The 115,343-nt window shown below is 43.5% G+C and carries 83 protein-coding genes and 2 pseudogenes (2 of these 85 only partly in view); 45 read left to right on the top strand and 40 right to left on the bottom strand.

The features are described from left to right. On the top strand, positions 1–116 hold the 3' end of the coding sequence (locus tag J5X94_RS00700) for a hypothetical protein (RefSeq protein WP_210539327.1). The gene continues 364 nt to the left of window position 1, outside the view; 116 of the gene's 480 nt are visible here — the last part of the coding sequence; its start codon lies beyond the left edge, outside the window; the stop codon is at positions 114–116. Between the two features lie 316 nt (positions 117–432). On the opposite strand, the gene J5X94_RS00705 is transcribed toward J5X94_RS00700, so the two are convergent. Together J5X94_RS00705 and J5X94_RS00710 are read right to left on the bottom strand one after the other, a co-directional pair. Further along, entirely contained in the window at positions 433–1,725 is a 1,293-nt protein-coding gene (locus tag J5X94_RS00705; protein ID WP_210539329.1) for a tyrosine-type recombinase/integrase, read from the bottom strand. Between the two features lie 649 nt (positions 1,726–2,374). Continuing rightward, positions 2,375–3,706: an SIP domain-containing protein gene (locus tag J5X94_RS00710; RefSeq protein WP_210539331.1), complete on the bottom strand. Its 1,332-nt coding sequence runs from the start codon at positions 3,704–3,706 to the stop codon at positions 2,375–2,377. Between the two features lie 193 nt (positions 3,707–3,899). Between J5X94_RS00710 and J5X94_RS00715 the strand changes: the two genes are divergently transcribed. The 14 genes from J5X94_RS00715 (at position 3,900) to J5X94_RS00780 (ending at position 24,813) form a co-directional block, all read left to right on the top strand. Next, positions 3,900–4,664, top strand: coding sequence for an ABC transporter ATP-binding protein (locus J5X94_RS00715; protein WP_210539333.1), 765 nt, complete (start codon positions 3,900–3,902; stop codon positions 4,662–4,664). Between the two features lie 50 nt (positions 4,665–4,714). Beyond that, entirely contained in the window at positions 4,715–5,707 is a 993-nt protein-coding gene (locus J5X94_RS00720; RefSeq protein ID WP_210539335.1) for an ABC transporter substrate-binding protein, read from the top strand. After that, positions 5,704–7,845, top strand: a complete 2,142-nt coding sequence (gene fhuB, locus J5X94_RS00725) for a Fe(3+)-hydroxamate ABC transporter permease FhuB (protein WP_210539337.1) — start codon at positions 5,704–5,706, stop codon at positions 7,843–7,845. Before J5X94_RS00720 ends, fhuB begins: the two co-directional genes overlap by 4 nt. A gap of 370 nt (positions 7,846–8,215) precedes the next feature. Beyond that, positions 8,216–9,565 carry a diaminobutyrate--2-oxoglutarate transaminase family protein gene (locus J5X94_RS00730; RefSeq protein ID WP_210539339.1) on the top strand — a complete coding sequence of 450 codons (1,350 nt, stop codon included), beginning with the start codon at positions 8,216–8,218 and terminating at the stop codon, positions 9,563–9,565. Between the two features lie 127 nt (positions 9,566–9,692). Beyond that, positions 9,693–11,210: a pyridoxal phosphate-dependent decarboxylase family protein gene (locus tag J5X94_RS00735; protein WP_210539341.1), complete on the top strand. Its 1,518-nt coding sequence runs from the start codon at positions 9,693–9,695 to the stop codon at positions 11,208–11,210. Between the two features lies 1 nt (position 11,211). Continuing rightward, positions 11,212–13,041, top strand: coding sequence for an IucA/IucC family protein (locus J5X94_RS00740; RefSeq protein ID WP_210539343.1), 1,830 nt, complete (start codon positions 11,212–11,214; stop codon positions 13,039–13,041). A gap of 275 nt (positions 13,042–13,316) precedes the next feature. Then, positions 13,317–14,759 carry a lysine N(6)-hydroxylase/L-ornithine N(5)-oxygenase family protein gene (locus tag J5X94_RS00745; RefSeq protein ID WP_210539345.1) on the top strand — a complete coding sequence of 481 codons (1,443 nt, stop codon included), beginning with the start codon at positions 13,317–13,319 and terminating at the stop codon, positions 14,757–14,759. 61 nt (positions 14,760–14,820) lie between these two features. Next, the gene (locus tag J5X94_RS00750) at positions 14,821–15,423 is read left to right on the top strand and encodes a GNAT family N-acetyltransferase (protein ID WP_210539347.1); all 603 of its coding nucleotides are present in this window, start codon (positions 14,821–14,823) and stop codon (positions 15,421–15,423) included. Further along, positions 15,423–16,922 carry an MFS transporter gene (locus tag J5X94_RS00755; RefSeq protein WP_210539349.1) on the top strand — a complete coding sequence of 500 codons (1,500 nt, stop codon included), beginning with the start codon at positions 15,423–15,425 and terminating at the stop codon, positions 16,920–16,922. Before J5X94_RS00750 ends, J5X94_RS00755 begins: the two co-directional genes overlap by 1 nt. Before the next feature lie 120 nt (positions 16,923–17,042). Next, a complete protein-coding gene (locus J5X94_RS00760) occupies positions 17,043–18,968 on the top strand; it encodes an IucA/IucC family protein (protein WP_210539351.1) in 1,926 nt (641 codons plus the stop codon). A gap of 4 nt (positions 18,969–18,972) precedes the next feature. Next, positions 18,973–21,117 (top strand): IucA/IucC family protein, encoded by a 2,145-nt coding sequence (locus J5X94_RS00765; RefSeq protein ID WP_210539353.1) that lies wholly within the window; start codon positions 18,973–18,975, stop codon positions 21,115–21,117. 50 nt (positions 21,118–21,167) lie between these two features. After that, positions 21,168–21,809, top strand: coding sequence for an RraA family protein (locus tag J5X94_RS00770; RefSeq protein ID WP_210539355.1), 642 nt, complete (start codon positions 21,168–21,170; stop codon positions 21,807–21,809). A gap of 205 nt (positions 21,810–22,014) precedes the next feature. Continuing rightward, positions 22,015–24,423: a TonB-dependent receptor gene (locus J5X94_RS00775; protein WP_210539357.1), complete on the top strand. Its 2,409-nt coding sequence runs from the start codon at positions 22,015–22,017 to the stop codon at positions 24,421–24,423. Positions 24,424–24,579: 156 nt separating this feature from the next. Then, positions 24,580–24,813 (top strand): DUF1272 domain-containing protein, encoded by a 234-nt coding sequence (locus J5X94_RS00780; RefSeq protein ID WP_210539359.1) that lies wholly within the window; start codon positions 24,580–24,582, stop codon positions 24,811–24,813. Between the two features lie 89 nt (positions 24,814–24,902). On the opposite strand, the gene J5X94_RS00785 is transcribed toward J5X94_RS00780, so the two are convergent. After that, positions 24,903–25,853, bottom strand: a complete 951-nt coding sequence (locus J5X94_RS00785; RefSeq protein WP_210539361.1) for an EamA family transporter — start codon at positions 25,851–25,853, stop codon at positions 24,903–24,905. A 168-nt stretch (positions 25,854–26,021) separates the two neighbouring features. Here J5X94_RS00785 and J5X94_RS00790 point away from each other — a divergent pair, with 168 nt between their 5' ends. From J5X94_RS00790 to J5X94_RS00800, 3 genes are all read left to right on the top strand, one after another. Further along, positions 26,022–27,422, top strand: a complete 1,401-nt coding sequence (locus J5X94_RS00790) for a PLP-dependent aminotransferase family protein (RefSeq protein WP_210539363.1) — start codon at positions 26,022–26,024, stop codon at positions 27,420–27,422. 330 nt (positions 27,423–27,752) lie between these two features. After that, positions 27,753–30,110 carry a PAS domain-containing sensor histidine kinase gene (locus J5X94_RS00795; protein ID WP_210539371.1) on the top strand — a complete coding sequence of 786 codons (2,358 nt, stop codon included), beginning with the start codon at positions 27,753–27,755 and terminating at the stop codon, positions 30,108–30,110. Positions 30,111–30,143: 33 nt separating this feature from the next. Next, a complete protein-coding gene (locus tag J5X94_RS00800; protein WP_210539373.1) occupies positions 30,144–31,082 on the top strand; it encodes a response regulator in 939 nt (312 codons plus the stop codon). Positions 31,083–31,344: 262 nt separating this feature from the next. Here the strand turns inward: J5X94_RS00800 and J5X94_RS00805 are convergent, their stop codons facing one another. Continuing rightward, complete coding sequence (locus J5X94_RS00805) at positions 31,345–31,842, bottom strand: hypothetical protein (RefSeq protein ID WP_228293096.1); 498 nt, start codon at positions 31,840–31,842, stop codon at positions 31,345–31,347. Positions 31,843–32,044: 202 nt separating this feature from the next. On the opposite strand from J5X94_RS00805, the gene J5X94_RS00810 reads away from it, so the two are divergent. Next, complete coding sequence (locus J5X94_RS00810) at positions 32,045–32,716, top strand: hypothetical protein (protein ID WP_210539374.1); 672 nt, start codon at positions 32,045–32,047, stop codon at positions 32,714–32,716. Positions 32,717–32,860: 144 nt separating this feature from the next. On the opposite strand, the gene rhuM is transcribed toward J5X94_RS00810, so the two are convergent. The 4 genes from rhuM to J5X94_RS00830 form a co-directional block, all read right to left on the bottom strand. Beyond that, complete coding sequence (rhuM, locus tag J5X94_RS00815; protein ID WP_210539376.1) at positions 32,861–33,856, bottom strand: RhuM family protein; 996 nt, start codon at positions 33,854–33,856, stop codon at positions 32,861–32,863. 76 nt (positions 33,857–33,932) lie between these two features. Next, positions 33,933–34,676: a zinc-dependent peptidase gene (locus J5X94_RS00820; RefSeq protein ID WP_210539384.1), complete on the bottom strand. Its 744-nt coding sequence runs from the start codon at positions 34,674–34,676 to the stop codon at positions 33,933–33,935. A gap of 175 nt (positions 34,677–34,851) precedes the next feature. Further along, on the bottom strand, positions 34,852–36,906 hold the full coding sequence (locus J5X94_RS00825) for an autotransporter domain-containing protein (RefSeq protein WP_210539386.1): 2,055 nt from the start codon (positions 36,904–36,906) through the stop codon (positions 34,852–34,854). 199 nt (positions 36,907–37,105) lie between these two features. Further along, positions 37,106–37,699, bottom strand: coding sequence for a TetR/AcrR family transcriptional regulator (locus tag J5X94_RS00830; protein ID WP_210539388.1), 594 nt, complete (start codon positions 37,697–37,699; stop codon positions 37,106–37,108). A gap of 119 nt (positions 37,700–37,818) precedes the next feature. Here J5X94_RS00830 and J5X94_RS00835 point away from each other — a divergent pair, with 119 nt between their 5' ends. Together J5X94_RS00835 and J5X94_RS00840 are read left to right on the top strand one after the other, a co-directional pair. Then, positions 37,819–39,258, top strand: a complete 1,440-nt coding sequence (locus J5X94_RS00835; RefSeq protein WP_210539390.1) for an NAD(P)-binding protein — start codon at positions 37,819–37,821, stop codon at positions 39,256–39,258. A 32-nt stretch (positions 39,259–39,290) separates the two neighbouring features. After that, complete coding sequence (locus J5X94_RS00840; protein WP_210539392.1) at positions 39,291–40,394, top strand: DUF2855 family protein; 1,104 nt, start codon at positions 39,291–39,293, stop codon at positions 40,392–40,394. 163 nt (positions 40,395–40,557) lie between these two features. Here J5X94_RS00840 and J5X94_RS00845 read toward each other — a convergent pair whose 3' ends face one another. Next, positions 40,558–41,196: a GDSL-type esterase/lipase family protein gene (locus J5X94_RS00845; protein ID WP_210539393.1), complete on the bottom strand. Its 639-nt coding sequence runs from the start codon at positions 41,194–41,196 to the stop codon at positions 40,558–40,560. Positions 41,197–41,433: 237 nt separating this feature from the next. Between J5X94_RS00845 and J5X94_RS13850 the strand changes: the two are divergent. The 3 genes and pseudogenes from J5X94_RS13850 to J5X94_RS00860 all read left to right on the top strand — a co-directional run. Continuing rightward, positions 41,434–43,056 (top strand): annotated as a pseudogene (locus J5X94_RS13850) (circularly permuted type 2 ATP-grasp protein); the annotation flags it as partial. Positions 43,057–44,013: 957 nt separating this feature from the next. Continuing rightward, positions 44,014–44,799 carry a transglutaminase family protein gene (locus tag J5X94_RS00855; RefSeq protein ID WP_201590650.1) on the top strand — a complete coding sequence of 262 codons (786 nt, stop codon included), beginning with the start codon at positions 44,014–44,016 and terminating at the stop codon, positions 44,797–44,799. A gap of 34 nt (positions 44,800–44,833) precedes the next feature. Beyond that, on the top strand, positions 44,834–45,574 hold the full coding sequence (locus tag J5X94_RS00860; RefSeq protein WP_210539397.1) for a peptidase: 741 nt from the start codon (positions 44,834–44,836) through the stop codon (positions 45,572–45,574). Between the two features lie 120 nt (positions 45,575–45,694). Here the strand turns inward: J5X94_RS00860 and J5X94_RS00865 are convergent, their stop codons facing one another. The 4 genes from J5X94_RS00865 to yghU form a co-directional block, all read right to left on the bottom strand. Further along, the gene (locus J5X94_RS00865) at positions 45,695–46,939 is read right to left on the bottom strand and encodes a DUF819 domain-containing protein (RefSeq protein WP_210539399.1); all 1,245 of its coding nucleotides are present in this window, start codon (positions 46,937–46,939) and stop codon (positions 45,695–45,697) included. Between the two features lie 450 nt (positions 46,940–47,389). Continuing rightward, the gene (locus J5X94_RS00870) at positions 47,390–49,057 is read right to left on the bottom strand and encodes a DEAD/DEAH box helicase (protein ID WP_210539401.1); all 1,668 of its coding nucleotides are present in this window, start codon (positions 49,055–49,057) and stop codon (positions 47,390–47,392) included. 606 nt (positions 49,058–49,663) lie between these two features. After that, positions 49,664–50,749 (bottom strand): DUF1176 domain-containing protein, encoded by a 1,086-nt coding sequence (locus J5X94_RS00875; protein WP_228293097.1) that lies wholly within the window; start codon positions 50,747–50,749, stop codon positions 49,664–49,666. 412 nt (positions 50,750–51,161) lie between these two features. Then, a complete protein-coding gene (yghU, locus tag J5X94_RS00880) occupies positions 51,162–52,016 on the bottom strand; it encodes a glutathione-dependent disulfide-bond oxidoreductase (protein ID WP_210539404.1) in 855 nt (284 codons plus the stop codon). 387 nt (positions 52,017–52,403) lie between these two features. Between yghU and J5X94_RS00885 the strand changes: the two genes are divergently transcribed. Continuing rightward, positions 52,404–53,780 (top strand): DHA2 family efflux MFS transporter permease subunit, encoded by a 1,377-nt coding sequence (locus J5X94_RS00885; protein ID WP_416346156.1) that lies wholly within the window; start codon positions 52,404–52,406, stop codon positions 53,778–53,780. A gap of 143 nt (positions 53,781–53,923) precedes the next feature. Here the strand turns inward: J5X94_RS00885 and bfr (J5X94_RS00890) are convergent, their stop codons facing one another. The 3 genes from bfr (J5X94_RS00890) to J5X94_RS00900 form a co-directional block, all read right to left on the bottom strand. Then, entirely contained in the window at positions 53,924–54,406 is a 483-nt protein-coding gene (gene bfr / locus J5X94_RS00890) for a bacterioferritin (RefSeq protein WP_189581946.1), read from the bottom strand. A gap of 61 nt (positions 54,407–54,467) precedes the next feature. Continuing rightward, positions 54,468–54,956 carry a bacterioferritin gene (bfr, locus tag J5X94_RS00895; protein WP_010198016.1) on the bottom strand — a complete coding sequence of 163 codons (489 nt, stop codon included), beginning with the start codon at positions 54,954–54,956 and terminating at the stop codon, positions 54,468–54,470. 405 nt (positions 54,957–55,361) lie between these two features. Continuing rightward, complete coding sequence (locus tag J5X94_RS00900) at positions 55,362–55,553, bottom strand: (2Fe-2S)-binding protein (protein WP_010198018.1); 192 nt, start codon at positions 55,551–55,553, stop codon at positions 55,362–55,364. A 358-nt stretch (positions 55,554–55,911) separates the two neighbouring features. Between J5X94_RS00900 and J5X94_RS00905 the strand changes: the two genes are divergently transcribed. Then, positions 55,912–56,241 (top strand): ArsR/SmtB family transcription factor, encoded by a 330-nt coding sequence (locus J5X94_RS00905; protein ID WP_189581943.1) that lies wholly within the window; start codon positions 55,912–55,914, stop codon positions 56,239–56,241. A 401-nt stretch (positions 56,242–56,642) separates the two neighbouring features. On the opposite strand, the gene J5X94_RS00910 is transcribed toward J5X94_RS00905, so the two are convergent. From J5X94_RS00910 to J5X94_RS00930, 5 genes are all read right to left on the bottom strand, one after another. Then, a complete protein-coding gene (locus J5X94_RS00910; RefSeq protein ID WP_010198021.1) occupies positions 56,643–57,365 on the bottom strand; it encodes a sulfate/molybdate ABC transporter ATP-binding protein in 723 nt (240 codons plus the stop codon). A 110-nt stretch (positions 57,366–57,475) separates the two neighbouring features. Continuing rightward, positions 57,476–58,411, bottom strand: a complete 936-nt coding sequence (gene cysW, locus J5X94_RS00915; RefSeq protein WP_010198022.1) for a sulfate ABC transporter permease subunit CysW — start codon at positions 58,409–58,411, stop codon at positions 57,476–57,478. 1 nt (position 58,412) lies between these two features. Beyond that, a complete protein-coding gene (cysT, locus tag J5X94_RS00920; protein ID WP_210539408.1) occupies positions 58,413–59,297 on the bottom strand; it encodes a sulfate ABC transporter permease subunit CysT in 885 nt (294 codons plus the stop codon). Between the two features lie 181 nt (positions 59,298–59,478). Continuing rightward, positions 59,479–60,579, bottom strand: coding sequence for a sulfate ABC transporter substrate-binding protein (locus J5X94_RS00925; protein WP_194618539.1), 1,101 nt, complete (start codon positions 60,577–60,579; stop codon positions 59,479–59,481). 150 nt (positions 60,580–60,729) lie between these two features. Then, complete coding sequence (locus tag J5X94_RS00930; RefSeq protein WP_210539409.1) at positions 60,730–61,863, bottom strand: sulfate ABC transporter substrate-binding protein; 1,134 nt, start codon at positions 61,861–61,863, stop codon at positions 60,730–60,732. Positions 61,864–62,118: 255 nt separating this feature from the next. Between J5X94_RS00930 and J5X94_RS00935 the strand changes: the two genes are divergently transcribed. Next, positions 62,119–62,640, top strand: a complete 522-nt coding sequence (locus tag J5X94_RS00935) for a hypothetical protein (protein ID WP_210539410.1) — start codon at positions 62,119–62,121, stop codon at positions 62,638–62,640. A 111-nt stretch (positions 62,641–62,751) separates the two neighbouring features. On the opposite strand, the gene sat is transcribed toward J5X94_RS00935, so the two are convergent. Next, on the bottom strand, positions 62,752–64,005 hold the full coding sequence (gene sat / locus J5X94_RS00940) for a sulfate adenylyltransferase (protein WP_210539420.1): 1,254 nt from the start codon (positions 64,003–64,005) through the stop codon (positions 62,752–62,754). A gap of 277 nt (positions 64,006–64,282) precedes the next feature. Here sat and J5X94_RS00945 point away from each other — a divergent pair, with 277 nt between their 5' ends. From J5X94_RS00945 to J5X94_RS00970, 6 genes are all read left to right on the top strand, one after another. Beyond that, a complete protein-coding gene (locus tag J5X94_RS00945) occupies positions 64,283–65,968 on the top strand; it encodes a nitrite/sulfite reductase (protein WP_210539422.1) in 1,686 nt (561 codons plus the stop codon). Continuing rightward, positions 65,961–66,557 carry a DUF934 domain-containing protein gene (locus J5X94_RS00950; RefSeq protein WP_010198042.1) on the top strand — a complete coding sequence of 199 codons (597 nt, stop codon included), beginning with the start codon at positions 65,961–65,963 and terminating at the stop codon, positions 66,555–66,557. Before J5X94_RS00945 ends, J5X94_RS00950 begins: the two co-directional genes overlap by 8 nt. Positions 66,558–66,643: 86 nt before the next feature. Then, on the top strand, positions 66,644–67,282 hold the full coding sequence (locus J5X94_RS00955; protein WP_010198043.1) for a phosphoadenosine phosphosulfate reductase family protein: 639 nt from the start codon (positions 66,644–66,646) through the stop codon (positions 67,280–67,282). 203 nt (positions 67,283–67,485) lie between these two features. Further along, positions 67,486–69,153: a siroheme synthase CysG gene (cysG, locus tag J5X94_RS00960; protein WP_189581919.1), complete on the top strand. Its 1,668-nt coding sequence runs from the start codon at positions 67,486–67,488 to the stop codon at positions 69,151–69,153. A 168-nt stretch (positions 69,154–69,321) separates the two neighbouring features. Further along, positions 69,322–70,923: an exonuclease SbcCD subunit D C-terminal domain-containing protein gene (locus J5X94_RS00965; protein ID WP_228293098.1), complete on the top strand. Its 1,602-nt coding sequence runs from the start codon at positions 69,322–69,324 to the stop codon at positions 70,921–70,923. Between the two features lie 85 nt (positions 70,924–71,008). Further along, positions 71,009–74,890 (top strand): AAA family ATPase, encoded by a 3,882-nt coding sequence (locus tag J5X94_RS00970; RefSeq protein WP_210539424.1) that lies wholly within the window; start codon positions 71,009–71,011, stop codon positions 74,888–74,890. A gap of 140 nt (positions 74,891–75,030) precedes the next feature. On the opposite strand, the gene J5X94_RS00975 is transcribed toward J5X94_RS00970, so the two are convergent. Next, the gene (locus J5X94_RS00975) at positions 75,031–79,881 is read right to left on the bottom strand and encodes an NAD-glutamate dehydrogenase (protein ID WP_210539426.1); all 4,851 of its coding nucleotides are present in this window, start codon (positions 79,879–79,881) and stop codon (positions 75,031–75,033) included. Positions 79,882–80,341: 460 nt separating this feature from the next. Between J5X94_RS00975 and purD the strand changes: the two genes are divergently transcribed. Then, positions 80,342–81,691 carry a phosphoribosylamine--glycine ligase gene (gene purD, locus J5X94_RS00980; protein WP_210540015.1) on the top strand — a complete coding sequence of 450 codons (1,350 nt, stop codon included), beginning with the start codon at positions 80,342–80,344 and terminating at the stop codon, positions 81,689–81,691. Positions 81,692–82,061: 370 nt separating this feature from the next. After that, positions 82,062–83,456, top strand: a complete 1,395-nt coding sequence (locus J5X94_RS00985) for an ABC1 kinase family protein (RefSeq protein WP_010198056.1) — start codon at positions 82,062–82,064, stop codon at positions 83,454–83,456. Between the two features lie 72 nt (positions 83,457–83,528). Here the strand turns inward: J5X94_RS00985 and J5X94_RS00990 are convergent, their stop codons facing one another. Further along, positions 83,529–84,206, bottom strand: coding sequence for a DUF938 domain-containing protein (locus J5X94_RS00990; protein WP_210539428.1), 678 nt, complete (start codon positions 84,204–84,206; stop codon positions 83,529–83,531). 202 nt (positions 84,207–84,408) lie between these two features. On the opposite strand from J5X94_RS00990, the gene J5X94_RS00995 reads away from it, so the two are divergent. Both J5X94_RS00995 and J5X94_RS01000 read left to right on the top strand, forming a co-directional pair. Then, positions 84,409–84,600: a DNA gyrase inhibitor YacG gene (locus J5X94_RS00995; protein ID WP_210539430.1), complete on the top strand. Its 192-nt coding sequence runs from the start codon at positions 84,409–84,411 to the stop codon at positions 84,598–84,600. A gap of 40 nt (positions 84,601–84,640) precedes the next feature. Continuing rightward, positions 84,641–85,822 carry an aspartate aminotransferase family protein gene (locus tag J5X94_RS01000; protein WP_210539432.1) on the top strand — a complete coding sequence of 394 codons (1,182 nt, stop codon included), beginning with the start codon at positions 84,641–84,643 and terminating at the stop codon, positions 85,820–85,822. Positions 85,823–86,050: 228 nt separating this feature from the next. Here the strand turns inward: J5X94_RS01000 and J5X94_RS01005 are convergent, their stop codons facing one another. The 6 genes from J5X94_RS01005 to J5X94_RS01030 form a co-directional block, all read right to left on the bottom strand. Beyond that, the gene (locus tag J5X94_RS01005; protein WP_010198065.1) at positions 86,051–86,950 is read right to left on the bottom strand and encodes a LysR family transcriptional regulator; all 900 of its coding nucleotides are present in this window, start codon (positions 86,948–86,950) and stop codon (positions 86,051–86,053) included. 236 nt (positions 86,951–87,186) lie between these two features. After that, positions 87,187–89,241, bottom strand: a complete 2,055-nt coding sequence (gene dnaX / locus J5X94_RS01010; protein ID WP_210539434.1) for a DNA polymerase III subunit gamma/tau — start codon at positions 89,239–89,241, stop codon at positions 87,187–87,189. 84 nt (positions 89,242–89,325) lie between these two features. Beyond that, a complete protein-coding gene (locus J5X94_RS01015) occupies positions 89,326–90,591 on the bottom strand; it encodes a hypothetical protein (protein ID WP_210539436.1) in 1,266 nt (421 codons plus the stop codon). Between the two features lie 220 nt (positions 90,592–90,811). Continuing rightward, positions 90,812–92,344 (bottom strand): lysine--tRNA ligase, encoded by a 1,533-nt coding sequence (gene lysS, locus J5X94_RS01020; protein WP_210539437.1) that lies wholly within the window; start codon positions 92,342–92,344, stop codon positions 90,812–90,814. A 356-nt stretch (positions 92,345–92,700) separates the two neighbouring features. Continuing rightward, positions 92,701–93,792 carry a peptide chain release factor 1 gene (gene prfA / locus J5X94_RS01025; RefSeq protein ID WP_010198072.1) on the bottom strand — a complete coding sequence of 364 codons (1,092 nt, stop codon included), beginning with the start codon at positions 93,790–93,792 and terminating at the stop codon, positions 92,701–92,703. 264 nt (positions 93,793–94,056) lie between these two features. Further along, positions 94,057–95,202, bottom strand: a complete 1,146-nt coding sequence (locus tag J5X94_RS01030) for a beta-ketoacyl-ACP synthase III (RefSeq protein WP_210539439.1) — start codon at positions 95,200–95,202, stop codon at positions 94,057–94,059. A gap of 296 nt (positions 95,203–95,498) precedes the next feature. Here J5X94_RS01030 and pnuC point away from each other — a divergent pair, with 296 nt between their 5' ends. The 4 genes from pnuC (at position 95,499) to creD (ending at position 99,128) form a co-directional block, all read left to right on the top strand. Beyond that, the gene (pnuC, locus tag J5X94_RS01035; RefSeq protein WP_210539441.1) at positions 95,499–96,212 is read left to right on the top strand and encodes a nicotinamide riboside transporter PnuC; all 714 of its coding nucleotides are present in this window, start codon (positions 95,499–95,501) and stop codon (positions 96,210–96,212) included. Then, positions 96,163–96,762, top strand: coding sequence for an AAA family ATPase (locus tag J5X94_RS01040; RefSeq protein WP_210539444.1), 600 nt, complete (start codon positions 96,163–96,165; stop codon positions 96,760–96,762). Before pnuC ends, J5X94_RS01040 begins: the two co-directional genes overlap by 50 nt. Positions 96,763–96,836: 74 nt before the next feature. Continuing rightward, a complete protein-coding gene (locus tag J5X94_RS01045) occupies positions 96,837–97,361 on the top strand; it encodes a TIGR00645 family protein (protein ID WP_189581882.1) in 525 nt (174 codons plus the stop codon). A 129-nt stretch (positions 97,362–97,490) separates the two neighbouring features. Next, positions 97,491–99,128, top strand: a complete 1,638-nt coding sequence (gene creD / locus J5X94_RS01050) for a cell envelope integrity protein CreD (RefSeq protein WP_210539446.1) — start codon at positions 97,491–97,493, stop codon at positions 99,126–99,128. A gap of 145 nt (positions 99,129–99,273) precedes the next feature. Here creD and J5X94_RS01055 read toward each other — a convergent pair whose 3' ends face one another. Beyond that, positions 99,274–99,957 carry a DUF421 domain-containing protein gene (locus tag J5X94_RS01055; RefSeq protein WP_210539448.1) on the bottom strand — a complete coding sequence of 228 codons (684 nt, stop codon included), beginning with the start codon at positions 99,955–99,957 and terminating at the stop codon, positions 99,274–99,276. A gap of 445 nt (positions 99,958–100,402) precedes the next feature. On the opposite strand from J5X94_RS01055, the gene J5X94_RS01060 reads away from it, so the two are divergent. Then, positions 100,403–101,314, top strand: coding sequence for a DMT family transporter (locus J5X94_RS01060; RefSeq protein ID WP_210539449.1), 912 nt, complete (start codon positions 100,403–100,405; stop codon positions 101,312–101,314). 261 nt (positions 101,315–101,575) lie between these two features. Further along, the gene (locus J5X94_RS01065) at positions 101,576–102,523 is read left to right on the top strand and encodes a DMT family transporter (RefSeq protein WP_210539451.1); all 948 of its coding nucleotides are present in this window, start codon (positions 101,576–101,578) and stop codon (positions 102,521–102,523) included. A gap of 294 nt (positions 102,524–102,817) precedes the next feature. On the opposite strand, the gene J5X94_RS01070 is transcribed toward J5X94_RS01065, so the two are convergent. After that, a complete protein-coding gene (locus tag J5X94_RS01070) occupies positions 102,818–103,231 on the bottom strand; it encodes an organic hydroperoxide resistance protein (RefSeq protein ID WP_194618576.1) in 414 nt (137 codons plus the stop codon). A 234-nt stretch (positions 103,232–103,465) separates the two neighbouring features. Between J5X94_RS01070 and J5X94_RS01075 the strand changes: the two genes are divergently transcribed. Both J5X94_RS01075 and J5X94_RS01080 read left to right on the top strand, forming a co-directional pair. Further along, on the top strand, positions 103,466–104,323 hold the full coding sequence (locus tag J5X94_RS01075; protein WP_228293099.1) for an AraC family transcriptional regulator: 858 nt from the start codon (positions 103,466–103,468) through the stop codon (positions 104,321–104,323). 289 nt (positions 104,324–104,612) lie between these two features. After that, positions 104,613–104,948, top strand: a complete 336-nt coding sequence (locus tag J5X94_RS01080; RefSeq protein WP_189581866.1) for a hypothetical protein — start codon at positions 104,613–104,615, stop codon at positions 104,946–104,948. A 157-nt stretch (positions 104,949–105,105) separates the two neighbouring features. Here the strand turns inward: J5X94_RS01080 and J5X94_RS01085 are convergent, their stop codons facing one another. From J5X94_RS01085 to J5X94_RS01120, 8 genes and pseudogenes are all read right to left on the bottom strand, one after another. Next, positions 105,106–105,474 carry a hypothetical protein gene (locus J5X94_RS01085; protein ID WP_210539453.1) on the bottom strand — a complete coding sequence of 123 codons (369 nt, stop codon included), beginning with the start codon at positions 105,472–105,474 and terminating at the stop codon, positions 105,106–105,108. 325 nt (positions 105,475–105,799) lie between these two features. Continuing rightward, the gene (hrpA, locus tag J5X94_RS01090) at positions 105,800–109,963 is read right to left on the bottom strand and encodes an ATP-dependent RNA helicase HrpA (protein ID WP_210540019.1); all 4,164 of its coding nucleotides are present in this window, start codon (positions 109,961–109,963) and stop codon (positions 105,800–105,802) included. A gap of 198 nt (positions 109,964–110,161) precedes the next feature. Further along, positions 110,162–110,920 (bottom strand): hypothetical protein, encoded by a 759-nt coding sequence (locus tag J5X94_RS01095; protein ID WP_210539455.1) that lies wholly within the window; start codon positions 110,918–110,920, stop codon positions 110,162–110,164. A 45-nt stretch (positions 110,921–110,965) separates the two neighbouring features. Continuing rightward, entirely contained in the window at positions 110,966–111,283 is a 318-nt protein-coding gene (locus J5X94_RS01100) for a hypothetical protein (RefSeq protein WP_210539457.1), read from the bottom strand. Position 111,284: 1 nt separating this feature from the next. Further along, positions 111,285–111,875 (bottom strand): DUF1543 domain-containing protein, encoded by a 591-nt coding sequence (locus J5X94_RS01105; protein WP_210539459.1) that lies wholly within the window; start codon positions 111,873–111,875, stop codon positions 111,285–111,287. Between the two features lie 91 nt (positions 111,876–111,966). After that, positions 111,967–112,779, bottom strand: a complete 813-nt coding sequence (locus J5X94_RS01110) for a metallophosphoesterase family protein (RefSeq protein ID WP_210539461.1) — start codon at positions 112,777–112,779, stop codon at positions 111,967–111,969. After that, complete coding sequence (locus J5X94_RS01115) at positions 112,772–113,809, bottom strand: alpha/beta fold hydrolase (RefSeq protein ID WP_210539463.1); 1,038 nt, start codon at positions 113,807–113,809, stop codon at positions 112,772–112,774. The genes J5X94_RS01110 and J5X94_RS01115 overlap by 8 nt, the downstream gene beginning before the upstream one ends. A 229-nt stretch (positions 113,810–114,038) precedes the next feature. Continuing rightward, positions 114,039–115,343, bottom strand: a pseudogene (locus J5X94_RS01120) (SLC13 family permease); it runs 121 nt beyond the window's last position.

Below are 115,343 nucleotides of genomic sequence, written 5' to 3' on the forward strand. Positions count from 1 at the left end.
AATTCTATCAGAGCGATACTCTTATTACATCAACAATAGAAAAATTTGAATTTTTAGAAATGCTGTCTAATTTACTAGATGCAGTCAAGCCTATTGCAGTACCTTGGAGTTCATAAATATAGAAAATATATATATCTAATTAAAATCCTAAATTCACAACATGACTTCATAACTCGTACTACGTCCTGAGGCATCAGATTTTTTTAACATGCCTTTTTCTACCAAGTCATTAATGTCTCTTAATGCAGTATCAGCCGAGCACTTAGTTATCATTGCCCATTTTTTTTGGTCAGTTTGCCATAAAAATTCATTTAGTAAGGTATTGAGGAGGATGCGGTGATTAACAATGCTATTCGATTCATATTATGCGGAGATTAGCGCGGTTATTCGATGCATTTTAAGTGTGTATATAAGTCGTACAGGTACATTCTGTCATGTTTTGCTAAAGTTTATACTTGATTTATGATTCCGCAGCCCATCTATGTAATTGGCCCAATCCTGCATCATTTGCACTCTGGTATCGATCTCATCAAGCCGGTTATAAGCACCGCCATGCGTGTCTTTGATTCTATGGCCCAGCTGCAACTCTGTCACGATGTCCGAATAGCGCAGTTCGGGTTGCTCCATCAGCAAGGTTTTGGCTGATGCCCGAAATCCATGAGCGCATTGCACATCCTTATATCCAAGCCGATGAAATATCTGTACTAGGGTTGCTTTGCTAATATATGAATTGCTTGAGGCGCGCATCGATGCAAATACATATTCTTTATGACCTGTGATTGACTGTATGTTTTTTAGACGTGCAATTACTTGTGTCGCTAATGGTACAACTAAGTGCGACACCATGTCCTCACGACTTTCGCCTTTAGTAGGGGAGAACGCCCATAGCTTATTGTCCCAGTCTATATCCTGCCAGCGCATAGATCGCAAATCGATACTACGCACAAACACATAAGGCAACAGATTCATTGCCTCTATCGTAATGGCGCTTGCGCCTTTGAACGAGTCCATGTCTCGTAACAATATTGCAAACTTATCAGGCTTAGTGATGGCTGGCAAATGATTGCCTGAATTGGCTGGGGCAAGCTCACCACGCGTGTCCATCGCCACATTTTTGTCACATAATCCTCGCGCTACTGCGAACGAAAATACTTTTTCAGTATAAAGTCGGGTACTTGCGCCCACAAAGGTTGCTTGATTTTCATTGTTTTGGATGGCCTCGCATACACCCAAAATAATCTCGCTGGTGATATCATTCATTTTTAAGTCGCCAATCTCACGACACATATATCCTAGACACAAATCCCAAAACTTGAGGGTCGACTCACTAAACGAGGGCTTTTTAGCCTTACTATGATGACGACTCCCTATCTTGTGGTCTCTCCAAGCCTGTGCAACCTCAGCAAACGTAGCGTTTTTTAGATGAGCATACTTATTAACTTGTTCTTGTTGCTGTATGGCCTTGGGGTCAGAGCCTTTTGAGACTAGAGTGAGTATGGACTCGGCTTTATGCTTCACCTCATACAAGCTAATATCATCAACCTTACCAAGCATCATTCTAGGTCGTTTGCCGTCGATATGTGGATGCGAATAACGAAGGTAGTATTCTTTTTTGCCATTTGGGTAAATACGAACACTTAGACCAGAAGTGCCTGAAATACTGATTGAATAATCTTTATCTCGGCATTCAAGTTTATTAATATCGTTTATAGTATTGACAGCCATTATGTATATCCGTAAATGTTGCAGGTGGAATATGTCCAAAATATTTATAAGTTCGTTTGAGAGTATAGTTTCTAAAACAATGATGACTACTGAAAGTCATACTTTGTATAAACTAAAAAAATCATTGGACACTGGTATGGACACTAGTTATTACCAGATATATGAATAAAACTATTTATTATAGTAACTTAAGTCTTAATTATTCCCAAGGTTCACTTGGGGATAAATCTAGTATAGTGGAGATAGAGTGACTAAGCTATATCTCAATTGGCGTGCGGGCGATTAGTGAGTGGTGAGCACCATAAATATGGAGAAGCCTATCAAGACTTGCATTCGATAAAAGAGGATCTGAGCGCCTTTAGGCAAAAATGCATGCTCCTGTACTTGCACAGAATCACTTAATCAGGGTCATAGTACTGTTTTGTGCAAATTTGGACGGCATCAAATTCAATGCCTTAGATTTAAATAGCTTAGTGGGAACAAGAGATATTCAAAAGACCACTCAGTGTTTCTCTAATAAATGCTTCTCTAATCTGAAACACTTTTTGATGGTGCAAAGCGCTGAGTACTAGCGCAAAGTTATCATGACCCCTTTTATCAAAATAAAGCGCTCCGGTATTGTCAGAGACATAACGTCATTTATGCAAACCTAATCGTGACGCCAATATACCTTTACCACGACATCGGTACGACTGAGTTCTAGTCGCTCTCTCAACAATTGGCGCAGTGCTTTGGCAGTATTTGCTTCTAGTGCGCCCCAAACTTTATCAATCTGTAGAGGGTCGTCAGCTAAATAATCACCTAGTGTACTGTCAATCAGCGTGGCTAAACCTGATCCTGAGTTTGCTTGATTGGTTACTATAGGCAATACGGCAAAGTGGTCATTGCCGTGGGTTTCGGTGTCGCAATCAATTTTATTATCAATGCTAATGCTACTGTTGTTATTACCAGTGCTATCAAGGCTGCTGCGCATTTTCACTGTATCAAAATAACTTTGATCGTCTGCATCTTGCGTCACACAAATGATTAATGGTGGCTTAGGGTTGCTCCATAACTCCAGCAGTCGTGCTGCCGTTGGCATTGATGTCTCATCGACAATCAATACCGCTTGACCATCTCGCAAGTGCTCAACTTTTTCAGGAAACTCCCGTTTTGTGACAACAGTCTCGTCTGTTTTTAGTGCTGCTGCCCAGTTGCCACCAGACGTATCCCCATGTAAAAAAACATCGACCCATGCTCGTATTCCATCATCAGCTTGCCATGCTTTTCTTAGCGTGTAATAACAGTGAGGACGAGTAGGGCGTACGTTTTCCTTCTCGCTATCATTAGTTTTATGGTCATCAACTTCATCGCTATCAGTCATCAATGCATTTGTTGTCGCATTGTGCTCTAAATCAAATAAATACGCGTAACCTGCTTCGTTAGTAGGTACTGAGGTCGAGATTGTTGCGCCCTTAGTATTTCTTAATTGAACATCATCACTTGATTGAGCGTCATCTAATGACGGCATGCTCAATTCAAGGCGTAGCATATTTTTGCTGATTCTATAACTGTTTTGCACATCGAAGACTTGCTTGGTCAGTTTGATCGTTTTTTTTCCCAGCTTTTTATCTGCCCTTTGTTTGAGCAAGATATATTGGGCTTGTAAATCATTAAGTTGCGAGATGGGCGTGGCAAAATTAATAAAAAAAATCTGGTCATGGAGTGGGTTATCTTGAGCGTTAGTCGGTTGATACTTTGAATTTTTTTGGCGGGTTTGTATTGTAATGCCTTCAGCGTAAATATCGGTTATCTGTGCATCTACGCGATCCAATTCAGCTGTGGATAGTGAGGTAAATACACTCAAAAATCCGAGTAATTCATCGAGATGCTCTTCATTGATGTGAGCGACGACATTGGCTATTTCAGGGTCATTTAATGAGGTGTATTGGCTGTTTTGGTTGTTGGCGTTTTCTGTAGTAGCTAAAAGCTGTTTAGTCATATAAATACTCGCAATCAACAGAGCGTTGAAATTAAAGTGAATGAGTTTTTAGTTAATGATAATTGTTTTTGTTATCATTTACGAGTAAAATCAATTCTTATTATGGTTTGATCTTCAAAAATTGGTCTATAACCAATGATCGATACACCATCATTCTTATGACATATTACTTTTATCAACAATGAGTGCTTATATGCTACGTGCAAACCAGCTGACTATCAGCCGTCAAGGAAATACTCTATTAGACAATGTGAGCTGTGAGATTGACACCAATCAACTGGTGGCTTTGGTTGGGCATAATGGCTCTGGCAAGTCGACCTTGATTAAAGCATTGGCAGGCGATATGGCAAGTAGTAGTCGCGATGTCACATTAGACGAGCGCAGCATCAATGACTACGGCAGTAAGGAGTTGGCGCGGCAAATGGCATATCTGCCGCAGCAATTGCCAGAAGCTGCTGGATTCACGGTGCGTGAGCTGGTCATGTTAGGGCGCTATCCCCATCAAAAATGGCTGCAAAAGCCAACTCAAATAGATAAAGACAAAGTCGCGCAAGCATTAAAGTTGACTCAAACCGAAGCGTTTGCTGATCGAATTACTGCCACGCTATCAGGTGGTGAGCGCGCTCGTGCTTGGCTCGCCATGTGTCTGGCACAAGATACGCGGTATTTGTTGCTCGATGAGCCACTTGCTGCCCTTGATATGCATTATCAAATTGAGGTCATTCAACTTATACGTCGTTTGGTGGATGAGCAAGGCTTGAGCGTGGTAATTATTATCCACGATATTAATTTGGCCGCGCAGTATGCCGATCGAATCATCGCACTGAAAAATGGTCAAGTATGTCACAACGGCGATATCGCCAGTACCATGCAACCTACCGTGCTACGCGATATCTTTAATGTCGATATGCAGCTGCTCAGTCACCCCATTACTGGACAGCCTGTCGCAGTCGCTTAACGTCTTACTTTTGCTCCATTTTTTTAATTCGCCTACAAAGATATGCTTCTATGCCTCCCATTCTTTATACAGAACAATCATCGACGTCATTGACAACACTGAAATGGTTCGCGCTCTCATTGTGCTTGGTATTGACCGCCTGTAATAATCAGACGTCCACACAAAAAACCACCGATCAGCTCGATGAGTTGCCATCAAGCATTACCTCAGCAGCAGAAAACAGTCATAGCGATAGGATGAACATCGTCTCTCCTGACTGGGGCAATGCGGCGACGTTGACAGCGATGGGGCATGCACCAATTGCGACAGGTGATATAAGGGTTTGGGACAGATGGGTTAGAAGCCCTAAACTGCCATCATCAACCGTAGATTTGGGCATCCGCTATCAGCCCAATGCTGAGCTAATCGCCCAACTTCCTGTTGATATGGTTATAGACAATTACTTTTATGAGCATGCGCGTAACTTATACGGCGATGTCCCTGCTGAGTCTGTGATGTTTGCCGCCAAAGGAGAGACGGCAACATGGGCTGACTATACCGAACCAACGCGAGAGCTAGGTGCACTCATTGATAATCCAAAGATGGCTGAGGACTATATTGTACAAAGTCAAAAAGACATACAGCTAGCCAGTCAGCAATTGCAGCAGCGTTATCCAAGAGTCAAAAAGTTTGCGGTGGTGCAGTTTGCGGATGCTAACAATATGCGTATGTATGTGGCAAACAGCTTATTTCAACCTGCGTTAAAGCAGATGGGTAAAGAGCTTGTGGTATTGGGCAAAGGCAATAATTGGGGGTTTGTACCGATACGGATGGGAGATTTGGCGCAATTAGATGATGAGACTTGTTTATTAATTATCGATCCACTCAGTCCAATCACTAGAGCTGAAATTGATGATAGCTTGATTTGGCAGCGTTTAGGTTATGGCAATACCCGCTGTGTGGGGGAGCTACCTCCAGTATGGATTTATGGCGGTATGTCGTCATTGGTAAGCCTAGCAAATAACTTGTCAGAAGTTTCATTAAAAGGCGGGGATGTACTATGAGCGCCAATGCAGATACTCACAACAATCATATCAATAACAACACCGATAGTGCTCATACGATGACATCAACTTCTGAAACCGTAACGACTCCAAAACCATTATCGTCGCCATCTTCATTGCCGCCACCAAATCAACCCAATTCCCAGACTTCTTTGTTTGCCAGTATGTCTTGGCGACTATGGGCCATGCTCATCGGACTAGCGGCCTTGTCATTATGGAGCAGTTGGATGCTGTTAGATCAGCAGTGGACACGCCCAATTAGTGACTTGCTTATACCAAGCTCACAATTGGATATTGCCAGTATGGCGATACAGCTACATATAGTGGCAACCAGCGTAGTGGCGTTGTTGGCTGGCGGGCTATTAGGCGTGGTCAGTATTTTACTACAGCAATTGGTAAAAAACCCACTAGCGTCAGATACGACGCTAGGTGTGGGCGTGGGTGCACAGTTGGCCATGCTCATCGTCACGTTATTTTTGCCAAGCTTGGCAATTTATGGCGGACTTTATGTGGCCTTTGTGGGGGCTATTATCAGTATGGGTCTGGTCTTTGCCTTATCAGCCCCCAGTCGATTTAATCCATTGATTTTGATATTGGCCGGCTTGGTGGTAAATATTCTGCTGGCTGCAGTAGCCAATGTACTGGTGCTGTTTTTTGCTGAGCGTAGCAATGGCATGCTGTCATGGGCGGCTGGGTTTTTGGCACAAAACAGCTGGCATACCAGTATCGCGCTAGTGATCACTGCTATTTTGATGGCGGTCGTATGTCTACCATTACTAAAGCCATTAACGCTGATGAGCCTAGATGACACGCAGGCAAAACGTCTGGGTGTGCCTATTAATGGGATTCGCGCACTTGTTGTATTAATTGTCGCCGTTGTGACTGCTCTAGTGATCAGTGAAGTTGGTTTAATTGGTTTTATTGGTCTTGGTGCAGCAAGTTTGGTCAATGCGCTGGGCATCTCTGCTATTGGTAAGCGTTTGGCCACTGCCTTTGGATTGGGAGCACTGCTGTTATTATTGACCAGCAATGTCGCATTACTGCTTGAGCCGATACTTGATATGCAGATTCCAGCTGGTGCCATGACAGGCATTCTAGGCGCACCGTTAATCATTTGGCTAATTTTACGTCAGCGCCGCGAGCGGATAGAGACAGTGACGCCGATGCTTACAGGTAAGCATACATCCATTGCATTTTGGCGATGGGGTATTGGGGTGCTCGCCCTTATCCTGCTGGCTTGTCTTTTTGTACAAGATATCAATGGGTGGGGATTCAGTACGGAGTGGGCGCTCACGCAGCAGTACCGCTTGCCTCGTAGTTTGAGTGCTGCTGCCACAGGCTTGATGCTGGCAGTGGCCGGTGTGCTACTGCAAACTTTAACGCGTAACCCCATGGCCAGTCCTGAGGTGTTGGGGGTCAGTTCAGGTGCCGCACTGGGGGTGATTTTAGGGTTTTTATTATTACCAAGTTTAGGGCTATCCGCTGGCGCAGGGACGTTGCTAATTTCAGGACTCTCAGGTGCGATGGCTGTGCTACTATTGATTATTTGGCTGGCACGTAGGGTCAGCTCAGGTTATTTATTATTAGTAGGTATAGGTATTGCCGCCATGATGGATGGGGTGATGCATATGGTCAAGCTCTCAGGAGACCCGCGTCTGGAAGCAATGCTCAGCTGGCTGTCAGGGACAACTTATAGCGCCCAGCCCAGTACAGTATGGTATCTCATTGGTATTGCCGCTATTCTATTTGTGCTCAGTTTATTGCTTATAAAACCTTTGCGCGTCCTTGGATTAGGTACAGGTGTGGCGCGTAATTTAGGTGTGGCAGTTACGCCCGTTACCTTGTCACTACTGGCACTAGTAGCAGCGCTTAGCACGGCCAGTACGCTTGCCGTTGGCCCATTGAGCTTTATTGGTTTGATGGTGCCACATTTGGCTACTTCACTCGGTGCCGTCAAGCTTGAACGGCAATTGCCACTAGCTGCACTTTTAGGGGCAGGGGTGATGGTCATAGCAGATTGGATTGGCCGTTATGTTATTTTTCCTTATGAGCTGCCTGCGGGCACGCTTGCGGCGATTATCGGTGGTGGCTACTTCTTATGGCTCATTCGTAAGGTTCCAGCCTCAGCCAATAGATAGCCGCTGTCTTTAGATAGTTCTTAACTAACGATAAAAGTGAACACAGATAGTCTAGAACTATCTGCGCTTGGTAGCTGTGTGTCATTGATTAGTCGACAGTTTGTAGTAGCCTGCATTGTTCCTAATTAATCGCTCTTGATTCGTCGTTCTTGGATTCACGCTAGCTGCTATCTTTGTCATTTTTATCAACAGAAAATTCGCAAACTGGGTTGACAGTCAGTTGTTGGTAGTAGATACTACGCCTCATTAATAATAATGATTATCATTTACATTATCATTCAATATAAATGAGCAATCTTTTAAGAAGTAAGCGTCACAACTTAATTTTGAATATTTATCCAAAACTACTGACAATAACAAGGCTGAAGCTATGGACACGATCTTATTAGACGAATCACGTGATAACGAATGCTACTTAAATCGTCAAGAACAATTTGAATCAAAGGTTCGTAGTTATCCACGTAAGCTGCCCTTTGCGATTCAATCAGCCAAAGGTGCTTGGATTACTGATGTGGAAGGTAATAAGTATATCGATTGCCTATCTGGTGCTGGCACGCTGGCACTTGGACACAATCATCCTGTGGTTATAGAAAGCATTAAAGCGCTATTAGACAGTAATTTACCGATGCATACATTGGATATCACTACACCGTTAAAAGACAAATTTAGCGAGTTCATGTATAAGCTACTCGCCACCAATAGCGATGAGTATTGCTTGCAGTTCTGTGGCCCGACAGGCGCTGATGCGGTAGAAGCAGCGATTAAACTGGCAAAGCAAGTCACTGGTCGTTCAGGTGTGGTTAGCTTTAGCGGTGGCTATCATGGCATGACACATGGTGCTCTGGCTGTGACAGGGAACTTGGCACCTAAACAAGGTATCGAAGGTCTGATGAGCTCGGTACAGTTCTTACCTTATCCAAATATGTATCGCTGCGCATTCGGCTTGCCTTTTGAGCAGAGCATTCATGCCCATATGAGCTACTTTGAAAACTTCCTAAAAGATGTAGAGAGTGGCGTGGTAAAACCAGCAGCGGTCATTTTAGAAGTTATACAAGGGGAAGGCGGTGTCAACCCTGCGCCCATAGAGTGGTTGAAGCATGTGCGCCGAGTGACAAAAGAGCTGGGCATTATGCTGATTATCGATGAAGTGCAAACAGGGTTTTGCCGTACAGGACGCTGGTTCGCTTATCAATATGCGGATATTGATCCCGACATGATTGTGATGTCAAAGGCAATCGGTGGTGGTCTGCCACTTGCGGTATTAGGTATCAAAAAACAATACGATGTATGGCAGGCAGGCAATCATTCTGGCACGTTTAGAGGCAACCAATTAGCCATGGCAACTGGCCTGGCCACCCTTAATTACTTAAAAGACAACAACGTTGCTGATTATGTTTTAGAAATAGGCACGTGGTTTATGTCGCAGCTAAAAATACGCCAACAGCGCTATCCAAAAATAGGCCAAGTCAGAGGGCGTGGTCTCATGATTGGTATAGAGGTTATCAATCCTAATCTACCTAAGCAAAATGACGGTAGCTATCCGGCAGACAGCGATGTGGCTGCCAAAATTCAGCAATCATGTTTTAAGCATGGATTGGTGATTGAAAAGGGCGGGCGCGGTGGCACCGTACTGCGATTATTGCCGCCCCTCAATATAACCAAAGATGAGCTGCAGCAAGTCTTGCAAAGGCTTGATATGGCGCTAGAAGACAATCAATAGTCTTGCCAGCGTTTTAGCATGATTCACACTTTTATAAAAAACTCTGATAACGACTCTAATAACGACTCTAATAATAAGTCACTTATTTGCGATTTATACAATCGTGGAATAAACAAGTGAGGACATTTTGCATTTATTAAATCAGCAAACCAGTGAGCAATATGTCGCGCATATGCAAAAAACCAGCGCTGTCATCAAACAGTGGCTAGACGACAATAACGTGTATTTGGGCGGCACACCGCAACAAGTGCAAGCGACCAATACCTTTAGCATCCGTGAGCAAGGCCGAGACATCGACACGATACTCGCTGATATTCAAAGTAAATTTTTACCCAGTTGTGTGTCGACGGCCAATGCGAATTGCTTAGCTCATTTGCATCCGCCCACACTAGTCATCGGTCAGATTGCTGAGATGATTATCGCGGCTACCAATCAGAGTATGGACTCGTGGAATCAAAGCCCAGCAGCAACCTATATCGAAAAAGATTTAATCAAATGGCTGTGCAAATTATGTCAGTTTGGCAGTGGTTTTGATAACAGTTTCGATAACAGCTTTGATAGTCAGGCTGATAGCGACTCTGGTGGTGTTTTTACTAGTGGCGGTACGCAAAGTAATCTGATGGGTTTACTGCTGGCACGCAACCAATTCTATAAGGCTAAGGGCGTTGATGTGCAAAAGGACGGCCTGGTGGGTCAGCCTGTTGGCAAAATTTTGTGCTCAGACCAAGCGCATTTTTCTATCGAAAAAAATGCGGCGCTACTGGGTCTAGGTCAACGTTCCGTCATTAAAGTAGCGACCGATGCATCAGGTGCCATGCTGATGTCTGACTTACAACATCAGATAGATCAGCTAGGTACTGACAATGTGATGGCCATCATCGCAACCGCTGGCACAACGGACTTAGGTGCTATTGATCCTCTAATATCTATTGGCAAAATTTGCCGTGATGAAAACATATGGCTACATGTCGATGCAGCATGGGGCGGGGCATTGCTATTATCACAGCGCTATCGACACTTGATTGACGGTCTGAATCAGGCTGACTCTATTACCTTAGATTTTCACAAACATTTCTTCTTGCCGATTAGCTGTGGTGCTTTTCTCTTACGAGACAATCGACATTTCGAGAGCATTCGCCATCATAGCGAGTATCTAAACTCTGCTGATGACGAACAGGAAAACATTCCAAACTTGGTCACGTACTCTTTACAGACCACACGCCGTTTCGATGCCTTAAAACTGTGGATGGCTCTGGACTTACTGGGAACGGAGGACTATGCAGCCTTGATTGATAACTGTTTGGATACTGCTAAGCAGGCGGCACAGCTGATTGATGCAAATGAAAATTTCGTGCTGGTACATGAGCCCATTATCAGCAGTGTTTTGTTTTACTTTACACCCAAAGATACCGCGTTATCTGATGACCAACTCGCTCAGCTCAATCGCCACATTGCTCAAGCGTTACTGGTCAATAATATCGCTAATGTGGCCACCACCCAGTTTGAGCAGCGCCTTTGCCTTAAATTCACCATTCTAAATCCCAATACCCAAATCAATGATATTGCAGACATCATTGAGCAGATGGCTATTGCTGGTTTTAACCGACTCAATTCTGACAACCTCAACGTTGATGGGAAAAAATAACATGATGCAGCATAAAACGCTTGATCGACTCACACTACAAAATCTAATCAATGCTTATTGTTTTGAAACTGGGCGCGGCGATATTATTGCCGTAGAGCAGCAGGATGATATACAGAAGCAGGCCTCACAAAATAAGCCTCTATTAGTGCTAATGCTATTGCCTTCGAACACGGTAATGGTCGTACCTGTCGACAGAGTGAGCCAATTGGGTCAACATCGTTTGGCGGGCACGCCGCTTACATTGAATAAGCAGGTAAGCATACGATCAGACTCGAAGCTAGACACGCAACTGGACGACCCTTTACAAAACAGCCGATGGATAAAATCCTCTGCTATGAGCCTAGCGTCTTTGATTATTGAAGACATCGTGCATCGTTATAAAGACAAAGCGACGTTAGATGCCAATGGTGTATTAAAGCGCTGGATTGAGAGTTATGAGGGGCTACAGATTATTTTAGAGCATCGCAATGATGAGATTGATGACATCATTGACTATCAGCAAGATTTCATTCAAACCGAACAAAACCTTATTTACGGTCATGCTATGCATCCTACACCTAAAGGCCGTGCCGGCTTTTATGGTGCCGAATGGGCAAAGTATGCACCCGAGACCAGTAGCAAAACCCAGCTGCATTATTGGCTAGTGCACCCCAGCTGCATTACAGAAGAATTCGTAGATGGCGACAGCATTACCACAGCGCTAAAATCCAAGCTACAAGCTGATATGAGTGGCTATCAGCAGCAACTTGTCGATGAGCATCCAGACTATAAGCTGTTGCCATTGCACCCTTGGCAAGCAAGGTTTTTGCAGCAGCAGCCGTGGTATCAAAAGCTGCTAGAAAAAGGCCAATTGTTTGACTTGGGTGAGCTCGGTTGGTATCTGCATCCAACGACATCAGTACGCACGCTAGCGGCCTTTGATACACCTTGGATGTTTAAACTGTCGTTGTCTGTAGCGATTACCAATTCGGTGCGGATTAACCTGCCCAAAGAATGCAAACGCGGTATGCATGCCTGCCGAATCTGGCGTAGCGACTATGGTACTCAGCTCAAAACCGAGTACCCTACGATTGCGGTATTGAATGATCCTGCTTGGATTGCCTTACGTGTGGATGGAAAAATCATTGATGAGACTATTTGTATCTTGCGTGACAACCCTTTTACAGAGGATACGCAAGTCACCAATCTTGCCAGCTTAAGCCAAGACCATCCAACTCGTCTCACCAACCGTTTAGATACCTTGTTTAAGTCTATCCATAAACGGACAGATGAACCTTTAGAACAGGTGGCTATCCAGTGGTTTGACACTTATTTACAAGTTGGTTTTATACCGCTTATTCATATGTATTATCAGCATGGTATTGGTTTTGAGGTACATCAGCAAAACAGTCTGATCGAGCTAAAAGACGGCTATCCTACTAAGTTTTGGGCCAGAGACAATCAAGGGTTTGGTTATATTGCGGAGTATGCCACGCCGCTCATTGATGCTTATCCCGAGCTGATTAGCGAAGGAGAGTGCGTCATTCCAGAAGACTTTGCCGACTCAAGATTTGCTTATTATTTAGTTGGTAACAGTATATTTGGTCTTATCACTGCTATTGCTCGTACCCAGCTTGTGAGTGAGGAAGCATTAATCACGACGTTTAAAGCCTGTCTAATGGCGCTAGAGCAGCAATACCCGCATCGTTCGTTATTTGACTTGTTGTTGCGTAGCCCTACATTGCCGTTTAAGGGCAATCTACTCACCAGACTCTATGCGCTCGATGAGCTAACCGCACCTGTTGAGACCCAGTCTATTTATGTCGATATCCCAAACCCTATGATGACGTAGCACATCATATTGAGGCAGCAAAGATAAGCACACGATAGAAGTTAGGGTTCAACAAGAATTAGGGCATGTCCTCAATTCAATCGATAGTTATCTAAATGGGTTAAAAATGGCTAAATCTTGCCAAATGGCGTCAAATAGCTGACTAATATCTCGATATTATCTGCGCTATTTTCCTTGTTTGACTGCGATTTATCTCATTTTTATCACCATTTTTAAAGTGAGGACACACCCTAGCATCAGAATTAATGTGACTACCAGATCACTAAGGGGCGACAGTGTTAGATATTATTGGGATTGGCGTAGGGCCGTTTAACTTAAGTTTGGCGGCATTACTGACAAAGACCGACGTAACTGCCAAGTTTTTTGAGCAAAAAGCTGAGTTTAATTGGCATAAAGGCATGATATTGCCGAGCACCACACTGCAAGTGCCTTTTATGGCAGACTTGGTGACATTGATAGACCCAACCAGTCCGTATTCTTTTTTAAATTATTTGCATACTCAGCACCGATTGCTCAAGTTTTACTTTTTAGAAGAGTTTAAAATTTATCGTAAAGAATATAACCGTTATTGCCAGTGGGTAGCAGAGCAGCTAGATAGTCTGAATTTTGATGCGGCAGTGATAGACGTGGCGTTTGACGACACCAATGATGGATTTGTAGTGACCGTCTGTGAGCAGGGCACACAAAACACCTATCATGCTAAAAATTTAGTCATAGGCACGGGCACACAGGCCATGCTACCACTATCGTTGCAAGACATTGCCAAGCAAGCACCCAACCGTTGTATGCACACTGCCCATTTTGCAGACAATTTTGACTTAGATAGTCTAAAGCCAAATAGCGGTAAGGTAGAAGAGGGGTTACCCAAAGTATTGGTGTTGGGATCGGGGCAGTCCTCAGCAGAGGTATATCGAACGCTGTTTGATCAGCAGTTTGATGGCGATGATAGTACTAATGACTACCCTAAGTTTCAGCTAGATTGGATGACTCGCTCGGCAGGATTTTTCCCCATGGAGTACTCCCCATTAGGCTTGGAGCATTTTAGCCCTGCATATACAGATTACTTTTATCATTTAGACTCAGCAACCAAGCCCCAAGTCACTGCCAAGCAAGACCTGCTCTATAAAGGCATGGGCTTTGAGACCATACGCGATATCTATCACCGTCTCTATGAGCGCAGTATTACCAATCAAGATTTGTATTCGACGTTAATGTCTAACTGTGAAGTAATTGAAGCAACACTGACAACACTGACAACACTGACAACACTGACAACACTGACAACACTGACAACACTGACAACACTGACAACAATGCTAGAAGCGCCAGAGCCGACAGACACCATAAAACTGGTAGTTAAACAGCGTGAGCAGAATCAAGATTTTACTGCTGAGTATGACTGTGTGATTGCTGGTACAGGCTATCGTTACGGTCTGCCTGAGTGTTTAAACACGATACTGCCTACCATAGCGCATGATGAGTTTGAGCAGCCAATCATTGATAGAGACTATGCACTGAAATATGCACTGACGCATCAAAAAGACATCGCGACTGATGGCAAAATTTTTGTGCAAAATCAAGAGGTGCACACCCATGGCGTTGGCACACCAGACTTGGGGCTGGGTGCTTATCGAGCAGGGTGTATCGTCAATCAGTTAACAGGTGAGCAGACTTACGACACTGACGCCTTAAAAGTATTTCAAAAATTTGGTGCATAGTTTTCTATAAGTATCGTATTTCATAAAAACCATCTAACAAAATAATAATTAGGAGCAAGTCATGCCGACCATTACCCAAAATCTACCCGATACCTTTAGTATTGAAGCTTATCAAAAGACGTTTGCGTTGAGACCTGTCAACTATCCAGAAGATATGCCATTGCTGTATAAATGGATGCATGCTGAGCATGTGGTTGATCAATGGCAGCTACATCTCCCAATGCCGCAGCTAAAAACCCATTTTGAAAAAATGCTGGCTGATGATCATCAGCGTCTCTACCTCATACTTTGTGATGATAAGCCGATTGGTTATACAGAGATTTATGAAACGGCTCGTGACCGCTTGTCTCATTATTACAAAGCCAAGGAGACGGACATGGGCTGGCATATTTTGCTTGGCGATCCAGCGGTGGTTGGTAAGGGCTATCTCAAACCAACAGGCATGATGATCAGCAAGTTTATATTTGAGCATACTGAGGCCAAAAAAATCGTGGTCGAGCCGGATAGTAAGGTTGAGGTGTATCAATGGATTGCTGATAGCTTTGCCTATAGAGTGCAACGTCTGATTAAAATGCCAGAAAAAACCGCCTCATTATATTTTTGCAATCGCGATGAGTTTTTGGAATCTAGAGGTTATCTGAATTTCTATGGTGCCACTGCTTAATGAGCAACGCCCCTATAAATAAAGCCCCTATAGATAAGGCATCTACTAATGAATCGCCTATAAACGAAGCCTCGAATAGTAGCAGTCATGGCTTGAGCGACAAACAGGTACAGCAGGTATTACTGACATTACTACTCGGCGGTACGGTCGTCAGCTTCAGTAATAGTGCGCTCAATCCAGCGATTCCTGTTTTTATGTCGGTGTTTGATGTCGATATCGTGATGGGCGGCTGGGTGCTAAATGCTTACGTCTTGGCCATGAGTGTGGGGCTGATGCTGAGCGGCTACTTAAACAAAAAGTTCCCTTTTAAGACTGTTTATTTGGCGGCAATTTTCGGATTTATGCTGGGCTCAGTCATTGGGATGCTGGCGTCTAGTATGAGCTTTGTCATCATTGCCAGAGCCATACAAGGACTGAGTGGCGGTCTGATTATCCCACTGTCTATTGGTATGCTGTATCAGATTTATCCGCAGCAGCAGCACGGCAGAGTAATGGCGCTATGGGGCATTGTTATTATGATGTCGTTGGCGTTTGGCCCTTTGGTGGGGGCTTATTTGGTTGAGCAGTTTGCGTGGTGGACACTGTTTGCCATTACCTTGCCACTCAGTGCGGCGGTCATGACGATGGTGTGGTGGTTAATACCTGATATGCGCTCACATGATGAAAAAAGCCCTTTTGATACCATTGGGTTTATCAGCTTACTTACTTGGCTGCTGGCTATGATGGTTTGGCTGAGCACGCTGAAGATAGACTTCACTAGTGGATTATTCAGCAGTGACGGATTATTAAAGATAGCCACGTTGGGTTTATTGTCTGTTGGATTTTTACTGTCCGCGATGGTTTGGTGGGCCTATGAGCGGCGGCAGAAACATCCATTATTAAACGTGCGTTTGTTTAACAACGAAACCTATTTGCACAGTAATATCATCAGCATTAGCCAAACAGTCGGTTTGATGCTGTGTCTCTTGCTATTACCCGTGTTAATCCAAGATGTGATGGGTGAGAGTGCGTTATGGACAGGCATTGTCCTGATGGTCGCGACGCTCATAGCCAGTGTCACCACGCATTACGCTGGCAAGATGGTAGATAAGCAAGGTGCCAGAGGTATTGGCATCGTAGGAATTGCGATTAGTGCGCTGTCTACCTTGATGCTGGCATGGTGCTTGTATCAGCCCACGCTTTGGCTATTAATGTTGATTATGAGTATGCGAGGTGTCGGAGTGGGTCTAGCATACCTACCAACCACGACCGTTGGGTTTAGCAGCTTACCCAAAGACTCGGTCACTGAGGGAGCTGCCCTTAATAACATCAGTCGCCGCATTATCTCTACTATATTTATCACGCTGTCGACCCTTTATATAGGCAGTCGAAGTGCGCAGTTATTAGCAGCAGGTAGTAGTGACGGCATGGCAAGCGCCATCCAAGAAATACTGGTAGTCATCGCAGTGATTCTATTATTCACGATTCCTTCAGCGTGCAAATTACCACGATCCCCATAAACAAATACCTCGTATCGGGGTTTACTTTAACTTATTAACGTAAATAATTATCATTCGCTTTACATGTATATAAATTTATACTTTTATTTGATTCAATTTCCAGACAGGAAGCTTATATCTATGTCCAATAATCTAGCAAACTCTATCAAAAATAATAATAGTGCAAATGTCACTTATGCGACTAAACCGTGGCAAGCACCTGTCGATTCTAAAATCATGGCACGCGCTGAGCAACGAGTGATTAAGCAATTGCTACAAGCATTGTTATATGAAAATATCATTGATTTTGAATCTGAAAGTGCGAACACCGCTAATGACAGTGCTGATAGTGAGACTCTGCTGAATTTTATTATCAAAGTAGATGGTGATGTCTGTTATACCGCGCAAGGCTATATTCATTACAGTTTTGACATCATTCGTTTGAATGAGTTAAATGTGCAGCGAGTGGTTAACGGTGTTGCTCAAGACGCTATTCTTGAGCATGTGATCAGTGATATCTTGCTCAATATTGAAGGTGCAGAACTCAAAGACAGCTTTATCAAAGAGCTGCGCCATACTTTAGTAAATGAAACACAATTTCAGATATTGGCTTCTAATGTGCCTGTAGCTATTAATAAACTCACTTATGAGCAACTCGAAGGCTATTTGACGGCAGGGCATCCTTATCATCCGTGTTTTAAGTCTCGTATTGGTTTTGATTTGCAAGATAACTATGACTACGGCCCAGAGTTTGATCAAAATATAGGCGTGGTGTGGTTAGCCGTCAAAAAAGAGCTACTGGTGAGCAATACCACTACTGGTATCGATATAAATGAATGGGTGAAAGATTATGTGGGTACTGATGAATTTGATGCACTTAATGCCAAACTCACAGAAGTACTTGCAATCGCAAATAAGCAAGACGAAGGTACGGCTAATGACTATTGCCTGATACCTGCGCATCCTTGGCAATGGCAAAACACCTTAATTCAAGCATTACAGCCACTGCTTGCCACGCAAGAAGTTATCTATTTGGGTAGTACGGGTCATCAGTACCGCGCTCAGCAGTCTATTCGCTCACTGACGATGCTTGGTAATGCTGATGGCAATGTTAATACTGACACCAGTAATAATAAAGCCTACTTAAAGCTGAGTATGCACCTGATTAACACCTCAAGCACGCGAATACTAGCAAAGCATACCGTGATGAATGCGGCTGTTGTCACTACTTGGTTGAATCAACTGATTGCAGACGACAAGACCGCCCAAGCATTACCCATTGCATTTTTGGGTGAGACCGTTGGCGTTAGCTTAGATCATGAGGCGTTACGTGCGCGCGGCTACCAGCATCCAAAGATGTATGGCGGGCTAGCTGCGATTTGGCGAGAAAACGTAAACCAATATTTATCAGAAGGTCAAACAGCATTTCCGCTCAATGGTGTCAGTTATATCAATGCTGATGGCTCGCATTTGATAGCACCTTGGCTTGATAAATATGGTGTAGAGGCATGGATTGCGCAGTTGATTAAGGTCACTGTCACTCCTTTACTACATATCTTATTTGGTTATGGTGTGGCACTAGAATGCCATGCGCAAAACATCATATTGGTACATGAAGATGGCTATCCCGTAAAAATATTATTAAAAGACTTGCATGATGGGGTTCGTTATTCACCTGAGCACTTAACCCAACAACACTTGCGCCCAGATTTTTATAGCTTGCCACCTGCTCATGCTGCGTTGAATAGAGGCTCATTTATCGAGACCGAAGATACAGATGGCATTCGTGATATGACGGTTGCTTGCTTGTTTTTTGTGGCGTTGTCAGACATTGCGATTTTTATGCAGACGCATTATCACTATTCTGAAGTGGCGTTTTGGCAACAGGTTGCTGACTGCGTGACCGACTATCAAACCTTTCATCCAGAGCATCAAGTACGGTTCGACTTGTTTGATGTATTCGCTGAACAAACACGCATTGAGTCATTGGCTAAGCGCCGATTATTCGGAGATAAAGCATTCCCGATTAAATACATCAATAATCCATTGTTTAAAAGTCAGGGGTAAGACGATGTATACATTATTTCCTGTACAAAATTCTGCGCAAAACAGCCACCTTGATGCAAATCCTGATTCAGATATTGAGGCCATTCAATGGTCGCTGATTAACCATTTGGTAGAGTGCTTTCTATTAGAGCAGTGGGTGGATGAGCATCTTATTCAAGTGACCACCACCATTGAGTATTTAGCAAATCATCAGACGTCACAACCTCAAGACGCGCATCAATTTTTAGCGTCGCTACCACAGCAGTATCAAGATTTTTTTGACCAAGACAATCCGTTAATGGTAATGAAAGTTGACCAAGATAGACAGTTGTTACTATTGGTAGAGCCTGCTTACGCTTCAAAGTGGCGATTGTCTAAATTCTGTCTTCCTATCGTACATAACGTCAATGTCAGTCTTAACAGCAATCTTAATAGCATCCTTAATAATAGCCATCATGTAGATAGCGCTTTGCTAGAGCCAGTAAGCTCAGCACAGCAATTGTTAGATATCTTTTTATCAATGATGGATAGTGCCGCGTTGTCTGATATCGGTGTCTTAAAGCTAAAAGAGAGCTTAGAGGCTTCTTTTATAGCTCAGAAACAATCAGCAACTGCAAATATCGCGACTACAGTATGTCAGCATACGCATTGGCATCAAACCTTGATTGCAGCGGAGCAGTGGGCCTCGCTCATGGATCGTCCTTTTCATCCATTGGCAAAAGGTAAATTGGGCTTTACTGCACAAGAATATAAACGCTATATGGCAGAGTTTAACCAGCCCATTACGCTGGTATGGGTCGCCATTGCCAAAAGCCATGTCATGGTGGCAGAGCATATTCAAGACCCAACAACGCAAAATCCAGCGTCTTATATTTTGGACACTACACAGCAGCAGAGTTTGATGCGAGAGCTAGATGACAAAGGTATTGCAGACACGCACATTGCGATGCCCGTACATCCTTGGCAAATGACTCATGTGATTGATGAGATGTATGCCGACGATCTTGCCAGCGGCACAGTTGTCGCCCTGACTTTTGAAGCGCTCATCACTTATGCCAGCTCATCCATGCGCAGTATGTTAATTGATGCTGATACGCCAAATAGCATTAAGCTGCCTATAGGTGTATACGCACTGAACTCAAAACGCTACTTGCCAGCCCTCAAGCTGATCAATGGTGAAAAGAACCAAGCCATATTGATGCAGGCAAGAACGTTAGACCCGGTACTATCAGCACAGCTACGGTTATGGGATGAGCGCCTATGGTGGGGTTATATGTCTCCGTCTCATTTGCATGATAAAAGCGCTATCAATCCGCAATTTTATCAAGAAAAGCCCACGCATTTAGGCGCGATGCTACGTCAATTACCAGCAGATCTGTGTGACGATACGATTCGACTGTTACCCATGGCAAGCTTGGGTATGTTGGTCTATAAGCAAGGTGTCAGCCATCACATTTTTGACGGGATTGTTCAGGAGAGCATTAATAGTAGCCAAAACAGTGCTCAAGACAGCTTTCAAGAAGGCTCGCCACAGAATAAAAAACTCGCTGTGATAGCGTGTTTTAAAAATCTTTGTGACGTATTTTTGGGGACGATGCTGCGCTGTCTACGCCTAGGGTTTGCGCCTGAAATGCACGGGCAAAATATTGTTATCGTATTAAAGGAGAATCGTTTTACCAGTCTATTATTGCGTGACCATGACTCCGTACGCATCCATCTACCATGGCTGGCACGTCATCAAATAGCAGATCCTGAGTATTTAAGCCCACCAGGTTTTAAAAACCGCTTATATCGAGAGACGCCGCAAGCGTTGATATTTTATCTACAGTCGCTAGGGTTATTAGTTAATATTCGAGCGATTATCGAGTCATTGGTTGAGCACTATCATATCAATGAAGATGCGCTGTGGTACGAGGCAATGATAAGTATCGAGGAGGCATTAGAGACTATCGATTTTGATGAAGATCAGCGTCAAATTATTCGTGACGAGCTATTGAACGGTTCACATTATCCGCATAAAACATTGCTATTGCCTGTGATTGCCCGTGGCTCTGACCCTCATGGCAGTATGCCAGCTGGAGAAAGTAAAACAATTAATCCGTTCAAGCGTGTCAAAAAAATAGCTAGTCAATTAACCCATTTAACTAGTAGCTACTTAATAATGCGATAAAAGTTATCGAGAAATAAACAAAAGCTAAAAAGTATTATAGTGAGAACACAATGAATGACATCGATATTCACGACCTTATAGATGCTTATAAAGAGATAGGTACCTCAACCATTGGTCATCTGACTGGGGAAGGGTATTTACCAGATATCAAAGCTCTGAATCCTTGCACGGCTACCATAGTCGGCCGAGTGTTAACAGTACAACTAACCTCGGACAACACGGATGTGATCAATCAGGCATTGATTCAAGCAGCGCCAAATGATGTGCTATGTATTGATGCTCAGGTATTGGGCGTCACCGCATGTTGGGGAGCACTGCGCACTTGTGCTGCTATCTACGAGAAGCTGTCCGCCGTCATTGTCATTGGACAGGCGACTGATTCGCTACAGATTCAGCAGCTGGGCTTCCCTATATTTGCACAAGGTATCAGTGCTGTGACGACATTTAAAAGCGATCAAGCACAAGGAGTATTAGCCTCTGATATTGCCTATCGCTTTGGTGAGCAAACAACGATTATCCGTTCAGGCGATATCGCTATGATGGATAATGATGGCGTGTTTATCTTATCTGTTGATATAGCACAGCAGCTATTACCAGATTGCCAAGAGAAGCATAAAGCAGATGAGGTTAAGTTTCAGCTATTTTTTGAGGCGTATCGTAATAATCAGTTAGATAAGTTGTTTGAGAGCTAGGGTGTGTCCTAGTGAAGTTATCAAAAATTAGGTTTTAAGCCAAGCCGCAATCATCATAAGTAAGCACTTACTAACAAAGTATAAATACATATAGAAATAAAAACGATTATCATTTACAATATCGTTCACAAAGTTAGTACACACAGTATTGTTAGCTAAATATAACTGATACCACTATTTGACTATCCAACTAAGTGAAGTAAATATGAAAAGCCATCATCAAGTTGCTCTATCCGTTCTTACCCTTTGCATTAGTCAGCAATTATATGCACAAACCGATGTCAGTGCTACGGGCGTTGCTGTCAATGCGGCTACGTCAGAAGCGTTGGCCTCAAATTTAACATCAAGTTCGGCATCAACTGAAACGCCCAATGTGACTTTAGACGCCATAAACGTCACTGCTAAAGCCAGAACGGGGACTGCGCTGGCGCAAAAAATCAGTGAGATGCCAGCCGTCACGCAAGTAATTACTGAAAGCGAGATTCAGATGCAGGCGACGGGCAACCGTACCACTGGTGACATATTGGCACAGCTGATTCCGAGCTTGGGTACCAGTAGTGGTTCGACCAGTAACTACGGCACCACCATGCATGGCCGCCCAGTACAGTTTTTGCTGAATGGTGTACCGTTAAGCGGTTCACGCAGTCTTTCACGTGAGCTCAACAGTATTGATATGTCACAGCTTGAGCGGGTAGAGGTGCTTTCGGGTGCTACCAGTATCTATGGTGCTGGCGCGTCAGGTGGTCTGATTAACCTTGTGACTAAATCTCTGGTGGGTTATGGCCCTATTAGACAAACCAGAGTTGGCGTGAGTAGTAGTCGTGACTTTGATTCAGATTCATTTGGCTATAATGTAGGGCAAACCTTAGGATATGGTGGCGAGCGGGTTTATGGGCGTTTAGATGTTGATTATGAGACCAAAGGTGGCAAGTTTGATAGTCATGGCGATCGTATCAGCCCAGACGCCAACCAAACGGATCAACAAGATACCGAATCACTAAGTGTGAATGGTAGCTTAGGTATAGAGCTAACGGATAGCCAACGTCTTGATCTCGCAGCGACTTATTATAAAGACAAGCAAGACACTGACTACGGCCCAGACTATGGTGATAACTTACAGGTCTTGTTAAAACCTAAGGATGCCCCACCGTCTTTAAAAGCCATTGATGGCGCCAACGTAGAAAACCAGCCATATACTGAAAAAAGCTCGGTAAATTTAAGTTACAGTGATGATGACTTTGTAGGCTCAGGGTCTAGCTTAAGCTTGACGGGTTACTACCGAGATGAAAAGGGTCGCTTTTATCCTTCTGGTAAAGATTTCCCTAAACAAGCGGGCAAAGTCTGGATAGCTAATGGCCTTACCGATGAGAGTGCGCTAAAAAAATTACTGGGCGGGGCAGTCGTCGTCACTCAATCAGAAGCGGACATCGAAGTCATGGGTTTGCGAGCAGCCATGCAAACCGAAACGGAAATCGCAGATAAAAAGACACTATTTAGCTATGGTGTGGATATTGAGCGCGAAAAAAGCGAGCAAACCTACTATGGGCAAGACTTAAATACGTTTATTGCCAGTAATGGCTTAACCTCTGAAACAAATGGACTGACCTATAATGGTGGACCAGATACCACTATTGATAAATTGGGTGCTTTTGTTAATGCTGATGTAGATTTGACCGATAAGTGGCATACCAGTGCTGGCGTACGTTACCAAAAGCTAAAATCTGAGACTGATACCTTTACGCCTATTTATGAGCAGCTGCTTGAAGAGTATTTCAATAGTTCTGCTATCAGTGCGACAAGCGCAGCTTATGGCATTGACTATCAAGCAGGCGACGTAGAAGCTGGCAGCACCGACCATGATAAAGTACTCTTTAATCTTGGTACCAGTTATCAGATCACACCGAAAGATCAATTGTTTGCCAACTTCTCACAAGGTCTTGATACCGCAGATATACAGCGAGCTTTACGTGATGTGCGTGCAGGATTTGTGGTCAATTCAGACAACGTACAACCGATTGCGATTAACAACTACGAGTTTGGCTGGCAAGGCAAGCATGGCGATACAGCAGCGCGCTTGAGCGGTTTTTATAACGAATCAGATAAAGTAGTGCGCTTTACTGACAGCTATACTGTAGAAGTCGTCGATACCGATGAGCGCGTTTATGGCATAGAAGGCTCACTTACTCATGACCTTAGCGATCAGTGGCAAGTGGGTGGTAGTGTGGCATATACCCGTGGTCAATATGACTATAATGGTGATTGGCTGGAGCTAGATGCAGTACGTCTAACACCGCTCAAAGGTACTGCATTTGCGCAATACAACTTTGATGAAGGCAGCAATGTCCGCTTGCAGGCATTAGCGATAGGCGGCGATGACAAAGCCTTTAAAGATCAACAAAAAGACCCTGACTCTAGTGCCTTGCCTGTCACCGGCTATATGACACTTGATGTATTGGGACAAGTAAAAATGCCAGTAGGCCGAGTAGATTATGGTGTTTATAACTTGCTCAATAAAGACTATCTAACAGTCTATCATCAAACCACATATGGCGACCTGAACCGTTTACCGGCATCAGGCACCACCTATGGCTTAAGCTACACCGTTGATTATTGAATAATAAGTACTCAAAAGCCTTTCATACTAATTGTTTGATAGTATGGAAGGCTTTTTTATTTAGGGCGTGTCCTCATTTTAAAAATGGTGATAAAAATGAAATAAAGTCTCTCTATTTGATATTATTTAATACTACTACTGTAAATGGAAAATAATATGCTTGAGCTAAGACCCAATTGTGAACGCTGTGATAAGGATCTGCCGCCTAATGCTACAAATGCGATGATCTGTAGCTTTGAATGTACGTTTTGTACCTCTTGTGCGGCTAATGTTTTAAATAACTATTGTCCTAATTGTGGTGGTAATTTAACTGTCCGTCCTATACGTCCTGCGTCTCTACTTCAGCAGTATCCGGCATCATTAAAGCGTGTGGTCAAAAAAGACAGTTAAAATGCAGTTAAAATATAGTGTTTAGATGTCTATTTATTGCCATTTGCTAGGGCGCGTCTTCAATTCAGTCGTTATCAATAAATGTGCTGCTAAGTAAGAACAGCCTTCCTTCCCAGTCCTATCTTCACATTTGCCAATATCAATCCAGATAGGATGAGCATCATCGCTAGCATCTTCCACCATGTCACCACCTCTCCTGTGAACAACACTGAGGTCGCCATACCGAATATGGGCACCAGTAGAGCAAAGGGCATAACCTTGGAGGCGGTATTTTGCGCCAGCAGATGTGCCCACAGTCCAAAGCCAATCAGGGTTGAGATATAGACTATAAAACCAAGCGATAGCCAAGACTTGAGCGATGCTTGCGTGAACGTCGCTAGCTGCCATGCTTCGGTTTCGAATAGTAGAGAAGATAACGTCAAAATCACACAGGCGATCAGACCGCCCCATACCACCAGTGCTAGCGCCGACAGTGCCGATGTCTTATTTGAAGCTTTTTTGTTGCTATTGACAGGCAAGGCAGTAGAAATATTACTGGTACTCTGCTGTGTTGAGGCTTGTTTTGAAGCAATATTTCCAAAGCTCCAGCCTATGGCTGCAATCAGTATGCAGATAAAGCCGACCAAGGGCATATCACCACCAAGGTTAAGCGCAATGACACCCAGTCCTAGCACACCGACTACCATACCGATGATCTGCATGCGACTCACTGCTTCACCCAGTATGACAAAAGCCAGTAATACGGTAATGAAGATCTGAACTTGTAGCAATAACGCCGTTAATCCTGCCGATGCACCCAAATGCATGGCGGTGAATACAAAAGCGTACTGCATGACAAAGGTGCCGATCGCATAAATAAATAGCGTACGATTGAATTTAGGCGGCTTGAGAAAAAGAACAAGGGGCACAGCGGTAAAGAAAAAGCGTAGGGCAGTGAGCATTAATGGTGGAAAGCTTTCAAGCGCCCATGCAATAAAGGTAAAGTTCACGCCCCATATAAAGGTAACCAATACGGCTAAGGCAATGTGGATTGGGGTCATAGGATTATCCTAAATAATGATTATTCGTTGTTGATGCACTCAACTATAGTTTAAATGTCCATAACAGACCCGATACAGTTTCACTAATGGTGAACAAAGTGTATAGTTATTCTCAGCATGACACTTCTTTTATTCATAAACCTCATATAAAAATAGGCGTCCTTCATTATGGTCGAAACCTATACACTCAATCCTAATTTAACCAAAACTGCCGCCGTCGCTGAATGGCTACAGCAGCGTATTGACTGGCAGATTTACTTGCCCAACCAACGCGTACCATCGGTGCGAAAGTTAGCGAAACTATTAAATATATCAACCTTTACGGTGGTACAAGCTTACGAACAGCTGGTCGCTACCAACGTATTAATCGCCAAACCCAGCTCGGGCTATTATGTCAATACGCAAGCAAAAGTAGTCCAGCCCAATGATGATAAAAGAGTGGTCGTTAAGCACCCAGTAATAGATACGCGCTGGCTGGTACAGCAGGTCTTTAGTGATATTCCACATCATCGCTCGCCAGGAGTGGGAACATTACCGAGAGACTGGATACGTAATGATAAGATGGAATGGGCCATACGGCAGGTCACCCAGCAAGCCGATAGCTTTATCTATGATTATGGCAATGTTCACGGCTATCTACCGCTACGTCAACAGCTGGTTCAACACCTACATACGCTAGGCATGCAAACTAATGCTGACCACGTAATTACTACAGCAGGAGTGTCGCAAGCCGTGACCATGGTGGCGCGGCTTCTTACTCAATCTGGGGATACGGTGGTCGTTGATGGGCCGGGCTGGTATTGGCTATCAAGCTGCCTGCAACAACAGGGCTTAAACGTCGTCTCTGTAGAACGTGACCATCAAGGGCCTAATATCGAGCACATGCAAAAGCTATTTGCCACGCATCGTCCTAAGCTATATTTAACCAACAGTGTGCTACATAATCCGACTTCTTATAATCTACATCCTGCGCGCGCGCACCAAGTACTCAATCTTATTCATGAGTACGATGCTTATATTTTTGAAGATGATTTATACGCCGCATTCGTACCAGGTGGTCAAGTATTGCGTTATGCCAGTCTTGATCAGTTTGAACGGGTTTTTTATGCGACAGGGTTTTCAAAGTCGATGGCGTCCGGCTGGCGAGTCGGCATGTTGGTCTGTCCTGATAACTATATCGATGATGTATTACGTATGAAAACCTTGAGTAATTCAAACACGCCAGAATTTGGTGAACGAGTTTGTCATCATTTATGGACGCATGGTGAGTATCGTCGACAGATTAAAAAAGTGCAGCAGCATTTATATAGCGCTCATGAAAGAATGCGCAACGCATTACCAGAGATAGGCCTTATCTACCCTGAGCATACACAAGCAGGTCTCTTTGTTTGGGTAGATACTGGGCAGGATACGAGCCAGCTGGCACTAGATGCCTACAAAGAAGGCTGGCTGGTCGCACCGGGGCAATTGTTTTATCCAGATGCGCGCGCCTCAACTCATCTAAGACTCAATGTATCAACAACTGGCGATGATTTTTTGGCGTGGTTAAGGAAGTATTTAGATAATTAAATATAAGTAACTGTCTTCTATCAAAAATATAATTTTACCACTAGTAAGAAAAATAATAGTAAGCAAAATAATGTTCACACCTACCTAATTTATACTAAGCAACTAGCAAAGACAAATGCTGGCAGGATTATATCTCCTAACATCAACACAATTATCGCTAAAATTAAAAGCTACTAGTTAACACCTGATAAAACAAAACTTTTGTCATCATATTGTCATGACGGCATCGTATCCTTGAGCCCACTATAAATGGTGGTTGCGTATCACTGATGTCTTTATTCATTAAGTGATTCATTGATGATGGTAGACGCATCAATATAAGGTTTATCTATGAGTGTTGCTGGTCGGCTTGGCAGTATTTCCACACGTATGCTGATTATTTTAGCATTGGCTTTTTTACTAATTATCTTGATGGTGTACTGGGTTATCGAAACCCAAGCTAAGCCGCGCATACTGGAGATGACCTCAGAGACGGTAGTTGAAACGGGTAACGAAGCCATTAATAGCATTATGGCAAATATCAGCCACGTCGACGGACTGGCAAAGGCAGCCAGTGCGATGGCTGGCGGGTTGCCAAAAGAAGACCGCCTTTATAAAGAAACCTTTGGCAATCTCATGCAACAAACCGATCAACGGATTGTGGGCGGTGGCGTGTGGTTTGATCCAAATATGTATGCTCAAAACCGAGAGCGCCAGTCGTTTGTGTGGGCGCGTGATGACTCAGGCAACATGCAGCCGTTAGAGTATTATAATCAAGTGCGCCAAACGCCGAGTCCCTATTATCGAGAGTGGTGGTACATTCCTGCGATGTACGCACGCCATGACCACTGTGTCTGGAGCCGTGCGTATGTTGATCCGCAAAGCAATCAGCCGATGATGACTTGCGCCAAGGCATTGTATGACAGTCGCAATCAAGCTTTTGATGGGGTAGTGAGTTTTAATCTGCTATTAGATAACCTCGATGACGCCATGAAAAAGTGGCAAGATAAGCTGGGTGGTTATGTCTTTTTGGTAGACTTGGACAATCGGTTTTTGACCTTTCCTGATCAATCTATAGTCACGCAAGTGACTGAGAATAACCCCCAAGGCGAGATGGTAACTGCGCATCAATTGGCCGAGAAAAACCCTACCTTTGCACCTATTGCGGACAGCCTAGATGATATTAACCAAACACTCATCGATGAGGCCGTTGCCAAAGATGAAGGTCGTTATACGCTCGCGGCACGTAGTATTTTGAGTACAACTAACCTGAATAAAATCGGCGAACAAGAATCCAAGTTACTGTCAGCATTACTGCTATTAAATATTGACCAAACATTTAATTTGGTAGACAGTCACTTGATTGGGACCATCGCTGTGCCCAATGATTTTGTGTTGCAGCAGCCCGCCACCGCCTTTGTGTTTCGTATGCCATTTACCTATTGGAAGATGGTCATCGTCAAGCCCAATAATGACATGATGAGCGTGGCAAATGCATTGTCAAACCAGCTGATTCAAACCATGCTACTGGGCTTTATTCCTATCCTGTTGTTGACCGCATGGGTGTTCCGTCGCTACTTTACGCGACCGCTAAAGTATATGGCACTAGCAGTGGCTGATATGGGCGCATTGATTGAGCAAAAAAAATATCAACAATTAAGCGCGCTTAAACTACCACACTCAAATGTCAGCGAAATTCAAATCATCAGTGAGCAGACCAACCAATTGATCGACCGCGTCGTCGAAAATGAAGGCGCACTTGCTGAAATAAATGTTCATCTAGAAAAACAAGTCGCCGCCCGTACGCAAGACTTACAGCAAGCCATGGATGAGTTAAAAGCCTCACAAGTGCATCTGGTGCGCTCCGAAAAAATGGCTACATTAGGTCAAATGGTGGCAGGCGTGGCACATGAGGTCAACACGCCGCTGGGCTACGTGCGTAGTAACATGGAGCTGGTCGGCGATAATCTTGTTCGTTTTGATGAGCTGCTACAGCATACCGATCAATTATTGCAGGCGTTAAAAGCGACAACTATCAACCAAGAGCAAGTCAAGCAGCTAATAGAGCATACTCTACAATGCTGTGACGAGATTAAAGAAGATGAAGTCAGTGAAGATTTGGCCAATCTAATTAAGGATGGACTGTATGGTGTTGATCAAATTGCTGAACTGGTCGTCAGCTTGCGCGATTTTTCTCGAATTGACGAATCTAAGGTAAAAGATATCGATATCAATGAATGTATCAATACCTCATTGATTATGGCTCGCAATAACTTAAAAACTCTAGACGTCAAAACCAATCTAGCCGAGCTGCCGCTGATTCAATGTAATCCTTCGCAAATCAACCAAGTATTATTAAACTTATTTAATAATGCCGCCCAAGCCATACCGATTGATCATAAAGGGACATTACAAGTCACGTCGTCTGCTGATAAGGCGCAGCAGTATGTTGTGGTACGCATTATAGACAATGGATCTGGTATCAAAGAAGATGTTTTAAATCATATCTTTGAGCCGTTTTTTACCACCAAAAAAGCAGGCGATGGCACAGGTTTAGGATTGGCTATTACGGCACAAATCATTGAACAACATGGTGGATACATCGAGGTTAGCTCAGTCGTTGGCGCGGGCACGACGTTTACTCTCATGCTACCGATACAGTCTATCGTTCATGAAAAGAAACCTTCGCAAGCCTTATTTGAAAGTTGAGAGACTTCCAACCACTTATTTAAAGAGAGCGTCATGCAAAAACCAAAAATCGCTTTTATCGATGATGAGCCGCGTATCCTGCGCAGCTTAAAAATGCATTTTCGCCAGTCACATGACGTATTTATTACTACCGATGCCACTGAGCTAATGGAATATGTCAGCACGAATGAAGTACAAGTGGTCATCAGCGACCAACGCATGCCAGATAAGCAAGGTACGGAAGTATTGAGTGACATCAAAGCAGCTTCACCAAATACTATTCGTATCTTGTTAACTGGTTATGCGGATCTGAATGCCGTGATGGATTCTGTGAATGAGGGCGAAATTTATCGCTATATCACTAAGCCATGGCAAAATGACGAACTCAAAAAAATTGTTAATAAAGCCACAGAAATTGCTCAGCAAACGCAAGAAATCACACAAAATTCTATGAAAAATGATGCAACTCAAAACCGTGTTAATAGTGGCACGGTTAGCAATCGCAATATATTGGTACTAGACGATGATGAGAGTGTCTATCAACAAATAAAAAGTCATTTTAAGAGCGCTTATACCGTGAGCTGGGCCAGTAACCTTGAACAGGCCGCAAAGTTATTACAAAAAAAACGCTTTGGTGTCACGATTACTGATTCGACGCTCAATAAAGAAAATATTACACCCATCGTTTATGCCTTAAAAAACATCCAGCCAGATCTGATGGTTCTAATGTTGACGGAGTTCAAAGATGCCCATATGGTCATTGATTTGATTAATAAGGGTCAGGTGTATCGCTGTCTACCACGTCCAACTAATTTTTCTATCATGAGTATCAGTCTTGATCGTGCTTTTGATCATCACGAAAGATTGGTGCAGCAGCCGATACTGGCGGCTCGCCATCATGTCGAAGAAGTACCAGAGTCAGAGGCTTTTAACTTTTCTGAAAAGCTGAAAGGTTTCTTTGCCAAATTCAGAGGTTGGCGCATTAGTAGATAGAAAAAATAGGGCGCACTAAATATTCTCTATTCATGGTTTGAAAAATCATTGCCTCATATTTGTATGAGAGGTGTTTTTATCAATACTGGTTTCAATCGTTACATTATAATTATAATCTCATAAACCTATCATTGGGTACTGTTTATACACATCATTTAACATAATATACATTATGCGAAAACAAACCAACGGTCTTAGAAGGTAAGTATCTTATACTTAAATACTATCTTAGCTCAGATATTTCTGGTATTAAGTTCAACTGTTAACGACACGTTTCCTGCAAATATCTGCGTAAAGTTCTGCCATCCTCATTTAAACTTACATCTGCGACTTGGCAACCAGCACGCTTATCATTGTCATCACATGATAACTCATAATAAATATCGCTACCTTGCGCCAAGCTAACCTGAACCAAACCTTGCTCAGTCATCGAAAACTTTTTGTCTTGTGTATAGTCAGGATCTTGAGAATCCCACAGCACATCATAATCGATATTGCAGGACGTTTGATTTTTATCAAAATAATCTTGTTCAAGCTTCATAGCTGCTTGTAAGTCAGCATTTGCATATTGCTGTAGCACAGCAGGATTGCTCAACCCTTGGTCATCAGCATCTTGTTGATACATCTTTGTGATGGTCGCAATCTTCATAGCAGCCATAACAGCTTGTTTCTGATCTGATGTTGTCACATCTGCTGTAGCGCTACCGACAGGCATCAGTCCTATGGTTAGCAGAAATATGAGTGATTTATATGTTGGCATGATGTTCTCTACAAGCTTTTATTCTATAAGTGTTACAACCTATTACATCATACCCATATTTGGACTCTGCTGTATTATCGTATCATTCAGGTTTACTTACCAAAAGAACCATTTCATAGCGTTCTTATGGTACTTTTTTATTTGTTCTCATGACAATTTTGAGTGATTTTTTATCTCTGATAATCGTGTTAAGGATGATTTTATGACGATATTACCTGCTTTTTTTAAGAAAAAATCTGCGACATTGGCCTCTAGTAGCCTTTTATTGCTCACTATGACCGTGACTGGTTGCCAGTCCGTTTCTGAGTCTAGCGAAGCCATTGTGTCTCAACCAACCAGTAGCTCATCAATGCCTAGCAATGCTGATAGCAGTCAGCAAACGCTTAAACAGCAATCATTGCGTATTCAGCATGCACTGGCTAATGGCGACTATGCCAGTATCACCAATGATATTCATCCCACACGTGGCGTTCGGTTCTCGATGTATGCTTATGTGCGCCCTGAGTCTGATAAAGTCTTTAGTCGCGGGCAGTATGCACAGTATCTACAACAGTCCAATATTCGCTTTACGTGGGGTGAAAAAGACGGCACGGGTGATTTATTGATCACGCCGCTACCTGACTATTTGAGCAATTGGGTCGCTGCTAGTGCATTTGATCAGAATGCAGCGATCAGTATTAATAGTAGTAAAGCTATGGGCAATAGCATTAACAACTTAAACAAAATATATCAAAATTCTGACTTTGTTGAGTTTTACAGTAATGGCAGTGAAAAATATAGCGGTATGGATTGGCGTGCGATGCGTTTGGTGTTCGAGGAATATCAAGGTAAGCGTTATCTCGTGGCTGTCATTAATGACCAGTGGACAGTTTAGAGCATATAAAAACGATTAACTGACCACTTTTGTAGGGCGCGTTTAGAATGGCAGCCTGATCTATCTGATTATAAATACAATATATTCAAATATTAAGATGTAGTTTGCCAGTTATCGTTACTTGGTTTTTGATGACAAGCTTGTTTATTGGCCCTCTAACGACAACATATTCATAATCAGTTTGATCAAAGTCTCTTTTTGATTGGGGTCAGATTCAGCGACCAATAAGGTTAATGCCGCAAGCCCAGTATTATTGATGACCATGTCACCTTTATCATTCAGCAGTCGGTGATTACGGTGTAAAAAATCCACGAATAAAAAAGCACCGCTGCGTTTATTACCATCAGTAAAAGGGTGGTTTTTTACCATAAAGTACAGTAGATGTGCCGCTTTACTCTCGATAGTTGGGTACGCAGGCTCACCAAAGACAGTTTGTTGCAAATTACCCAATACACTATCCAAACCATCACCACGAGGTTTAGCAAATAACTCAGTCGCCTCACCCCTATCTATCAGCTGCGCTTTCAAGTTTGTCAGCGCTGCCATCGCCTCAGTCGTACTGGGTAAGATACCACCGTCTTGTCCTGTAGGATTATCAAGTAGACCGTCATCATAGCGCTGTAACCATAAAAATGTCTGCGTATAGCGGCTTATAATCTCAACCAGTCCGCGTCCTTCGTCGGTTTTAAGCTCGGGACTTTGTGCGGTTTTTTTGATTAATTTTAGCGCTTGTTGCAATTCAGTAGAGTTTTTATCGAAGCGCTGTTGATTGAGCGTATAGCCTTGTACCAAGTATTCACGTAAGCGCTGTGTTGCCCAACGCCTAAATTGCACACCTTGAGGAGATTTTATGCGATAACCGACTGATATAACCACGTCTAAGTCATAAAAAGTCACCGGACGGTCTGAATTTGCAATATGCATTTTTTGCATATTGCTTTTCTCAGCGATTTCTTCATCTTTTATAGCATTGGCGATATGACGAGAAACCACTGATTGATCACGACCAAACAACTCGGTCATTTGCGCTTGTGACAACCAGACTGTCTCTTGCTCAAAACGCACATCTACTTGTGCCTTTCCATCAGCACTTTCATAGATCTCTACTGTTGCCATATCGTCATTTATAGCGTTAATCATCTCAGCCTCCCCCCAACTCCAACATGCTTATGCTGTCTTGAATACAGTTTACTGTCACCATCTCTATAAATATCACTCATAACGGCGTCTGACGAAAGAACTTTACCATCATCTCATAAATATCAGGATAGGCATCGATGAGCTTTTGCGGGGTTTCAAAAAACACTTCACTCAAAACCGCAAAAAATTCCGCAGGATTGGTCGAACCATAACGATCTAGGCCTGACTTGCGATGTGTTTGAAAATCTTCAAAATCGCGGCTCATAATCTGTGTCCAGTTTGCAGGATCCATATCAGGTTGCATCGGCGGAAAGCCATTAGCACGGCCATTCATCATATCGAGTTTATGTACAAACTCATGAATAACAACATTGTGTCCATCACGTTCGCCTGAGTGCTTAGCATCCTTCCATGAGAGAATGACAGGCCCTCGCAGCCATGCTTCCCCGCTACGGTGCTGAGTGCCTTCGTGGACGATACCAAACTCATCTACGGTGGTGCTGTTGCTCTTGTACGAGCCAGGATAGATAATAATCGATGACCAGCCAGCATACCACTCAAGGCTCAAGTTCAAGATCGGCAGGCACGCTTGTAGTGCAATTGATTGTCTAACAGCATTGCTAATCTCAAAACCTTGTGCACCTGTGATGGACTTATCAGCCAAAAACAATGTCGCGAGCTCGAATAAATGCGTCATCTCGTCAACACTTAATCTATCTAGTATCACAATACGCTCAGCCGCCTGCATCCAATCAGCCTGAGTAAATTCGCTATTGTCTAATATACGCTGTTCGCGCCAATCTTTTATGATGCCAAACATATACGCCACCCCTATTCTTTAAATATTCCGCACACATTGATATTACTGATATCTGAGTATTGTAGCGGCAATCAGTAATACGCACTTGTAATTAATATATTGACATGCATAAGCAAAAAACGCTGCTCATAAATGAATTATTGAGCAGCGCAATCTGACATTCACACATTAAGATTTAAAATTGATATTGCAAGCCTAGTTGTACCGAGCTGTCCTTATCGTCACGTGCAAAGGTTGTATCGCCATTTAGATACGCATAAACGTTCTTATGAACTTTGTTACTCACACTCAGCTCAAAACGTCCATAGTCGTCATCTTTATCTGTTTGGGTAATACTAACGTTTCTCGTTTGTCCATCAGCTAAAGACGTTGTCGATAAACTGTCTGTTAAACCATCGTCGATAACATGCACATAAGCAATTTTACCTTGAAGTTTGGCAGGCGTGCCCATCAAATTAAAGCCATATTGTAACTGGTAACCAAGCTCTGAATTCCATGCTTCGCTAGAGGTGCTATCAACCTTTAGTGCAGTGCGAGAGTTGGCATTGCCACTGGTATAACCATCTATGTCTGTATCACTGTAATTCAGACCCAAAAATGCACCATGCGCGACGTTTTTCTTGATAAGAAAATTATAGCCAAGCTCATTGTATGCGCTAAACACATCGGCATCCGCATCACCGCGTTCGCTATTGTTGATAATGTTTATGCCGTCATTACCATCCAGTTTTACAGTTCTATTAACGTCCAAGTCATGTTTAGATAAGCTCAGAGATGTGGTATTCCACCAAGCCGTGTCTTTTCCGCCCAATAAGGAATAGGCTTGCACGCCATAGCTTGTGTCTTTTTTAATACCGTTTTCTACGCTTTTATTGTTTTGATTGGCCGCTTGCACACCTGCGCCAACACGCCAGCTCGGCTGAACGGTATATTCGCCATATAGACCAATATTAGCGCGAGTGCCTTCTTGTTCGTCATCAGCATCTACATAGCTTTGAGAGCCATCTACCCAAACCTGAGTACGCGACTCGGTATCAAAAGGCTCCGCATCATCGAGAGTATGTAATGCCAAAGCATTGGCGCGCTCAAGCACCGCTGAGTGCGAGTCAGTAGCATTAATTTTTAACGCAGCAGCCATCGTATTCTGCAGATTAATAGCGCTCTTGGTTGATGCGATGATATCGGCATTGGTTTGCTCAACAATCAACCTGCTGATGATACGAGAGTAGTCACGCATTCTTTGCGCTATGCGCTCTTCACCAAAGGCCGCAGTAAGCACTTCTTCGTTATCTAATGCAGGGTTATGCCACGTATAGCCACCTGGAATATCCGGGTTTTCAGTTTGTGTGTAACCATCATAATCAGGCCCAAGGCCCCAGTTAGTTGCCTCAAATCCGACGACCTGCATGACACTATCAAAAGATTCCTGATCGCTACAGCAGCCAACGCCATAAGGCTCGTATGGCTCTGTCTCACCTGGTGCAATAATGGCTGTATTGACTTCTAGTGTAATACCAAGCTCTTTTGCAATGCGCAGTGCGTTTTCACGCAAACTTACATTGGCAGCCACTTCATTACCGTCATTGTCATAAGCGTTTCGCCCTGCATTGGCGTACATTTTGTCGCCTGTAATCAGACTGTCTAGGTTAATCATGCCCAGCGCTGTTGATTTTTCTGCGTCCGTGAGCTGATCAACAAATGCCTTTGAACCATTGAGACCGCCCTCCTCTGCACCAAATGCCACAAACTGAATATCGTGCTCTGTCTCAATACCAGTCAGGTTTTTTGTCAACTCAGTTAAGACGCCAGACCCAGAAGCGTTATCGTCTAATGCTTCTAGATTTGCATAGTTTGGATAGGCGACGGCAGAATCATAATGTGCACCGACAAATAGCGTTCTGTTGGTATCAGCACTGCCCTTTTGGGTCACGACAACGTTATTACTCGTTAATGTTTGACCTTTGAATAAACCACGAGGCGCTACGAAATCGAAAGTTTGGCGATTGACTTGGTTATTACTGCCATCGATAGTCATACGCTGCTGCATATAGTCAGCAGCTTGGACTTCTTTGTCAGATCCTGTATACCTGCCAGCATAATCGCGGGCAAGCGTTAACGCCGTTTCTTCACCATAAGTACCGTACTGAGCATCTGCAAATGTTTGCGAGCCTGTTAGCATTGCTAGAGCTGCAACGACTGAAACGGTAAGCGGTGATAAGATAGTATTCAAACGGCCTCTCCTTGGTCAAAGAAATGTAATCAATGTTAAAAAGTAACCTAAAAAAATAGGGTTTACAAGACAAAAAATCCATGTTTACTTATTTATTTTTTTTGAATAAAAGAGCGGTTGATTGAAATGCCATTTGTCTGCTTATTATGAGTATTTATTGATTGCTGTTTGATATTTATACTGCTAATTACGATCGTTTTTAGAAGGGCTTTACTTTAGCTTTAGTTATGCCAATAGCATCCAACTGCACTGCTACCACTCGCAGAGCCATCGTCTTCCAATCTAAATCCATATCATGGGTAAACACCATATGGTGACTAATACTCACGTAGCCGTGCACGATTGCCCAGATATCTAGCGCTATTTGTCGACGCTCCGTCGCGCTAGCACTATCTGGCAAATAAGAACCCGCCACTCGTACCAATTTTGAGAAAGCACTATCTCTTGCTGCAATGGCTTCGATTGAGGGCTGATATCCTGCATCAGACTCCCCAAAAATCAGCCGATAATGGGCCTCATATTTCTCGCCTACATTGAGATACCCTAGGCACGCCTCTAGCACTTGTTCTTTGTTTGCTCTACCTTCTGGAATGACATCCATAGCTTCACGGACAAGATTAAACCCTTCTATGTACAGCGCATCCAGTATGCCTTGCTTACCTTGGAAGTGGCTGTATATACCGATAGTGGACAATCCTGCACGTTTGGAGATGGCACGCACGCTTAAGGCATCCCCGCCCCCTTCTAAAAAAAGTTCAGATGCGGCATTTAGTATTTTGGTTCTAGCATCCATTAGATTCTCACTATCTCTTGACAATTATAACAGCGTTATTCTAGTATATAACACTGTTATGCACAAACGATTATGAATTGATTGTATTGATAAAAATTTAACTTGAGAGTAAGGACGCTATGAGTATTCAACAGCTAGAAACGGATTATCTAATCATTGGTAGTGGCGCGGTGGGCATGGCTTTTGCCGACGTACTACTTACAGAGACAGATGCTAATATTATTATTGTCGATAAACATCATAAGCCAGGTGGTCATTGGAACGACGCTTATTCATTTGTCACCTTACATCAGCCGTCGTCTTTTTACGGCGTTAGCTCACGTGAGCTTTGCGGTGGTATGGTTGACGAAATTGGCTTAAACAAAGGCTTGTCCGAGCTGGCATCAGGTGCAGAAGTCATGGCCTATTTTGATAAAGTCATGAAGCACACGTTTTTACCGAGTGGCCGTGTGAAGTATTTCCCTATGTGTGAATACAAAGGCGAAGGGAAATTCTCATCCCTACTGTCTGATACCCATTATGAAGTCAAGGTCAATAAAAAAATCATTGATGGTACTTATTTTAAAACTTCAATACCAGCAACCCATACCCCAAACTTCGAGATTGCTGAAGGTGTGAAATTTGGCCCGTTAAATGACTTGCCGAGTCTAACCACATCACATAATGGTTATGTCATTATAGGTGGCGGCAAAACAGGTATAGATGCAGTATTATGGCTACTGGAGAACCATATTGATCCAGACCATATCACATGGATTATGCCCAGAGACGCTTGGCTAATTGATCGTCAAAATACCCAGCCCTCTCGTGATTTTTTCACCCACACTATTGGAGCACAGGCCACTCAGGCAGAAGCAATTGCTGAAGCCGAAAATATCGAAGACCTTTTTGATCGGTTAGAAAAAGGCGGCGTATTAATGCGTATAGATCCAAATGTACGCCCACAAATGTTCCATGGCGCCACCATTAGTAGTGAAGAGCTTAAGCAGTTACGCCGTGTTAAAAACATTGTGCGTAAAGGACGCGTGACCCGTTTAGATACTGACAAGATTTATTTCGGTGATGACAGCATTGCTACCACGCCCAACACCATGCATATCGACTGCTCAGCACGAGCAGTACCAGTGACAGAGACGTACGATGTATTCAAAGGTGATACTGTGGTGGTACAAACCGTACGTACCTATCAGCCTGTATTCAGTGCGGCGTTCATCGCCCACATCGAGGCCAATTACGACGATGAAACCGTCAAAAATGAGTTATGCCAAGTGGTGCCGATCCCAAATCATGATACAGACTTTTTGGTTGGGCTCGTTAAACAAATGAAAAACCAGATGCGTTGGTCAAAAGAGCCTGCGCTACGTGAATGGATGATTAACAATCGCTTAGATGGCTTCACCAAATTGGTACGTGCCAGCGAAGATACGCCACCTGAAGAGCTGGCTATCCTTAAACGTTTAAAAGAAGCAGGACCAAAAGCCGCTGCAAACATGCCCAAACTCATGGGTGAAATTATGCAAATAACAGCAGCACGTCAAGCCAAAACTGCTAACGCTTAATCTGATAACTATAAAGAGAAAAGGAAATGTCCATGCAAGAATTTCAGACCAACAAAACAAACCTAACTCAAGCTCGCCTGCAAGAGACGCCTATACACACTCTCGGTGATGGCGAAGTACGTGTCAAAGTCGATCGCTTTGCCTTTACCGCCAACAACATTACTTATGCCGTCATGGGTGACCAATTACGCTATTGGCAGTTTTTTCCGCCAAATGGGAATGAACCCGAAAAATGGGGCATTATTCCTGTATGGGGCTTTGCCGATGTTGTGGAGTCCAATAGTGAAGCGCTGCCCGTCGGTGAACGACTATTTGGTTACTTCCCGCCTGCCAACGAATTAATTATTACACCTAAGCGAGTCACGCAAACCAGCCTGCTCGATGGTAGTGCCCATCGTGCCGAGCTGCCACCCGGTTATAACCTATATCAGCGCGTTAACCACGAGCCGGGTTATGACCGTGCCAATGACAATCAGCGCATGCTGTTGTTCGTATTGCACTTGACCTCATTCTGCTTACATGATTTATTAAAGCGCAATGACTGGTTTGGTGCAGAGCAAGTGGTGATTATCAGTGCCTCTAGTAAAACCAGTATTGGCCTAGCTTATGGCCTCACTGATGATAAAGATGCGCCGCACGTTATCGGCCTCACCTCAAACCGTCATATAAATTTCGTTAACTCAATTGATGCTTATGACAGTGTGCTTAGCTACGACACGCTTGAGCAGATTGACGCCAGCAAACCTACGGTCATTGTCGATATGTCGGCCAATACCGACGTGCTCAGCCGTCTACATAGACACTTAGGCGATAACATGCGCTACACTAGCAATGTCGGTCTCACGCATTGGGACGAACCGCGCCATGTAGACGGTATTATTCAAGAACGTAGCCAACAGTTTTTTGCACCCAGTCATGTACAGCAATGCATGAAAGAATGGGGTGCTGAAGAATTTAACAAACGCTCTATGCGCTATATCATGAATAGCACCGCAAAAACCAATGCATGGCTAAAAATTCAAGAGCTTGACGGGGTCAATGGTTTATTGGAAGTCTATCAAGATATTTGCGAAGGCAAAATAGCCGCTGATGAAGGTTTGGTGGTAGTCATGGGTGACAATAATCAGAATGATTAGTTTATAAAGGTCTCACTGTGAAATTTACCGTTTATTAATCATTAATAAAAAAGCAGAGTGCTTAGTCAATAAGCGCTCTGCTTTTTTGTGCTTCGTACACTGACTACAGACATACGCCCTACTCATAATTTTTAAACTTAAAAACTGTGGTTTAAATTTCGGTTTAACGTACCCAGCCTTCGTCTTTTAAATAACCATGTAATCCTTCAGCGAACTGTCTATAACCTGCAGCATTGGCATGAATTCTATCAGATTTTAATGCGTCATCTGATAGCACAATCGACCAGCCATCAGAATATAATGGCACATCTTCAGCATTTGCAACGTCTTCATAAATAGGGTTGTCACTAGCCTTGCCAAACAAGGCACTGGTACTAAAATAAGGCTGTGCCATCAGTACCACTGAAATGTCAGCGGATTTAAACTGATTAATCGTTTCGGTAATATTGGCACGCGTCGTATCAGGTGCAATACGCTGCAATACATCATTGCCGCCGACGCTGAGCAACACCAAATCAGGGTTTTGCTTAGTGATTTCGTCCACCCGAGCCAGCACATCTGCGGATGTATCGCCATTGACACCTGCATTAATGACTCTCCATTTGCTTAGCTCTGCCAATACCATGGGATACGCTGTTTCAGTATTTGCCCCATAGCCATAAGTCAATGAATCGCCAAGCGCTATCACTGTGCTACCAGCGGGCAAGATATCTTGTTGTGGTTCGCTACCACAGCCAGTCACACCGATAGTCGCTGACAATCCTATACCTGCCAGTATTAAAGAACGATGGTATTTTTTCATGGTTTTATTGCCTTGTTCAACGATTTCTTGTCTTATTTAGTGGACCATAGAACACTTGTTTGTAATATTCTAATTCATAACATATTGAATATATTCCATTTTATTATAGAACGATTGTTGTATATTGCCCAGTAGACGTTGTATAGTTCATACAAGATACAGGCGCTATGTATGGCGAATTGACGCTATTGTCTGTCCACTATCATCTAGATTCTACCAAGGATACGTGTGGTATTTATGAATAAAAAATCATCTCAATCCCAGTCTCAGAGCCAAAATCAATCACAAGAAGACCAGTCGCAAGACCAAAGTCAGAATCAAAACACAAATAAGGACACGGCTGCCCCTAAAACAAGTACAAAAGACAACGCTTCAGAGCCATCGCAAAGCCAATCACAGAATCAGTCAGAGGATACACCCGTCAAGAATTTAGCAGATACTCCTCCATCACGAGCACCAAGCTTTGATGAGCTCCAAACGGCTAAAGGTCAGTATCGCCCAGTGGCAAAAGCCGTTGGTAATTGGCTTGATAACATCAACATGGATGCCCTCAATTATCTAAACGAACAAGCAGAAAACATCTTTTACCGTAAAGGCGTCACCTTTACCGTCTATAGCGATGCCAAAAACATCGAGCGTATGATTCCGTTTGATATTATCCCCCGTATTATTGCTGCAAGCGAGTGGCGTCTGATAGAAGCCGGTTGTAAGCAGCGCATCACCGCACTCAATGCTTTTTTGCATGACATCTACCATGACCAAGCCATCATGAAGGCCGACATCGTGCCTGCCAGCTATGTCTATGCCAGCGGCTGCTATGAGCCTTGGATGATGGGTATTGAGCTTGACAAACCCATCTACTCGCATATCAGTGGTATCGACTTGATCCGTGACGAGTCTGGCAAGTTCTGTGTATTAGAGGACAATTTGCGTACTCCGTCTGGTGTCTCCTATATGCTTGAGAGCCGTAAAATATCAGAGACATTATTGTCTGATATGTTTGCTGACACCTCTATTATGGGCATCAGTGATTATCCCGACCGCCTCAAAGCCTGTCTTGCCAGCTCAACCTCCAAATATGATCCACAAGTTGTCATCTTGACACCTGGCCGCTTTAACAGTGCCTATTATGAGCATGCGTTCTTAGCACATGAGATGAATGTGCCACTCGTACATGGTTATGATTTGGTAGTTGAGGACAGTAAGGTCTATATGCAAGGTATTCGTGGCAAGGTACAAATCGATGTGATCTACCGACGCATTGATGACCCCTATATTGATCCGCTCGCTTTTCAATCTGACTCGATATTGGGCGTCTCAGGGCTAATGAGCGCCTATCGCGCTGGTAATGTCGTTATCGTAAATGCACCAGGTACAGGTGTGGCTGATGATAAGAGCCTATATCCTTTTGTACCAGACATGATTAAATTCTATCTAAACGAAGAGCCGATTCTGCCTAATATAGAAACCTATCAATGCCGCAAGCCTGATGAGCTCAAATACGTGCTTGATAATTTAGACAAGCTAGTCGTAAAAGAAACCCAAGGTTCGGGAGGCTACGGCATGCTTATTGGGCCGACTTCTACTAAAAAGGAGATTGAAGAGTATCGCCTGCGCTTACTTGAAAACCCAGCCGGTTTCATTGCCCAGCCGACTATTTCGTTATCGACCAACCCCACTGCTGTCAGCGATGGCATTGCGCCACGTCACATTGATCTGCGTCCCTTTATCCTCAGTCACGGCGATGGCACAGTCGATATCGTACCGGGTGGCTTGACTCGTGTGGCCATGGTTGAGGGCTCATTAGTCGTCAACTCATCACAAGGTGGCGGTATTAAGGACACTTGGGTCGTCGATGACAGTCACCTACAATCTGAAACCAAAAAACCAAACGGTAATGGTCAAGCTGGCAAATACACGCCTGTGCCTTTAGATGCCAACAACTCAGATCACGCCAACTATTATGATCGTGTGCAGCCTAAAGAAGCAGGCTATGAGATGCTAGATGACGCACCAATGATCTTGCTACTCTCCACTGCCAGTCATCTCATATGGCTAGGCCGATACAGCGAGCGCCTGTATTACTATGATAATGTCATGAAGCAACTGGTCAAAGACGATCTCAAAAAATCACAGCTGAAGCATTTAATCAGCCATTTAGGTTTTGACGCGGATGCGGATGAATCGTTTAAGACCATGAAAGCGCAGATGCTGTCTGATCTGGAACGAAATATCATACCGAACATCGTTCAATCGATAGATGACAATGTGCAAGAGGCCAAAGGCGTCATTGGTAAAGACACGGCTGAGTTATATAATTTGATTAAGCGGCTTTCAAGTGCTGGTACTTATCGGGCTGCAACCTTGCAGCTACATGCATGTAACGCAGCTATGAAACAAGAGCATCCAACGGTGACCTGCTTCTGGCAATTAGGGCGTCATTTTGAGCAGCTAGAGCGGGCTGTGCTACTGGAAGAGGACTCAATAGAAGTCAGTCTTGAGTTTAAGTACTGGATCAATGAGCTGCCTGAAAACACGCGCTGGCGTGAGCTGACACGTCTGGCCAATCAGATGATTAGATCGAAGAAATTTAGTGATTTTCAGCTGATTAGCAAAGAGTTTAATATCATCTTGCGTCAAGGTGTCTAGTCGCAAGATGATTACAGGCGCTAATGATACAGTCGATTCCAGATAATTTGGATAATAGCAAGGCGAGTAACAGTACTACCAATAGTAGACTAAGCTCGCCTGACGCCATATCCGATTTATATGGGATTGACCATACATATGAAATAAACAGAAAAATAGGAAGCTATCATGAAACTTCAAATCAGCCATCAAACCAACTATTATTACGGCGAGCTTGCACAGCGCAGTGTCCAGTATATACGCATGACGCCAATGCAGATGCCGCACCAAATCATTCACAAATGGGAGGTGATGCTCCCCAAAGTGGCGACCAATCAAAAGGACGGCTTTGGCAATGACTGGCTTACCCTCAGCCGTAACGAGGCGCATAACAACCTGCAAATGCAAGCGTCAGGTATCGTCGAGATTGATACAGAGACCAAGCGTGTAGCGGATATGGATCATGTTCCCTACCTACTGTTTACGGTACAAACACCATTGACCAAATGCTCACAAGAGATGCGTGAGTTTTCAGCGCCCTATCTAAAAAACCCCACTCATGACAGCCTAAAGTCGATGGCCAATGCCCTTATCATGAAGATGCCGTTTGTGAAAGATGTGACTCATGTAGGTACGACAGCGACTGAGTCTTTTGCGACAGGCGCTGGCGTTTGCCAAGATCACACCCATGTGTTTTTAGGCTGCTTACGGGATCAGCATATCCCAGCCCGTTATGTGTCAGGCTATCTATACGACGATACCGAAAACCATATGGCCAGTCATGCCTGGGCAGAAGTATGGCTGGACGGTTACTGGTACACCTTTGATATCTCAAATCAGCTGTTTCAACCAAGCTCTCATGTCTACGTCGCCATTGGCCGAGACTATTTAGATACAGCTCCTGTCCGCGGTGTTAGAATGGGCGGCGGTTATGAAAACCTTTACAGTCAAGTATTGGTTTCGAGATTATCATAGGCTATTTTTAAGCCTATTCTACTAAGGATCAGTTATGACTTATTGTGCCGCTATACGTCTGAAAGAAGGGATGGTTTTTGCTAGCGACACACGTACCAATGCTGGGGTTGATCATATCTCAACCTTTAGAAAACTCTATCAATATGGCGTTGAGGGCGAGCGCTTTATAGTATTACAGACAGCTGGCAGCTTAGCGACATCGCAGGCGGTGTTTAACAAGCTGCAAAACGATATTGACCAGCGTCTTGAGAGTAATCTCAATACGGTCCCGACTTTATTTGATGCCGCGCAAATGGTTGGTGAATGCATGCGTGAAAAGATGAATCATGCAAAAAAAGTCGCTAATTCTAGTGTCGATGGCGCCTTTACCAGCTCTTTTATGCTGGGTGGTCAAATAAAAGGCCAGAAGCCTGAGTTGTACATGATTTATCCTGCAGGCAATTGTATCAGGGCCACTGAAGACACCCCGTTTTTTCAGTTGGGTGAAAGCAAATATGGCAAACCCATTCTAGATCGCTCTGTCAGCTACGATACAGACGTGAGACATGCAGCCCGCGCATTGATGCTGTCATTCGATTCAACCATTCAATCCAACTTGTCAGTGGGCATGCCAATTGACTTTATACTGTATGACAATGACAGCCTGACCATGCCCACTGGCCGACGTATTGATGAGAATGATGAGTATTTCAACAGCATTCGCCATCAATGGTCAGAGGAGCTACGTCGTATTTTGGTGGAACTGCCTAAATGTCCTGATGGTTATTGGGGATAGGGATATAAAGGGCAAAAACTGTTTTAAATGAATGGTTAGGATCAACCGACAGACGTAGAAAAAGCAGCATAAATCGATCTTATGCTGCTTTTTTTATAACCATTTTTTCAAATTATAAGGTTATGTCACCACCAATCGCATTAGCTGCGTACTGATATAACCACCAAACGTGCCCACTGCATAACCCAAAATACCTAAAAATACGCCAACTGGTGCTAACGATGGATGAAAGGCCGTTGCGACAATGGGTGCCGATGACGCACCGCCAGTATTTGCGTTAGAGCCAACTGCTAGAAAGAAAAATGGCGCACGAATGACTCTAGCGACCGCAAAAATGATAACGACGTGAATACTCATCCACAATAGACCAATGAGTAGTAATCGCCACTGCGAGACAATACCTGCTAGATTGATTTGCATACCAATAGCCGCAATTAATACAAAGATAAATACGGTACCGATTTTGGAGGCACCCACATGATCAAGCCTGCGAATTTTAGTAAAAGAAAAGATGACACCTATTAGGGTGATAATCACCACCATCCAAAAGAACGAGCTGGCAAAGCTATACTGTACCGCCCAGCTATAAGGTGCAAAAAACTCTGCAATCTGACCGCCTATGAAATGCGCCACCCCAACCATCGCAAAGCATAAGCCAAACATCACCATCAAATCATTCAGTGTCGCTGGACGCGTATGATCACGCTCGTAGCTTTCAACCGCTTTAATCACTTTATCGATACTGCTGGTATCCGCTCTTAATAGGCGATCTATCTTATCGCTATGCTTTGCCATGATTAATATCGCCAATAACCACAATGAGGCATTGGTCGTATCGACCAAAATCATCATGCCAAATAAATCATCGCTGACCCCAAATAGCTCTTTCATGGCCGCTTGGTTGGCGGCACCGCCGATCCAACTACCCGCCACTGCTGAAAATCCGCGCCATAGCGTGTCATCTGTAAACATGTCAGGCGATATCCATTTGGCTATCCCTAAGCTAATCGGGCCACTGATGACAATAGCGATACTGGCGGCAAAGAACATAGCAATCGCTTTCCAGCCCAACCCCAATATCTTTGGTACATCCATTGATAGCGTCATCAATAGCAAACTTGCTGGCAGCAAATAAGTAGCAGTGAAGCCATAAATCTGTGAGCCAATACCGTCAGCGAACACACCCAAACTGTTCAGTGTGGCTGGTATAAAGCAGCACAGTACGATACCCGGCAATACCGCATAAAAGCGCTGCCAAAACTTACCGGGAAAACCTTGAGTATAGAACACCAATCCGATAACAGCCATGATGATACCAAAGGCTAACGGCAAGCTATCAATGGCTAAATGAGAAATATCAGGCATCAAGGTACTCCAAGAGTTACAGCTAGCAAAAGTGAGTCAGTATAGATAAGGCTAAAAACAGGTGCAAGCAACGATTGACTACGAAGATATATTTGTTCGTTTTGGCAGCTCATCAGTACTATAGTCAGTGAAAAGTAATATCGATACATAACGCACTGCTGATATCAATTTTTCTTGCTTGCTGTGCCTGTGCAGACAGAGGCTACAAAAAATTGATATCAGCAGTATCGTAGCGTTTTTGGAATATTTTGACTATAGGGCGTGTCCTCATTGTTAGCCCATTTAGAGAATGCTGGATTGACTTGAGAACACGCCCTAATTGGATACACATAAAACCACTGCGCACAAAAAAGCCAGATAACAAGTATCTGGCTTTTTGACGCTATTTTTATCCGATTAAGTAAGGATTATTTTATTAATAACCTTTATTAATCATCAAATATAACGGTATTACGAGTTGTTACTACGGTTACCGCCGCTTGAACGACCTTGACCACGGCTGTCAGCACGACCAGCTGGGCGACCTTGGCTGCCGCTTGGACGACCACGACCCGTTGCAGCACGCTCACCACGTGGAACGCCAGTGCTATCACCACGGCTAGGAGCACCAGTGCGCTTGCCTTGATACGGCTTGCCACCTGAACGCTCATTTGGCTTACCAGATGAATCACGTGGCTTACCTTGATAACCGCTGTCATTACTTGCGCGTTGACCAGCTGGAGCGCTGTCACTTGAGCGACCGCGAGCATTAGCAGGATTACCTTGATAGCCACCGCTTGAGCGACCACGGCCTTGACCATTACCGCCACCGCCGTTTGAACGACCACGACCACGGCCACGACCATTGCCTTTGTTTTCGCTAGGTACATAAGTCTTCTTAGGCTCCATGCCTTCGATGATACATACTTCCATTTTGCGATCTAAATAACGGTTGATCGCGTTTAGCTGTGGACGATCATCCATGCTACATAAGCTGATAGCGATACCAGTACGACCAGCACGACCACAACGACCGATACGATGGACGTAATCTTCAGTCTGACGTGGCAAGTCATAGTTAATAACGTGCGAGATAGCTGGGATATCTAGACCACGAGCGGCAACGTCAGTCGCTACTAGGATTTTAATTTTGCCATTACGCAAGTCTTGAACGATACGGTTACGCTTGCTTTGTGGCAAATCACCATGTAGGAAGCTTGCTTTATGACCCGCTTCTTGTAGCTGTTTGGCCAGTTTTTCAGTACTACGTTTGGTAGCAGCAAAGATAATGATCTGTTCCATATCCTGCTGGCAAACGATTTTGTCAAGCAAACGGTTTTTATGATCAAAATCATCACAGTAGTACACTTTTTCTTCGATATGTGCAGATTCTACTTTGATTGATACGCGCTCAGGGTTCTTAGTGAAGCTGGCAGCGATTTTACCTACTGGGCCATCCCAAGTTGCTGAACACATGATGGTTTGACGATCCGTTGGTGCAGCACGTAGGATATCACTGATGTCATCAGCAAAACCCATGTCTAGCATGCGGTCAGCTTCATCAAGTACCAATACTTCTAGGTTTGACAAGTCAACGCGACCGGCATTGATATGGTCAAGTAAACGACCAGGGGTCGCAACGATAACTTGTACGCCTTTTTTCAAAGCAGTAATCTGACCGTTGTACGGTGCGCCGCCTACTAATGGCACACAGAACAAACCGCGCATATCTTTAGAGTAGGTACGAACGCTGTCATGTACTTGCTGAGCAAGTTCACGCGTTGGTGTTAGGATAAGTGCTTTGGTTAGTTTGTCAAAGCTAGTGGCGCGGCTTAAACGATCAAGTACAGGGATAACGAAAGCTGCCGTTTTACCACTACCGGTTTGCGCTGATAGGAGAAGGTCACGACCCGCTAGAGCAAAAGGAATGGCTTGTGCTTGAATAGGTGTTGGGTTTGTATAACCACTGCGATCAAGCGCGGTCAAAATTGGCTTGGCAATACCGAGGTCAGTAAAAGTAACTTGATTTTCGTCAGAAGCGTCAGCGTCAGTAGAAGCTGCTTCATTAGTAGTTGTGTTTTGAGTGGTGTCTTCGATAATGCCATTTTCAGCGGCGATTGCAGATAAGATGTCAGTCATGAGAATCCTTGGTAAGTATAAGTTGCTGTAAATTCAGCAAACTTGATGCATACCACTGATAACCGTTCACCACGCTGCTTTTATTAAAAAATTACCGAGCAATATGAAAATGTCGATAATCAGAAGCCAAGCTAATAAAGCTCTACTTCTTCAATAAATGCGTTCGTGCTGTCTGACGTATTTTGGTGGTAGTGCCGAGTGTCTTATCCTTGCCTGATATCAGCGCATTATCAATGCTTTGTCCAAAGCAGATAAAGGCAAACAACAACCAATCTAGACCATATTTATATGGGCCAGTAGATAAGATATGAGTCAAAAATAACTGATATTTTTTAAAAGGTTATTTAAGTACACAAAATCATCGGCAACAATTACTTATGGTCATCCTAGACCCAAAATCGCAGGCGATGTTATCAATCTCATAATTCACGCTAGTCAATGCTAACGTGGCGACGCAGTATAGCACAGTACAAACACTATCTGTATCTATTTTTCCATTTACTATCAAAATAAGCGCTATCTTCTTAATAACCAATCATTTATTTAATCAAGACATGCCTCAGCCTTTAAGTAAATGATTGGTCACTAAAATGAACGTCGAATGTTCTAGCGTAGAATTTTTACTTCTGTCACATAAGTTGGCATTTGCCATGCCCCGCCTGCTTCGACCATACGGCACAGCCCCGTAGTGCTCTCATGACTTTTTTCAAAAGCTTTACCTGTCCACATCCAGTCGGCTTTGGATAAGCAGTCACCAATCCCGCGACCTTTTTGTACCGACGTGATTTTACCTTTGTCGTAATCGGTTGCATTGGTGGTAACCAAGGTCGGCTTATAGGGTTTATTGTCATTTATCACCCAGACGCCTATACCTGCATTATAAGCCCCTACCCAGCATTCGTGTTGTGCTAATAACTGCGTATTGTTCAAACGGCTGACACGCCATGAGGTTTCATCGAACAAATTTGGGCAGTCACTATCGGCATCTCGCATGGTAGTTTTCATCATTGCTGACAACTGCGAGGATTTCATCACAAATTTTTTGTTGCTGCTAGATATAGCAGCAGGGTTGGGTGCTACAAAACGGAGCGACGGTGCAGGCTTAGGTGGCAAGACACTACTATTGGGCTTTTTAGTATCATCGCTATGGATAAAGGCACTCGATGTGCCTAGACGACCCTGTGCCTCATCTGCTTTGAGCATGACAGCACTAGCCCCTTTATCAGACAACTGCCAACGTGAGTTACGTAGTACCAGCTCGATTTTGCTTGATTTAGTCAAGGCATCTAGCAGTGCGGTCACCTGTGACGAGGTCAGCTCCGCATTGCCTGCTGCTGCGGAGAAAGGTTTGGTTTCACCCAAGTCTTTGCCGTCGATAACCAAAGAAATACGATGGCGATTACCCAGTTGCATCAAGGCTTTCGCAGCGCTTTCTTTAGCACCGCCAAACTTAACCTGACCGTCTACGGTGGCATTGGCCCCCGCACGGCGCACCAGCAATACCGAGACGGGCAACTGGCTATTGTTTTCTGCTTGGTATCCTGCCAGCCGGCAAGTACGGGTATTATCACAAGCAACCTGCCAATCTTGGTTGGTAAATTCAACGGCGGCAGCATGAGCGTGGCTCATAGAGCTAAATGATGTGATAGTCAGTGCCGTCAGTATGGGTAATAAAATTTTGTTTTTTGACATTAATAGGCTTATTTTTGTTGTTGTTTTAGCTTTATTTGAAGAATGAGTCACATTTTTTGCATTAAATTTTTTATGAATATTGATATAGCAACTGGCATTGTGATCAGTTAACAATAATGGTGCACTTAGAACTTTATGCTTCTTCATAATAATTACTCATCAATAGAAGAATTATAAACACACGTCCTTTAAGACGGCGACCTGTTATCTTAACGTATCAATGTTTCTATCTGTTGTACTAATGTACCATTATGTAAAGATACAAGTATACTGCTAATTTAATATATCGATATATAAAGATAGCACTATCAATATGTTAAAAAACAAGGCTGATAAGCAAATTGCTTACCAGCCTTGTTTGACAGTCTCATTATTTTTATTTTTCTAATGAAGACCTATGATGCTTAATTACTTAAGCCATTGGTTTTAGTGACAGATCGACTGCCCGTTTTACCGCAGGACGCTCAGCTATTTGCTTCGCCCAGCGCCGTACATTTTTATAATCGTCGACCTGTAAGAATTCAGCGGCTTCATAAAGCTTACCCAAAACCAATTGTCCATACCATGCCCAAATAATGATATCCGCAATATTATAATCTGCCTCGTCATTGCCGCACATGTATGCGCTGTCTTTTAGGTGTTTATCGAGTACGTCGAGCTGGCGCTTGGTCTCCATGGCATAGCGATTGATGGGGTATTCCATTGGCTCTGGCGCATAAGCATAAAAATGACCAAACCCACCGCCTAAGAAAGGCGCACTACCCATTTGCCACATCAACCAAGACAGACAGTCTGCTCTCGCTTTACCAGCGGCTACAGGGATGAACTGACCAAATTTTTCTGCCAAGTATATTAAGATGGCACCGGACTCAAAAAGCGCAATAGGCTCGCCAGCGGTATCGGCAGAATGATCGACCAAGGCTGGAATCTTTGAGTTAGGATTTATCGCCACAAAGCCCGAACCAAATTGATCGCCTTCTGAGATATCAATTTTATAGGCGTCATATTCAGCGCCTTCAATACCAAGCTCGGCCAGCTCTTCTAATAAGATGTTAACCTTGACACCATTTGGCGTATTTAGTGAATATAGCTGTAATGGTGCCTCGCCTACTGGCAGCTCTTTCTCATGACGCGCCCCAGCCGTTGGGCTATTGATACTGGCGAATTTACCGCCACTTTTTTTATCTTGTGTCCATACCTTAGGTGGCGTATAAGTCGCTTCTTTTACATTATTATTGGTCGTTGATTGATTGTTATCATTACTCATCAGAGATCCTATTTGTTATTGTGTCACAAAATATAATTTTACTAAAAATAGCCCGTTCAAGATAATTTGGATAAAAAAGCAGGCGAAAACACTATAAGCAGTAGACTGAGCGAACCTAACGAACTATTTAATTCATGTATCCAATTTATACGAGACTGACTGAATGTGTGCTCTACTATAACGGCTATCTCTCGACCTATTAAAGTCCTGTCGTGTAATTAATGTAGTGGTTTTTAAGATAAAAAGTCCTTTGGTTACTTTGCTCACCTTTAACTACTCTGCCATTGTTTCTATACTACGCACAATTTAACGGTCTTTAGAGATAAAGGTAGTCGCTCACGAGCACGCTCTTTGAATACCTTAGCCTTAAGATATGGTGATGTCAGTATGGTAACGCTAACCTCCACACAAAATAAATACCTACCCTATGTGCTGGCAGTGGCGCTGTTCATGCAAATTTTAGACGCCACTATTTTGAATACCTCGCTACCACAAATGGCACAAGCACTGGGTGAATCACCACTTAAGATGCAATGGGCTGTGATTAGCTATGCGTTAACCTTGGCTGTTTTTATTCCAATCAGTGGGTTTTTAGCGGACAAATATGGCACACGTCGGGTGTTTTTATCCGCGATTATCGTCTTCTGTATTGGTTCATTGCTGTGCGCAGCTTCACCAACCCTAGACTTTTTAATTGGTTCACGTGTGGTACAAGGCATTGGCGGTGCGATGATGACACCTGTTGCTAGGTTGATATTGGTCAAGTCGTATCCTCGCAATAAGCTATTGACCGTGATGAACTTTGCAGTGATTCCAGCATTGGTAGCACCCTTGGTAGGGCCAGTGCTCGGCGGTTATATCGTGCAATATGCCAGCTGGCAGTGGATATTTTTGATCAATATACCGATGGGTATTTTTGGTTTTATTATGGGCAAAAAACTGGTACCGGCTTTATTTGAAGATACTAAGCATTTAGATTGGACAGGGTTTTTATTGTTTGCCACTGCAGCTTGTGGGTTTACGCTGGCGGTAGAGTTTGGCTCACAGGCAGGGCGAGAGCTTTATGGATTGTTCTGTGGTTTGGGTGCAAGCCTGCTGATAGGTGCTTATATTTGGCATGCCAAACGTCGTCAAGCGCCGCTATTCCCCTTGACCCTATTTGATATTCGTACCTTTAAGATTGGGATTACGGGTAACTTATTTACGCGCTTAGGCATTAGTGCCGTGCCGTTTCTACTACCGTTACTATTACAAGTGGTGTTTGAATACTCACCGTCGCAGGCAGGTTGGCTACTAGCGCCTATCGCGGTTGGGGCAATTGGCATCAAGCCTTGGGTGAGTAAAATTATTCAGCGTTATAGTTATCGCACGGTATTGGTCTACAATACGTTTTTTATGGGTACGCTCATCATTATGTTGGCACAGTTTAATGATGCCTCACAGTGGCTTTGGTTCATCCCTATTTTGACCGTAATGGGTGCTTGTAACTCTATGCAGTTTAGCGCAATGAACACCATTACCATCGGTGATTTAGAAGGCGTACAAACCAGTAGCGGTAACAGCTTGATGGCTGTTAATCAGCAGCTCGCGATTAGCTTTGGTATTGCCTTTGGGGCTGCGCTACTGAATCTACTACGTGAGCGGTTTGAGCTTGATACCTTGGCTGCCTTTCAAACAACGTATTGGATATTGGGAATACTAACGATTCTCTCAGGACTGTATTTCTTACGTCTCAAACCTGAAGATGGTCGCGGTTTGTATTAGGGCATGTCCTCATTTAAAAGCTGAAGACAAATGATGTCATAAACATACTCATAAATACCAGACACAAAAAAGCCAGTAGAGGTTTGAATGATATCAAACGCCTACTGGCTTTTTAATCGATGAAGGGCTTAAGCGATGAAGGACTAAGGCGCTTTGTCATCATCCATCTGTGATTGGATGTAGCGTTCTGCACCAATGCTTTCGATCAAGTCTTCTTGTGTCTCTAGCCAGTCTTGATATTCTTCATTGCCATCTTTGAGCTTCACCAATAGCTGACGAGATACATAATCACGATGTGTCTCGCACAAAGTAATCGCATCGGTAAGAATGTCGAATTTCTGTTTTTCTAAACGCAAATTGCAATCAATAATCTCTGGCACATCTTCACCCACCAGCACTTTACCCAGTTCTTGCAAGTTCGGTAAACCATCAAGTAACAAGATACGCTCGATTAAATCGTCTGACCATTTCATCTCAGCAATTGATTGATGGTATAGCGAGTCATTCAGCGCTTCGAGACCCCAATGCCGAGCAATCCGTGCATGCAAAAAATACTGGTTAATAGCGATTAGTGATTGACCAAGCACTTTATTGAGTGCACGAATAACGTCTTTATCCCCTTTCATAATATCTCTCCCTTTATCATTACCTAGTAAATTAAATGTCGTGTAACGCTATCGATAGCTATTAAACAAGATGAGGAGATACCTCAGCCATTTGACTTTGTAGGTAATTTGGTAGACCAATCATATCGATAAGACGCAACTGCTGCTCAAGCCAATGCGCATGATCTTCTTCAGTGTCTTTTAGCTGCACAACCAACATCTCGCGAGTGACGTAATCATGTTGTTCTTCACACAGCGCAATACCGTCTTTTAGATGCTGTTGCACTTCATACTCTAGATCAAGGTCAAGCTGCAGCATTTCAGGAACAGTGCTACCAACATTGATATCGTTGACTTTCATCTTTGGCGTGCCGCCGAGCATTAGAATACGGCGAATGATAGCCTGTGCGTGTAAGGTTTCATCTTGCATCTCATGATTGATACGGTCGTATAATTTGCCGTAATGCCATTCCGCATACATCTCTGAGTGAATGAAATACTGGTCACGAGCTGCAAGCTCGCCACCTAATAGAAAATTTAAATACTCAATAACTTTTGGGCTACCTATCATCACACGCACTCCTATATTTATTCGTCTTTCAGATTACAGTAATAGTAATAATACCTGTATTGATAGCATTATCAGTAACCTGCATGGTCAAATTGAAAACAACAAAAAATCTTCTAAATCAAGATAGATATAGTAGCATATAGACGCTGTATGACTTGTAACGTTATTAACTAAGAATACGATGCTAATTGAGAATCATAATTAGCCAGCTTTTTTGAAGACGCTCAATAGATATTTGAGCAATATAGAGAAAGTTCAGTGCGGGATATAAGCATGATAATTGCCCTACCCTTCATAACAGCTAATCTAGCTATAAAGGGTAAACAGCGATAATAGAAGAGGCGGTTGTTCGAAGGTAGGATTAGTTGTCATGCGCAAGCGTAAACGGTGCTTATCTAACAATCGTTAAACGGCATAAGCTAGGACATCTAATCTAGCATGGTGTTCATCAAGATAATCGTTGACCATAGGTTCGCAGCAGCCACAGCACGTCGCAACATCAAGGGTATCTTTTAGACCGTCAAGGGTATCGATGCCAGCAGCAATAGCGGCTTTGATTTGCTTTTCTTTTACGTCATTACAGATACATACGTACATGTGCTTGCTCCTACGATGGTTACTATATGCTTTGCTGAGGTACTTAAAAATGAAGAGATATACTTTGGACGATATAGGTTGCTTGATGTTCAATACTTTATCTTGTTGGTCGTTATAATAACGATAATTATTACCATTTGCAATAGCATTGACTTATCTGTTTGTCATAAATCTATCGCTATTGAGTCTTGATAAAAACTCAATTCATGTAACTGCATACACACAAACATGTAACCGAACATTTTTAACGGTATTAAATTGACGATGAAGTGTAATTTTGCTCACTTTTTAATCGATTTTATTGATAACTGCTGTTATATTGACATCCTATTAATAAAAGCTCTCTTGGGATTACCCTATGTCTGATAATAATTTTACGATACAACCTATCGAATTGTTTAAAGTTTTATCTGATCCGACACGCTTAAAAATCTTCCAAATTTTATTCAAAAAAGAGGCACGCTGTGTAGGCGCATTGGTAGAAATATTGGATCAACCGCAGCCAACCATCTCTCGCCATTTAAACCATTTGAAAAAACTGGGTATTTTAAGCTGTGTTCGCGACGGTACGTGGATGTGGTATGAAGTAGCAGATGACCTGCCTGACTGGTGCCAAGATATCTTAGACATCACTTATGAGCAAACCTCACTTGGAGACTTAGACGGTGATATGCAAAAACTCGCGTAGTTACTATTAAGTAGTTACTACTAATAAGTGCTTAGATGGTAATCGATTAGGATAGTAGCTAATTAGAAGCTATTCATTAAGCGTTACTATCTGCGGGTTTGGTCATTGCTCTACCTCTAAAGTTGACACTTATAAATAGCTTAATCCATAAAAAAAAAGACCTAATAATTTAGGTCTTTTTTTATCTACAAATGACAGCAACTGCACAGACTGGTTGTCTTAAACATGGGTAAAATGCGATGAGATATAGTCAAAATACCCCAAAAACGCTACGATACTGCTGATATTAATTTTTTGTAGCCTCTGTCTGCTCAGGCACAGCAAGCAAGAAAAATTGATATCAGCAGTGCGTGATGTATCGATATTACTTTGCACTGACTATATGACTTAAAGAAGTCTGATTATACTAAATCTAAAAAGTCGCTGACAAAAGCGTTAGCTGGATGGTGTATCAGCTCTTCTGAAGTACCTACCTGCTCGACATGACCATGATTCATCACCACAATCTCATCAGATATTGCGCGCGCCTCTTCTTGATCATGGGTCACCATGATACTGGTAATACCAAGATCATGATGAATGTCTTTTAGCCAGGTACGCAACTCTTTACGCACCTTGGCATCAAGTGCGCCAAACGGCTCATCCAGTAGTAATAACTTTGGTTTTACCGCCAGTGCTCGTGCCAGTGCAATACGTTGGCGCTGACCACCAGATAATTGATGTGGGTAAGCATTGGCAATCTGCGGCAACTGTACTAATTCTAGCAGCTCTGCCACCCGCTTATTGATATCAGCTTTGCTTGGGCGTTCGTTCTTTGGCAACAGCGTTAAGCCAAAGGCGATATTATCAGCGATATTTTTGTGGCGAAACAAGGCATAGTGCTGAAACATAAAGCCGATATGGCGTTTTTGAACCGGCGTGTTGGTAACGTCCAAATCATCAAACAATATCTGTCCCGAATCCGCATATTCAAGCCCAGCAATGATACGTAACAGTGTCGTCTTACCGCAACCAGAGGGGCCTAGCAAGGTCGTCAATTTACCAGTAGGCACAGTGATATTAATATTGTCTAAGGCAGTAAAATTGCCAAAACTTTTATTAACGTTCCTAATTTCGATGCTCATAATAGTGTCTCTTATTATATCTTTTGTCTTATCGTGGCAGATTGTCTTCGATTACTGTTTTATTAGTAGCTAAATATAAGTAGCGAACTATTAACAGCTACTTGAACCATTTACAGGCTGTTATCTTCGTTCTTTGCTACGGTGGCATTGGCACTCACTGGCAGCTCAGGGGCACTTGCCAGCCGTTCAGATTTGGCAAATTTACGCTCTTGTACTTTGGTCATGACTTGTTGTATCAGCAGCGTCACGAGAGCAAGCGCAGCAAGTAAACTTGATAAGGCAAAAGCCGCGGTAAAATTATAATCATTGTAAGCAATCTCAACCAAGAGCGGCATGGTATTGGTCTCACCGCGAATATGGCCCGAGACCACGCTCACGGCACCAAATTCACCCATTGCTCGAGCATTGGTTAAAATCAAACCATAGAGCAATGCCCATTTGATATTGGGCAAGGTTACATGCCAAAAAGTCTGCCAACCGGTGGCACCCAAAGTAAGCGCGGCCTGCTCCTCACTATCACCTTGAGTCTGCATCAGCGGTATCAGCTCACGTGCCACAAAGGGAAAAGTCACAAATAGCGTCGCCAACACAATCCCTGGTACCGCATAAATCACTTGAAAGCCCATGCTCTCAAGCCAGCCACCAACGGTAGAGTTGAGTCCAAATAACAACACAAACATCAAACCGGCGACCACTGGTGACACCGAAAATGGCAAATCAAGCAAGGTTGTGACCAGCTGCTTACCTTTAAACTGATAACGCGTGACCAACCATGCAATCGCGATACCCATCACCATATTAATAGGTAACACGATAGCAGCGGTAATTAACGTCAGCTTAATGGCTTGCAAGGCTTCTGGATCGACCAGCGAGGCAATGTACAGCTGCCAGCCACCTTTAAAGGCTTCGTAGAACACCGCAAATAATGGCACCACCAACATGATAACCATGAATAAAACAGCAATCGCGATAAAGGTACGTCTAATCCATGGGCTGTCTTTAGTCGCTGGATTACTTTGATAATCGTAGCTATTGGATATCTGCATCTTAGCGAGCTCCTACACGGCGCGACAGTTTCCACTGTACGATGTTGATGGTCAATAAAATCACAAATGAGATCAGCAGCATGAATAACGCCACGGCAGAGGCACCCTGAATATCAAACTGCTCAAGCTTACTGATAATAATGAGCGGTAAAATCTCAGACTGCATCGGAATGTTACCAGCGATAAAAATCACCGAGCCATACTCGCCAGTCGCACGAGCAAACATCATGCCCGCACCCATAAGTAAAGCGGGTAACAGCTCTGGTAAAATAACCTTGCGAAAAGTGGTCAAGCGATTCGCACCTAATACCGCAGATGCCTCTTCAAACTCAACCGATAGCTCGGCCAATACGGGCTGTACCGCACGAACAATAAACGGAAAGCTGACCACCACTAAGGCGAGCCAAATACCGATAGGCGTAAAAGCCACCTGAATATCGAATTTATCGAACCATTGACCAATCAGACCATTAGGCGCGTAAAGAGTGGCAAGAGAGATACCAGTGACGGCGGTTGGTAGTGCAAAAGGCAAATCAACCAAAGCATTGATTAGGGACTTACCCCAAAACTCATAACGCACCAGTACCCAAGCGACCAGCGTACCAAACACCATATTAGTGAGCATCGCTAAGAACGACATCCACAAGCTTAATTTTATAGCAGCGGTCACTTGCGGCTGGGTAATGGTTTCCCAAAAGCCAGTCCAGCCCATTTGCGTTGTGGTATAAGCCATCATAGCAAACGGCAGTACCACCAGTAACGATAAGCTAAAGACGGTGATGCCCATGCTCAGACCAAACCCTGGCAGCACATTGCGCTGACGCAAACGGTTCAGCCACCCTTTGTTTGGCAGGGGTTTGTTGGCAGAAGATAGTGGTGCACTCATAGTAATGTCCTATTGCCTATCTGATGGTACTTATCGTAAAGACCACGTTTTATCAAATTTATTATTAGTACGCTTATGGTATAAAGGACACAGCGCGGGTGCCATGTCCTTTATATGATTGGACGTTACTTTAGAATTGCTGAGCTGGTAACGAAAGTACGTTTAAACCATAGCAGACTGGCTACTGAGGGGCATTGATTGCTAACTGATCGAATACGCCGCCATCACTAAAGTAAGTGCTCATGATCTCATCCCATGACCCAAACGCATCGTTTGGACGGAAAGTTTCAACCGGTGGTAATTTGTCACCATTTTTATCAAGAACGCTTTTTACACTAGGACGTAAGTAAAGGTCAGCAGCCAATTGCTGAGCAGGCTCGCTCCATAAGTAATCAAGATAGGCTTTTGCAGCATTAGTCGTGCCTTTCTTGTCCGTTACCGACTTAACGATCGCAACAGGGCTTTCTGATTTGATAGAGTATTTAGGATAAACGATGTCAACTTTACCCGCACCGAAATCAGTGGCGGCAAGGTTGGCTTCGTTTTCAAAGGTTACCAAGACATCACCAATACCGCGCTGAACGAAAGTCGTTGTCGCTGCACGTCCGCCATTCTCATAAACTTTCACGTTTTTAAGCATGTCTTTTACATATTTTTTCGCTGGTGCTTCTTCGTTATTAAAGGCGTGTAAACCATAACCATAAGCCCCTAAGAATGCATAGCGACCGTTACCAGTAACTTTCGGATTAGCCATCACAATCTCAAGGCCATCTTTGGTCAAATCTTCCCAATCGTTGATGCCTTTTGGATTGTCTTTACGCACCAAAAATACGATGGTGCTGGTAAATGGCACAGCATTATCTGGGAACTTGCTTTCCCAATCTGACTCAACCAACCCTTTTTTCTCAAGCAATTCAATGTCTGAGCCTTGGTTCATCGTCGCAACATCCGCTTGCAAACCATTGGCAACTGACAGTGCTTGCTTACTTGAGCCACCATGTGACTGCTTAATTAGGATAGTGTCGTTTGGGTTCTCAGCCTTATAGTGCTCAACGAACAGTGGGTTGTAGTCTTTATAAAAATCACGTGCCACATCATAAGAGACGTTCAACAGCTCGATATTCTGACCTTCTGCACTCGTGGCTGTGCCATCAGCATTGGCAGTTGTATCTGCCTGCTCACTGTTGCTACAGCCAGCAAGTCCAAGTGTCAACGCCACGCCAGCGACACTTAGAGCGCTCAGCGCTTTGTTTTTTTGTTGATAACGAGCTGCGTATGTCATAAATACCTCTGAGATGTCTGTTTTTTATGTAATGCAGGTATGCTAACAGCGCCATCTTATTATGTTTAATGATGAATATGTGTATGTTATTGCCAAAATGGAATAACTGTATTATATAGATAAAGTTATCAATTACTTAAGGGTTGCCCTCTACTCTACCCGTGCCAGCTGATCGAAACGCCCGCCATCGACGAAGAATGTGTCCATGATCTGTGCCCAAGACCCGAAAACTTCGACTGGCTCAAAAGTGTCAATATCAGGTAAGGTGTCTTTGTGCGCGGCCAGCACCTGCTCATTACTAGGACGCATATACATCTGTGCCATGAGTTCTTGTGCGGGGGTATCCCATAAGCCTTTGAGATAAGCGGTTGCGGCCTCAGTTTTACCGCCTTTTTCGGTGACAGCGGTCACTACGGCAACGGGGTTCTTAATAACAATCGAGTAGCTCGGATAAACAATGTCAACTTTTCCTTTTGCGAACTGCTTCACCGCCAGATGTGCTTCGTTTTCGGTAGTGATAAGTACATCACCTAGCCCGCGTTGGGTAAAGCTGGTCGTCGCTGCTCGTGCACCATTGTCATAAGTAACGACGTTTGCCAATAGTTTCTTGATAAAGTCATCCGTTTTGGTGTGATTTTCCACGCTTTCTTTGAATTGATGCAGCCCATAACCATAAGCGCCCAAAAAGGCATAACGCGCCGTACCACTGGTCTTTGGATTCGGGATGACCACGTCGACCCCGTTACGCGCCAAATCCGACCAATCTTGAATATTTTTTGGATTGCCGTTCCGTACCAGTAGCACCATAGTACTGGTATAAGGAACGGCATTATTCGGTAGGGCTTGTTGCCAGTCGGCTGCGACCAAGCCTTTTTCCACCAACAGATTCATGTCGCTTTCTTGGTTGAAGGTCACCACATCGGCTTGCAAACCATTGGCAACCGACAAGGCTTGCTTACTTGAACCACCATGTGACTGATTGATATCGATCTTACTGTCTGGGTTTTCTTTCTGATAATTCGCACTGAATAACACGTTATAGTCTTTGTAAAAATCGCGCGATACATCGTAAGAGACGTTCAGTAAGCTGATGTCTTTTTGCGCACTGGCAGATTCTCCTGCCTCGTTTTGCGTGGCTTGCGTTGGGCTGCAACCTGCAATCAGCATCATCGCTGTCAATGCGCTGCCAATCATGAGGATGCGTGGTTGTACGCTTTGAGATAATGATGGGACACCCGCAATACTGCCAATACGAGATGAGATTTTGTTGATATTAATTTGCATAAATGTTCTCTATAGTTTCGAGTTTCATATCTTTTAGTTTCGATGCGACCATTTTTTATTAAAATACTTATCACGATCTCAATGGCTATTGCTCAGTGAATTTGGCTTTTTGAATTCAATATTGAGTATAATGAGAGCCATGCTAGCAGCTTGTTTCATGAACGCTTAGTGACAAATTAGCTTATCGAGTGAAGCACTTGGCATAAGCAGGCAGGAGCAATACCTATCATTCACTTAACCACAAGGTGCGACCATATGATTCAATACCAACTCCGCTCAGTACTTTCTATTTCGTTATTATTTGTCAGCCCTATTCTTGTTACCGTCAGCGGTTGTAGTTATAGCAATGATAACTACGGTGATAGCAAAGTGAAAAGTACTGCTGTTATGCCGACACCTGCTGTGCAAAAAGTCGCTGGTGACTACGCCTCAGAGAGTTATGCGGCTCGCAAGCAAGGCTATGATTGGGTGGGTATTATGGTGAGACCTGACGGAGCGACAGACATTACTATAAAAGTGCGCGCCCGCAGTGATGTGAAAAAACCAACCTGTCATTTTGATGGTAAGGCGACCTTGCTGGGTCAGGATGATGCGCACGGCATTATTTTTCAGACCGAGATAAATAATAGCAATGACAGCATGGCGTTCTTTCAATTTAAAGACGATACGCTGACCATTGATAGTCCAGATAAATATGCATTGAACTATTTTTGCTCAGGTGGCGGTACGCTAGCCGGAAACTATGAGAAGCTTTCGGGTGCTTTAGAGCTGAATTAACATTCAATGACGTTAAGCTTTGTACTTTACTGTAGACAATAAAAAAGGTGCTAGACGATAAGTCTGACACCTTTTTTATGACTGATTTTATTTATCAACGATACAAATTAATTATACGGCTGATGCACCAGTGAGCTTAACCTCAGCACGTTCCTCACGAGCGATACCAGCATAATAATTGCGCAAAATCTCTAGTACTTCAGGACGGCTAAAGTTCTCTGGCACCTCTTCGTCTTCTGATAGTGCTTTACGTAGCTTAGTACCTGACACTTTGACATGTTCAGAGGCGTCATGCGGGCAAGTTTTGTCGGACGCCATCGCATTACAAGCATTACACCAGAACGTCCAGCCAATTTTTAACGGCTGAGTGATCAGATCGTCTTTGCCAACGTGCTCAAAGATAGTCTGAGCATCAAAGGCACCATAATAATCGCCAACACCAGCATGGTCACGACCAACAATCAGATGACTACAGCCATAGTTTTGACGGAATACCGCATGTAGTAACGCTTCACGAGGTCCAGCATAACGCATGTCTAGTGGATAACCCGCTTGAATCACCGTATCTTGTCTAAAGTAGTTGTCAATCAAGGTTTTGATAGCTTCTTGACGCACGTCAGCAGGAATATCGCCTGGCTTGAGCGCACCTAACAATGAATGTATCAACACCCCATCACAAATCTCGATAGCAATCTTGGCAAGATACTCATGTGAGCGATGCATTGGGTTACGCGTCTGGAATGCTGCGACTGTTTTCCAGCCTTTGGCATCCAATATTTCGCGCGTCTCCGCAGGCGTTTTATAGATCTCTGGGTATAAGGCTGGGAATTCGCCTTCGCTCAGCACTTCTACGCTACCTGCGATGTTGACATCGCCTTGGTTTAGCACTTGCTGCACACCCGGATGCTCAGAGTCTGTCGTGGTAAATACTTGCTGGCATTCGTGTTCTTTATCGATACTATAGGTTTCTTCGACCGTCAAGATGCCCATCACTTCACCATTTTCAGCGATCAACGCGACTTTATCACCTTGATTTAGGCTGTCGGCTGTGGCTGTTGGTGCAGATAAGGTGATTGGAATCGGCCAAAACAAGCCAGCATTTTCGCCGCTTTGTAAGCGCATGTTGTCAACCACACCCTGCCAGTCGGCTTGATTCATAAAGCCGCTCAGCGGGGTAAAGCCGCCAATACCAAACATAATCAAATCGCCACGCTCACGAGAGCTTAAGGTAATCGTCGGTAAGGTGCTGGCAAGTGCCAAGGCTTGATCACGGGCGTCGCCAGTTAACAATAATGGCTTAAGCTCACTGCTACCATGAGGAGGGACTAGTTTTGAAGCTGCTTGATTGAGGACTGAAGATGTCATATTGATTTAAAACCTTAATAATAAATGATTATGCTCGGTAAATTGGCTTAGAAAATTGGCTTATAAATAGAATACGCATAGGCTACCTAACTTTCGTTATGAAAATTTATGCTGTGTTTGGATATGGATATGTCTTAAAGGAATTTATGTTTTTTGGCACAAGCTTATATGATGTAAAGCTGAATTATTCACATTGCGATCGGCAACAAAATCTATTACACACGCAAATCATTTTCGTCGCTGCTTTTAAGTCTAAAAACAAAATTGAGATTACGTCATGTATCAATATAACTACGCTGACCAAACCTTGGTAGAGGAACGGGTCGCCCAATTTCGCGACCAAACTGAACGGTTTTTGGCCGGTGAGCTGCCAGAAGATCAGTTTTTGCCCCTGCGTTTGCAGAATGGCCTTTATATCCAACGTTATGCGCCGATGTTGCGTATTGCTATCCCTTACGGCCTGCTAGCCAGTTACCAATTGCGTAAATTGGCAGAGATTACTCGCAAATATGACAGAGGCTATGGGCACTTTACGACTCGTACCAATATTCAGTTGAATTGGCCAAAGCTAGAGGAAGTTCCAGACATATTGGCAGAACTGGCATCGGTACAGATGCACGCCATCCAAACATCGGGCAACTGTATTCGTAATACCACAACTGATCCTTACGCTGGTATTCATCAAGAAGAGATTGCAGATCCACGTCCCTATTGTGAAATTATTCGTCAATGGTCAACCTTTCATCCTGAGTTTGCCTTTTTGCCGCGTAAATTTAAGATTGCTGTTATTGGTACAGCCAATGACCGCGCGGCGACGCAAGTGCATGATGTGGGACTACACCTAAAAACCAATGAGGCAGGCGAGATTGGTTTTGAAGTATTGGTTGGCGGTGGTCTTGGTCGTACACCAGTGATTGGTAAAGTGATTAACGAATTCTTACCGCGCCAGCATCTGCTCAGTTATCTAGATGCTATCTTGCGTGTTTATAACCTGCATGGTCGCCGCGATAATAAATTTAAAGCCCGTATTAAAATATTGGTGGAGAGCATGGGCGGTCCTGCCTTTGCCAAATTGGTCGATGCAGAGTGGGAAGCGCATACCAAAGATGGCGCGCTGACCTTAACAGACGAGAATTTTGCCACTGCCAGCAGTTTCTTTAGCGAGCCTGATTATGTTGCCTTCGACGCTCTGCAAGCACAGTCTGATTTGCAGCAGCAACTCAATGCCGATAAAGACTTTGCCAATTGGTACAATCAAAATACGGTCGCGCATAAAGTGTCGGGCTACCGTGCCGTTGTTATTTCTTTAAAAGCAGGGTTGGTCGACGGAAGCTATGTGCCTTCGGGCGATGTCAACGAGCAGCAAATGGATGCCCTCGCTGACTTATCAGATAAATATAGCTTTGGGGAGTTACGCGGTACTTATCAGCAAAATTTGGTGTTTGCTGATGTGCAAACCGATCATCTGTATGAGCTATGGCAACAGCTGACTGAGCTTAATTTAGCGCGTGCCAATATAAACACCTTAACAGACATGATTGTCTGCCCAGGTTGGGATTATTGCTCGCTTGCCAATGCCACGACTTACAATATCGCTGAGCAAATCGAAAAACAGTTTGATGATCTCGACTACCTTTATGACTTGGGTGAGATTCGTCTAAACATGTCCGGCTGTATGAACGCTTGTGCGCACCATCATACGGGTGATATCGGTATCCTTGGTGTCGATAAAAAAGGCGAACACTGGTATCAGATCAGTTTGGGTGGTAACTCAAGCAGTGATGCCAAAATCGGCAAGATATTGGGCAAAGCAGTGCCTGCTGATGATGTCGCTACTACTCTACAAAAGATTTTGGACGTTTATTTAGAGCTACGTGCTAGTAATGACAATGACGTAGAACTCTTTACTGATTTGGTCGATCGCGTCGGTATCGCTCCATTTAAGGAGAAGGTCTATGGGTAATCATCATGTACTAAATAGTGATGGTGTCGATATCAGTCAGACTGATACTTGGCATGCGCTTACCACCAATGAGATACCAGATGGTATCGCTCTCACAGAGATATCGCTGCTCGAGACCTTACAAAAGCAAGAGAAGCTCGATGTCGTCCTACCACTTGCAGACTTACTGGATGCTAAAGGCACGCTCGCTGGTGGACTATTGCAGCAAGTATATGAGCTGTTGGGCGAGCATACTAGCCGTCTTGGTGTTTGGATTACCTCAGACACCGATACTGATGCGCTGGCAGGATTGACAGACTTTTTGTTAAAGCAAGATTTGATTGTGATTCATGTGCCAGCCTTTACTGATGGACGTGGTTTTAGTTTCGCACAGACGCTACGTCAGCTCGGTTTTCAGGGCGAGATTCGTATGGCAGGCAAGTTTGGCCGTGACCAAATTGCGTATCTACTGCGCGCGGGTGCCGACACTTTTGTACTTAGCGAGCACGATATGCAGTCTATCTCTGACATCAGTCAAGCATTCAATGCGCTTGCCAGCAGTTATGATGGTCGCAACGCTGCCGACTTGCCGATGTTTTCGGGCGCTTAATATGGCTACTTAGTAGCCATTATTTACTTTTAAATATTTTGTTTATTTAACCATTTTTTATATTAACAACAATTAAGGAACGTATTATGAGTCAATTACACCCAAATCTAGACCTTGACCAAGCCAACCAAGCGCTACAAGGTAAATCACCAGAAGAAATCGTAGCATGGGCATTGCAGCAAGCTAAAAACCCAATTATCACGACGAACTTCCGTCCTTATGAATCTGCTATTTTGCATTTGGTCGCCAAGCAACGTCCTGATATTACCGTATTATGGGTAGATTCTGGTTATAACACCGATGCCACTTATCGTTTTGCTAATAAAGTCATTAAAGACTTAGGTCTAAATGTCATTACGTATATCCCTAAACAAACGGCTGCCCATCGTGACGCCACTATGAATGGTATTCCGGGGATTGATAACCCACAGCATGACGAATTCACTGAACAAGTGAAGCTTGAGCCGTTCCGCCGCGCACTAGATGAGCTAAAGCCTGACGTTTGGTTCAATGCCATTCGTAAAGATCAAACCGAATTCCGTCAAGGTCTGGATGTATTAAGTCTATCAAAAGATGGCGTGCTAAAAGTAGCACCGTTGTTTGAAAAAACAGATGCAGACTTGGATGTTTATTTAGACGAGCACAAACTACCTAACGAGCATGACTACTTTGATCCAACGAAAGTAGAAGAGAGCCGTGAGTGTGGATTGCATACTCAGCTGTAATATCGACTGATTTTAGTTAAGCAAAAGCCCTCTCATAAACGAGAGGGCTTTTTACATTCTGTATGGCTATTCCCTTTTCAATTAAAAACCACCTTTAACATGTCAAAAACGAATATACTAATGCCAATACACTAAGTGAGACGTCGCACGCGATACCTCATAATGAGGGTATATTTTACATTGAATAAATTGCTGGTGATGCTATGAACACCTTTCCGCTATTTTTTAAATTAGAAGACCGCAAAGTGCTGATCGTCGGTGGCGGCGATGTGGCGCTACGTAAGGCTGACTTGCTCAGCCGTGCTGGGGCTTGTATCACGGTACTGGCACCAACCATTATGGCTGAGATACAAGCATTGCTATCTGATAGCAAGCACCAACTCATCTATGAAAACTATCATAAAACCTATATGACAGGCGCGCGTGTCATTATCGCGGCGACGGATGATGAAACGCTCAATCATCAAATTCATGCCGATGCTACCGAGATTAATATTCCCGTAAACGTGGTCGATACCCCGCCTTTGTGTGATTTTATTTTCCCTGCCATCGTCGACCGTAATCCCATTGTGATAGGTATTTCTTCAAATGGTAAAGCGCCCGTGCTGGCACGTCTGTTGCGTGCACGTCTTGAGACCTTAATACCTCAAGGCTACGGCAAACTTGCCAAGCTGGCAGGCGATTTTCGTACTGAGGTAAAAAGCAAAATCCCAACCTTGACAGGTCGTCGGCAGTTTTGGGAGCGTGCTTTTGAAGGTCAAGTCAGTGAGCTGATGTTTGCGGGTAATGAAACCCAAGCGGCCGCCCAACTAAAAGCCGACTTGGACGAGACGGCTGCCAAAATTGATAGAACCAGCAATGCAGACACTCAAATTCCACAAACAGCGATATCGGTGACGGATTCAAAAGATCAGCCACAACAACATCCTGAACATTCAGCTGCAACACCTGAGCAAACGCCTATCGGTGAAGTCTATATCGTTGGTGCAGGTCCGGGTGATCCAGAGCTGCTTACCTTTAAAGCGCTACGTTTAATGCAGCAAGCCGATATTGTCTATTATGATGCGCTGGTATCACCGCAAGTATTGGATCTATGTCGCCGTGATGCTGATAAAGTATTTGTCGGTAAAAAACGTAGCAACCACGCCGTCGCTCAGCTTGGTATCAATGAGCTGTTGGTCAATAGTGCGAAAGAAGGTCGCCGTGTGGTACGGCTAAAAGGTGGTGATCCCTTTATCTTTGGACGTGGTGGTGAAGAGATTGAAAGCCTGCGTGCCCATGGCGTCCCGTATCAAGTCGTCCCCGGTATTACCGCTGCCAATGCTGCCGCAAGTTACGCTGGTATTCCGCTCACCCACCGTGATCACTCGCAATCTGTGCGCTTTGTCACTGGATTTTTAAAGGCTGGCGCGCCCAATAGCAACTTTAAGAGCTTTTTAAATACGGATGAAACCGTGGTGTTTTATATGGGTTTGCATTCGCTGCCGCGTTTGACTGAAGGCTTGATTGAGGCAGGACGCAATGCTGATACGCCAATCGCTATCATATCCAACGCCAGTATGCCAAACCAGCAGGTGTTGACAGGGACGCTAGCAACCATTGTCGCCCAACAAGAACAAGCGCAACTGCCAACGCCAGCCTTACTAATCATGGGTGATGTGGTCGCGCTACATCATGATTTGGCTTGGTATAATTTACAGAATCAGCAGCACAATCAAAACGTCAGTGACACCGCAAATAATTGGTTGCGTGGCGGTACTGCTGCGACACCCAAAGAAACAAGCTTGCAGCAGCAAGCACATGCCCTATCAATGGTGGCCAATCTAGCAACGCAGCAAGAAGATGGACTCGAGAAACTGGTTATTGATTAGTGACTCTCCTCAACTAAATCGACAACTTAATCGATAGCCACCTAAAGGGGCTAACCAAAATAAAACCCTATCAATGATATTTGGTAGGGTTTTATTTTGGCAGCAGAGCAAACAGCAATAATTCTTGCTAGAATGAAGGCTTTCTACTAAAAATCTTTAAGCTCAACTATGTCCACACTTGCCGATACCAAATCTATGCCTATTAAACCTCTCACTATACTCCATACCTCTGATTGGCATTTGGGACGACGGCTTTATGGTCGCATGCGTTATGAGGAATTTGAGGCATTTTTAAGTTGGCTTGAAGAGACGATTAGCGCGCAAAAAGTCGATGTACTAATCGTTGCTGGTGATATCTTTGATACCATGACGCCAAGTAACAGAGCCCAAGCATTGTATTTTGAGTTTTTGGGTAGAGTGTCAAAATCCTGCTGTCAGCACGTAGTGATAGTCGCGGGCAATCACGACTCCCCTACTTTTTTAGATGCACCCAGTCAGGTGCTTAAGTTTTTAAACGTCCATGTCATTGGTACGGCCTGTGACGACTTAACCGATGAAGTATTGGTTTTAGGTGATGTAGATGGTACACCTCATTGTATTGTCGCCGCTGTCCCTTATTTGCGCGACCGCGATGTGCGTAGCAGTAGTGCTGGCGAGTCAGCTAAAACCAAAGATGCCAATGTCATCGCTGGTATTTGCGCGCACTATGATGGTGTTGCAGAGATTGCCACAGCCAAACAAGCTGAACTAGCTAAGTCGCATAAGCGGCACATCCCTATTATTGCGACAGGTCACTTATTCGCTCTTGATAGTAAAACAACGGAGGATGATGGTGTTCGCGATCTTTATGTGGGCAATCTAGGTCAAATATCAGCAAGTATGTTTGATGACTGTTTTGATTATGTCGCACTTGGTCATTTGCACGTACCACAAAGGGTTGGTAGCTGTGATCATATACGCTATTCAGGATCGCCTATTGCAATGGGCTTTGGCGAAGCTCGCCAGCAAAAGCAAGTATTGCTGGCGCAGTTTGGTGCAGCGATAAATAGGTTTAATAATGAAGTGGTTAAACCTGAAGTTATTACTGATACTTCTGTTCACATTGAGAAAGCAGCCAGTCATTCAATGAATAATACGCAGTTTATGTATGACCTGTTTGCCTTTGATGAGTCAGTAAACGACGACACTACTGACAAAGGTGACGATAGCGATGAGAATAAAAATTCTGCTAGCTTTGGTGGACATGCTGATGCACAAGAACCGCTCTTTGAGAAAGGTTTGAGTGCGACGGTCATACCTACTACTAGGCTGCTTCATCATGACGATTCACGCAGTTTACAAGTTATTTCCCTTGCAATCCCTTGTTTTCAAAAATTGGCTCAGGTGAGTGGCGACTGGGAGCAGATAGATACTGAGCTTACGACACTTATGCAAAATGCAAAAAGTGTCTGGCTTGAGGTCATTTATACCGGCAACGCGATGATGACCGACTTACGTGAAAGAATTAATGACCTTGTTACTGAGAGCAACGCTAACAACAATGGCATAAATAACATAGAGGTATTAAAAATCCGTAATATGCAAATTAAAGACAAAGTGATGATGCAAAATGCGTACAGTCAAGAAGCACTGCAAGACTTGAGTAATGCTGAAGTCTTTGAGCGCTGCTTGAATTCCCATGATATCGTTGACGAGCAAAAGCCTGCTCTACGTAATGCCTATCAAGAAATTGTACAAATGATCGTACAAGAAGATCTAAATGCTGAATAGCATCGATCGTCTATTTACTACCTTGTTCATGTCTAACCCCATTTATTTTAACTTTATCTATCCCGTAATAGAGTAACCAACTATCATGCGCATTTTAGAGCTACGCCTACAAAACCTCAATTCACTCAAAGGTGAATGGCACATTGATTTTACTGACTCTGCCTATCTTAACGATGGTATTTTTGCGATTACAGGGCAAACGGGTGCTGGCAAGACCACAATATTGGATGCTATTTGTTTGGCGCTATATGCCCAAACACCGCGTATTGAGACGATAAGTAAGAGTAGTAATGAGGTCATGACTCGCCAAACCGCCGAGTGTTTTGCAGAGGTTGTCATTGAAATTAATAAAACCCGTTACCGCTGCCGTTGGGGGCAACGCCGAGCGCGTAATAAAGCAGATGGCAATTTGCAAGATGCTACCCATGAAATCGCTAATGCCGATACTGACGAAATCTTGGATAGTGCCCTTAAAAAGACCAAGGCGCGCATCCAAACAATCACTGGTATGGATTTTGAGCAATTTACCCGTTCGATAATGTTAGCTCAAGGCGGTTTTGCTGCCTTTTTAAAAGCAAAGCCTGATGACCGGGCTGATATTTTAGAAAAGATTACTGGCACGAATATTTATGCCACCATTTCTATAAGAACGTTCCAAAAGATGCGTGATGAAAAGGCTGAATTGACTAAATTGCAAGCCAAACTTAGTGGCCTACAACTATTAACCCCTAATGAAAACAATGAGTTTCAGACGCAGCTTGCCAGCTATCGCCGTCAACAGCATGATTATAAAACCACGATGGAGACACTCACTCAGCAAATTAATTGGCTCATAGATATCGAGCGCTTACATCAGACTTTAACCCAGCAGCAGACAAAACTGATAGATGCTCAAAACCATAAAGCACAATTCGTTCCTGAAGCTAAGAAGCTTCACGCGGCGCTGCGGGCATTAGAGATTGAGGCAGAATTTAGCAAACTGTACGCGAAGCGAGAGCAGTTTAAAAGTTTGCAGCAGCAGAAGCTCATGCTTGATAGTAAGATTCCCCAGCAGCAAGCTCAATTAACAGAAGCTAATGCTAAAGTCAGCAGCACCCAAATTGCTGAGCAGCAAGTAATTGCCAAATGGGAACGCGAACGCCCGATTATTATTGAAGTCCGTAAACTAGATCAACATATTAATAGCGTGCGACAATCATTAACAGATAAAAAACAGCAGCGTGATGGTTTAGCTGAGCGTTTGAGCCAACGACAAAAAGAACTTAACACCAAGCAAACAGTATTAACTCAGTTGCATGAGCAACAGAATCAGCAGCAAGATTATTTATCAAACCATGCGCAAGATGGCATATTAGCTAATAATGATTATGGGCTGGCAGGCTTTGGTCGCGATGCTAATACCCTAAAAACACTGTTAAATAAAAATGCGCTACGCTTAAGTGAGCATAAAGATAATCACACGAAATTAGCTGAACTCACGCAAACGCTTGATAACCTAGTTATCAGAATTAACGACAGCACCGTTACCACGAGCCAAACACAAAAGACACTTACTGAGCTTGAACACAAGCGCCAAGAGTTGCTGGCAGGAAAAACAGCCCATCAGTTACACCAACAAATCAACCAATTTAGCACGCAACAACAGCTCTTAGATAACATCAACCGCTTTTATCAGCAGGCATTAGCTTTGGACGCCGATATAACACAGCGTAATGCCGAAGTTGCACCATTAACGTCTAATATCGAACAGCATAGCCAAGAATATGAGCATCTACAGACAGAGATAAAACGCTTACAACAGCAGAAAAGTAGCCAGCACGCACACTTAGAAACCTTACAAACACTGGCACAGCTGCAAGATTACTTTTTAGCATTGCAAGATGGCATCCCATGCGCACTATGTGGCTCGACCGAACACCCTTATCATGACAGCCCGCCAGCAGAGTTTGCTAATATTATGAAAGCGGCGGCAGCTGGACAAGATATTTCTAAACATGAGCAAATCCAATGCATACGCATTGCCATAGAGGATTTGGATAAAAGTATTGGACAACACGATAATATATTACAAGATACACGTGAACAGCAGTTTCAAAGCCAAAGTGAGTTACAAGCATTGCATCAGCAAATTAAAAATCTGCACGAACAGCAAGCTAGTGCGCAAGCCCAAGCACAGGATGCTATCGAAAAATTAAAAATAACGATAGATAGTAGCGAGATTCAAAGCAATACATTAAAAACTTTTAAACAATTAGCAGCATCAAAATTGACACTAGCAACGCGTCTTAACGATTTACAAGAAGACAAAAACTACTTAGCAGCCATGATAGCTGATATTAATGAACGTTTAGGTCAATATGAGCACTTAGGAAGTGAAATTGATGCTCAGCAACTGCGCTTAAAGCAAATAGACGATGAGCAGATAACACTTAAACAAGCGCAAATAACGATACAATCTCAGCAATCTATCCTCCAGCAGCGCTTAGACAGTCAACGGCAAGATTCAGCATCGACGTTTGCCGAGATAGAAGTGCTACAACAGCAGATGACTACCCTATTACAGCCAATTAATTTTACATTGCCCATATCGCTAGTGGACAGTGTGACCAAGCAATATTTATTAGAGGTTGTCACTGTTGACGCCTGTATGTCTGAGCTGACCGCATTATATCGTCTACTACAAGATAAGCTGAAGGCATGGACGCAAGCACAAGATGGTGTCAATCATGCTCTACAGCAGATGGTAGTATTAACAACAGAGTACGATGCTTTAAGCCGTCAAGAAGTAGAAATAATCGAGCAGTGTACTGAGCTTGATCATACGATAGTAACGGAGCAACAGAGCTTTGATGCATTGACTCATGCTCGTCAAGAGCTATCTTCTGCACCTGATATTGATGCTATAGAGCAACAGCTGCAAGATACTCTTAAACAAGCAACGGCCAGCTTAGCTAATGCGCGCCAGCAATCTGAGACTGCGCATCAGCAATTAAAACACACTAAAAACTCTTGTGATGAGGTTGCTAATGCTATTAAAGAGAGCTTATTGCAACAGCAACAGCTTGATAAGCAGTTCGCACAGCTGCTAATCCAGCAAGATTTTGCTAATGAAGACAGCTTTTTAGCAGCCCAACTGCATAGGTCTGAGCGTGAGCAGTTACAGCAGCAAAATAATACCTTGAACAATAATGTGACACTGCTACAAAACCGTATTGCTGATAATGAACGGGCTTTGCAAGATAAAACACTAAATCATGATGGCAAGCAGGATTTGACTGACTTAACGCTAGAGGCATTACAGACACAGCAGAAAGAGACACAGCAGTACTATGACGATATCGGCATGAAAATAGGCGCAATCCAGCAAATATTGACCAATGACGCAGCCAATCAAAATCAAAATATTGAGCAGCGCCGTGCTATTGAAGCACAGCAACAACGCAGTCAGATTTGGGAGCAGCTTAATCAGCTAATTGGACAGTCCGATGGTAAAAAATACCGCACCTTTGCGCAAGGTTTAACATTTCAGGTGATGATAAGTCATGCTAATCTCCAGTTGGAAAAAATGAGCAACCGCTATCTACTTATCCATGATGAAGATAGTCCTCTCGAACTGAACATCATTGACAACTATCAAGGCGGTGATATTCGCAGTACTAAAAATCTATCCGGCGGTGAAGGCTTTATTATCAGCTTGGCACTCGCACTGGGACTATCGCAAATGGCCAGTCACAATATTCGCGTAGATTCGCTGTTTTTGGATGAAGGCTTTGGCACACTTGATGAAGAGTCACTTGATATTGCACTCGATACCTTAACCAGCCTACAACAAGAAGGTAAATTGATTGGTATCATCTCGCATGTACAGGCATTAAAAGATCGTATTCTTACCCAAATTAAAGTTGAGAAACTTTCAGGAGGATTCAGTCAGATATCGGGTCAAGGTTGTCAGAAGGTGCTAAGTTAACGCCGTTATTAAAAAACAGCGTAACGATAAAGGCCATATAGCATGACAGCCAACGTTTAATGACCACCGTTAATGAATAACGGTGGTTTTTTTACGATCATTTGTTTTAATAGCAACTGTTTTGCTAGTTACTTTTCTAGCTACTTTGTCACTAAGCCGCTCAGCTCACTCATGAGCACAGATAGCGTTGACAGACTGATTTGAATATCATCATTACTATCGAGCTTATGCATCTCTGTCGTTATCAATTCGAGCTGGTTTTGATGACGAGATTTCCACTCACTAAATGCTTGTTTTGCATCTGGTTTTGAGAGAACAGCATCCATCAATAGACGCAAGCTGCGTGATAATTCATTCGCTAAGGCATGACGTGCACGGCGATCCCAATAACCTTGTTGCGGTAAGGTCGCGATGTTATCCGTCATCCAATCGAGCTGCAAGACTTGATAGGCTTCAAAGTATAGAGTCGCAATCTCATCGACAGGACGTTCATACTGCTCGGCAAGTAACGCCGCATCTAGCGCATCGACATGGTAAGGCAGCATAGCAAACAAGGTGGCATCACTATCGGACAGATCTTTTTGCATTAGGCTATGAGTGTCTTCTTCTAAGTACTCTGCAAATTGCTGCTCAATGAACCCGCCTGATTTGGTTAATTTCTCAACACTATCTCTAAAGCGGCTGATCATATCAGCGACTTGCAAGTTTTGCCCAAAGGTATTGATGAACCAAACCACACCGCGCTCGAGCGCATCACGTAGACGTAGCTCAAGGTTAAGCAATAATGTCGCATCGACTTTATTGTCTAACGACTCAAGCGTATTCCAAGCTTTTGATACATTAAAGACATCACGGCTAATCGCATATCCACGGATGATGGTCGCTAGAGATTGGTCTGTTTCTTCATAGAGACGGAACAATGCTTCGATACCCAAACGGTTGACCACACTATTGGTCATATAAGTACTGATAATCTCACGATGCAAGCGATGCTCAGTCATCTCATCAAAGAACCGTGTAGCCAGCTCATCTGGGAAGTACTTGCGCAGCTCATTGATGAAATACGGGTCATCTGGCAAGTCGGATAGCAACAAGTTGTCGTAAACCCACATTTTGCCATACGCCATGACCACTGCAAGCTCAGGAGGGGTCAAACCCGTATCTGCTTTTTGACGCTTAGCAATCTCTTCGTCTGCTGGCAAGTACTCAATAGCACGGTCAAGACGCCCTTCACCTTCTAGCATCTGGATGAAGCGCTGATGATCGCTTAAGTTAGCAGCGGCACGGATATGGCTGAGCTCAATCGCTTGCGGTTGTAGATAGTTCTGGCGCAGCACCAATTCTGCCACATTATCAGTCATACTTTCTAGCAGCTCATTACGCTGTTTTAAAGTCATATCGCCTTGTTCGACTACTTTGCCGAGTAGGATTTTGATATTGACCTCATGATCTGAGCAGTTCACACCGCCTGAGTTATCGATGGCATCGGTATAAATGCGCCCACCCGTTTGTGCGTATTCGATACGCCCTTGCTGGGTGAAGCCCAGATTACCCCCTTCTCCAATCACCGCACAGCGCAGCTCATTACCATTGATACGCAGCACATCATTAGCACGGTCACCAACATCGGCATGGCTCTCGCTTTCACTTTTGACATAAGTACCGATACCACCATTCCAAATGAGGTCAACCGGTGATTTCATCAAAGCACTGATGAGATCGTTAGGGGCTAAGTTGTCTTCGCTAATATCGAAGAGGTCTTTCATTTCAGCACTGATAGCGATACTTTTATCTTGACGTGAGAATATACCACCACCTTGACTGATTAATGATTTTTCATAATCAGCCCACGATGAGCGTGGCAATTCAAACAAGCGCGCGCGCTCGGCATATGAGGCAGCAGTGTCTGGATTAGGGTCAATAAAGATATGCAGATGGTTAAAAGCAGCGACCAGCTTGGTATGGGTTGAGAGCAGCATACCATTACCAAATACATCACCACTCATATCACCGATGCCGACCACAGTGAAGTCATCACGGTTTTGAATGTCCATGCCGCGCATACGGAAGTGACGTTTAACCGACTCCCAACCACCGCGAGCGGTGATACCCATGGCTTTGTGATCATAACCGACCGAGCCGCCCGAGGCAAAGGCATCATCGAGCCAGAAGTTGTATTCGGCAGACAAGGCGTTGGCAATATCAGAGAAACTTGCCGTACCTTTATCGGCTGCAACGACTAAGTACGGATCGTCTTCATCATGACGCACCGTATCGGCTGGCGGGACAATTTTTCCATCTACAATATTATCCGTGACATCGAGCATACCGCGTAAGAACGTCTGATAACAGGCGATACCTTCGGCTTGAAACGCTTCGCGGCCATCTGCCATAGATTTGGTCTTGACGATAAAGCCGCCTTTTGAACCGACAGGAACAATAACCGCGTTTTTGACCATTTGCGCTTTGACCAGACCGAGTACTTCGGTACGGAAATCTTCCATACGGTCTGACCAACGCAGACCACCACGGGCGACTTTACCACCGCGTAGATGTACGGCTTCAACGCGTGGTGAGTAGACAAATATCTCAAACATTGGCTTAGGTTTGGGCAAGTTTGGAATATCTGCTGCCAAGAACTTAAACGATAGGCGATCTTTACGTACACCCTCACTGTCTCTCTGATAAAAGTTGGTACGCACCATCGCATTGATCAAGTCTAAGTACCAACGCAAGATACGGTCTTCATCCAAGCTATCAACGTCTATCAATGCCGCTGTAATTTGCTCTTGAATCTGCGTGGTTTTTTCTTGGCGCGCCTCTTCACTATATTTAGGATTCATACGCGCATCGAACAAGCTGCTTAATGCCACACTAATGTCGCTGTTTTTGACCACAGTCTGTTGAATATAAGCACTAGAGAATGGTGCTCGGGCTTGCATCATATAGCGCTGCAAGGCGCGGAGCACGACCACATCATAAGTGTCTAGCTTAGTAATCAATACCAGCTCGTTAAAAGAGTCACTCTCAACACGTCCTGCCCAAATCTGCTTGAGACTCTCTTCAAATTGATTGCGCACCACTTGCATATTGACCGTATCGACATGTTCCAAGGTGAGCTCATACTCTTGCATCCAAATAGGCTTTTCAGGCAAGTCAAACTCATAGGTTTGCGCTGAAATCACCGAGACACCAAAGTTTTCAAGAATGGGCAATACTTTTGACAAGATGACTGGTTGCTCACGACCATAGAGCTTCAGGTGCAACTGATTACTCGCATCACCCGTTGACTGATACAAGTGCCAAATCATTGGCTGAACGTCGGTTAACCCAGCCAGACGCTTGACATCTTCGACGGCGGTACGAGCATCAAAGCGTTCTTGGTAAGCGGCAGGTATATAATTTAAAAAACGACGATTGAGTGCATTGGCTTGTTGTTCACCCATATTATCGAGTAGCATTTTTTGATAATGATCACCCCATGACTGCATGAGTGCCGATAGCTTCTCTTCTAGAGCTGCCGTATTCACTTCATTAACTTGACCGGGCACGGTGCGTACATGGACATGCACACGAGCGTGGGCAGATTCATTAAACTCAGTGGTAAAGCCAGATGACGTGCCACCGTAAGCATCTTTCAAGACATTTTGTACTCTAATGCGCAATTCAGTGTTGAATTTATCACGGGGAATATAGACCAAGCAGGAAACAAAACGCTGATAATGGTCGATGCGACTGAATAGACGTAGGCTCTTTTTGTCTTGTAATTGGCTAATGCCAGAGACAATGGGATATAACTCTTCGACGCTGGCTTGAAATAGGTCATCACGTGGCAAGGTGTTGATGACGTGCATCATTTTATGGTGTGCATGACCATCTCGTGGCAGGTACGCCATTGCCATGATTTTATTGGCTTTTTCGCGCAGTAGTGGTATTTGCTGAACGGTCAGCTGATAGGCTTGCGACGTTAGCAAACCAATAAAGCGATATTCACCGACCAGTTTACCGTTGTCATCGAACTTATGAATGCCCAAAAAGTCCATATATACTGGACGATGCACAGGCGAGACACGGCTTGATTTAGAGAGCATCAGTACGCGCGGCTCAGTCAATAGCTGCTTGAGTACTGTTGGCAGTTGGCTAAAGCTTTCTGACAGTTTGTCTTCTTCAGCGCCACGTAGCAGACCAAGCCCACTATTACCAATAGCAAATAAATCCAAGTCTGCATTTTTGGCGTTAGTAGCGTCGCTGTTGACATCCATCATACTATTGCCTTCTAAGCGGTACTCACGATAGCCTAAAAAGATAAAATGATCGTCTAATATCCAATCCAAAAATGCTTGAATCTCTTTCTGGGAATAGAATACTTCTGGCAGTGGTTTTTTTGATAGTTCAGATTGAATAGAAGTCAGTTTTTCTCTCATTTGCTTCCAATCGCCAACGACTGTATCAAGCGTGTCCACTTTTGCTAATAATAGTTCTTGTAATGCCGCCAACTCTTCGTTGTCTTGATAGGCAATTTCGCAGTGAATCAAAGATAAGTGAGACGTGGCGCTTTCATGCGCGCCTTCAATATGAACGATATTGCCGTCATCATCACGCGCAACACTAATAATGATGTTATACGTGCGATGGACGTCGATACCTTGAGCCTCAAGGCTCATCAAGATTGTGTCTACCAAGAACGGCCTGTCGTAAGCCACTATCTGTATGACTGTGTGTGAGCTGTGGAAATGCTGCTCTTCTGCCTTTGGATTTAAAATGGCGAGTTGTGGTTTTTTGCCATCATAAGATTTCAGTAGCGTAAAATGATGGAGTGCCATGCCAGCTAAATCAGTATTACTTATCGCCTCTGCTGTTTCCTGATGCAGCGGCTGGTAATAACTATGAATAAAATGATCAAATAGCGATTTGTCATTTTGTACATAGTTGGTGGCAATATCGCTTATCTGGCTTATGTGCTCTTTTGCGATACTTAGAGAGTTTGGCATGTTTGCTGTCCTTGTTATAAGTTTAGTACTTCAATTTTCTCTATTTATTTTCACTCATTAATCAATATCAATGACTAGCAACGTTTGAATATAATGAATCTTACCGATGTCGGATGGTAGTGCTCCATTTGTGAGCTACCTTGTTATTATTGGCATCCTCTCCTGGTTTTTATTGCCTAATTTTTATAAGAGCAAACGGCTTGCTAGATTTGATACCGTTAATATGTTGAAGTGTAACGCACCTACGCTCATAGCTAAAGCGTACAACATCATTTCATGAATCAGCAACATGCCGATAACCTTTGCTCATGAGACAATGAAGCCTTAATTATTGGCGAATACTTGCTGGCAAGTGGATACTCATGGTAATCAAGACACTTTTTTTGTTAGAATATGACCGTATCTCTCAGAGTGTATGACTAACTCATTATTAACTTTAATGCTAAGGGCAAGACGTATGATGAATATTTTGGTGATTGGCTCAGGTGGTCGCGAACACGCGCTAGCATGGCAATGTGCAAAAGACGACAATGTCCAACACGTTTACGTCGTGCCAGGCAATGCTGGTACTGCCCTTGAACCTAAATGCCAAAACGTTGTTTTAGAGCCTGCACGGAGTGAGGCGGACGAACACAGTGCTGTCATCGAGTTTTGCCAAAATAACGCCATCGATATGGTCATCGTAGGCCCAGAAGCGCCACTAGTCACAGGTATCGTCGACGCCTGCCGTGCTGCTGGCATTAAGGCTTGGGGACCGACCGCATATTGTGCGCAATTAGAAGGCTCAAAAACCTTTGCCAAAGAATTCATGGCACAGAACGATATCCCAACGGCGGCTTATCAAGGATTTACAGACGCTGATGCTGCCAAAGCCTATATTGATGAGCAAGGTGCGCCTATTGTTATCAAAGCGGATGGTCTAGCTGCTGGTAAAGGCGTCATCGTTGCGGAGACTGTCGAACAAGCACATGATGCAATCGACGATATGCTGGCTGACAATAAGTTTGGCGATGCCGGTAGCCGCGTGGTTATCGAGCAGTTTTTGCAAGGTGAAGAAGCCAGCTTTATTTGTATGGTTGATGGCAAAAATATCCTACCGATGGCAACCAGCCAAGATCATAAGCGCGCTTTTGAAGGCGACACTGGGCCTAATACTGGTGGTATGGGTGCCTATTCTCCTGCACCAGTCGTTACTCAAGAGGTTCATGACAAGGTAATGGCACAAGTTATTCAGCCCGTGGTTGACGCTATGAATGCCGCCGGTCATCCTTATACTGGATTTTTATATGCAGGCCTCATGATTGACAAGGCAGGCGATCCGTATGTCATTGAATTTAACTGCCGTTTTGGTGATCCAGAGACACAGCCTATTTTAATGCGCTTGCAGTCTTCAATGGTAGATTTAGTCGCTCAAGGGCTGGCTGGTCAATTACCAAGTGATGCTCAATGGGATGCGCGCCCTGCCCTTGGTATCGTGGTTGCCTCAAAAGGCTATCCTGACACTTCTTCAAAAGGTGATGTGATTGCTGGCTTGCCAGAGTTGGATGCCAATAGTGATAGTGCGGTTAAAGTCTTTCACGCAGGCACGGCCTTTTCACATGATAGAAATGCTGATACGGCAAATACGGGTAATAATAAAGAAGTTATTACTAATGGTGGACGAGTATTATGCGTGACGGCATTAGCAGATACTATTTCAGACGCTCAACAAGCCGCATTAGCAGTAACAGGTGCAATCAGCTTTGATGGGGCGCAGTATCGCCGCGATATCGGTCATCATGCGATTACCCGCGAAAAAGCAAAGGCATAGTCCATTATTGACAAGGTTTCTGACGATGGTTGGCAAAATTGAGCCATTCTCAGACTACTAAAATATATCAATGTGCTAATCAATGACACGCCCTAGTACTATGCTAGGTCGTGTTTTTTGCTGTATCTTTAAATCGATACAGACTTTTCTTTATGAAGTCGTTTGTAGCAACAACAGTGGCTAACGTGTGTAAACGTTCGAATCTTACTTTAGCTTACAAAGTAACTGCCAGTAGTCAACTAAGGCTTATAAACCGCCTTCTCTTTATATGATACAATTTTGTACCCGTTTGTACCTGCGCGTCGCATCTCTCTTGTATTGTAGGTTTTGAACCCGCAAATCAATACCAACTGGATGAATGATTATATTTATGGCAAATGATACGTCTAAACCTTCTAATAATAAGCAATCAATTGACAACTTAAAAACCTCAGGGTTTGAGCGTCGTATGTCGATTGCCAAAACCTCTCTAAATATTGGTCGTCGTTGGGCAGGCAATAGCGTGTCTGGTATGTTTTTGAATAAAGAAGCGCGCACGGCACGTAACCAAGCTTTTATGGAAGCGCAGGCAAATTATGTGGCAGAAGAACTGGGCAAACTGAAAGGCTCAGTAGTAAAAATCGGTCAAATGCTGGCCATTTATGGTGAGCATGTATTGCCACCTGAGATAACACGTGCCTTACAAACGCTTAATGATGATACGGCTACCCTGTCTTGGCCAACCATCGAGCATACCTTGCGTCAACTACTGGGTGACAAACTCAGTGAGCTTGATGTAGATACTATCCCGATTGGTACAGCTTCTCTTGCCCAAGTCCATCGAGCCACGGTATTAGCGACTGGTGAGCAAGTGGTGTTGAAAATTCAATATCCAGGGGTGGCAGACGCCATCAACTCTGATCTTGCTTTATTTAAGCGTTTGCTAAAAGTCAGCAACATTGTCCCGCAAACACGCTCGCTCGATGCATGGTTTGAAGAGATACGCGACCTACTTCATCACGAAGTTGATTATGAGGCAGAGGCTGCAACCACTGAGCGTTTTTATGAGCGTTTGATAGATGATCCACGTTATGCTGTGCCCAAAATAAATCGCACTTATTCGAGCAAACGTCTGTTATGTATGTCTTATGAGCCTGGCATTAGTGTCGTTTCTGAAGCGCTACAGCTTTTGCCGCACGAGCGCCGCAATGCCATTGGTCAAGCAGCCATAGAAATTATGATGCAAGAAATTTTTGTTTGGGGCGAGATGCAAACGGATCCAAACTTTGGTAACTACCTCGTCCGTGTCAGCGATAATGAAAACGATATTGATAAGTTAGTATTATTAGATTTTGGGGCTATTCGCCAGTTTGATAACACTCTATTGACGATTGCTCATGGTTTACTAAAAGCTGGTTATCGTCATGATCATCAGGCGATGATCCAAGCCATGACTGGCTATGACTTTTTTGACACGATGAGTGATAAAGTCCGTTCTGATATTGCCTCGTTATTTTTATTGGCAACTGAGCCTTTTAGTGATCCCGCGATGAATAGCGACATTCCTACTGAGTGTTTGGATGAACAAAATCGCTATATCTGGGCAAACAGCAAGCTGCATTCACGCCTCTCATCTGCTGCGACACGGGCTATGCAGTCTTTCGAATTTAATCTGCCGCCAAAAGAATTTATGTTTATTAGTCGTAAGTTTATTGGTGCTTACACCCTTTTAACAGTTTTAGACGCTTATACGGACTCTAATAAATTAGTGAAGCCTTATTTATAGTATAAAAACATGCGATTTTTGGACTGCCCTTTAGTGGCAGTTTTTTTTATTTAATCATTTTATTTGCTTAGGCTATTTTTTGTCTTTCAAATTACTAGCATGCCAATTATCAAACCTCGTTTTATAGCCCTCTGGCTTACGCATCGTCAGCTCCCAACATGTCTCTCCGCGTGCTAGGTACTTAACCTCAAAGTGCGTACGCTCACTATCTATTGGCACGTGGTAGCGAGTATTTGGCAAACACCATACCGCAGAGGCTTGTTGCGCTGCATTATCCATATACGCTTCTATATTAGTCGCTAGCACCACTTCTCCGCCTACTTTTAGACGCGATAATAAGAACTCAAAAAATGGCATGTTCAACCATTGTTGATTAGGATTGTGCTGTTCAGGGTTGGGGTATAGTATAAAAATTTTGGCAATACTACGGGGTGCGATCGCATGTACGATCCACGCGATCGCATCAGCATGAATAGCATTTAAGTTAGCTACATTTTGCTGTGTGGCAAGTTTAGCAAATGCTTCAAACTTATTACGAGTACGTTCAATGGCTATCAGCTGCTTGCCAGGATTCTGTGTAGCAAAACTGAGCGCGTGCTTACCCTTCCCTGCCCCAATCTCTAGCATTAACGGTTTTTCATCTTTATTGTCATTAATGATATTTGGAATAATAAAGTCACGCGGTGCTGACAGTTTATGTGGTTGAAAAGCTCGGGTTTTCTGATGAGAAAGCGTTGGTTGTTGCATCATGATAAGATATAGCCCTGTGAACGATAACCTTTAGCAAGGTATCAATTTGATTGTTAAACTATTGGCTCTGCTTAGATTGATTTGGTTTGACATAGATAGACGGGTATTTGCCTTTTGTCATTCTTTAGCCCCATGCTATTATACCGATTCTCTTTCACTGATTGTACTTTTCCTAATAACCATGAGGATGGCCTCACTTATTATGACTGACTCTACTTCAAACACCTCCCCCAAGACCTATCCTTGTCCACGCTGCGGTACCCTGACGGCATGGCAAGACAATAAATATAAACCATTCTGTAGCAGTCGCTGCAAAATGATCGACTTAGGTGCTTGGGCAAACGAAGACTACACGTTACCTGCGGAAACCACACCTTTCTCTGACGAGCTATAAACTACACTTTTATTCAATTATTATACCAAGGATGTTTTACATGTCTGCTACTTACCTGATGCCCACTTATAATCGTCAACCAATCAGCTTTACACGCGGTTCAGGCAGTTGGCTCTATACCAAAGACGATACGCCATACTTAGATGCCTTAACTGGTATCGCGGTGTGCGGCTTAGGACATTGCCATCCACAAGTGACTGATGCTATTCAGCAGCAAGCAGGTACCTTAGTTCATACGAGCAACCTATTCGGTATCGATTGGCAAGAGCGCGCTGGCGAAGTGCTATGTACAGCAGCTCAAATGGACAGCGTGTTTTTTGCTAATAGTGGCGCTGAAGCAAACGAAGCGGCGTTAAAAATGGCGCGTTTATATGCATACAAGCAAGGTTTTAAACGTCCAAAGGTCATTGTAATGGAGCAGTCGTTCCATGGCCGTACCTTACTGTCCTTATCAGCAACTGCCAACCCAAAAGCACGCGAAGGTTTTTATACCTTGGACGATGACTTTATCCGTGTGCCCTTTGGCGATATTGCAGCGGTTAAGCAAGCCGCGCAAGCTCATGATGACATTTGCGCCATCTTTGTAGAGCCTATCCAAGGCGAGGGTGGACTCAATACTGCCCCCAATGGCTTTACTTATCTTGAAGAGCTGCAAGCAGAATGTGATGCTCATAATTGGCTATTTATGTTGGATGAAGTGCAAACCGGTAATGGTCGCACCGGTAAATATTTTGCTTATCAACATAGCAACGCTCGTCCTGATGTTTTAACGACAGCCAAAGGTCTAGGTAACGGTTTTCCAGTCGGCGCTTGTATGGTACGCGGTCGCGCTAACGGCTTGTTCGGTGCTGGTAGCCATGGCTCTACTTATGGTGGCACACCATTGGCCAGCCGCGTGGTCCATAGCGTCTACGAGGTATTAGCGAACAGTAATATCATGGAAAACGCAGTGACTGAAGGCTTATTCATCAGAGAAAGTATAGTCGATACATTGGGACAATATGGCGTTAGCAGTCGCGGCGCTGGTATGATGATTGGTATCGCGCTACCTGAAGAGTTGGATTGTAGCAAGCTGGTGGATCGTGCCCGTGACGAGCAAAATCTGATTATCAATGTAACTGGTGGCCATGTGGTACGCTTACTGCCACCGCTTAACATCAGCCGTGACGAAAGCACACAAGTGGCTGATCGTTTGATTGATTTATTAAAGCCGTCGTTTTAGCCCAAAGGTTTAGAGAAACAAACCCTATTTACAGTTAAAAAGAAGCCTATAGATAATCGCTATCTATAGGCTTCTTTTGCTTACTACTGATCAAGTTTTATGGGTATAGTCATTCCACTATAAAAGTATTACTGCGTTAACCTCGCTTGAAGTATTTAATATACGTCTACACTCGGTTGCCTTGTACTACTTTTAAATTGAATCGACTATATATAAATAGATTAAAAGTTAATTCGCATGGAAATACTTCTTCAGCACTTCTAGACAACGCGTGATTTTAGCCGGCTGCTGATCCCGATTTAAAGTAACCGCATATAGCACAAAGCTCGGCAGCTGATAACCGGTCAATACTTCGACCAATTCACCACTTTCTAGCTCTTTTCTAATGTCCATTTCCATCATTCTAACCAAACCGTGACCTTCTTTTGCCAAAGTTGTGGCCATAAACACATTATTGGTATAAATGCGTGAATTCAGTTTTATGCGCGATTTTTTGCCAGTTTCGGTCTGAATCATATCAATCTGATTGGCATCTTTCATGATTTCAATACAAATCAGCTGATGTTCGGCCAAATCTTTAGGGGTTTTAAGTTTTACATGTTGGCGTAGATACTGTGGTGAGGCGACAAGCATTTGGCGCACATCCGTTAAAGGATGGCTACTCAAACTAGAATCATTGATCGTTGGGCTCATACGAATCGCGATATCGATACGCTCATCAATCATATCGATATAATGATTGTCTGCTAAATAAGTAACACTCAGGTCATCATGTGCCGCCATCCAAGTAGATAAGGCCGGCAAAATATGATTGACTCCAAGCTCAGGTGTTGTAGCCACACGCAAGCTACCTGCGAGCTCATCACGTAACTGATTGACTTTAATTCTACCTTGCTCAGCCGCACTGACCACGTCTTTTGCCGCTTCGTAAAAACTCTCACCCGCTTCCGTTAAACTGAGCTTACGAGTAGAGCGATGCAATAGTACGACACCTAAGTCGTTTTCTAACGAGCGAATTTGCTGACTGACTGCACTGGTAGTAATACCAAGCTCACGAGCTGAGCCACTAAACGAGCCATGTCCAACCACACTGGCGAACACAGCCATACCGCGTAAATTATCCAACATATTCTCACCTAAGCTGCGTTTTAATTTTTAGTATAACTTAACCATTATAAAGGATTTTAGTTTACCTTACAGCGATTAAATATACTGCTGTTGTTTGAATTAAGTTTATTTCATAAGTAATAAAAGCAAAAATATCAAGGCGATAGTATAACATCGACTTGATATTTTTTATGATATATTGTATCTATCAACTACATAAACTATTAAATAATATTAATAATCGTTTTTCTGACTGTTTAATATAACTGAACTTTGCCCATTTTTCCTTCGCCGCGCTCGGTCAGATATTTCATCACCGGTGTATTCATCAACTTTGATTCTGCTACCGTCTTTGCTTGCACCAAACGCTTTTGTTGACGACGCTCAGGTGTTTTGTCATCTGCTTGCATGACGCTACCATCGATTTGCAGACCAATATCTGCCTGCGTGAACTGCTGTTGCAGTTTTTCTGCCAGTTGCTGAAAGGTTACCTGCAAGTGCTTACTGTCAACGCTGGTAACAAAGGTCGATTTGCCATTACATAGACCCGTCATCATACCTTGACGAGCAAGCGCCAACTCATCTTGTGCCAAAACCTCGGCTTCACGAGCAGTTTGTAGCCAATAATCCCATTTCTCTGGCGTCCACTCGCCTATCAATTCTTGCGGTGCGCAGCGCAACAACGTGCGTGGATCATCAGATTCAGACAGTAATTGAGAATCATTTGCGTCAGGCTCAACAACGGGTTCAGGCTCAACAACGGGTTCAGGCTCAACAACGGGTTCAGGCTCAACAACGGGTTCAGGCTCAACAACGGGTTCAGGCTCAACAACGGGTTCAGGCTCAACAACGGGTTCAGGCTCAACAACGGGTTCAGGCTCAACAACGGGGTCAGGCTCAACAACGGGTTCAGGCTCAACAACGGGGTCAGGCTCAACAACGGGGTCAGGCTCAACAACGGGTTCAGGCTCAACAACGGGTTCAGGCTCAACAACGGGGTCAGGCTCATGAGCTGGATTAATACTTAACGCATTCTCATCAAAACTAGCGTTTGGCTGCTCAATACTGGCTTGCTCTTGATAGTCGATATCATAAGGCTGTAACGGCGGTATCGAAGCTGAATGGGTAATGGCTGCCTGCGTAGAAGTCGTATTTTCTATAGCTGGTACTTCAGATGACACAGAGCCATCATAAATAGGGCTTAGTACTTCATCGACTGGCAACGGACGAAAGGCTAATAAGCGTAAAATGCACATCTCAAGCGCTTGCATCGGGGTACTGGCAAGCTTAACACCTTCACGCGCTTGCACGACAATTTCATAATACAGTTGCAGGACGTCTGGGCTCATATGCTGCGCAAGCGTATTAATGTCTTGGGCTTGCGCCTCATTCACATTGAGAGCCACTTCAGGAAGCAGTTGGGTCAACGCCAATTGATGTAATAGCTCAGCCAGCCCATCAAATATACTCGTCGCATCAACCATCTGCGCGCGCATTTGCTCAATATGTGCAGCGACGGCAGACTTATCGTGATTATAGATATCGGTAATTAAACTGACCAAATCAGCCGCATCAATAAGACCAAGCATGGCATTGACAGTGACATCATCCAGCGCACCTTGACCGAAAGCAATGGCTTGATCGGTCAAGGATAAGGCATCACGTACCGAGCCTTTTGCCGCACTGGCCAATTGCCAAAGTGCTGGCTGAGTATAACCTACCTGTTCTTGGGTAAGGACATTTGCCAGATGCTCACTCAGCAAGGTTTGCGGCAACGGACGCAGCACAAACTGCAAACAGCGCGAGATAATAGTAATCGGCAATTTTTGTGGATCGGTCGTCGCTAGCAAAAACTTTACATGCTCAGGCGGTTCTTCCAACGTTTTCAGCAATGCATTAAAACTGTGCGTAGACAGCATATGCACTTCATCAATTAGATAGACCTTGTAACGTCCTTGGCTTGGCGCATAAGGCACGTTATCTAACAGCTCGCGAGTGTCTTCCACTTTGGTACGAGAGGCCGCATCAATTTCAATCAGATCAATAAAACGACCTTGATCGATGGCGACGCAGTTATCACACACACCGCAAGGCGTACTAGTCACCCCAGTATCACAATTCAGACATTTAGATAAAATACGCGCAATCGTCGTCTTGCCCACACCGCGCGTACCTGTAAAAAGGTAAGCATGATGCAGACGATTATAATCAATGGCATTAATCAGTGCTTGCGAGACGTGCGTTTGCCCAATCAATTCATGAAAGTTCTTGGGACGGTATTTGCGAGCTAAAACTTGATATTGCTGCGTCATAGTAACTGCCAATATAGTAACTGCCAATGTGAAAAGTACAAATGTAGGTGAAGCATCAGATCAGCGATCTACAATATAATGAGTCTATGACTGCGATCTTAGCTCAGCCAATTGCTCGTATAAGCGCTGAGTGTTTGCGTCGATAGCCGAGCCATTTTGATGAAACACGTCAACATGCACCTCAGTATTGACGCTGTCTTCACAAGGTCTAACCTCTACGCCAATTAAGAACAAATGGTCCATCACCGGCTGCTGCATTTGTGCATTAAGCTCGAACAATAAATCCTGATGCGAGGCGCGCACCTTGTCTGCACTTAATGTGCTATTTTCATCTTGTGCATAAAACACCATCAAATAATGGCGACCAAATACATGATAAGAATGCTCATGACGAACATAACCATTCCAGTTTGAATCTTTATCAATCGTTCTATGCGCCAGTATTTTTTCTATTAAACACGCATAGGTATACATTGACTCATCGACCAACACATCGACCTGCTCTTTTGGCAGTGGTGTTCCCGCCTCATAATACTGCTGAATCAAGCTATTAAATAGCTTGTACCACATGCGAGTATTCTTTTGAATATCGAGCATCAGCGCATTGGCAAAAGTTACTTGGTCGGGTTCTACTGCTGTGAGTAAGCGCGGGTCCACTTGGTCTATTAACTGATGAGCGAACAACTGCTCTTGCACCTCAATGGCTCTCTGGTGAAAATCAGGCGACTGTAAAAATTGGGCGAGCAACATTGATTCGTCTTGAAACGTCTCAAAGCCAGCAAGCTTGCGGCGATGAAAGTCCAAATAAGCACTAAGATCACTCGGGGTCACCAACTGATTGAGAATGTCGACAAAGTTTTGATGACTAAATACTTGTAAGACACTCTCCTCATCGTCCAAGTCCAGCACACAGTCTTCGGCAAAGAACTGACTGCCATACTCGTAATTGACGGTATGGGGTTGTGACTCTGGGTTATCGTTTTCATGCTTAATGGCAAGTGACGTCAGACCAATAAAATAAATCGCCTTGTCCGATGCCGACGCGTTTACGTCAGCCAATGCCTTGTCATTTTTTAGATAAAGCTGCGCATGACGTTTGATTAATTGATTAACCACTTCTTTTCGCCACTCACGAACCTGCGTACTGTCAACCTCTTGCTGATTGGCCTGCATTACCACATCATTGACGATAAGGTAAACCGTCGCACCAGAAAACTCAAAAACAAAGTCATAACCCTGCAATAGATGCTGGGAATGGTTACTGTCTTCTTCTGATACATCGTACAAAGATAAGAAGCTTTGCTGAATCATCTGCTGCCAAACTGAGAGCGGTAGGTGCTGAGTGTCCATAATATCCCTATAAATGAGTGCTCATAAACCACTGAGCGTCTGTCATCAACGTTGCAAAACTCGCTCTATACTCAGCTCAGTAACAGCGTCATAGTCGGTTAAATATAATTTAGACACAAGGAAAGCGAGTGAAAGTACTACAAGTAGTAAACTAAGCGAGCCTGACATCGTATCTAATTTATATAGGATTGACTATATTTCATAATAAGTAGACGCTAGTCTAGTTGTCAAGCTTACGACGCATGTGTGGGAACAAAATCACATCACGAATGCTCGCTGAATCAGTGAGTAGCATGACTAAGCGATCAATACCTATACCCTCACCTGCTGTCGGTGGCAAACCATAAGACAATGCTTCGATATATTCTTCGTCAAAATGCATGGCTTCATCATCGCCTGCATCTTTTTCAGCGACTTGACCACGGAAGCGTTCCGCCTGATCTGCTGGGTCATTAAGCTCACTAAAGCCATTGGCCAATTCGCGACCACCAACGAACAATTCAAAGCGATCAGTAATCTCAGGGTTGTCGTCACTACGGCGCGCGAGTGGTGAGGTTTCTGCAGGATATTCAGTGATAAAGGTTGGCTGGCGTAATTGATGCTCAGCGGTTTCTTCAAAGATAATCGTTTGCAGTTTACCCACACCAAAGCCATCTTTTACTTGCTGCTTAAGCGTAGTAGATGCGTACTCTGCTAGATACTCACGGTCATTGATATGCGCCATGTCGAAGTTTTCGGCATATTTGGCAATCGCATCAGACATCGATAAACGAGCAAACGGCGCTTTTAGGCTGATGGCTTCTTCTTGATAAGTAATCTCAGTCGTATCCAAGATATCCATCGCCAACTCATTAAATAAGCGCTCGGTCAAATCCATCAAGTCATGATAATCCGCATACGCTTGATAAAACTCAATCATCGTAAATTCAGGATTGTGACGGGTTGAGACGCCTTCGTTACGGAAGCTACGGTTAATCTCAAATACTTTTTCAAAACCGCCAACCACCAAACGCTTCAAATAAAGCTCAGGCGCGATACGTAAATACAGTGGCATGTCTAAAGCGTTATGATGCGTCACAAACGGACGTGCAACAGCACCACCTGGAATCGGGTGCATCATTGGCGTTTCAACTTCCATGAAGCGCTCATTCAGCATGAATTTACGAATACCGCTGACGACCTGACTGCGAATCATAAACGTATCGCGAGTCGTCTCATTGGTCATCAAATCAAGATGACGATTGCGATAACGGGCTTCCACATCTGCCAAACCATGGAATTTATTTGGCATTGGACGTAAGGATTTGGTTAGCAAACTGATCTCTTCGATATGCACGTATAGATCGCCTTTACCTGAGCGACCGATATAGCCTGAGACCCCAACGATGTCACCCAAATCTAGCGACTTGATGCTTGCACGCGTCTCATCATCGAGCTCTTTACGTGCGACATATAGCTGAATACGGCCGCTCATATCTTGGATGACAATAAACGAGCCACGGTTGAGCATGACTCGACCTGCTACGTTGACCTGTGTTTTTTCGCCATTCGCCGCTTTTTCTTCAATTTCTTGCTTTGAGACGCCGTCAAAGGCTGTTTGTAAGTCTTGTGCATAATCGGTGCGTTTGAACGTATTTGGATAAGGCTGCTTGCCTGAAGCAGTGATATCGTCTAGCTTAGCTTGCAGCTGAGCAATTAGCTCGTTAGCGTCTTCTGGGGCTTGCTCTTGATTCTGATTGTTGTGCTTTGACATAACACTCTCAATATTATTAGGTAATTAAATGGATAAACGAAAACAGAAAAATTAAATCAATGCTTAGGGTCTGTTGAACATTCAAATATTAGGACTGCTGATCGCTAAAATCGCATCAAACTAGGCGTAAACCGACGATAATGTCGAGACCTTAGCTAGGTTTATAACAACGTTTGGGGTGATTTTAGCATCAGCCCTTCGGGGCGGGACTATTTTTTGCCAATACATGGCGAAATTGTCTAAAAAATAGCCACCGCCAATGCCACATTCGAATGTTCAACAGATCCTATTATTATAAAAAAAATGACATCATGATGAAAAATCATAAAACTGCCAATGTGTTATAGGATTGGCTGCTAGTCACCACCGCCGATACTCGCCATCAAATCAGCCTGATGCTCACGTAGTAATGAGTCAAGAATCTCATCCAAGTCGCCTTCCATAATAGAGTCGAGCTTGTATAAGGTCAGGTTGATACGATGATCGGTCATACGCCCTTGCGGGAAATTATAGGTGCGAATACGCTCACTGCGATCGCCACTACCGATTAAGTCGCGGCGCATCGAATCAGCAACATCGACTTGTGCTTGTACCTTAACCTGCTGAATACGTGAAATGAGCATTTTCATCGCTTGTGCGCGGTTTTTGTGCTGGCTACGCTCTTGCTGACACTCTGCGACTGTGCCCGTTGGAATGTGCGTTAAACGCACGGCTGAGTCAGTGGTGTTAACGTGCTGACCACCAGCACCGCTTGAACGGAACGTATCAAAACGGATATCAGCTGGGTTGAGCTCGACGGTATCATCAATCTCAACTTCAGGCATGACTGCAACGGTACAAGCTGAGGTGTGCACACGGCCTTGGCTTTCGGTTTCAGGAACACGCTGGACACGGTGCACGCCAGACTCAAACTTTAGGCGACCATAGACGCTGTTGCCTGATACGCGAGTGATGATTTCTTTATACCCGCCATGCTCACCTTCGCTTGCAGACAGCACGTCCAATGTCCAGCCTTGGCTCTGCGCGTATTTTTGGTACATTCGGAACAAGTCACCAGAGAAAATCGCTGCCTCATCGCCGCCAGTTCCTGCACGAATCTCCAAAAATGCTGGCACTTTATCGTTAGGATCTTTTGGTAGCATCATAAGATTAAGCGCTTCTTCCATCTTTATGATGGTATCACGAGCATTATCAATCTCGTCTTGCATCATCTCTTTCATGTCAGGATCTGTCGCATCGGCCAGCATAGCTTCTGCATCGGCCTGATCCGTTTCTGCACCCACGTAGTTTTGCCATAAAGTAGTGATATCCATCAAGTCGCTGTGCTCGACAGACAATTCACGGAATTTATTATTATCACTAATGACACTAGGATCTGATAACAAGGCGGTGACCTCTTCATAACGGTCTACCATCTGGTCTAAACGCAGGCGTAAGGATTCTTTCATAAAAGGACTTTTAATTGGATGATAAGAGTAAGAGCGTGATTATAGCAAATTTTTCACCGTAAATTAAAACCTCTGAGTAATCTTGCTGCTATTCTAAGTAATTTTGCCATTCTATTGGCAGACATTCCTATCGCTGCTGAAATATTCCCCTGTTTTCTCATCAGTTAGTGGTTATAAAATGCAATGCTAAAAACGTAGACATAAAAAAATAGCCAAGAAGGATCTTGGCTATTTTTATCGTTAAAAAAGATCTAGAATGAAACGCTACACTTTACGAACCAATACTGAGCCAATCGAATAACCTGCGCCGAATGAACAAATTACACCCAAATCACCTGATGCTAACTCATCTTTATAGCGATGGAACACAATCATCGGGCTGGCTGAGCTGGTATTGGCAAATTCAGCAATGACGCTTGGGACAATCGCTTTATCTGCTTCTTTACCGATGACCGTACGTAGAATTAAATCTAACATATTGGCATTGGCTTGGTGTAACCACATCATTTTCACATCACTGGCTTGTAATTCGTTCTCAGTCAAATGCTCTGTGATGATCTCTGACACTTTTGGACAGACTTCACGGAATACTTTACGGCCATTTTGCAAAAACAACTTATCCGTGACTGGTTCTTTGATATCTGGATACATATCAGTCTGTGCCGCTAAAAACTCTGAGCGATCCATAAAGCCGTATTCGTTTTTGATGTTAGTCGAAAACTGAGTAAATAGCTTAGAGTTAAGAATCTCATAACCTTTTGGCGTATCGAGATCTTCAACGATAGACGCTGTCGCTACGTCACCAAAGATGAAGTGGCTATCACGGTTACGCCAGTTTAGATGCGCCGAGGTAATCTCAACGTTGACCACAGCGATGCGCTTGGCCAAACCAGAGACGATAGAACCATGTGCTTGTGATAGACCAAAAGTCGCGGCACTACAAGCGACGTTCATATCATAAGCAAAGCCGCCAATCATACCGATTTCATTTTGAATCTCGATGGCAACCGCAGGATAAGTGCGCTGGAAGTTTGAGCAAGCAAGGATAATACCATCCAAGTCATTGGCCTCAAGTCCAGCATCTGCCAAAGCATCTCTAAGCGCTGCGGCACCCATTTCTGCCATGATAGACAGCTCTTCGCCTAGATTGCGATAAGGAATCACGGGAGCCATGATTTCAGGATCTAAAATGCCGTCTTTTTCCATCACATAACGTGATTTGATACCCGATACTTTTTCGATAAAAGCGGCTGAAGAAGGCTCAAGTGCGGTCACAGTCTCTGCTGCTATCTCATCAGCATGCTGTGCATTATAATTTTCAACATACTGGTTAAATGACTCTACTAACTCTTCGTTGCTGATGCTATAAGGTGGGATATATAGGCCCGTGCCCGTGATACAAGTCGTCATGATAAGCTTCCTTGTCTACTACTGTGGTGCTTGGAATAAGCATAAAAGTGGAAAAATAATAGCCATTCAATTTCAGTGAATAACTGTAAACTTAAAATCAGTGCCTTTATTATGCCTGAATATTATTATTTTTCTAATACTTTGTTACAAATAATCTGTTTCTCGCCATAAATAAGCAAAGACTCAGTTCATTTTACGGTAGCTACGTTATAATTGGCGCTGTTTTACTCTGTACTATTCATCGAACTATATTATTTAGCAAAAATATCAATACACGCTCATATTTAGGAAAGCTAATGGCAGAACTTCTCAATTGGTTATTTGGTCAATACGCTGACTACTCTACGATATTCATTGTCCTTGAACTGATTGCCGTTGTCTTCGGTGTGGCCAGTGTCTTACTCGCCAGCAAAACCAATATTCTGGTCTTTCCTATTGGCTTGGTCAGCACTGCTATATTTGTCTATTTACTGTGGAAGTGGCAGCTGTTTGGCGATATGTTTATCAACGCTTACTATACCGTGATGAGCCTATACGGCTGGATTAATTGGTCAAAGAATAAGAAGATTCAATCTGTCGAGCATAAGCAGTCAGACGATGCTAATAATGTCCGTATCGAGCACCTGCATGCAGGCGATATACCTATATTGTCTGCTTTGGCGGTAGGAACAATGGCTTTTGTGGCGCTGATTTATTATTTCCGTCCAGTGATTAATAACGGTTTTAGCTTCGATGGTGCAGTACTTGGACTGCATTTATTTACGTGGGTCGACTACACTGATATGCTCACTACCGCTTTATTTTTAATGGCGATGTGGCTCATGGCACGGCGCAAGATTGAGCATTGGATACTGTGGATTGTTGCCGATGCGATATCGGTACCGCTATACTTTTATAAAGGTTTTACGTTTACCGCGCTACAATATGTAGTCTTCACTCTCATCGCAATCTGGGCATATTATGAATGGCAACGACGCTATCGCATTCAATCTCACGCAGCATACGCCTAAATCTGTCATAAATGTCGCTGTTTTAGGCGCAGAAAGTACGGGCAAGACGACTTTATGTCGGGATTTGGCAGCGTATTTTGACTGCCCTTGGGTATCAGAATATATGCGCACCTACCTACAAGCAAAGTGGGATGACGAGCAGCTGACTTGCACGTGGGATGATCTGCTACCTATCGCACAAGGTCAGATTGCATTAGAAAATAAACTGGCCAAACAAGTCGCTCAGACGTCCGATGCTAGCCATTATTTGTTTTGTGACACCAGTCTGTTTGAGCTAATGGTTTATTCCAATTGGTACTATGGCGACTGTCCTATCGCCCTTGAGCAAGCGGCATTGGCACATCATTATGATTTGATATTATTGACTGACGTTGATACGCCATGGGTGGCTGATGACTTGCGGGATAGTCCGCATCAACGTGACGAGATAAGCGCCTATTTCGCCAGCCAACTAAATAAGCACCAAAGACCATTCCAGCGCATTGGTGGCGATAGACAGGAGCGAGTTCAGCAGGTAGTAGCGCAGCTTACTGACATTAGCAATATATAGCCTCATAGCAACTTTATTAGAATGTATCAATAAATTCATCATTACTTTTATCTTTAAAAACCTAAGAGATATCCATGCTAAAAAAGTTTGAATTTTACTTAGAAAAAACCATATTCAATAGCCGCTGGATACTAGCGCCTTTTTATCTAGGGCTCGTGCTAGGTATTATTTTATTATTTGTTAAGTTTGTTCAAAAAACATTTATGATGTTCAACACTGTATTTAGCGCCTCGGTATCAGATGTCATTGTCAATATATTAGTGCTAGTCGACCTCTCGTTAGTAGCCAGTTTGTTATTAATCATCATATTCAGTGGCTATGAAATATTTGTCTCAAAAATTGATACGGGCGATCATGTTGATCGACCCAGTTGGATGGGGAAAGTAGATTTTTCTGGGCTTAAATTAAAAGTCATCGGTGCCATCGTTGCAATTTCTGCCATTGATCTTTTAAAATCCTTTATGGATATTCCTAATGAATTGAGTGAGGGTGAAGCAGACAAACTCATGTGGAAGGTCATTATTCACATGACATTCGTTCTATCCGGCCTGCTATTTGCGATTATGGACAAAGTGGTTGGTGACACCAAAAAGCACTGATTTTTATTATTCCACACACTCTCCATTGTTCTTACATATTTTTTCTTTATCACTCCTTTATGATTTTCTTTGAACCTATTGACTGTTATATGGACAGTTTTGGAATAAAGAGTCATATGAGGAGTTTTCATGCAAAAAACACTATTTACCAAATTATCTATCATCGCTGGGCTGTGCATTATTTTCGCCATCGGTCTCAATATGATTGGCTCAGTAATTTACGAGCGACAAAATTATGCCGCGTCGGTGATCAAAGAAATCGCCCAGCAGCATATCAATCCGCAAGAAGTCATTACACCATTTATTGCCATTCCGACTACTGTCACGCCTGAGTGTCAGATTACAGCGCCTGGCACAACCAGTAAATGTGCACCGTCCTACTCAAAAATTGAAACCATTTTTGCAAACCAAACCCAAGCAACACAAGATCTTGAGGTAAGCACTGACACCTATAAGCGCGGCATCTATCATGCGACCAGTTATGATGGGGCGTTGACATTTGACCAACGTTACACTTTTGATAAAGCCATCAGCCGCTTATATGAAGCGACGAGCACGGCTAGTGCAGAGCAAAGCTCCGTCAATACACCTACCATTAATAATAAAACGAAACCCAGAGAAACCATCATTCACTGGAATGACGCAAAATTGATTATTCCAGTATCAGATCTGCGCGGCGTCGCGACTCTACCAACGGTGACCATTGAGCAAAAACCGCTAAAAGCGACTTACCCGCAGACACCGTTACTGAAAAACCTGACCTATGTAGAAGTCGCTATTCCGCAAAACATATTGCAGCGTGCCACGAAAAACATGGCTAGCCAGCAGAATAAAAGCAGTCTCATTGCCACAAGCACCAACAGCGAGGCATTAGCCAGTACAGATATAGACAGTCAGTCGTCCGATATTAAAGACAATCAAGCGACTGACATCATGATTGACTTGCCATTAGCGGGTATCAGCAATTTAAATACGGTTCCGACTGGACAAAACTTTAACTTAACGATGCGCAGTAATTGGCATGCGCCCAATTTCATTGGTAAGGCGCTCCCTAATGCCAAGAAATTCACTGCTAACGGTTTTGAAGCCAGTTGGCAAAATCAGTATCTAACGATCGCCAACAATCAAGATTTGTCGCAGTGTCTTGGCATTGCTAACAACCGATGTGTCGTCATCAGCAAAGCCACTCTCGATACCAGTAGCCAGTCAATGACTCCTGATGATGCGATTACAGCAATAGAAGGTATTGTCACAGAAGAAGGCACTACCATGACTGACAGCTACCAAAATGTGCGCCTGAACAGCTTTGGTGTGAGTTTTGCTGAGCCTAATGACGTATATTTACAGACCGAACGAGCGATGAAATACGCCTTATTATTAATCTTGGTCTCATTCGGCACTTTTTTCTTATTTGAAGTGATTAAATCCAGCCGCATCCACCCTATTCAGTACCTGTTGGTCGGTTGTGCGCTGTTTGTTTTTTATGTTTTATTATTACCACTTGCTGAGCAAATCGTCTTTTGGAAAGCTTATGCCATTGCTGCCAGCGCCTGTGTTGGACTCATTGGTTGGTATACTTATTATGTACTGGGCGGCATCAAACGAGCCGCGATTTTTACTGCCACACTGGCAGGATTGTATGCCTCATTTTTCGGCATCTTAACCACTGAAGATATGAATTTATTGCTTGGTGCTGTTTTCTGTTTTGTACTACTCGCTTGCGTGATGGTCATGACCCGTAAAATTGACTGGTATAAAATTGCCTAACTTAGTTAGAGCATGCCAAAAACGTTCAGTCTAGGGCAGCCTTACGTTGGTATAACTTGCTAAACCTACCAACATAAGACTGCTCAATCTACTCATAGACAATTCAATATAGTTGTCATCTAATTCATTATCATCTAATTCACTGTCATCTAACAATCTTGCTATTTAAGGCTTTTGCCCAGTCTCTACAGTCGTTTTCACAGCGTTCGCAGCACTGATTGGGGTCAGATAGGTGATTGACGTAGCCACAATGCATACATGCATAATACGTTCCCCATTCTATCTCTTTGACGGGTTGATACTGCTTAGGGAAAAGTGGCATACCATAGACGGTATGATCAGGTGCATATAACAAAACACTAAAATTACCATCTGTCTCTAGCAAGCCAGTACGCACTTGACCCAGATGCTCAACCCCTTGTTGGCGCATTTCAGCAAAAAACTCATCATGGGACATTTTGCCCTTTTTAATTTTATCGAGTACCAGCATGCCGTCTTCTACAATGTAGAGCGACTTCCCTTCTAGTAGATCTTCGAAAGGCTGATATTTCATCATAGCCCAAGTACATAAACGATAAAGCAGAATTACCGTACTCATAATCAGTACAGCCTGAATAATCGGAAGATCCTCAGTAAACATGGGATCACCTGCAATGGAACCAAGTGATAAAATAATGGTCAGCTCAAAAATAGACAGTTGGCGCACGCCGCGCTTGCCAGTAAAGCGTAAAAACAAAATGATCAGAGCAAACATCACGATGACGCGTATCACAATTTCAGCGGCAAATGCCCACGTGGTGTCATAAATAAAAATACTTGCCCAATCCATATCTTTTTTTCCTTGTCATTTTCAAATCGAGCCTATTTATAAGGTATGTATCATTTTAATTTATAAGTTAGGGTTTTTGGTATTGCACTATACTACTTCCATTCCAATATAAGGCTCAACCATAAATTTTTGCTATAGTCGATCCAAGATATTTTGGATACAAGGAAGGCGAGTAAAAGTGCCATAGATGATAAACTAAGCGCGCTTGACACCATATAAATGCTCAACAGACTCTAGGGCGTGTCCTCATTTCAAAAATGGTAATAAAAATGAGATAAATTGCAGTCAAACGAGGAAAATAGCGCAGATAATATCGGGGTATTAACCAGCTATTTAACGATTTTTGACAAAATTTAGCCATTTTTAGCCCGTTTAGATATGATCAATTAAATTGAGGACACGCCCTAGTTAATCAAAACCAATTTAATGATTGTAGGAATTATTTTTGAAAGCCACGTTATACACGATTATTGCCTTAATAGCATTTGCCGCAAACTCTCTTTTTTGTAGAATGGCCTTGGCAGAGGGATACATAGATGCGTGGAGTTTCACCATCATCCGTCTGCTTAGTGGTGCTATCTGTCTGAGCATTATTATGGGCGTTTATAGCTATAACCTACGACGCAAAGATTTAACCTTCAACAATCCACAAAATAAAGCTATTTTGAAAGACAAAGGCAGCTGGCTCAGCAGTCTAAGTTTGGTGGTGTATGCGCTTTGCTTTTCGATTGCCTATGTTGAGCTTGACACCGGAACTGGCGCGTTGATTTTATTTTCAGCGGTTCAACTCACCATGATTGGTTGGGGTATTTACAAAAAAGAGCAGTTGAGTGCCTTACAATGGATGGCTTTTATCGTAGCAGTAGCAGGTTTTGTCTATCTTATGCTGCCATCAGCAGCTGTCCCATCCGTATTGGCAGCGACATTGATGGCCATCAGTGGTGTAGCGTGGGGCATCTACAGTATACGCGGCAAAACCTGTGTATCACCGTTACGAGCCACGGGCTTTAACTTTATCAGAAGCCTCGTCGCTATTCCGCTACTACTCATCATTGGTATGGTTTATTTAAAAAGCATGCCATTGTCCACTATCAGTATCGAGGGCATCTTATTGGCTTGCGCGTCGGGCGCAATTGCTTCTGGCATGGGCTACAGCGTTTGGTATATGGCAATGCCTTTATTAAAAAGCACTCAGGCGGCAGTAGTACAACTCTGCGTACCAGTATTGGCTGCCATACTTGGTGTGGTATTTTTATCGGAGCAACTGACCCTACCGTTTATCCTAGCAAGTGCGGTCATCTTGGGCGCGGTACTGGTATTTATCTTAAATAAAAAAACACCACAGACCGTGAGTTAATATTATGAGGCATGGTAAGTCCGATATAAAATGACTGACTCTATGTCATACCCATCAAAAATAAGAATGCCAGTAGCATAAGTTACTGGCATTTTTTATGTGTGGTTATGACTATGTAACAGCCAATATACTCAACTGGTTTTGGCTACCGTGTCTTTAATAATGATATTCTATCTAGGGCGTGTCCTCAGCCTGAACGAAAGCGGCTAAATGAGAACACGCCCTAATAATCGGCTTCATTACTTATTACTAGGGTAGTTCATGAGTGAATCAACCAATAACAACTCATTTTATAAAAGACACACTTGGCTTGTCCCGTTAACTTGCCTGTTGGCTGGTGGCGCCTTGATAGGTATTTCCACCAATCTAGCAAAAGCGGCAGGGCAAATTGGCTTGTCGCCACTCGCCTTTCTTTTTTGGTCGATTACTGGTGCAGCGTTCCTACTATCAGCCGTGGCAATTTTACGACATGATTTGCCGCCGCTAACTGTCCGTAGTTTAGAATACTATTCGGTTGCTGCTCTTGTCAGTGTTGCGGGCTCCAACTTGATTTTATTTTCTGCAATTCCACAAGTTGGTGCAGGTTTTGTCGCCTTAATTATCGCTTTGCCACCATTGCTCACCTATCTTGGCGCGCTATTTATGCGTATGGAGACATTCAATGTCGTTCGCGCTATGGGCGTGGCGGCAGCGCTGAGCGGTGTGGGTGTCTTAGCCATACGCAAGTTTTCGGCTCCCGATGCCAGTATTTTCTGGATTTTACTCGCGCTGTGTGGCCCTGTTTTGCTAGCGATTGGGAATATCTATCGTACCTTGCGTTGGCCAAATTCGGCGTCGCCCAGTTCGCTGGCACCCGGCATGTTAATCGCGGCGGCTATCTTTCTAGGTGTGGTTGGCACCTTGCCGAACTTCTCACTTGCTGTGCCAACGGGCGCATTACTGCCTATTGGATTGATTGTGCTACAAGCCTTTATCTTTGCTGGACAATTTTTATTGCTATTTTTATTGCAAAAAACAGGCGGTCCCGTGCTATTAAGTTTATTAGGCTCAGTAGGCGCAATCGTTGGCGTGCCGGTGGCCATCTTTTTGCAGGGAGAAAGTCCACCGGAGGGTCTGTTTTTAGGGGCTTCCTTAATTGCCCTTGGCATCGTATTGGTCACTTGGGGTGGCGTAAAAATGATAGTAATTCCAGATAATACGCATCAGTAAGGCATGTCCTCATTTTAAAAATACGGATCACACCAAACCCAAAAAGTACGATTAGCTGTGTCAAACTCGCTTAATCTACAATGCGTAGTACTTATATTCGTTTTCCTTGCTACTCTAATTTTTGTGAATAGTATCACTTCTTGCTATTGCAACTTCATCTGAAAATCATATTTATTGATGACAAAAAAACGCCAGTAACTTAAACTACTGGCGTTTTTTAGCAGTTTATGCAGGCTTATAAATTATTGATTTACTAGCATAAAACCATAATCGCTCTACTGCACAGAACTTATATTAGACAACGGTCACGTGTAAGCGTGCATCAACATTACCACGCGTGGCATTGGAGTACGGGCAAACTTGATGGGCCGTTTCAATCAATGTTTGCGCTTGTGCTTCGTCAATGCCAGACACTTCAACGTATAAATCTATATCTAAGTTATAGCTGCCATCTTGCTTCATACCAATACCAACTTGGGTAGAGGTTTTCGAAGCCGTGATCGGCAGTTTCATTTGTTGCGCCGTCAGGTTCAAGGCACTATCAAAACAGGCCGCGTAGCCCATCGCAAAAAGCTGCTCTGGATTAACACCCTCTTTGTCTTGCTCTTGAAAAGAGACCAAATCAAAGCCTAATGAGCCATCATCTAAGCCTGTATGTCCAGAACGACCACCGGTTGCTGTTGCGCGAGTTTTATAGAAAATTTTCATAATATATTCCTTTTTTGATGTTATTAGAAGTCATGCTTGTTTTGTTTCAATGGAGTTATTATAGGCACTCTCAGCTTAAAGCGTTAGAATAGTCCTCCAAAACTCTTGCCTAATTCTATAAATATATGTACGATTAAACCATTCATTACATCAAAGACATACTATAAAAAACATCAAACCGAGAAACACCAAGCTTATAAACTTTCAATCAACACCCCTTTATCTAAGATAACTATGATGCAGCCAACAACGATTGCGCAACTACTTAACATACTGCCCAAGAATCAGACCATCGAGTCTGCTATTCCGGGTTTATTTTTCTACTGTGCAGATAGACCCAATAGAACCGTCAGCTATATTCAAGAGCCTAGTATTTGTATTGTATTGCAAGGTGAGCGAGAGATTTATTTAGGAAATGATTGCCAAAATTTTGATAATAGCAACTTGATGTTTTGCCCCGTAAACATTCCCCTGAGCATGCATGTCAAACATGCCTCAGTAGACAGTCCTGTTATTGTGCTGTCTATAAGGTTAGACCTTGCTATGATTAGAGAAATATTGGCCCAGATACCGCCCGCACGAAATACAGAAGAAAAGCATCTGGGTATAAAATGGCATTTGGATAATACGATACTTGCCGCCTTTGAACGACTCATCAACTTGCTCGATTATCCAAACGATCTCGATTTTTTGTCTAAATTAATTCAACAAGAAATCTACTACCGGCTGCTCTCAGCACAGCAAGGCAATAAATTGCGACAGCTCGTCGTCAATGGCAGTCATACGCATCGTATCAGCCAAGCAACGGATTGGCTCAAAGCGCATTTGAGTGAACCCGTCATCATCGAAGAGCTGGCCAGTAAATGTGGTATGAGTGTCTCAGGGTTTCATCAGCATTTTAAAGAGATCACCCAATTAAGTCCGCTGCAATACCAAAAAAGCCTACGCTTGATGGCAGCGAGGCAGCTTATTCAACGTGGTGAGTCACAAATTTCGCAAGTCGCCATGCAGGTAGGTTATGAAAGCCCCAGTCAATTTAGCCGCGAATACAAGCGCTTGTTTGGGGTCAGTCCGAGCAGTGAGCTTAATTAATACATCTAATAATCTGGCGCACACGTTATGAAATAACACTCAGACCTTGATGACTTTGGTCTTCTAGGTCAGCGTAGCTTTTGACTTCATTTTATTACTCTGCGTACTCATATCAAGGAGACACTTAGACGTCCCAATCGAATTATTTACGAAATGTTTTAATCCAGAAAATAACAGTTGACTTACCCTATATATTCATAATATAACATATATATAATTTATGCATTCAGGGCTATTAAAACACCGTTATTCCTAGGTTAATCACAAGCATATTTCGTGAGGAGCTACTATGATTCGTTTCAGTTACACACTCAAATGCTGGACACTAAGTACTGTCTTTTACTCGGTCTTTTACTTTTCCGTATTAATGACAGATCCTGATTTTGGTAAATACAACCATATGTTAGCGCTAAGCACATTGCTCTTCCCGATTTCCAAGCGGGCAATTGACGTATTGAGTGACTCTTTAAGGCTCGATTTCGATATGTTTGATGGTTTCTTATCGCCCTTACTCATCAATATTACGATATGGCTGCTTACCCCTTTTATCGTCTTTTTAACATTTATTGCTTTTTTGGCTTATAGCATGGGCGTGGTAAAAAGAAATCTGAATCGTCGAAACTAATAGCCAAAATCCCCTAATGCCACCTTGGATGCTTTATTCTAAGTATTTCTGAGCAAACAGTATTGGCTTGAATATTAGAATTCACGTAGGGCGCGCTAAGTTCACTGATAAAAATAAGATCTAATGAAATTAGTGCGTAGAACGTACCCTACTCAAACTACGTACAAATTCTACGAACCGTTAGTTGTTTTTGATACTTACCTAAAGGACCGTATTTACCCACAGAACTAATCTTACCAACGACGCAAGTGTCAAAATATTTGTAATAGCCTTTTTGATTTATACTTTTCGAATCTTTTATTAATAACTGCTTTGGATCTGATACATAGTAAGTGATGCCATTAGAAACGAACTCATGAACCTCAAAGCTTCTTTTAAAACTGCCTCGTAACTGCACTTCTTTTTCTACGCTTGTTGGCGCGAATGCCTTCGCATTTTTATTATTACTGGCTTGTGTTTCATCACAGCCCGTACTCATAAACATAGTTGATGCAAATCCTAATATTATCAATCTATCTTTAATCATTATTTTTTATCCTGCTCAAAAATCTACGTCAATGTATTGAATAAAGTCCAAAAAACTCTGGGCCGTGTCCTCATTTTAAAAACGGCTATAAAAATGAGATAAATTGCAGTCAAACGAGGAAAATAGTGCCAATAATATCTGTATATTAGGATCTGTTGAAAAAATTTAGCCCATTTAGATACAATCGCTTGAATTTAGGACACGCCCTAGTGTAAAAGAATAATAGCCCTTTAATTTAATCAAATATTATCGACTAAATTAAATGGCTATACAATACAATGGTCATATGTTGTCAATGAGCAAGCTTTAACACTCATATCGAGCCTTAACTCACTTTATCCCACATCTTGCTTAGACGCTTCGGTGATACCGCCATACGGGTTTTCATGGGCTGCGCGAACAGTTGAATACGATACTCCTCGACCATCCAGCGGTACTCGCTGATAGACTCATTGTTGGCGCGACCTGCCAGACGCTCCATGTGCAAGTCCAATGCATAGACACCATCTAGGTCGGCTTCGATATTGTGTTCAAGGCGCTCAATGCGAACCTCCAGCGCTTCTAGGTAGCGCGGATACTGCTGCCATTGACTGTAATCCATATGATAGACAAAGTTGGCTAATTGCAAGTCCTGCAACTGATCCTCGATGTCTTCGATAGACTCACCAAAGATCTCTCGATCGAGCATGAGCAAACTCTGACGAATGCGTTGCCAGCGAGTGTAGACGTTTTTGAGAGTTTTTATGACAGCTTGACCAGTCAATAAGAAGTTGCTCAACACAACTTCAAGTGTTTTCCCATACTCCTCTGGCGTGAACGGCAACTCCTCGCTTAAGCCAACAGCGATATCATCAGCGCTCTCTGGCAAATCTTCACTATGATCAAATAAAATATAGTGCTCTTCCAGAGCGGCATCTAGCGTCGCATCGATAACAATGGTTTTTAAGGCTTCCATGTCGCCAAGGGGCGCAAATGCCAGTTTGAATATCTTATCAATTTGGCTGGTCAGCTGTTTTTTCTTGGCGCCAAGCTTACCTTTGATTAAGGTCAATACCCCGATACGGTGCGCCTGCAATGCGGCGTTTACATCGGTATACTGATGGATCGATACCGCCTCACCTGCCTCGTCAGCGACCAAAGCAGCAAACTGTTTCATCACCACGCCTGCGCTATGATGATTTTTGCTAAAGGCAAAATGCTCAGGGAATTCGGTATGCGCGCCTTGCTGCTCATTCACAGCCTGTCTGGTCTCAGAGGCGTGGCGAATCTGTAGCGTCTGGAGATCGCGACCTTTTTCTATAATGTGATTTTTATCATCGACTACACAGATTTGTGGCTGCAAATAGCGATCAATGGCAGAGGGATTGAAATTGTCTGCTGTAACCGACATAATGCCGCGACGGTTTAAGGCTTGGCAAAGCTGCTTGAGCAATCCTTGTCCACCAGCGGGTTGCAATTCATCAAACAAACTATCAGCAGTATCGGGAATCGGTACGATTTGACGGCGAATATCTTTTGGCAGTGACTTAAGTAATTGCAATACCAACTCAAAGCGCCAACCGGGTACGCCCCATAACAGCTCGATAGCATCTAGCTGCGGTAGCGCCACAAGCGGTACGCGAATGGTTACACCATCATCATCGCTCGCAGGATCAAAAATATAGCGTAGTGGTAATTTCAAATCACCCAGCTGCCACACTTCTGGAAAGTCACCTGTGGTCGGTGCTTGGCTATTGAGTACGTCGTCATCGGTGAAGAAAAGATGCTTGGTATCAGTTTTTTCAACCTCGGCACGCCAATCTTCAAAAGCCTTACGACTGGCGACATGCTCAGGGATTTTCTTGTCGTAGAACTGGTACAGCGTCTCTTCATCGACCAATAAATCACGACGGCGCAGTTTGTCTTCGATACGCTCAACATGAGCGATTTTGTCCATATTATGCTGCAAGAATGGCGCTTGGCGACCCAAGTTACCCGTTACCAAACCATCTCGGATAAAGATTTCTCGTGACTCAACTAAATTGACTTGCTCATAATTGGTCAGTTGCTTACTGATAATAATTAGACCAAATAAACTAATCTGTGCGTAAGCTTTAACACGTCCCGTTTTCTTCGACCAATGCGGCTCAAAGTAGTGATACTTCAATAAGTCACCTGCCGCTGAGATAATCCATTCTGGTTCAATTTTGGCAACAGTACGCATAAAGACTTGCGAGGTTTCTACAACTTCAAACGCCATGACCCACGGTGGTATCTGTTTAAACACCGTACTCGCTGGGAAGATTTTGGTTTTTTGCTGGCGCGCCGCTAGATATTCACCACGACTTTCAGTCTTGTGAGCAATCGTAGACAACAGACCTGTTAATAATGCGCGATGTAAATTGGCATATTTGACCGCTTTGATTTCTTCATCATCAATCGCTGTTGGATCGTTAGTCACGTTTTCTAACGTATCCGTAGTTTTTGCCTCTTTAACATCCGTAAGCTTGAGGTCGGTGACCATTTGCACCAACTGGCGATGAGTCTGACTCCATTCACGCACCCGTGGAAAGCTCAGATAGTTTTTCTTGGTAAATTGCTTGCGTTGATTACCAGAGAGCTTGTTGCCATCTTCATCGGTTTCAAACAAGGCTTTCCACAGACTTAGATAAAATAAGAAATCTGAGTCATCTTGGCGAAATTCTGCATGCTTTTGATCCGCTTGTTGACGCTTATTGGCAGGACGCTCGCGCGGATCTTGTACGGCAAGCGCAGCGACCACAATAAGCATTTCACGAATACAGTCAAAATCAGAACCAGCAACCAGCATACGTGCCAGCCTTGGATCAATTGGCATACGTGCCATCTTTTGACCAGTAGGCGTCAGGCTTAAATGATCGAGACCTTTTTTTGCTTTTGGCTTGTTGGTCTGAGGAGAGGCGACAGCTTCGCTTTTAGCCGTAATTGCCCCTAACTCATCGAGTAATTTATGACCGTCAGTAACTAAACGACTATCGGGTGGCTCAATAAACTCAAAATCATCAACGCTACCTAAACGCAGATTGGCCATTTGTAAAATAACTGAAGCTAAGTTAGTACGCAGAATCTCAGGCTCAGTAAACTCAGGGCGACCAGTAAAGTCCTCCTCGCTATAAAGACGAATACAAACACCTGGTGCGACACGACCACAGCGACCTTTGCGCTGATTAGCAGCCGCTTGTGAAATCGCCTCAATCGGTAAACGCTGCACGCGTGAACGATATGAATAGCGTGAAATCCGTGCAAAGCCCAGATCGATCACATAGCGAATACCGGGCACGGTTAGCGCTGTCTCAGCCACGTTGGTCGCGATAACGATACGTCTGCCGCGACCGGACGGCTGAAAAATACGCTGCTGCTCTTCATACGTCTGTCGCGCAAACAAAGGCAACACTTCAGTGTGCTTCGGGCCATGACGCTCTAGCACCTCTTGTGTCTCACGAATCTCTGCTTCGGTCGCGGCAAATATCAAGATGTCTGCTTGATCAGCATGACCTTTGCTTTGGGCGTCGCTAAAGCATTCCTCTACCGCAGCCACAACCGCCCGTGGCAGGTTCTCTTCAAAATCATCGTAGCTGTCATCATCCGAGCTGGTCACCGGCTCATCAGTCAGCGGACGATAGCGAACTTCAACGGGGAAGCTACGCCCTTCGACATTAAAAATCGGTGCGGGTACGTTACGTTTCAGTTTATTGTCATAACGACTGAAATATTCACTAAAGCGCTTGGTGTCAAGCGTTGCAGAAGTGATAATAACTTTTAGATCAGGACGCTTGGGCAATAGCTTTTTCAAATAACCCATAATAAAATCGATATTTAGACTACGCTCATGGGCTTCATCAATGATAATGGTGTCGTACTTACTTAAAAATCGGTCATGTCCTAGTTCAGCCAGCAAGATACCATCAGTCATGAGCTTAACGACCGATTGCGCTGTACCCTGCTCATTAAAGCGAATCTTAAAGCTAACCGTATTACCTAACTGCTCGCCCAACTCCTCAGCGATACGATTCGACACACTCCGTGCTGCCAATCTTCTTGGCTGCGTATGCCCTATTTGCCCAGTAATACCGCGACCTGCTAACATCGCAAGCTTCGGTAACTGAGTGGTCTTACCCGAGCCTGTCTCACCAGCAATGATAATGACTTGATTATCAATAATGGCTTGTATTAAATCTTCTGCTCGCTGACTGACAGGTAAATCAAGGTTTAATTTAGCTGGCAAGTCCTGAGGAATACTATTGATACGCGCTTGCACTGCTTGCTGCGAGCGGATTTTGATTTTGTCGTACTGCGCGCGTTTTTTCGCTAACTCTTTCTCAGTTTTCTCTTGCTTATTATTAGTAGCATTATCAGCACCTTCGTTGGTTTTCTTATTTTTAAATACAGCAGCACGTGCCAGCTCACGTTCCAAACGGCTTAGATAGTAACTGTCTTTTGCCAGTACGGGCAGTTCTGCAAAGTTATTTATATCATTTGTTTCAGCTAAATCGCTAGCTGAATTATTTAAATTCTCAGAAAAATCATCGCTTGCTAAACTTGGACCATCATTAAAAGTATTAGACATATTTGCTTAGGCTATTTATTGTTTATAAGTGGTTTGATTATGGGGGTAATTTGGGTCAGATTCAAGGTGGTTATAGTGCTTGCTTGGCAGCTGAGACCTCTTTTACCTATTTTCAAAACGCTCATTTAAAATCTTTTCAAGCTCATCAGTCACAGGCTTAAATTTAAAATGCTCTGGCTCCATTTGAGCAATCAAAGCATACTGATCATTTTCAATCGAGTTATTCTCACAAGAAAAATGATTCATCTCTTGACCAGTGATAGTATTAATAATATAAAAGGTGGTATCGCCATCTTCAAATTGCGACAGCTGATAATAATTATTCGGATCCCTCATAATGAGTCTAGTACTATTTAAATAAGTCACATAATGGGCGTCCTCAGCAGCTTGCTGCGCCTCTAGCTTTAAAGTATTGCCTTGGGTGGCAAAATAATACTTGAGCATATAACCAATATCGCTATTAATCACATCCAAACGTAAATGCTCACCCTCTTGTGTGATGCATTGATAGATCATAAAAGGTTCATAAACCCGTGGTTCAGTAGCGACATTCTCGTCCACTATACTCTCCCACTCCATTCCCATAATAGGCGCATCTAACATGAGGCTTCCATCCTCAATCAACTTATACCCTGCTGGTACGTCTTGATCTTCGACCGTAAACTGGAGGTTTAACAACTCATTATTTTCTTTTCGAGCATTGTCAGTGTCGCTACTCAGTGCCGCTGTAGTGTCGTCCGATGTGTCTTGTTTATTCTTTTTATCCCAGAGTGTTATAGCCACTAGGACAATAAAAATTCCTATCCCAAGGCCAACACCTGCGATAATCCACTTAACAAATCCTCTTATAAAATTTTTCAAATCTACCAGCCATATTTTATTTTTATGAATAAATTATTTGTAAATTTAATCATTACTCGTATGAATAGTCTGCTGACTAGTAGCCGCTTGCATAAAGAAGTTCTGCATCTTTTGTAGTGGCACCCTAGGGAAAGGTAGGTGTAGCGAGAGTATTAACTTTTCAAACGCTAGTATCTCATCAACTAACGCGTGCGAGATATCAGGTTGAATCTGCGGATTGTCATACAGATTATCAATTAACCAAGTGAGTTGCGGAAAACTGGCATTATCATGAATCTGATATAGGGCGGGCACTAGCTCATCAGAGATTTGGCAGCGCGTTTTGCGAATTATGCCGTTCTTAAAGTACATATTTAAAGCCATATTATGTCAACTTCCTTAAATTCTTAATACTGAGGTAACCGACGTACTCTTTGTCATCATCGGTATTTGCAAGTGCATGACTATCATGAGCAATAGGTTCAATTAAAATCTGTACGTTTGAGATAAGATCATTAACGTTATAAATATCGTCGATATCCACCGCAAATTTATCATCAATATGCGACGCGGCATCGAAAGGTGAATCTTTATCTTTAAAAGTAAACTCTTTATAAAATACACTCTGTTTGGCTTGTTTGACAGCATCGGCTTGAGTGGCAGCAACGATAAGTAGTTTATAATGAAACTCTTCAAAACTGCCCTGCTGATAGTCGCCTAAATTAATAAAAAACAGTTTTAGACCATTATTACCATCACTAGTTGCTGATTCAACTAATTTTATCGAGTGATTACCAACCTTAGTAATAGCGCGATACGAGTCGATGTGCCATTTATTTTTGACTTCAGGCCAATGGTGATTAATACCCTCTATTAGCTCGCTCACCTGATTGGCCACGCCAAAAAACATGTCATGCTGCTCAATCAAACGACCTTTTGGGCGACCACCAAGTTGCACCATAAATAGTGTTGGCATCTTATGCAATCCTTATTAAATATATGAAATCCATCGTTAGTCTACTCAATGTTATCAGCTTGGTCTAAAGGCAGTTTGACCCTTCCTATAGTTATAACACCCGCCCTGTCCTTAGCGCAAACGCCCAATCTTCACGACCGTTCATTGCAGCCAATTTGGCCGCAGCTTCATAATCATAAGGCACTTTGATATGCTCAACTTGCCAGTTTGTATCTTGCTTAGTACTTTGTATAGTACCTTGCTCAGCACCAATGCATTTAATAAGTGCGTAACTGGCATGGGGCGAATAGGTTTGCATTTTATGAGCGATAGGCAAATCATCTTCATAGGCTGGATAACCAACGCTACCTGTATTGACTATCATTTGCCCTGTCGATAGCGTAACGGTACGTGGGATATGAGTATGACCACAGATGATAACGGCGCTCTCAATACCGTTAAGCAGTGCCAAAATGTCTGCATCATCACGTACTATCGGCCGCCCTGTTTCAACATTTTCGAGCATATATACCATGTCATCGGTTGGTGACCCATGGCATAGATATATATCTTCACTGACATGATAATCAAACGGCAAATTCTGCATCCAGTTAATAGCCGCTCTAGGTAAGTCATTAAGGATAAAAGCCATGGTTGCGTTATCAGCAATATCTGCCGCTGTCGCTTCATAAATCTGTCTATCCTGATTCCCTCGAATCGTAATGATATCGTTCTGATGCGCCATTAGAAGCGCATAGGTATCTTTAGGGGCAATCGGTCCGTATAAAATATCACCCAGATTGACAATTTGATCGATATTGCGACGTTTGATATCAGCCAACACAGCTTCAAGTGCGAAGACATTGCTATGAATGTCGGAAATAGCGGCTATTGTCGTTATTTGTTTATTTTTTGAATTATTCATTTATTTGCTCACCAAGCAAGAACTGCTTTACGACTTTAACCGTCGCTACGGAATCCTCTTCGTGTGGTACATGTCCCAAATTATCGAATATTTTTAGCTGGCTATTAGCGATATCTCGATGAAACAGTTTGGCATTTTCTACTGGAATCAGGTCATCTTGCGCACCCCATAATATAAGGGTTGGTAAATCCAATTGTTTGATTTGTGCTTGGTTTGCCGTGTTATCCATCTCCAGCAAGCGTCGGTTTAGTGCCAGACGGTTGCCTTGACGTAAGGTCAAATCGTAATAACGATCCACTAAAGCCTCATCAACTTTACTGTCGTCCGCATAGACGCTTAAGATACTTTTTTTCACAACATCACGCGGTAGCACACGGCTAAGCAGTGGAGTCAATATGGGGTATTTCGCCAGTTTAAAACCAATAGGCACCTGCTTTGGTGTTGCAGGGTAGCCAACTGCATCGACCAATATAAGGTTATTAACCCGCTCAGGATATAATGCCGCAGTACGCCACGCGATTTTACCACCCAGCGAGTTTCCTGCTAACGTCACACGACCCACTTCCAAATGATCAAGCACATCAATGACGAACTTAGCATAATTGGCACTGTCATACTGAGTAGATTCATCGGTATAAGGGCCGGTCAAGCCAAACCCCGGCAGATCCATGCTGATGACACAATAGTCATCACTTAACTCACGCGTCCAGCCCTGCCACGTATGCAAACTTGCTGAAGTGCCATGTAGTAATACAATAGTTTTGGGCTGTCCCAAGGTTTTATCACTATAAAGATTAGATTCTATCTCATTTTTTATGGCGCTTTTGCTCGGATAGGCCATGCATCTTGGCGACCTGATCACATGCGCCTGCATACCTTGCACGTCTATAAACTCACTATTGGGCAGTTGCCAACGCTCTAGGTCGGCGACGCTTTTATCAGCCGCCCAATAGACTACGATTAAAGCCACCAATAAAACAGGCAGCCCCAAAACAATAAAGACCATGATTTTCGTTAGACGTTTTGCCATTTTTATTAAATCCGTTTAATGAGATGACGTTATTGATTATTGTTAGAACATGTCCTCATTTTAAATCAAGGTGATAAAAATCAGACAGATTGTCGTTAAAAAAGAGAAATCTTATACCGTTATTAGTTATGTTATACAGTCATTAAACCTAAAAAGAAACAAAAAACCCGATGCTTGAGAGTAACTCAAACATCGGGTGTCATGGATTTATAGTCAGCTTATTATAAGGCTAAATTAGGAAAAAATACGCCCATAGCCCTACCACAAAGGTGGCGATGATATTAAGAATAATACCCGTCCGTATCATCTCTGACTGCTTGATAAGCCCCGTACCAAATACAATCGCGTTTGGTGGTGTGGCGACGGGAAGCATAAAGGCACAAGAGGCACCAATACCGATGACCAGTACCAACACTTCATGTGGTAAACCCATCTGTTCAGCAATAGCAGCGAATACTGGTACTAATAACGCGGCAGAGGCAGTATTAGAAGCGAACTCTGTCAAGAAGATAATAAATGCCGATACCGCAATCATCACAATAATAAGTGGTGCCGAGGACAGCGCATTGGCGACCGTCTCGCCCAGCACCAAGGAGGCACCTGAAACTTTCAAAATTGTTGATAGTGCGATACCACCACCGAACAACATGAGCACACCCCAGTCAGTATTGTCAGAGACTTGTTTCCACGATACGAGCCCTAAGCTCACTCACCACCGCTGCAGCTGCTGACAAAGCAATGACCGCATCGGTATCAGTGATATCGAGTGCCGCACCGATTTTTTTGGAGAATATCCAGCTGAGTGCTGTCACGATAAAGACAATAATCGTTACTACACGAGGTTTATTCCACTCAATAGGTTCTTCTTCGACAAGGACGACCGTACGATTAAGATTGGGTTTCAGGAACAAATACATAGCGCCTAACAACAACGGCAATAGTACCAACATCATTGGAATACCGAATTTCATCCAATCGATAAACGCAATATCAAGCGCTTTTGCCGCGATGGCGTTAGGCGGTGAACCAACAATCGTACCCAAACCACCCAAGCTGGCAGAGTAAGCGATACCCAATAATACAAACACAAACGTACCGCGATCTTTTTCGCGGTCAACCTGCGTCAGAATACCAAGTGCAAGGGGCAGCATCATCGCAGCCGTGGCAGTATTCGATATCCACATCGATAAGAATGCAGTAACACCAAATATTAAAAATACAGCTGTACCAAGCTTGCCACCTGACATAGACAGAATTTTTAGCGCAATTTTTTTGTCCAATTGCTGTACATGCAAGGCGGCAGCCAAAGCAAAACCACCAAAAAATAAGTAAATCGTTGGATTAGCAAAGCTCTGCAAACCGATTTCGGCATCGAACTCTGGGATGCCAATTAGCGCACCAACTACCACCACTAATAGTGCAGTAATGGTCACATGTAGCGCTTCCGTCAGCCATAGCACACCGATGAAGAACAGCATAGCCAAGCCTTTATTGGCATTGATATCGAACGGCAATACATTGTAAATAATCATAC

The organism is Psychrobacter sp. K31L (assembly GCF_017942195.1).
Taxonomy (GTDB): Bacteria; Pseudomonadota; Gammaproteobacteria; order Pseudomonadales; family Moraxellaceae; genus Psychrobacter; species Psychrobacter glaciei.

Coding starts and splice junctions, on each gene's coding strand:
- J5X94_RS00705 (WP_210539329.1), bottom strand. CDS start 1,725: ATGGCTGTCAATACTATAAACGATATTAATAAACTTGAATGCCGAGAT.
- J5X94_RS00710 (WP_210539331.1), bottom strand. CDS start 3,706: ATGACTAAACAGCTTTTAGCTACTACAGAAAACGCCAACAACCAAAAC.
- J5X94_RS00715 (WP_210539333.1), top strand. CDS start 3,900: ATGCTACGTGCAAACCAGCTGACTATCAGCCGTCAAGGAAATACTCTA.
- J5X94_RS00720 (WP_210539335.1), top strand. CDS start 4,715: ATGCCTCCCATTCTTTATACAGAACAATCATCGACGTCATTGACAACA.
- fhuB (WP_210539337.1), top strand. CDS start 5,704: ATGAGCGCCAATGCAGATACTCACAACAATCATATCAATAACAACACC.
- J5X94_RS00730 (WP_210539339.1), top strand. CDS start 8,216: ATGGACACGATCTTATTAGACGAATCACGTGATAACGAATGCTACTTA.
- J5X94_RS00740 (WP_210539343.1), top strand. CDS start 11,212: ATGATGCAGCATAAAACGCTTGATCGACTCACACTACAAAATCTAATC.
- J5X94_RS00750 (WP_210539347.1), top strand. CDS start 14,821: ATGCCGACCATTACCCAAAATCTACCCGATACCTTTAGTATTGAAGCT.
- J5X94_RS00755 (WP_210539349.1), top strand. CDS start 15,423: ATGAGCAACGCCCCTATAAATAAAGCCCCTATAGATAAGGCATCTACT.
- J5X94_RS00760 (WP_210539351.1), top strand. CDS start 17,043: ATGTCCAATAATCTAGCAAACTCTATCAAAAATAATAATAGTGCAAAT.
- J5X94_RS00765 (WP_210539353.1), top strand. CDS start 18,973: ATGTATACATTATTTCCTGTACAAAATTCTGCGCAAAACAGCCACCTT.
- J5X94_RS00770 (WP_210539355.1), top strand. CDS start 21,168: ATGAATGACATCGATATTCACGACCTTATAGATGCTTATAAAGAGATA.
- J5X94_RS00775 (WP_210539357.1), top strand. CDS start 22,015: ATGAAAAGCCATCATCAAGTTGCTCTATCCGTTCTTACCCTTTGCATT.
- J5X94_RS00780 (WP_210539359.1), top strand. CDS start 24,580: ATGCTTGAGCTAAGACCCAATTGTGAACGCTGTGATAAGGATCTGCCG.
- J5X94_RS00785 (WP_210539361.1), bottom strand. CDS start 25,853: ATGACCCCAATCCACATTGCCTTAGCCGTATTGGTTACCTTTATATGG.
- J5X94_RS00790 (WP_210539363.1), top strand. CDS start 26,022: ATGGTCGAAACCTATACACTCAATCCTAATTTAACCAAAACTGCCGCC.
- J5X94_RS00795 (WP_210539371.1), top strand. CDS start 27,753: ATGAGTGTTGCTGGTCGGCTTGGCAGTATTTCCACACGTATGCTGATT.
- J5X94_RS00800 (WP_210539373.1), top strand. CDS start 30,144: ATGCAAAAACCAAAAATCGCTTTTATCGATGATGAGCCGCGTATCCTG.
- J5X94_RS00805 (WP_228293096.1), bottom strand. CDS start 31,842: ATGCCAACATATAAATCACTCATATTTCTGCTAACCATAGGACTGATG.
- J5X94_RS00810 (WP_210539374.1), top strand. CDS start 32,045: ATGACGATATTACCTGCTTTTTTTAAGAAAAAATCTGCGACATTGGCC.
- rhuM (WP_210539376.1), bottom strand. CDS start 33,856: ATGATTAACGCTATAAATGACGATATGGCAACAGTAGAGATCTATGAA.
- J5X94_RS00820 (WP_210539384.1), bottom strand. CDS start 34,676: ATGTTTGGCATCATAAAAGATTGGCGCGAACAGCGTATATTAGACAAT.
- J5X94_RS00830 (WP_210539388.1), bottom strand. CDS start 37,699: ATGGATGCTAGAACCAAAATACTAAATGCCGCATCTGAACTTTTTTTA.
- J5X94_RS00835 (WP_210539390.1), top strand. CDS start 37,819: ATGAGTATTCAACAGCTAGAAACGGATTATCTAATCATTGGTAGTGGC.
- J5X94_RS00840 (WP_210539392.1), top strand. CDS start 39,291: ATGCAAGAATTTCAGACCAACAAAACAAACCTAACTCAAGCTCGCCTG.
- J5X94_RS00845 (WP_210539393.1), bottom strand. CDS start 41,196: ATGAAAAAATACCATCGTTCTTTAATACTGGCAGGTATAGGATTGTCA.
- J5X94_RS00855 (WP_201590650.1), top strand. CDS start 44,014: ATGAAACTTCAAATCAGCCATCAAACCAACTATTATTACGGCGAGCTT.
- J5X94_RS00860 (WP_210539397.1), top strand. CDS start 44,834: ATGACTTATTGTGCCGCTATACGTCTGAAAGAAGGGATGGTTTTTGCT.
- J5X94_RS00865 (WP_210539399.1), bottom strand. CDS start 46,939: ATGCCTGATATTTCTCATTTAGCCATTGATAGCTTGCCGTTAGCCTTT.
- J5X94_RS00870 (WP_210539401.1), bottom strand. CDS start 49,057: ATGACTGACATCTTATCTGCAATCGCCGCTGAAAATGGCATTATCGAA.
- J5X94_RS00875 (WP_228293097.1), bottom strand. CDS start 50,749: ATGTCAAAAAACAAAATTTTATTACCCATACTGACGGCACTGACTATC.
- yghU (WP_210539404.1), bottom strand. CDS start 52,016: ATGAGTAATGATAACAATCAATCAACGACCAATAATAATGTAAAAGAA.
- J5X94_RS00885 (WP_416346156.1), top strand. CDS start 52,404: ATGGTAACGCTAACCTCCACACAAAATAAATACCTACCCTATGTGCTG.
- bfr (WP_189581946.1), bottom strand. CDS start 54,406: ATGAAAGGGGATAAAGACGTTATTCGTGCACTCAATAAAGTGCTTGGT.
- bfr (WP_010198016.1), bottom strand. CDS start 54,956: ATGATAGGTAGCCCAAAAGTTATTGAGTATTTAAATTTTCTATTAGGT.
- J5X94_RS00900 (WP_010198018.1), bottom strand. CDS start 55,553: ATGTACGTATGTATCTGTAATGACGTAAAAGAAAAGCAAATCAAAGCC.
- J5X94_RS00905 (WP_189581943.1), top strand. CDS start 55,912: ATGTCTGATAATAATTTTACGATACAACCTATCGAATTGTTTAAAGTT.
- J5X94_RS00910 (WP_010198021.1), bottom strand. CDS start 57,365: ATGAGCATCGAAATTAGGAACGTTAATAAAAGTTTTGGCAATTTTACT.
- cysW (WP_010198022.1), bottom strand. CDS start 58,411: ATGCAGATATCCAATAGCTACGATTATCAAAGTAATCCAGCGACTAAA.
- cysT (WP_210539408.1), bottom strand. CDS start 59,297: ATGAGTGCACCACTATCTTCTGCCAACAAACCCCTGCCAAACAAAGGG.
- J5X94_RS00925 (WP_194618539.1), bottom strand. CDS start 60,579: ATGACATACGCAGCTCGTTATCAACAAAAAAACAAAGCGCTGAGCGCT.
- J5X94_RS00930 (WP_210539409.1), bottom strand. CDS start 61,863: ATGCAAATTAATATCAACAAAATCTCATCTCGTATTGGCAGTATTGCG.
- J5X94_RS00935 (WP_210539410.1), top strand. CDS start 62,119: ATGATTCAATACCAACTCCGCTCAGTACTTTCTATTTCGTTATTATTT.
- sat (WP_210539420.1), bottom strand. CDS start 64,005: ATGACATCTTCAGTCCTCAATCAAGCAGCTTCAAAACTAGTCCCTCCT.
- J5X94_RS00945 (WP_210539422.1), top strand. CDS start 64,283: ATGTATCAATATAACTACGCTGACCAAACCTTGGTAGAGGAACGGGTC.
- J5X94_RS00950 (WP_010198042.1), top strand. CDS start 65,961: ATGGGTAATCATCATGTACTAAATAGTGATGGTGTCGATATCAGTCAG.
- J5X94_RS00955 (WP_010198043.1), top strand. CDS start 66,644: ATGAGTCAATTACACCCAAATCTAGACCTTGACCAAGCCAACCAAGCG.
- cysG (WP_189581919.1), top strand. CDS start 67,486: ATGAACACCTTTCCGCTATTTTTTAAATTAGAAGACCGCAAAGTGCTG.
- J5X94_RS00965 (WP_228293098.1), top strand. CDS start 69,322: ATGTCCACACTTGCCGATACCAAATCTATGCCTATTAAACCTCTCACT.
- J5X94_RS00970 (WP_210539424.1), top strand. CDS start 71,009: ATGCGCATTTTAGAGCTACGCCTACAAAACCTCAATTCACTCAAAGGT.
- J5X94_RS00975 (WP_210539426.1), bottom strand. CDS start 79,881: ATGCCAAACTCTCTAAGTATCGCAAAAGAGCACATAAGCCAGATAAGC.
- purD (WP_210540015.1), top strand. CDS start 80,342: ATGAATATTTTGGTGATTGGCTCAGGTGGTCGCGAACACGCGCTAGCA.
- J5X94_RS00985 (WP_010198056.1), top strand. CDS start 82,062: ATGGCAAATGATACGTCTAAACCTTCTAATAATAAGCAATCAATTGAC.
- J5X94_RS00990 (WP_210539428.1), bottom strand. CDS start 84,206: ATGATGCAACAACCAACGCTTTCTCATCAGAAAACCCGAGCTTTTCAA.
- J5X94_RS00995 (WP_210539430.1), top strand. CDS start 84,409: ATGACTGACTCTACTTCAAACACCTCCCCCAAGACCTATCCTTGTCCA.
- J5X94_RS01000 (WP_210539432.1), top strand. CDS start 84,641: ATGTCTGCTACTTACCTGATGCCCACTTATAATCGTCAACCAATCAGC.
- J5X94_RS01005 (WP_010198065.1), bottom strand. CDS start 86,950: ATGTTGGATAATTTACGCGGTATGGCTGTGTTCGCCAGTGTGGTTGGA.
- dnaX (WP_210539434.1), bottom strand. CDS start 89,241: ATGACGCAGCAATATCAAGTTTTAGCTCGCAAATACCGTCCCAAGAAC.
- J5X94_RS01015 (WP_210539436.1), bottom strand. CDS start 90,591: ATGGACACTCAGCACCTACCGCTCTCAGTTTGGCAGCAGATGATTCAG.
- lysS (WP_210539437.1), bottom strand. CDS start 92,344: ATGTCAAAGCACAACAATCAGAATCAAGAGCAAGCCCCAGAAGACGCT.
- prfA (WP_010198072.1), bottom strand. CDS start 93,792: ATGAAAGAATCCTTACGCCTGCGTTTAGACCAGATGGTAGACCGTTAT.
- J5X94_RS01030 (WP_210539439.1), bottom strand. CDS start 95,202: ATGACGACTTGTATCACGGGCACGGGCCTATATATCCCACCTTATAGC.
- pnuC (WP_210539441.1), top strand. CDS start 95,499: ATGGCAGAACTTCTCAATTGGTTATTTGGTCAATACGCTGACTACTCT.
- J5X94_RS01040 (WP_210539444.1), top strand. CDS start 96,163: ATGAATGGCAACGACGCTATCGCATTCAATCTCACGCAGCATACGCCT.
- J5X94_RS01045 (WP_189581882.1), top strand. CDS start 96,837: ATGCTAAAAAAGTTTGAATTTTACTTAGAAAAAACCATATTCAATAGC.
- creD (WP_210539446.1), top strand. CDS start 97,491: ATGCAAAAAACACTATTTACCAAATTATCTATCATCGCTGGGCTGTGC.
- J5X94_RS01055 (WP_210539448.1), bottom strand. CDS start 99,957: ATGGATTGGGCAAGTATTTTTATTTATGACACCACGTGGGCATTTGCC.
- J5X94_RS01065 (WP_210539451.1), top strand. CDS start 101,576: ATGAGTGAATCAACCAATAACAACTCATTTTATAAAAGACACACTTGG.
- J5X94_RS01070 (WP_194618576.1), bottom strand. CDS start 103,231: ATGAAAATTTTCTATAAAACTCGCGCAACAGCAACCGGTGGTCGTTCT.
- J5X94_RS01075 (WP_228293099.1), top strand. CDS start 103,466: ATGATGCAGCCAACAACGATTGCGCAACTACTTAACATACTGCCCAAG.
- J5X94_RS01080 (WP_189581866.1), top strand. CDS start 104,613: ATGATTCGTTTCAGTTACACACTCAAATGCTGGACACTAAGTACTGTC.
- J5X94_RS01085 (WP_210539453.1), bottom strand. CDS start 105,474: ATGATTAAAGATAGATTGATAATATTAGGATTTGCATCAACTATGTTT.
- J5X94_RS01100 (WP_210539457.1), bottom strand. CDS start 111,283: ATGGCTTTAAATATGTACTTTAAGAACGGCATAATTCGCAAAACGCGC.
- J5X94_RS01105 (WP_210539459.1), bottom strand. CDS start 111,875: ATGCCAACACTATTTATGGTGCAACTTGGTGGTCGCCCAAAAGGTCGT.
- J5X94_RS01110 (WP_210539461.1), bottom strand. CDS start 112,779: ATGAATAATTCAAAAAATAAACAAATAACGACAATAGCCGCTATTTCC.
- J5X94_RS01115 (WP_210539463.1), bottom strand. CDS start 113,809: ATGGCAAAACGTCTAACGAAAATCATGGTCTTTATTGTTTTGGGGCTG.